The sequence below is a fragment of the Ruminococcus sp. AM42-11 genome (assembly GCF_003480145.1).
Taxonomy (GTDB): domain Bacteria; phylum Bacillota; class Clostridia; order Lachnospirales; family Lachnospiraceae; genus Blautia_A; species Blautia_A faecis.
Genome location: NZ_QUIO01000004.1, coordinates 57,672 through 163,130 on the forward strand (window position 1 = coordinate 57,672; position 105,459 = coordinate 163,130).

At 44.5% G+C, this 105,459-nt stretch carries 99 protein-coding genes and 12 pseudogenes (1 of these 111 cut by a window edge); 87 read left to right on the plus strand and 24 right to left on the minus strand.

The annotated features are described in order from the left end of the window. Positions 1 to 479, minus strand: partial view of an amino acid ABC transporter permease gene (locus DW904_RS03870; RefSeq protein ID WP_118578156.1) — the 5' portion only. It extends 205 nt beyond the left edge of the window; only the first 479 of its 684 coding nucleotides appear in the window; it begins with the start codon at positions 477 to 479; the stop codon falls past the left edge of the window. A gap of 70 nt (positions 480 to 549) precedes the next feature. Then, a complete protein-coding gene (locus DW904_RS03875) occupies positions 550 to 1,410 on the minus strand; it encodes a transporter substrate-binding domain-containing protein (protein ID WP_118578157.1) in 861 nt (286 codons plus the stop codon). A 209-nt stretch (positions 1,411 to 1,619) separates the two neighbouring features. Between DW904_RS03875 and DW904_RS03880 the strand changes: the two genes are divergently transcribed. The 7 genes from DW904_RS03880 (at position 1,620) to DW904_RS03910 (ending at position 8,254) form a co-directional block, all read left to right on the plus strand. Continuing rightward, complete coding sequence (locus tag DW904_RS03880) at positions 1,620 to 1,739, plus strand: nucleotidyltransferase domain-containing protein (protein WP_118578158.1); 120 nt, start codon at positions 1,620 to 1,622, stop codon at positions 1,737 to 1,739. Positions 1,740 to 1,796: 57 nt separating this feature from the next. Next, the gene (locus tag DW904_RS03885; protein ID WP_118578159.1) at positions 1,797 to 2,735 is read left to right on the plus strand and encodes a LysR family transcriptional regulator; all 939 of its coding nucleotides are present in this window, start codon (positions 1,797 to 1,799) and stop codon (positions 2,733 to 2,735) included. A 227-nt stretch (positions 2,736 to 2,962) separates the two neighbouring features. Further along, positions 2,963 to 3,907, plus strand: coding sequence for an ABC transporter permease (locus DW904_RS03890; protein WP_118578160.1), 945 nt, complete (start codon positions 2,963 to 2,965; stop codon positions 3,905 to 3,907). After that, positions 3,904 to 4,893: a nickel transporter permease gene (gene nikC, locus DW904_RS03895; protein ID WP_237925490.1), complete on the plus strand. Its 990-nt coding sequence runs from the start codon at positions 3,904 to 3,906 to the stop codon at positions 4,891 to 4,893. The genes DW904_RS03890 and nikC overlap by 4 nt, the downstream gene beginning before the upstream one ends. Positions 4,894 to 5,039: 146 nt before the next feature. Further along, positions 5,040 to 6,578, plus strand: a complete 1,539-nt coding sequence (locus tag DW904_RS03900; RefSeq protein WP_118578161.1) for an ABC transporter substrate-binding protein — start codon at positions 5,040 to 5,042, stop codon at positions 6,576 to 6,578. A gap of 123 nt (positions 6,579 to 6,701) precedes the next feature. Next, positions 6,702 to 7,496: an ABC transporter ATP-binding protein gene (locus tag DW904_RS03905; protein ID WP_118578162.1), complete on the plus strand. Its 795-nt coding sequence runs from the start codon at positions 6,702 to 6,704 to the stop codon at positions 7,494 to 7,496. Then, positions 7,493 to 8,254 (plus strand): ABC transporter ATP-binding protein, encoded by a 762-nt coding sequence (locus DW904_RS03910; RefSeq protein WP_118578163.1) that lies wholly within the window; start codon positions 7,493 to 7,495, stop codon positions 8,252 to 8,254. The genes DW904_RS03905 and DW904_RS03910 overlap by 4 nt, the downstream gene beginning before the upstream one ends. Before the next feature lie 318 nt (positions 8,255 to 8,572). On the opposite strand, the gene DW904_RS24925 is transcribed toward DW904_RS03910, so the two are convergent. Beyond that, positions 8,573 to 8,740 (minus strand): DUF6783 domain-containing protein, encoded by a 168-nt coding sequence (locus tag DW904_RS24925; protein ID WP_334284955.1) that lies wholly within the window; start codon positions 8,738 to 8,740, stop codon positions 8,573 to 8,575. Positions 8,741 to 8,838: 98 nt separating this feature from the next. Between DW904_RS24925 and DW904_RS03915 the strand changes: the two genes are divergently transcribed. From DW904_RS03915 to DW904_RS03940, 7 genes are all read left to right on the plus strand, one after another. Next, positions 8,839 to 10,011 (plus strand): ABC transporter substrate-binding protein, encoded by a 1,173-nt coding sequence (locus tag DW904_RS03915; RefSeq protein ID WP_347562015.1) that lies wholly within the window; start codon positions 8,839 to 8,841, stop codon positions 10,009 to 10,011. 83 nt (positions 10,012 to 10,094) lie between these two features. After that, positions 10,095 to 10,418 carry a hypothetical protein gene (locus DW904_RS24930; RefSeq protein ID WP_347562016.1) on the plus strand — a complete coding sequence of 108 codons (324 nt, stop codon included), beginning with the start codon at positions 10,095 to 10,097 and terminating at the stop codon, positions 10,416 to 10,418. Positions 10,419 to 10,493: 75 nt separating this feature from the next. Then, positions 10,494 to 11,486: an ABC transporter permease gene (locus DW904_RS03920; RefSeq protein ID WP_118578164.1), complete on the plus strand. Its 993-nt coding sequence runs from the start codon at positions 10,494 to 10,496 to the stop codon at positions 11,484 to 11,486. Further along, the gene (locus tag DW904_RS03925; protein ID WP_334286056.1) at positions 11,483 to 12,370 is read left to right on the plus strand and encodes an ABC transporter permease; all 888 of its coding nucleotides are present in this window, start codon (positions 11,483 to 11,485) and stop codon (positions 12,368 to 12,370) included. Before DW904_RS03920 ends, DW904_RS03925 begins: the two co-directional genes overlap by 4 nt. Before the next feature lie 50 nt (positions 12,371 to 12,420). After that, the gene (locus DW904_RS03930) at positions 12,421 to 13,359 is read left to right on the plus strand and encodes an ABC transporter ATP-binding protein (protein ID WP_118578165.1); all 939 of its coding nucleotides are present in this window, start codon (positions 12,421 to 12,423) and stop codon (positions 13,357 to 13,359) included. 175 nt (positions 13,360 to 13,534) lie between these two features. Beyond that, complete coding sequence (locus DW904_RS03935; RefSeq protein WP_118578166.1) at positions 13,535 to 14,152, plus strand: ATP-binding cassette domain-containing protein; 618 nt, start codon at positions 13,535 to 13,537, stop codon at positions 14,150 to 14,152. A gap of 215 nt (positions 14,153 to 14,367) precedes the next feature. Then, positions 14,368 to 14,961, plus strand: coding sequence for a 50S ribosomal protein L25 (locus DW904_RS03940; RefSeq protein WP_118578167.1), 594 nt, complete (start codon positions 14,368 to 14,370; stop codon positions 14,959 to 14,961). Positions 14,962 to 15,145: 184 nt separating this feature from the next. On the opposite strand, the gene DW904_RS03945 is transcribed toward DW904_RS03940, so the two are convergent. Together DW904_RS03945 and DW904_RS03950 are read right to left on the minus strand one after the other, a co-directional pair. Beyond that, positions 15,146 to 16,045 carry a selenium metabolism-associated LysR family transcriptional regulator gene (locus DW904_RS03945; protein WP_118578168.1) on the minus strand — a complete coding sequence of 300 codons (900 nt, stop codon included), beginning with the start codon at positions 16,043 to 16,045 and terminating at the stop codon, positions 15,146 to 15,148. Between the two features lie 57 nt (positions 16,046 to 16,102). Next, a complete protein-coding gene (locus DW904_RS03950) occupies positions 16,103 to 17,266 on the minus strand; it encodes an aminotransferase class V-fold PLP-dependent enzyme (protein ID WP_118578169.1) in 1,164 nt (387 codons plus the stop codon). A gap of 169 nt (positions 17,267 to 17,435) precedes the next feature. On the opposite strand from DW904_RS03950, the gene yedE reads away from it, so the two are divergent. From yedE to DW904_RS03990, 8 genes and pseudogenes are all read left to right on the plus strand, one after another. After that, positions 17,436 to 18,515 (plus strand): YedE family putative selenium transporter, encoded by a 1,080-nt coding sequence (gene yedE / locus DW904_RS03955; RefSeq protein ID WP_118578170.1) that lies wholly within the window; start codon positions 17,436 to 17,438, stop codon positions 18,513 to 18,515. 91 nt (positions 18,516 to 18,606) lie between these two features. Continuing rightward, positions 18,607 to 18,813, plus strand: a complete 207-nt coding sequence (locus DW904_RS03960) for a sulfurtransferase TusA family protein (RefSeq protein WP_118578171.1) — start codon at positions 18,607 to 18,609, stop codon at positions 18,811 to 18,813. After that, positions 18,813 to 19,055, plus strand: coding sequence for a DUF3343 domain-containing protein (locus tag DW904_RS03965; RefSeq protein WP_118578172.1), 243 nt, complete (start codon positions 18,813 to 18,815; stop codon positions 19,053 to 19,055). Before DW904_RS03960 ends, DW904_RS03965 begins: the two co-directional genes overlap by 1 nt. 31 nt (positions 19,056 to 19,086) lie before the next feature. Next, a complete protein-coding gene (locus tag DW904_RS03970) occupies positions 19,087 to 19,725 on the plus strand; it encodes a DUF3786 domain-containing protein (protein WP_118578173.1) in 639 nt (212 codons plus the stop codon). A gap of 261 nt (positions 19,726 to 19,986) precedes the next feature. Continuing rightward, positions 19,987 to 20,752, plus strand: a pseudogene (locus DW904_RS03975) (ABC transporter ATP-binding protein). Further along, on the plus strand, positions 20,745 to 22,766 hold the full coding sequence (locus tag DW904_RS03980; RefSeq protein WP_118578174.1) for an ABC transporter permease: 2,022 nt from the start codon (positions 20,745 to 20,747) through the stop codon (positions 22,764 to 22,766). The pseudogene DW904_RS03975 and the gene DW904_RS03980 overlap by 8 nt, the downstream one beginning before the upstream one ends. Positions 22,767 to 22,887: 121 nt before the next feature. Further along, positions 22,888 to 23,613 (plus strand): AzlC family ABC transporter permease, encoded by a 726-nt coding sequence (locus DW904_RS03985; protein WP_118578175.1) that lies wholly within the window; start codon positions 22,888 to 22,890, stop codon positions 23,611 to 23,613. After that, positions 23,603 to 23,920: an AzlD domain-containing protein gene (locus DW904_RS03990; RefSeq protein ID WP_118578176.1), complete on the plus strand. Its 318-nt coding sequence runs from the start codon at positions 23,603 to 23,605 to the stop codon at positions 23,918 to 23,920. The genes DW904_RS03985 and DW904_RS03990 overlap by 11 nt, the downstream gene beginning before the upstream one ends. A 43-nt stretch (positions 23,921 to 23,963) precedes the next feature. Here DW904_RS03990 and dapF read toward each other — a convergent pair whose 3' ends face one another. Beyond that, entirely contained in the window at positions 23,964 to 24,818 is an 855-nt protein-coding gene (gene dapF / locus DW904_RS03995; RefSeq protein WP_118578177.1) for a diaminopimelate epimerase, read from the minus strand. A gap of 336 nt (positions 24,819 to 25,154) precedes the next feature. Here dapF and DW904_RS04000 point away from each other — a divergent pair, with 336 nt between their 5' ends. The 3 genes and pseudogenes from DW904_RS04000 (at position 25,155) to DW904_RS04010 (ending at position 27,603) form a co-directional block, all read left to right on the plus strand. Beyond that, on the plus strand, positions 25,155 to 25,934 hold the full coding sequence (locus DW904_RS04000) for a transporter substrate-binding domain-containing protein (RefSeq protein ID WP_118578178.1): 780 nt from the start codon (positions 25,155 to 25,157) through the stop codon (positions 25,932 to 25,934). Positions 25,935 to 26,175: 241 nt separating this feature from the next. Next, positions 26,176 to 26,868: an amino acid ABC transporter permease gene (locus tag DW904_RS04005; protein ID WP_118578179.1), complete on the plus strand. Its 693-nt coding sequence runs from the start codon at positions 26,176 to 26,178 to the stop codon at positions 26,866 to 26,868. Between the two features lie 13 nt (positions 26,869 to 26,881). After that, positions 26,882 to 27,603, plus strand: a pseudogene (locus tag DW904_RS04010) (amino acid ABC transporter ATP-binding protein). Positions 27,604 to 27,687: 84 nt separating this feature from the next. Here the strand turns inward: DW904_RS04010 and DW904_RS04015 are convergent. Together DW904_RS04015 and asnA are read right to left on the minus strand one after the other, a co-directional pair. Beyond that, on the minus strand, positions 27,688 to 28,098 hold the full coding sequence (locus DW904_RS04015; RefSeq protein ID WP_118578180.1) for a CBS domain-containing protein: 411 nt from the start codon (positions 28,096 to 28,098) through the stop codon (positions 27,688 to 27,690). Positions 28,099 to 28,118: 20 nt separating this feature from the next. Next, positions 28,119 to 29,126, minus strand: coding sequence for an aspartate--ammonia ligase (gene asnA / locus DW904_RS04020; protein ID WP_118578181.1), 1,008 nt, complete (start codon positions 29,124 to 29,126; stop codon positions 28,119 to 28,121). Between the two features lie 250 nt (positions 29,127 to 29,376). Between asnA and DW904_RS04025 the strand changes: the two genes are divergently transcribed. Beyond that, positions 29,377 to 30,273: a hypothetical protein gene (locus DW904_RS04025; protein WP_147422290.1), complete on the plus strand. Its 897-nt coding sequence runs from the start codon at positions 29,377 to 29,379 to the stop codon at positions 30,271 to 30,273. Positions 30,274 to 30,433: 160 nt separating this feature from the next. Here DW904_RS04025 and arcC read toward each other — a convergent pair whose 3' ends face one another. Further along, the gene (gene arcC / locus DW904_RS04030; protein ID WP_118578183.1) at positions 30,434 to 31,366 is read right to left on the minus strand and encodes a carbamate kinase; all 933 of its coding nucleotides are present in this window, start codon (positions 31,364 to 31,366) and stop codon (positions 30,434 to 30,436) included. 691 nt (positions 31,367 to 32,057) lie between these two features. On the opposite strand from arcC, the gene DW904_RS04035 reads away from it, so the two are divergent. The 21 genes and pseudogenes from DW904_RS04035 to DW904_RS04135 all read left to right on the plus strand — a co-directional run bounded on the left by DW904_RS04035 (position 32,058) and on the right by DW904_RS04135 (position 56,802). Further along, positions 32,058 to 32,516: a hypothetical protein gene (locus DW904_RS04035; RefSeq protein ID WP_118578184.1), complete on the plus strand. Its 459-nt coding sequence runs from the start codon at positions 32,058 to 32,060 to the stop codon at positions 32,514 to 32,516. A gap of 62 nt (positions 32,517 to 32,578) precedes the next feature. Then, positions 32,579 to 33,730, plus strand: coding sequence for a DUF11 domain-containing protein (locus DW904_RS04040; RefSeq protein WP_118578185.1), 1,152 nt, complete (start codon positions 32,579 to 32,581; stop codon positions 33,728 to 33,730). A 239-nt stretch (positions 33,731 to 33,969) separates the two neighbouring features. Further along, positions 33,970 to 35,427, plus strand: coding sequence for a UDP-N-acetylmuramoyl-L-alanyl-D-glutamate--2,6-diaminopimelate ligase (locus DW904_RS04045; protein ID WP_118578186.1), 1,458 nt, complete (start codon positions 33,970 to 33,972; stop codon positions 35,425 to 35,427). 3 nt (positions 35,428 to 35,430) lie between these two features. Further along, the gene (priA, locus tag DW904_RS04050; RefSeq protein ID WP_118578187.1) at positions 35,431 to 37,659 is read left to right on the plus strand and encodes a primosomal protein N'; all 2,229 of its coding nucleotides are present in this window, start codon (positions 35,431 to 35,433) and stop codon (positions 37,657 to 37,659) included. Between the two features lie 93 nt (positions 37,660 to 37,752). After that, on the plus strand, positions 37,753 to 38,235 hold the full coding sequence (gene def / locus DW904_RS04055; RefSeq protein ID WP_118578240.1) for a peptide deformylase: 483 nt from the start codon (positions 37,753 to 37,755) through the stop codon (positions 38,233 to 38,235). Then, complete coding sequence (gene fmt / locus DW904_RS04060; protein WP_118578188.1) at positions 38,236 to 39,192, plus strand: methionyl-tRNA formyltransferase; 957 nt, start codon at positions 38,236 to 38,238, stop codon at positions 39,190 to 39,192. A 4-nt stretch (positions 39,193 to 39,196) separates the two neighbouring features. Beyond that, positions 39,197 to 39,909: pseudogene (locus tag DW904_RS04065) on the plus strand (zinc metallopeptidase). Beyond that, positions 39,902 to 41,251 carry a 16S rRNA (cytosine(967)-C(5))-methyltransferase RsmB gene (gene rsmB, locus DW904_RS04070; RefSeq protein ID WP_118578189.1) on the plus strand — a complete coding sequence of 450 codons (1,350 nt, stop codon included), beginning with the start codon at positions 39,902 to 39,904 and terminating at the stop codon, positions 41,249 to 41,251. The pseudogene DW904_RS04065 and the gene rsmB overlap by 8 nt, the downstream one beginning before the upstream one ends. Before the next feature lie 10 nt (positions 41,252 to 41,261). Continuing rightward, positions 41,262 to 42,302, plus strand: a complete 1,041-nt coding sequence (rlmN, locus tag DW904_RS04075) for a 23S rRNA (adenine(2503)-C(2))-methyltransferase RlmN (protein ID WP_118578190.1) — start codon at positions 41,262 to 41,264, stop codon at positions 42,300 to 42,302. 61 nt (positions 42,303 to 42,363) lie between these two features. Next, positions 42,364 to 43,110 carry a Stp1/IreP family PP2C-type Ser/Thr phosphatase gene (locus DW904_RS04080; protein WP_118578191.1) on the plus strand — a complete coding sequence of 249 codons (747 nt, stop codon included), beginning with the start codon at positions 42,364 to 42,366 and terminating at the stop codon, positions 43,108 to 43,110. Beyond that, a complete protein-coding gene (gene pknB / locus DW904_RS04085) occupies positions 43,104 to 45,344 on the plus strand; it encodes a Stk1 family PASTA domain-containing Ser/Thr kinase (RefSeq protein ID WP_118578192.1) in 2,241 nt (746 codons plus the stop codon). The genes DW904_RS04080 and pknB overlap by 7 nt, the downstream gene beginning before the upstream one ends. A 3-nt stretch (positions 45,345 to 45,347) precedes the next feature. Then, on the plus strand, positions 45,348 to 46,226 hold the full coding sequence (gene rsgA, locus DW904_RS04090) for a ribosome small subunit-dependent GTPase A (protein ID WP_118578193.1): 879 nt from the start codon (positions 45,348 to 45,350) through the stop codon (positions 46,224 to 46,226). 4 nt (positions 46,227 to 46,230) lie between these two features. Further along, positions 46,231 to 46,902 carry a ribulose-phosphate 3-epimerase gene (rpe, locus tag DW904_RS04095; protein ID WP_118578194.1) on the plus strand — a complete coding sequence of 224 codons (672 nt, stop codon included), beginning with the start codon at positions 46,231 to 46,233 and terminating at the stop codon, positions 46,900 to 46,902. Between the two features lie 8 nt (positions 46,903 to 46,910). Next, the gene (locus tag DW904_RS04100; protein WP_118578195.1) at positions 46,911 to 47,588 is read left to right on the plus strand and encodes a thiamine diphosphokinase; all 678 of its coding nucleotides are present in this window, start codon (positions 46,911 to 46,913) and stop codon (positions 47,586 to 47,588) included. 247 nt (positions 47,589 to 47,835) lie between these two features. Continuing rightward, positions 47,836 to 48,933 carry a redox-regulated ATPase YchF gene (gene ychF, locus DW904_RS04105; RefSeq protein WP_021926448.1) on the plus strand — a complete coding sequence of 366 codons (1,098 nt, stop codon included), beginning with the start codon at positions 47,836 to 47,838 and terminating at the stop codon, positions 48,931 to 48,933. Between the two features lie 29 nt (positions 48,934 to 48,962). Next, a complete protein-coding gene (lgt, locus tag DW904_RS04110; protein WP_118578196.1) occupies positions 48,963 to 50,321 on the plus strand; it encodes a prolipoprotein diacylglyceryl transferase in 1,359 nt (452 codons plus the stop codon). Positions 50,322 to 50,711: 390 nt separating this feature from the next. Next, positions 50,712 to 51,143: a division/cell wall cluster transcriptional repressor MraZ gene (gene mraZ, locus DW904_RS04115; RefSeq protein ID WP_118578197.1), complete on the plus strand. Its 432-nt coding sequence runs from the start codon at positions 50,712 to 50,714 to the stop codon at positions 51,141 to 51,143. 36 nt (positions 51,144 to 51,179) lie between these two features. Beyond that, a pseudogene (gene rsmH, locus DW904_RS04120) lies at positions 51,180 to 52,113 on the plus strand (16S rRNA (cytosine(1402)-N(4))-methyltransferase RsmH). 14 nt (positions 52,114 to 52,127) lie between these two features. Next, positions 52,128 to 52,688 carry a septum formation initiator family protein gene (locus tag DW904_RS04125; protein ID WP_118578198.1) on the plus strand — a complete coding sequence of 187 codons (561 nt, stop codon included), beginning with the start codon at positions 52,128 to 52,130 and terminating at the stop codon, positions 52,686 to 52,688. Positions 52,689 to 52,825: 137 nt separating this feature from the next. Further along, positions 52,826 to 54,961, plus strand: a complete 2,136-nt coding sequence (locus tag DW904_RS04130; protein WP_226836530.1) for a penicillin-binding transpeptidase domain-containing protein — start codon at positions 52,826 to 52,828, stop codon at positions 54,959 to 54,961. Between the two features lie 128 nt (positions 54,962 to 55,089). After that, a complete protein-coding gene (locus DW904_RS04135) occupies positions 55,090 to 56,802 on the plus strand; it encodes a penicillin-binding transpeptidase domain-containing protein (protein WP_118578242.1) in 1,713 nt (570 codons plus the stop codon). On the opposite strand, the gene DW904_RS24935 is transcribed toward DW904_RS04135, so the two are convergent. Then, positions 56,736 to 56,921 (minus strand): DUF6783 domain-containing protein, encoded by a 186-nt coding sequence (locus DW904_RS24935; protein ID WP_306467719.1) that lies wholly within the window; start codon positions 56,919 to 56,921, stop codon positions 56,736 to 56,738. The genes DW904_RS04135 and DW904_RS24935 overlap by 67 nt on opposite strands. On the opposite strand from DW904_RS24935, the pseudogene DW904_RS24940 reads away from it, so the two are divergent. From DW904_RS24940 to murD, 3 genes and pseudogenes are all read left to right on the plus strand, one after another. Further along, positions 56,859 to 57,089: pseudogene (locus tag DW904_RS24940) on the plus strand (DUF6783 domain-containing protein); the annotation flags it as partial. The gene DW904_RS24935 and the pseudogene DW904_RS24940 overlap by 63 nt on opposite strands. 157 nt (positions 57,090 to 57,246) lie before the next feature. Then, positions 57,247 to 58,202: pseudogene (gene mraY / locus DW904_RS04145) on the plus strand (phospho-N-acetylmuramoyl-pentapeptide-transferase). Between the two features lie 63 nt (positions 58,203 to 58,265). Beyond that, complete coding sequence (gene murD, locus DW904_RS04150) at positions 58,266 to 59,621, plus strand: UDP-N-acetylmuramoyl-L-alanine--D-glutamate ligase (protein WP_118578200.1); 1,356 nt, start codon at positions 58,266 to 58,268, stop codon at positions 59,619 to 59,621. Here the strand turns inward: murD and DW904_RS24945 are convergent. Then, a complete protein-coding gene (locus DW904_RS24945) occupies positions 59,535 to 59,825 on the minus strand; it encodes a DUF6783 domain-containing protein (RefSeq protein WP_347562018.1) in 291 nt (96 codons plus the stop codon). The genes murD and DW904_RS24945 overlap by 87 nt on opposite strands. Positions 59,826 to 59,863: 38 nt before the next feature. On the opposite strand from DW904_RS24945, the gene DW904_RS04160 reads away from it, so the two are divergent. The 4 genes from DW904_RS04160 (at position 59,864) to ftsZ (ending at position 64,778) form a co-directional block, all read left to right on the plus strand. Further along, complete coding sequence (locus DW904_RS04160) at positions 59,864 to 60,946, plus strand: putative peptidoglycan glycosyltransferase FtsW (RefSeq protein ID WP_118578202.1); 1,083 nt, start codon at positions 59,864 to 59,866, stop codon at positions 60,944 to 60,946. Between the two features lie 58 nt (positions 60,947 to 61,004). After that, positions 61,005 to 62,273 carry a UDP-N-acetylglucosamine 1-carboxyvinyltransferase gene (gene murA / locus DW904_RS04165; protein WP_118578203.1) on the plus strand — a complete coding sequence of 423 codons (1,269 nt, stop codon included), beginning with the start codon at positions 61,005 to 61,007 and terminating at the stop codon, positions 62,271 to 62,273. Positions 62,274 to 62,407: 134 nt separating this feature from the next. Continuing rightward, positions 62,408 to 63,385, plus strand: a complete 978-nt coding sequence (locus DW904_RS04170) for a cell division protein FtsQ/DivIB (RefSeq protein WP_118578204.1) — start codon at positions 62,408 to 62,410, stop codon at positions 63,383 to 63,385. Between the two features lie 229 nt (positions 63,386 to 63,614). Then, positions 63,615 to 64,778, plus strand: a complete 1,164-nt coding sequence (gene ftsZ / locus DW904_RS04180) for a cell division protein FtsZ (protein WP_330382736.1) — start codon at positions 63,615 to 63,617, stop codon at positions 64,776 to 64,778. A 114-nt stretch (positions 64,779 to 64,892) separates the two neighbouring features. On the opposite strand, the gene DW904_RS23545 is transcribed toward ftsZ, so the two are convergent. Both DW904_RS23545 and DW904_RS23550 read right to left on the minus strand, forming a co-directional pair. Next, the gene (locus tag DW904_RS23545; RefSeq protein WP_243110290.1) at positions 64,893 to 65,066 is read right to left on the minus strand and encodes a DUF1540 domain-containing protein; all 174 of its coding nucleotides are present in this window, start codon (positions 65,064 to 65,066) and stop codon (positions 64,893 to 64,895) included. Continuing rightward, positions 65,063 to 65,212 carry a DUF1540 domain-containing protein gene (locus DW904_RS23550; protein WP_243110291.1) on the minus strand — a complete coding sequence of 50 codons (150 nt, stop codon included), beginning with the start codon at positions 65,210 to 65,212 and terminating at the stop codon, positions 65,063 to 65,065. Before DW904_RS23550 ends, DW904_RS23545 begins: the two co-directional genes overlap by 4 nt. A gap of 474 nt (positions 65,213 to 65,686) precedes the next feature. Between DW904_RS23550 and infC the strand changes: the two genes are divergently transcribed. From infC to DW904_RS04240, 11 genes and pseudogenes are all read left to right on the plus strand, one after another. Beyond that, positions 65,687 to 66,181: a translation initiation factor IF-3 gene (gene infC, locus DW904_RS04190; RefSeq protein ID WP_118578206.1), complete on the plus strand. Its 495-nt coding sequence runs from the start codon at positions 65,687 to 65,689 to the stop codon at positions 66,179 to 66,181. A gap of 88 nt (positions 66,182 to 66,269) precedes the next feature. Next, positions 66,270 to 66,467 carry a 50S ribosomal protein L35 gene (gene rpmI / locus DW904_RS04195; RefSeq protein ID WP_117850817.1) on the plus strand — a complete coding sequence of 66 codons (198 nt, stop codon included), beginning with the start codon at positions 66,270 to 66,272 and terminating at the stop codon, positions 66,465 to 66,467. Positions 66,468 to 66,507: 40 nt separating this feature from the next. After that, positions 66,508 to 66,864 (plus strand): 50S ribosomal protein L20, encoded by a 357-nt coding sequence (rplT, locus tag DW904_RS04200; RefSeq protein ID WP_117850812.1) that lies wholly within the window; start codon positions 66,508 to 66,510, stop codon positions 66,862 to 66,864. A gap of 528 nt (positions 66,865 to 67,392) precedes the next feature. Continuing rightward, the gene (locus DW904_RS04205) at positions 67,393 to 68,553 is read left to right on the plus strand and encodes an ABC transporter substrate-binding protein (RefSeq protein WP_118578207.1); all 1,161 of its coding nucleotides are present in this window, start codon (positions 67,393 to 67,395) and stop codon (positions 68,551 to 68,553) included. A 391-nt stretch (positions 68,554 to 68,944) separates the two neighbouring features. Next, on the plus strand, positions 68,945 to 69,829 hold the full coding sequence (locus tag DW904_RS04210; protein ID WP_118578208.1) for a branched-chain amino acid ABC transporter permease: 885 nt from the start codon (positions 68,945 to 68,947) through the stop codon (positions 69,827 to 69,829). Positions 69,830 to 69,839: 10 nt separating this feature from the next. Then, positions 69,840 to 70,913, plus strand: a complete 1,074-nt coding sequence (locus tag DW904_RS04215) for a branched-chain amino acid ABC transporter permease (protein WP_118578244.1) — start codon at positions 69,840 to 69,842, stop codon at positions 70,911 to 70,913. A 2-nt stretch (positions 70,914 to 70,915) separates the two neighbouring features. After that, positions 70,916 to 71,674, plus strand: coding sequence for an ABC transporter ATP-binding protein (locus tag DW904_RS04220; RefSeq protein ID WP_118578209.1), 759 nt, complete (start codon positions 70,916 to 70,918; stop codon positions 71,672 to 71,674). Between the two features lie 13 nt (positions 71,675 to 71,687). Then, on the plus strand, positions 71,688 to 72,398 hold the full coding sequence (locus DW904_RS04225) for an ABC transporter ATP-binding protein (RefSeq protein ID WP_118578210.1): 711 nt from the start codon (positions 71,688 to 71,690) through the stop codon (positions 72,396 to 72,398). A 218-nt stretch (positions 72,399 to 72,616) separates the two neighbouring features. After that, a complete protein-coding gene (locus tag DW904_RS04230) occupies positions 72,617 to 73,234 on the plus strand; it encodes a cytidylate kinase-like family protein (RefSeq protein WP_118578211.1) in 618 nt (205 codons plus the stop codon). 273 nt (positions 73,235 to 73,507) lie between these two features. Next, positions 73,508 to 74,320 (plus strand): polysaccharide deacetylase family protein, encoded by an 813-nt coding sequence (locus DW904_RS04235; protein WP_226815908.1) that lies wholly within the window; start codon positions 73,508 to 73,510, stop codon positions 74,318 to 74,320. A 132-nt stretch (positions 74,321 to 74,452) separates the two neighbouring features. Further along, a pseudogene (locus tag DW904_RS04240) lies at positions 74,453 to 75,774 on the plus strand (replication-associated recombination protein A). Between the two features lie 127 nt (positions 75,775 to 75,901). Here DW904_RS04240 and DW904_RS04245 read toward each other — a convergent pair. Continuing rightward, positions 75,902 to 76,414: a DUF4364 family protein gene (locus DW904_RS04245; protein WP_118578212.1), complete on the minus strand. Its 513-nt coding sequence runs from the start codon at positions 76,412 to 76,414 to the stop codon at positions 75,902 to 75,904. A 76-nt stretch (positions 76,415 to 76,490) separates the two neighbouring features. On the opposite strand from DW904_RS04245, the pseudogene DW904_RS24950 reads away from it, so the two are divergent. Continuing rightward, positions 76,491 to 76,717: pseudogene (locus DW904_RS24950) on the plus strand (DUF6783 domain-containing protein). Here DW904_RS24950 and DW904_RS04250 read toward each other — a convergent pair. Together DW904_RS04250 and DW904_RS04255 are read right to left on the minus strand one after the other, a co-directional pair. Further along, a complete protein-coding gene (locus tag DW904_RS04250; protein WP_347562017.1) occupies positions 76,690 to 77,622 on the minus strand; it encodes a TIGR01212 family radical SAM protein in 933 nt (310 codons plus the stop codon). The pseudogene DW904_RS24950 and the gene DW904_RS04250 sit on opposite strands and share 28 nt — an antisense overlap. After that, on the minus strand, positions 77,619 to 78,314 hold the full coding sequence (locus tag DW904_RS04255) for a YesL family protein (protein ID WP_118578213.1): 696 nt from the start codon (positions 78,312 to 78,314) through the stop codon (positions 77,619 to 77,621). Before DW904_RS04255 ends, DW904_RS04250 begins: the two co-directional genes overlap by 4 nt. 227 nt (positions 78,315 to 78,541) lie before the next feature. Here DW904_RS04255 and DW904_RS04260 point away from each other — a divergent pair, with 227 nt between their 5' ends. Next, complete coding sequence (locus DW904_RS04260; protein WP_118578214.1) at positions 78,542 to 78,868, plus strand: YerC/YecD family TrpR-related protein; 327 nt, start codon at positions 78,542 to 78,544, stop codon at positions 78,866 to 78,868. Positions 78,869 to 78,960: 92 nt separating this feature from the next. On the opposite strand, the gene DW904_RS04265 is transcribed toward DW904_RS04260, so the two are convergent. Together DW904_RS04265 and DW904_RS24955 are read right to left on the minus strand one after the other, a co-directional pair. Then, the gene (locus DW904_RS04265) at positions 78,961 to 79,587 is read right to left on the minus strand and encodes a DUF1836 domain-containing protein (RefSeq protein WP_118578215.1); all 627 of its coding nucleotides are present in this window, start codon (positions 79,585 to 79,587) and stop codon (positions 78,961 to 78,963) included. A 276-nt stretch (positions 79,588 to 79,863) separates the two neighbouring features. Then, the gene (locus DW904_RS24955; protein ID WP_334286057.1) at positions 79,864 to 79,950 is read right to left on the minus strand and encodes a DUF6783 domain-containing protein; all 87 of its coding nucleotides are present in this window, start codon (positions 79,948 to 79,950) and stop codon (positions 79,864 to 79,866) included. Between the two features lie 30 nt (positions 79,951 to 79,980). Here DW904_RS24955 and pcrA point away from each other — a divergent pair, with 30 nt between their 5' ends. From pcrA to DW904_RS04325, 11 genes and pseudogenes are all read left to right on the plus strand, one after another. Next, complete coding sequence (gene pcrA, locus DW904_RS04275) at positions 79,981 to 82,212, plus strand: DNA helicase PcrA (RefSeq protein WP_118578217.1); 2,232 nt, start codon at positions 79,981 to 79,983, stop codon at positions 82,210 to 82,212. A gap of 115 nt (positions 82,213 to 82,327) precedes the next feature. Continuing rightward, the gene (locus tag DW904_RS04280) at positions 82,328 to 82,558 is read left to right on the plus strand and encodes a hypothetical protein (protein ID WP_173716615.1); all 231 of its coding nucleotides are present in this window, start codon (positions 82,328 to 82,330) and stop codon (positions 82,556 to 82,558) included. Between the two features lie 389 nt (positions 82,559 to 82,947). Further along, positions 82,948 to 84,588 (plus strand): 23S rRNA (uracil(1939)-C(5))-methyltransferase RlmD, encoded by a 1,641-nt coding sequence (gene rlmD, locus DW904_RS04285; RefSeq protein WP_118578218.1) that lies wholly within the window; start codon positions 82,948 to 82,950, stop codon positions 84,586 to 84,588. A gap of 157 nt (positions 84,589 to 84,745) precedes the next feature. Beyond that, positions 84,746 to 84,973, plus strand: coding sequence for a helix-turn-helix transcriptional regulator (locus tag DW904_RS04290; protein WP_015564904.1), 228 nt, complete (start codon positions 84,746 to 84,748; stop codon positions 84,971 to 84,973). After that, positions 84,970 to 86,502 (plus strand): class I SAM-dependent DNA methyltransferase, encoded by a 1,533-nt coding sequence (locus DW904_RS04295; protein WP_118578219.1) that lies wholly within the window; start codon positions 84,970 to 84,972, stop codon positions 86,500 to 86,502. The genes DW904_RS04290 and DW904_RS04295 overlap by 4 nt, the downstream gene beginning before the upstream one ends. Further along, entirely contained in the window at positions 86,499 to 87,638 is a 1,140-nt protein-coding gene (locus DW904_RS04300) for a restriction endonuclease subunit S (RefSeq protein WP_243035601.1), read from the plus strand. Before DW904_RS04295 ends, DW904_RS04300 begins: the two co-directional genes overlap by 4 nt. Positions 87,639 to 87,647: 9 nt before the next feature. Further along, a complete protein-coding gene (locus DW904_RS04305; protein WP_118301701.1) occupies positions 87,648 to 87,839 on the plus strand; it encodes a hypothetical protein in 192 nt (63 codons plus the stop codon). A gap of 9 nt (positions 87,840 to 87,848) precedes the next feature. After that, a complete protein-coding gene (locus tag DW904_RS04310) occupies positions 87,849 to 88,616 on the plus strand; it encodes a hypothetical protein (RefSeq protein ID WP_118578221.1) in 768 nt (255 codons plus the stop codon). Positions 88,617 to 88,723: 107 nt separating this feature from the next. After that, positions 88,724 to 89,308, plus strand: a pseudogene (locus DW904_RS04315) (DUF6602 domain-containing protein); the annotation flags it as partial. A gap of 98 nt (positions 89,309 to 89,406) precedes the next feature. Further along, positions 89,407 to 90,393: a DUF4238 domain-containing protein gene (locus tag DW904_RS04320; RefSeq protein WP_118578223.1), complete on the plus strand. Its 987-nt coding sequence runs from the start codon at positions 89,407 to 89,409 to the stop codon at positions 90,391 to 90,393. A 4-nt stretch (positions 90,394 to 90,397) separates the two neighbouring features. Then, complete coding sequence (locus DW904_RS04325; protein ID WP_118578224.1) at positions 90,398 to 93,775, plus strand: DEAD/DEAH box helicase family protein; 3,378 nt, start codon at positions 90,398 to 90,400, stop codon at positions 93,773 to 93,775. A gap of 518 nt (positions 93,776 to 94,293) precedes the next feature. On the opposite strand, the gene DW904_RS04335 is transcribed toward DW904_RS04325, so the two are convergent. Then, positions 94,294 to 95,220: a helix-turn-helix transcriptional regulator gene (locus DW904_RS04335; RefSeq protein ID WP_243110292.1), complete on the minus strand. Its 927-nt coding sequence runs from the start codon at positions 95,218 to 95,220 to the stop codon at positions 94,294 to 94,296. Positions 95,221 to 95,452: 232 nt separating this feature from the next. Here DW904_RS04335 and DW904_RS04340 point away from each other — a divergent pair, with 232 nt between their 5' ends. From DW904_RS04340 to DW904_RS23555, 8 genes are all read left to right on the plus strand, one after another. Continuing rightward, positions 95,453 to 96,073 carry a CHC2 zinc finger domain-containing protein gene (locus DW904_RS04340; RefSeq protein WP_118578227.1) on the plus strand — a complete coding sequence of 207 codons (621 nt, stop codon included), beginning with the start codon at positions 95,453 to 95,455 and terminating at the stop codon, positions 96,071 to 96,073. Beyond that, a complete protein-coding gene (locus tag DW904_RS04345) occupies positions 96,045 to 97,418 on the plus strand; it encodes a phage/plasmid primase, P4 family (RefSeq protein ID WP_118285491.1) in 1,374 nt (457 codons plus the stop codon). The genes DW904_RS04340 and DW904_RS04345 overlap by 29 nt, the downstream gene beginning before the upstream one ends. 395 nt (positions 97,419 to 97,813) lie before the next feature. Further along, a complete protein-coding gene (locus DW904_RS04355; protein ID WP_118285490.1) occupies positions 97,814 to 98,032 on the plus strand; it encodes an LLM class flavin-dependent oxidoreductase in 219 nt (72 codons plus the stop codon). Then, positions 98,029 to 99,006 carry a MobV family relaxase gene (gene mobV, locus DW904_RS04360; protein ID WP_118578228.1) on the plus strand — a complete coding sequence of 326 codons (978 nt, stop codon included), beginning with the start codon at positions 98,029 to 98,031 and terminating at the stop codon, positions 99,004 to 99,006. The genes DW904_RS04355 and mobV overlap by 4 nt, the downstream gene beginning before the upstream one ends. Beyond that, entirely contained in the window at positions 98,996 to 99,172 is a 177-nt protein-coding gene (locus DW904_RS22715) for a hypothetical protein (protein WP_154667594.1), read from the plus strand. Before mobV ends, DW904_RS22715 begins: the two co-directional genes overlap by 11 nt. An 83-nt stretch (positions 99,173 to 99,255) precedes the next feature. Next, positions 99,256 to 100,260 carry a virulence RhuM family protein gene (locus DW904_RS04365; RefSeq protein WP_118578229.1) on the plus strand — a complete coding sequence of 335 codons (1,005 nt, stop codon included), beginning with the start codon at positions 99,256 to 99,258 and terminating at the stop codon, positions 100,258 to 100,260. Positions 100,261 to 100,280: 20 nt separating this feature from the next. Further along, positions 100,281 to 101,957 carry a recombinase family protein gene (locus DW904_RS04370; RefSeq protein WP_118578230.1) on the plus strand — a complete coding sequence of 559 codons (1,677 nt, stop codon included), beginning with the start codon at positions 100,281 to 100,283 and terminating at the stop codon, positions 101,955 to 101,957. Positions 101,958 to 102,358: 401 nt separating this feature from the next. Further along, positions 102,359 to 102,541, plus strand: a complete 183-nt coding sequence (locus DW904_RS23555; RefSeq protein ID WP_243110293.1) for a hypothetical protein — start codon at positions 102,359 to 102,361, stop codon at positions 102,539 to 102,541. A 526-nt stretch (positions 102,542 to 103,067) separates the two neighbouring features. On the opposite strand, the pseudogene DW904_RS22720 reads toward DW904_RS23555, so the two are convergent. The 5 genes and pseudogenes from DW904_RS22720 to DW904_RS22730 form a co-directional block, all read right to left on the minus strand. Continuing rightward, positions 103,068 to 103,427: pseudogene (locus DW904_RS22720) on the minus strand (recombinase family protein); the annotation flags it as partial. Between the two features lie 37 nt (positions 103,428 to 103,464). Next, positions 103,465 to 104,157 (minus strand): annotated as a pseudogene (locus DW904_RS22725) (phage tail tape measure protein); the annotation flags it as partial. A gap of 89 nt (positions 104,158 to 104,246) precedes the next feature. Beyond that, positions 104,247 to 104,527 (minus strand): annotated as a pseudogene (locus tag DW904_RS04395) (type II toxin-antitoxin system YafQ family toxin). Then, entirely contained in the window at positions 104,524 to 104,796 is a 273-nt protein-coding gene (locus DW904_RS04400) for a type II toxin-antitoxin system RelB/DinJ family antitoxin (RefSeq protein ID WP_118578232.1), read from the minus strand. Before DW904_RS04400 ends, DW904_RS04395 begins: the two are co-directional and overlap by 4 nt. 84 nt (positions 104,797 to 104,880) lie before the next feature. Further along, the gene (locus DW904_RS22730) at positions 104,881 to 105,048 is read right to left on the minus strand and encodes a hypothetical protein (RefSeq protein WP_173716616.1); all 168 of its coding nucleotides are present in this window, start codon (positions 105,046 to 105,048) and stop codon (positions 104,881 to 104,883) included. Positions 105,049 to 105,155: 107 nt separating this feature from the next. On the opposite strand from DW904_RS22730, the gene DW904_RS04405 reads away from it, so the two are divergent. After that, positions 105,156 to 105,377, plus strand: coding sequence for a hypothetical protein (locus DW904_RS04405; RefSeq protein ID WP_243110295.1), 222 nt, complete (start codon positions 105,156 to 105,158; stop codon positions 105,375 to 105,377). Positions 105,378 to 105,459 lie beyond the last annotated feature (82 nt).

The following is a 105,459-nucleotide window of genomic DNA, read 5'->3' on the forward strand; positions in this document are numbered from 1 at the left end:
TTGGTAAGTCCGATCAGTGAGTTAAACAGTGGTGGAAAAGCGATTCGGAATGCCTGGGGCATTACAATCCTGGTCATGGTCTGGCGGTAACTCAGACCCACCATATAAGCAGCTTCTGTCTGTCCTTCTGGTACCGCCTGGATCGCAGATCGGAAAATCTCAGCGTTGTAAGCGCCAAGGTTCAGGGCAAAGGCGATCACAGCGGATGGAAAAGCGTCCAGGATAATTCCTACAGACGGCAGGCCAAAGAAGATGATGAACAGCTGTACAATAAGTGGGGTTCCGCGGAAGACCCATATGTAAAATCTTGCGAACTGCTTCAGTCCTTTTACATTGGCAATCTGTACCAGGGCCAGAAAAAGGGCGATGATGCAGCCAAAAACAAAGGATAATAAGGTAAGGGGGATTGTAACTTTTATTCCGGGTATGAGAATCCTGGTGAAAGAAGATACCAGAATCCCTGCTAAACGTTCACTCATAATTGTTTCCTTTTACTTTCAATTGTTGGATGATTGTCTGTTGTTCTGGACAACAGCTGTGGAAAAGTAATTAGTTTTCATCAGTGCTTTCTGTTGTTGCATCCTCAGAAGCGGTGTCTGTATTTGCTGTATTTTCATCCTGTGGCTGTGTGAAGTCTGTGCCGAAGTAATCCTCAGAAAGCTTGCTTAAAGTTCCGTCTTCTTTCAGTTCGTCAATAGCGTTCTGAACTGCATCATATAAAGCTGTTTCCCCTTTCTTGATCGGGACAGCGTAGGTATCCACAACGTCCGGGATTACGAAAGCAACTTTCAGATTTGCATCCGGGTGCTGCTGAAGGTATTCATTGAATACAACAGAGTTAAAGGTTGTGAAGTCGGCACGTCCGGATTCAATCAGGGAAACCGCTTCGTCTGCTGTACTGATCTGAACCAGAGATGCACCGGCATCCTCCAGAATATCAAGGTAAGCGGTTGTAGCAGTGTTTGCTACTTTTTTGCCATCCAGGGAAGCCATATCTACGATATCATCATTGTCCTTGGCTACTACGATCTGCTGTGTGATGTAGAAATATGGTCCTGCGAAATCGTATTTCTCTTCACGCTCAGGGGTGATACTTACTGCATTAATTACTGTGTCCAGACGTCCGCTGTCGATTCCTGCAAGAAGTGAATCCCAGTCAGATTCTGTGAAATCTGCTTCCACACCAAGCTTGTCTGCAATTGCCTTTGCTACCTCCACGTCAAATCCGGTAAGCTCTCCGTTGTCGTCATGATAGGTGTATGGAGGATAGGTTCCTTCCACACCGACTTTCAGTTTTCCTGATTCCTGAATCTGTGCAAGCTCGTCATCAGCTGCATAAGCCATACTGCATGTTGCCAGAACTCCTGTTAATACTGCTGCAATTCCTAAAGTCAAGATGCTTTTTTTCATAATTGTATCCTCCTCTTATTTTGTTTCCTATTTAGTAACTAGGATTAATATGGATTGAATGATAGCATAGAAATCTGGTCTTGTCTAATATGGAATAAAGATAGCTGGCTATAGGAAATGCCTATAACCTGCTTAAATTGAAAGTACACAGCTTGACTTAATAGGAAGATATGGTAAAGTGGAAGAAAGAAATCTGGTGGGAGTGAGGCTTGATAATTCTCTTTGGATCAAGGGCGCGTGGAGATTTCAAAAGGACGAGTGACATTGATCTTGCAGTCAGTGGAGGGGATTTTTGCAGATTTGCGCTGGATGTAGATGAGGAAACATAAAAACAGAACGAAAGCAGATGTAAAAAGACTGAAGTTTTCGCCGGAGAGGGAATAGCTATGTTAGATCTGAAGCAACTGAAATATTTTATAGTGTGTGCTGAAACTGGCTCTATCAGCGAGGCTGCCAAGCTGCTTTATACAACCCAGCCCAGTGTGAGCAAGGCAATCAAAGCGCTGGAGGAGGAAATGGGAATTGTATTGTTTGAGCGTATGCCAAGGGGAATTGCGCTTACGGCGAAAGGCCGGGAGGCATACCGATATGCGTGCAGGATCATAAATGATTCCCGGATACTGGAAGAGATGAGCCATGGGAATATGGCAAAATATCTACGGATTTCATTGAATCCCAGTTCCTGGTTTACGAATCAGTTTGTGGAGTTTTATAAGGAAAATTATGACAAGGATTATCATTTTGAAATCTATACAGCCGGTGTACGCACGGTCATGGAACGTGTTCGGGATTACCTTTCAGATATTGGCTTTGTATACGTGATGGAACAGCAAAAAAAGGAATTCCAGTATGAGCTGGCGAAAAACAAGCTGGTTTTTACCGTTATGCAGGAAAGTACGGCGACATTTTATCCGGGAAAGTTGAATATATTGGATCAGGAAGCAGCTGACAGAGAGAATGCACAGACCGTAAATATGGAAGCGATGAAGAACTTCCGATTTATCCAGAACTTCCGTGATGAGTTTCTGGAATTGGGAGAGAAAGAAAAACGTAGTGTGTTCAGCTGGGAAAATCTGAATGTTTCCGTTATTACAAACAGCGACTACATTATGGAAAAGATGTTGAAAGAGACCGGACTTTGCAATATCAGCGGCAGTTATCTTTCCAATGATAAAAAGGCAGCAAACAAAGGCATTCCGCTGGAATTCAAAAACAATAAGGTGGTTTTCGGATACATCAGAAGAAAGAATGACGAGACGGATGAGCTGATGGAGGAATTGCTGGGATTTTTAAGGGAAAAATTGAAGCTGGAGAATGGCAGCTGAATATGAGAGGGATAAAAGAAAAACGAAGCAGAATCGGCTAAAGGAATGTGTGCCGGTCTTCGAAAATAGAGAAAAGGTATTCCTGAAAATTGAAAATATATTCCAAATAAGAATAGCTTATAACCCCCCGGGCGGGTTGTAGGCTGTTTTTTATTTTGCTAAACTACACCAAGGGATGAAAGAATGAGTAAAAACCTACTTGTACAGTATGGAATGGAGACAATTAAATGAAAAAATATGCAATCAAACGTATCCTTCAGCTGATTCCCATTCTGTTTGCAATTACTTTTCTGTCATACGGAATGATGCGTATTGCAGGAAGTGATGTTGTAACACAGAAAATGGAGAACACGGGAGGCGTAGTATCAGAAGCTACGTTGGATGCGGCAAGAGAACAGCTGGGTCTGGATAAGCCATTTTTAACCCAGTATTTTGTATGGCTTAGAAAACTGCTTTGTGGAGATATGGGGAACAGCTATGTATCAGGATTTTCGGTCTTTGATACTTTTATATCAAAACTGCCGGCAACCCTGCTTCTTACGGCTACTTCCATTCTGCTTACTATTATTATTTCGATTCCTTTGGGAATTTTGTCTGCGGTGAAGCAGAATACAATTGCTGATTACCTGATTCGTTTCTGCAGTTTTATAGGAAACAGTCTTCCTAATTTCTTTGTATCACTTTTGCTTATGTATTTTCTTGCAATCCGGGTCAGGATTTTCCCTGTTATTGCCAAGGATGTGAGTCTGAAAAGTGTTGCAATGCCGGCCATAACCCTGGCCATTGCCATGTCTGCGAAATATCTGCGGCAGGTAAGGGCTACTGTGTTAGATGAGCTGAGTAAGGATTATGTAGCAGGCGCCCGTGCCCGTGGGGTGAAGTTTTCTGTTACCTTATGGAAAAGTATTATGAAAGCATCCCTGGTTACGGTCATTACCCTGTTAATGCTGTCAGTGGGAAACCTCCTTGGCGGTACGGCAATTGTGGAGTCCATCTTCATGTGGGACGGTGTTGGAAAAATGGCAGTAGATGCTATTTCCATGCGCGATTATCCCATTATTCAGGCGTATGTTATGTGGATGGCAATCATTTATGTGCTGGTGAATCTGCTCACAGACCTGTCTTACCGGTTCCTTGATCCGAGAATCCGTCTGGGAGGTGCGAAGCAGTGAGTGTAAAAAAAATGGACGAAGTGCCAGAAAAGAAAACGGAAAGTAAAATACTGGTAAAGATGGGTAAGAAAGAACAAGGTAGATGTCAAAAAGAAAGTGTAGTGCTGAAAAATGGGCAAAGCACAGATAATGGAAAGCACGTAACCGTGCGTGTGCAGAGGATTAGAAAGATCCATATAAAACAAAAGCTGATAATTTTCAGCGTTCTGGCTGTCTGTCTTGTAGTCCTGGCAGTTTTTTCAGACCATCTCTGTCCTTATGACCCTTACGCCCAGGATCTTTCCAGCGCCCTTCAGGCACCCAGTCTTCAGCATCCAATGGGGACAGATACTTATGGCAGGGATATGCTGTCCCGGGTGATCAGCGGAGCAAGAGCCAGTATTTTTTCCACTTTTATACTGGTGGCTGTGATTTCCATTTTTGGTACGATTGTGGGATTATGCTGTGGCTATTATGGCGGAATTCTGGATTCTGTTATGATGAGAATTTCTGATGTCTGTCTGGCATTTCCAGGGCTGGTGTTTGCAATGGCGATCGCGGCCATTCTTGGGGGAGGTATCCAAAATGCTATTATTGCGCTGGCAGTGGTCAGCTGGCCAAAGTATTCACGTATAGCCAGAAGTCAGACACTGGCTTTGAAAGAGGAACCTTACATCCATGCGGCGATATTGGCTGGGGACAGCTCTGCTCAGATCCTTGTTAGACATGTTCTTCCCAATATGATCGGACCGGTTCTGGTAACAGCTATGCTGGATATTGGAACCATGATGATGGAGCTTGCAGGACTTTCCTTTCTGGGTCTTGGAGCGCAGATTCCAATGGCTGAGTGGGGAAGCATGATGAGCGGTGGACGAAGTATGATCCAGACATATCCATGGGTGGTTCTGTCGCCGGGAATTGCGATTTTTATATCGGTGGTTATTTTTAATCTGCTGGGAGATACCGTCCGGGATTACCTGGATCCGAAGAATAGCCGGATCAAGTGATGCGAGACAGTCAGAGGCTGAAATACGCGGCTTCCAAAACACAATTTTGGACTCTTTTGTGCTGTCAAAGCGGAAATGAAATATGTAAGCTTTGGAAAAAAGCATGTTAAATATAAGAGTATGAATAAACACGAGGAGGAATGTAAATGAAAACAAAGAAGATTCTTGGAATTGCACTGGCTGTCTGTATGACAATGGGATTAACTACAGTGCCCGCAATGGCGGAAGATAAGAAAACATTTGTATTTGGTGATACCACCTTTAATGCGGAGAATGAAGAAGCGGATATCAATCCACAGAACACCTACGCCGGCTGGGCCTGCATCCGCTATGGTGTCGGCGAAACCCTGTTCCGCTATTCTGATACCATGGAAATTGAACCATGGATTGCCAAAGAATATGAAAATGTAGATGAGCTGACCTGGAAAATTACTTTGAACGATGGTGTTGTATTTTCCAATGGGCGTGTCTGTGATGGACAGGCGGTAAAGGAAAGCCTGGAGTCTCTGGTTGAAAATCATGAAAGAGCAGCGGGGGACCTTTGCATTGACAGTATTGAGGCAGATGGAAATGTGGTTACCATTAAGACCACAGAGCCGAAACCGGCATTGATTAACTATTTAAGTGATCCCTATGGCTGTATCATTGATGTACAGGCCGGAATTACAGACAATGGAATTGTAATCGGCACGGGTCCTTATGTGGCTACAGATCTGGTAACGGACGATCATCTTACACTTGTAAAAAATGAAAACTACTGGAATGGGGATGTAAATGTGGATGAAATCACGGTTCGAACCATTTCCGATGGAGATACACTGGCATTTGCACTTCAGGCAGGTGAAATCAATGCTGCCTATGGTATGGCATATGCAAGCTATCCTTTATTTGAGAATGATGATTTTACGTTCTCCAGTGCTGCAACAAGCCGCGCATTCTATGCATGGATGAATTTTGAAAGTACGGTAACTTCTGATCCGGCAGTCCGCAAGGCAATTGCCATGGGAATTGACAAAGAGAGCTTCGTATCCGTACTTCTGAATGGATACGGATATCCGGCAGTTGGTGCATTCCCGGATACTTTTTCATTTGGCGGACAGAATCTGACTACAGAGAGCTATGATCCGGATGGAGCCAAAAAGGTTCTGGAGGATGCAGGCTGGATTGATTCCGATGGTGACGGAATCCGTGAAAAGGATGGCGAGAAGCTTGTAATCCGCTGGCTTACCTATCCAAGCCGTCAGGAGCTTCCGCTGCTGGCAGAATCAGCCCAGGCAACTCTGAAAGAGATTGGTATGGATGTTCAGGTTAACTGCACATCTGACAGCAATACCATCCGCAAAGATCCTGCGCAGTGGGACGTATACGCAAGTGCCATGGTAACAGCCCCAACAGGAGATCCGGAGTATTTCTTCACAACCTGTGCTCTGGATAACTCTGTTTCCAATAATGGACATTATCACAGTGATAAGCTGGAAGAGCTTGCAAAAGAGATGGGAAAAGAATTTGATGTAGAAAAACGTTCCGAACTGGGAATTCAGATGCAGCAGACCGTTCTGGACGACAACGCTTATGTGTTCTGTTCTCATCTTAAAATGAGCATGATCATGCAGTCAAATGTAACCGGTCTTGTGGCCCATCCTTGTGATTACTATGAGCTGACAGCAGATCTGGATATTAACTAAGGAAAAATACGCTTTGTGAGTTTGACCTGCCTATGGTGTAAATGAGAGCCAGCTGCCATGTATGGATAATACAGGCAGCTGGCAGAAATATTTTTTGGATATCAAGGAGGAGTTTGCGCGACAATGGAGAATAAAATACTGACCTATGATTCGGTGGAGATATCCTTTGATGGGGAAGCGGTAGTCCATGATGTAAGCTTCTCACTCACACCGGGCGAAATCCTGGGGCTTGTAGGAGAATCCGGAAGTGGTAAAAGTACACTGATCAAAGCTGCTATGGGACTTCTTGGTTCAGGAGGCCTGGTAACCAGAGGCGACATCTGTTATATGGGACAGAATATTCTGGATATTTCAGAGAAGGAAAAAAGAAAAATCCGGGGAGCAGGAATCGGCATGATTTTTCAGGATGCAGGAGCCTCTCTTTGCCCTATCCGTACGATTGGTGACCAGATTTATGAGAGTATGCGCGCCCATAAGAAAGTGAGCAGAAATGAAGCAAAGGATCGTGCCATGGAATTGTTTGAAAAGCTGAATTTTAAAGACAGCCAGCGCGTGTGGGACAGCTATCCCTTTGAATTATCCGGTGGAATGAATCAGAGAGCAGGGATTGCCATTTCCATGCTGATGAATCCACCGATTCTTTTGGCAGACGAACCTACAAGTGCACTGGATGTATCGGTTCAGCGTCAGGTAGTAAGAGAAATGTTAAAGCTCAGGGAATTGTTTGGAACAGCAATTATAATTGTAACCCACGATATTGGTGTAGTTCGGGCAATGGCGGATACCGTTCTGGTTCTGAAGAATGGAAAAATGGTGGAATATGGAGAGGCAAAAAAGGTGTTGAACCATCCACAGGATCCATATACGAAGAAGCTGCTGGCAGCAGTTCCAAGGCTTAAGAGAAAGGAAAGATCATGAACACACTTTTGGAAGCTGAACACTTAACGAAGGTATTTGCGCAGAGGGGAAAAGAGCCTTTTAAAGCTGTGGATGACGTAAGCTTTTCTTTGCAGGCAGGAGAAACACTTGGAATCGTTGGCGAATCCGGCTCCGGAAAAAGTACACTGGCGAAGATGATCACAAGGCTGACGGATATTACAGATGGTACTTTGAAATTCCAGGGAAAAGACATTACGAAATTGAAACAGAGCCAGTTGAGGGACGTATATGGAAATATCCAGATGGTTTTTCAGAATCCGGCAGGTTCCTTTGACCCGAGAAGAACTTTGGGGGATGGAATCGGAGAGAGCCTTCGAAATCGCGGCATGAAGAAGGCCGATATCGCAATAAGGGTGAAAGAACTGCTGGAACAGTGCGGACTTGAAGAAGAACTGGCTAAAAGATATCCACATGAGGTCAGTGGAGGACAGTGCCAGAGAGCTGCAATTGCAAGGGCACTGGCAGTGGAACCGAAGGTGCTGATCTGCGATGAAGCTACCAGCTCACTGGATGTGACCATTCAGAAGCAGATCATGGAGCTTCTGGAAGAGCTGAAGGATACACATGGCTTATCCTTTATATTTATCTGCCATAATCTTGCACTTGTACAGAGCTTCTGCGATAAGGTGCTGGTTCTGTATGACGGAAAAGTGGTGGAGAGCGGGAAGCCGGATGATATTATCAATGAGCCGAAAGAGGCGTATACAAAGAAGCTGGTGGATGCAGTATTTGAGTAAAATAAGCACAGAAGAAAGCCCTGCCGGGCAGGATTGCACTGCGATGAAAGGGGAGTTGCCGTTCGAGGCAACCCGCCGCAGTCGGAGAATCCTGCAAGCAGGATTTTTTTTTCTTGAAATTTCCTTGTAAGATATTCCATAAAAGCAGAAAAATATGCAAAATGGGAATGGGTAAATATCCCCCTGGGGAGCTTGTGATACCTGTTGATTCTGGTACAATAGGTTTCAGCAGCAAGGCAGAAAACGCCTGAAATGCGAATTTTTATACATAGTTACATGTAACACCTCCACTCATTATTACATGTAAATACAGACCTTCTATAGAAAGACAGTTATAGGACAAAAGCTTATAACTGCCTTTCTTATCTGGAGCGTATTTGAAAAAAATTCCGCAGTCTGCACGCCCCACTTTGCGGTATATTTCACCCGGATTCGGGAAAAATCTCCACAAATTGTGATGTGCATCTTGCAGAAAGCCTTTTTCAGACACGCTCTGAGAAGAAATGAGGGATGGAGAAAAAAGAGTCAGTAATCTTCAGAAAATAATATTTCTGCTGATAATAAAAACAAGAGGGAGAACTGCTATGAAAATCAAGAAAGTAATCAGTTTATTATGTACAGCGGCCATGCTGCTGGCTGTACCAGCCGGGAATGTTTATGCGGGTGCGGAGGATCAGTCTGTGGTAGTTACAATGCCAACCACATCAGAACCGGAATCCGGTTTTGATCCGGCTTACGGATGGGGAGCCGGAGAGCATGTTCATGAGCCATTGATCCAGAGTACCCTGGTTCGTACCACCAAGGACCTTGGAATTGAAAATGACCTTGCCACAGAGTATTCCTGTAGTGACGATGGTCTTACCTGGACTGTAAAAATCCGTGATGATGTGAAGTTTACAGATGGAGAGCCATTGACCGCCTCTGATGTTGCTTTTACCTTTAATACCTGTCGTGATGAAAGCTCTGTAAACGATTTTACCATGTTGAAGGAAGCGGTTGCAGTGGACGATACGACGGTAGAGTTTCATATGAATGAGCCATATTCCATTTGGCCATACACCATGGCAATTGTAGGAATCGTACCAGAGCATGCCTATGATGAAAATTATGGACAGAATCCAATTGGTTCCGGACGTTATATTATGAAGCAGTGGGACAAAGGACAGCAGGTTATTTTTGAAGCAAACCCGGATTACTACGGAGAAGAACCAAAGATCAAAAAACTGACGGTGCTGTTTATGGAAGAAGATGCAGCCATGGCAGCGGCAATGTCCGGACAGGTAGATGTAGCTCACACAGCAGCCTCTTACAGTGACCAGGAAATTGACGGGTATGAACTCCTGAGTGTGGCAACTGTGGATAACCGTGGCTTTAATCTTCCTTGTACAGAACCAGAAGAAAAAGACGGTATCACATATGGAAACAGTCTGACTTCCGATGTGAAGGTACGACGTGCAATTAATCTTGCTATTGACCGGGAAGAGATGATCAAAAATGTACTCAATGGTTATGGAACAGTAGCCTATAGTGTTTGCGACAAAATGCCATGGTACAACGAGGAGGCTGTTACAGAGTATGACCTTGATGCAGCGAAGGCTCTGATGGAAGAAGCAGGCTGGATAGAAGGCGATGACGGAATAAGAGAAAAAGATGGGGAAAAAGCAGAGCTTACCATTATGTTTTCAAATGGAGATTCTGTGCGCCAGGCACTTGCAGAAGACTCTGCGAATCAGCTGCGTGAGCTGGAATTGATGTAACTACTTCTGGTGTTGGCTGGGATACCGCCTACGATCAGGCACAGTCAGAACCGCTTATATGGGGATGGGGAGCACATAGCCCTATGGAGCTTTACAATATTTATCACACCATCAAAGATACCGGAAGTGCGGAATATTCTCCATATGCAAATGAGACAGTTGACAAATACATGGACGAAGCACTTGCAAGCAGCAACCTGGAAGAATCCTACGATCTCTGGAAAAAAGCCCAGTGGGACGGAACCACAGGAATTACACAGGAAGGGGATATTCCGTGGATCTGGCTGTGCAATATTGATCATCTTTATTTTGTACGTGATGGTCTGAAAGTGGCAGATCAGAAATTACATCCTCATGGCCATGGCTGGTCTATTGTAAACAATGTTGACCAGTGGGAGTGGGAATAAAGAAAGCAATAAGGAATGCTTTTTGTACTTGTATCAGGTATGAAGAGTAAGAAAAAACGAAACGGATAAATTAAGATGAAACGCATAGGTATTTATGTAGGAAAGAACCTGCTACGAATCATATTACTGCTTTTTGCAGTAAGCATTCTTACCTTTGCCCTTGTATCAGCTTCCCCCATTGACCCGTTACAGGCCAATGTGGGGCAGGCTACTCTGGGCAGTATGAGTGAAGAACAAAAAGAAAAGCTGCGCTCCTACTGGGGCGTGGATGAACCGCCAGTGCAGAGATATCTGAACTGGCTGAATGCATTTATAAAGGGAGATGGAGGAATTTCTCTGTTATACCGGCAGCCGGTGACAAAGGTCATTGCAGTGAAGCTGGGAAATTCTCTTTTTCTTATGGGACTGGCGTGGGTGGTTTCCGGATTTGTGGGCTTCCTTCTGGGAGTACTTGCAGGGGTGTTTCAGGGCAGGCTGCCGGATAAGATCATAAAAGGTTATTCACTGGTGATTGCCAGCACTCCTTCTTTCTGGCTGGCACTTTTGCTACTGATCATTTTTGGAGTCTGGATGAAAATCCTTCCCATTGGACTTAGTGTTCCTATTGGAGTAGAAGCCAGCGGTGTTTCCTTTTTGGACAGAGTGCGTCATGCCATTCTTCCGGCAGTCACTTTAAGCATAACCGGAATTTCGAATATCACATTACATACCAGGGAAAAAATGATTGATATAATGGAAAGCGATTACATCCTTTTTGCAAAGGCGCGGGGAGAGAAAACCGGAAGCATCATTTTTCACCATGGCATTCGTAATGTGCTGCTTCCGGCCATGACCCTGCAGTTTGCATCTGTCAGTGAGATCATAGGAGGTTCGGTTCTTGTGGAGCAGGTATTTTCCTATCCGGGACTGGGACAGGCGGCTGTAGCGGCGGGAACTGGCAGTGATGTGCCTCTTCTTATGGGGATTACATTAATAACAGCAGCCATTGTTTTTCTGGGAAATTTCCTGGCAAATGTACTGTATGGAGTTGTTGATCCCAGAATCCGGAAGGGAGGGCTGGGACTATGAGTGAAGGTGTAATGAAAAACAATTGTTCAAAGGGCAGCCCGGGAGTCGTGGAAAAGCAGGGGAAAAGGCTGAATCAGCGGCAGAAAGCAAGGATTTTGCTGATTTTTTCTGTAGCTTTTCTGGCGGTGACAGCCATACTTGGAGTGGTGCTTCATGATGCCGCTATGGTGACTGATTTTTCCAGAAAAAATATTGCTCCCTGTCTGAAATATCCTTTTGGTACGGACTGGCTGGGCAGAAATATGTTTTACCGTACTCTTACCGGTTTATCTATGAGTATTCTTATTGGCGTGCTGGCAGCAGGTGTAAGCGCAGTTATGGCACTGATTCTTGGAATTTGTGCAGCAACTCTTGGAAAAAAGGTGGACTCTGCCATCTCTTTTGCAATTGACACTGTTATGGGAATTCCGCATATTCTGCTGTTGATCCTGATTTCCTATGCTATGGGAAAAGGGCTGAAGGGAGTGATTGCAGGTGTGGCGCTGACGCACTGGACATCTCTGGCAAGGCTGATTCGAGGAGAGGTTATGCAGCTTCGGGAAAGTGAATATATTCAGATTGCAGGAAAGCTTGGGCTGGGCAAATGGGAGATTGCGAAAAAACACATAGTTCCCCATGTTCTGCCCCAGTTTATTGTTGGGCTGGTATTGCTTTTCCCACACGCAATTCTTCATGAGTCCAGTATTACATTTCTGGGCTTTGGGCTTTCCACGGAGCAGCCGGCGATTGGAGTTATTTTATCAGAAAGTATGCGCTATCTGATCATGGGCAAATGGTGGCTGGCTGTATTTCCTGGAATGATGCTGGTTCTTACGGTTGTGCTGTTTGAAAAAGGCGGTACAGCTCTTCGTCAGCTTCTGGATCCGGGAAGTGTTCACAAATAGAGAATAGCAGGAGGGACTGTCCGGTAAGAGACAGCAGCGTATGAAAAAATATGAGTTGTACAAATAAGAAAAAAATACTGGAAATAGAAGAGCTTTCCGTTTCCTTTCTCCAATATAAAGGGAAAACCAGCAGACAGAGCTGGCTTCCCGTGATTTCAGGTCTATCTGTTGCAGTGAGGGAAGGGGAACTGGTGGCTGTAGTCGGCTCCAGCGGTTCCGGAAAAAGTCTTCTGGCACATGCGATTTTGGGAATTCTGCCTTATAATGCAAAAGTATCCGGAATTATGAAGTTCCAGGGTGAATTGATGGACGAAAAGAAGATCAGTGAACTTCGTGGAAAGGAAATTGCTTTCGTACCTCAGAGCACCTTATATCTGGATCCTCTTATGAAAGTGGGGAAACAGGTCTGTGGAAAAAGAGGGAAAAAGGGGTCAGAAAAGCAATCGGAATTGTTCCGCAGGTATGGTCTGCCTGAGAAAACAGAAACGAAATATCCTTTCGAGTGTTCTGGAGGAATGACCAGAAGAATTTTGCTGTCTACTGCATTAATGGAAAATCCAAAGCTTATTATTGCGGATGAACCTACGCCTGGCATGGACCTGACACTTGCGAAAAAGTCTATGGAGGATTTCAGAAAATTTGCAGATGAAGGAAATGGAGTTCTTTTGATTACTCATGATATTGAGCTGGCACTGGAAGTTGCTGACAGGATCGTTGTTTTTTATGCAGGAAAAACAGTGGAAGAGGCCCCGGTTTCGGATTTTCGTTCAGAAGAGACCTTGCGCCATCCTTATACGAAAGCATTGTGGCGGGCACTTCCGCAGAATGGCTTTACCCCTCTTGACGGAACCCAGCCTTATGTGAAAGACATGCCGCAGGGATGTCCTTTTGGACCAAGGTGCAGCTGGTATCGGGAAGAATGCAAAGGGGAAATACCTATGGTGGAGGCTGGATGCGGAAGTGTCAGGTGTATCCGGTATTGTATGTAAAACGGAAATACCACCTATCGGCGACATCACTATATAGGAAAGTCAGCGGTTGTGTGCCTGTGGCACTCCAACAGCTGCAGACAGCATTCGTAATCCGGGACTTTCATAGTAAAGTCAGATAGGGGATAACTTTAATGCATATTGCCTACTGAATAGTTATAACAGGAGATATAAAATGATTCTGGAAGCACGAGATATTTCATTTTCTTATGAGAGAAAAGGCGCAGAACTTTTTTCAAATATAAAATTTAAAGTGGAAAACAACGAAAGAGTGTGGGTGCCAGGACCAAGTGGCTATGGAAAAACCACATTGTGTAAAATTCTGGCGGGTTACCTGGAACCTTGCAAAGGACAGATTTTGCTGGATGGAAAGCCTTTGCCGAAGAAAGGGTATTGTCCGGTGCAGATGATCTGGCAGCATCCGGAAAGGGCTGTGAATCCCAGACTGAAAATGGAAAAAATTTTGTCTGATGGAGGGCAGGTTGAAAATCGGATCATAGAGGGGCTGGGGATAGAAGAAGATTGGCTGAACCGGTATCCTCAGGAATTATCCGGTGGGGAATTGCAGCGTTTCTGTATTGCAAGAGCACTGGGAAAAGAGACAAGGTTTCTGATTGCAGACGAGATCAGTACCATGCTGGATCTCATCACGCAGAGCCAGATCTGGAATTTTCTGCTGGAAGAAGTAAAAAGGCGGGAAATCGGGTTGATCGTGGTATCTCATAGTGAGGCATTATTGAAGCAGGTTGCAGAGCGAAAACTGCCTTTTACGGCAGAGAAGACAACTGCCTGAAAATTTTGAGTGATTCATTTATTTTATACTTCCATTTTCCAAGAAAAACAAGAGCAGATTTTAACAAAAAAATCCCTTAAAAAAAAGTTATGTTTGGTTAATCATAATTGAAACAAGTGACTATAATAAGGGACGTAAAAAGAAAAAAGAAGTACTTAACAAAACCTCTTTGTTGAAGGCTGCTAAGCGTTTCAGAATTTTGGAGGAAAAGATAAATGAATACTTTAAAAGCTGAAAAAAGAAGCATGGATGTCAAAGCAAAGAAATTAAGAAGAGAAGGATTTGTAACAGGTAACCTGTTCGGCAGAGAAATTGAAGGTTCCATTCCCCTTAAGTTTACTAAGAAAGAAATTGAAGTTCTGTTGAAAAACAACAATAAAGGAAGCCAGGTAATGCTGGAACTGGATGGTAAAACCTATGATGCGCTGATCAAGGAAGTTGATTATAATCCACTTGCACATACAGTAGAGGAAGTTGATTTCCAGGCACTGGTAAGCAATGAGATGGTTCATTCCACTGCTGAGATCATTCTGGAAAATGAAGAGAAAGTTATGTCCGGTGTTCTGCAGGATGAGTTGAAAGAGGTTGCATACAAAGCACTTCCGGCAGATCTGGTTGACAAGATCAAGGTTGATGTCGCTGGTATGAAGATTGGTGATACGCTTCGTGTGAAAGACCTTGAAATCGCCAAGAATAAGAATATCCACATCACAACTGATCCGGAAGCAGTTGTCGCAACTGTAACACCAGTTCACAACGTAGTTCCGGAGACTGAGACAGAGGCTGAAGAGACTGCTGAGGAGAAATAAGCTGGCGGCAGTTGCTGAAATTGAATTTTGAATATGTGTGAATGAAATGGGAAGCTGTTCACTGGGAAATTGGTGGGCAGCTTCCTTTTGTCTGGTATTTCTAAAAGCGGTTATTAGAGTGTGTTTGAAAAATCTCCCATAAATTGTGACGCACATCGTGCAGAAAGCCTTTTTTAAACACGCTCTAATAAAAATTTGTTACGAATTTTAAAAACTGCTTCACATGTGGCTTCAGAATCCGGTTCTTACTGTACACAATGTAGAAGGTTCGCATGGCGGATTCGTGATTCAGGGGAAACATGAGAATCTGGTGGGTGTCGGCCAGATCTTTGGCAGAGCAGGCAGAGAGGATGGAGATTCCAAGGCCGCCGGCTACAGACTTGCGGATGGCCTCCAGATCGTTCATGCGGGCTACAATGTGCAGGGAAGAAGCCGGGATATTTCGTTTTTCCAGATAGCGGTCAATTTCCTTTTTGGTTCCAGAACCAGTTTCGCGCATAATAAAGGGTTCTCTTAGAAAATCAGAGAAATCAAGGGTACCGGAATCCATTTTTTGCTGATATTGCAGGTAATGCTGGTTGACCGGGGTGGCAATTACAAGTTTATCTTTGCAAAAAGGGATAAAACAGCAGTCTGGTTCGTCAAAGGTATTTCCCACCAGAGCCAGATCCACGCTGCCATCTAGAACTCTTGCCACAGCGCCGAGACTGTCGGATTGCCAGGAGTGAAAATATACGTCTGGAATCTGGCAGGTGAAGGCACTGAGAATACCTGGCAGAAGGTAGGAGGAAGGAATGGTGGAAACAGCCAGGTCAATGATCTTTTTATTTTGTCCGGTGAACTCTTCTATAATGTTGCTGCGCATGTTCAGCATATTGGAGGCGCAGTCATAGAGCAGAAGACCGCGCTGGGTGATGTTCAGCTTCTTGGTGGTGCGGATCAGCAGCCGCGAGTTCAATTCCTGTTCCAGAGAATTGATGTGGGCACTGATGGTGGGCTGGGTCAGGTTCAGCTGGCGGGCGGCTTCGGAGAAGCTTTTATTTTCGACTACGGCTACGAAGGCCTCTAATTGTTTAAATTCCATAGGATAAAAATACTGGTTCCTTTCTCAAAGACTAATTAAGTGTTACTAATGCTGAATTTATAAGTCTAAAATTTTCTTTAATCCCTGGATGGCAAAATCCAGCTCATTCTTTGTATTTTCCGGTCCAAAGGAGAACCGGATAGTTCCGGCAGGATAAGTACCAAGCGTCTTGTGGGCGTTTGGAGCGCAGTGGAGTCCGACTCTGGTCATAACACCATACTCATTGTCCAGCTGCCACGCCACCTGTGACATGTCGATTTCTGGTGTCTGGATCGAAACAACTGCATTTCGGTCAGTGAGATCTTTTTTTCCAATAATACGGATATGTCTGCCAGTATCGTCCAGTGCCTGCAGCTGTTCCAGAAAATAACCAGTGAGAGACAATTCTTTTTCATTTATCGCCTGCAAAGAATGCGTTTTCAAGTACAAAAGTGCTTCATGCAGTCCATAAATTCCAGGCAGATTAGGTGTCCCGGATTCAAAGCGATCCGGCATAAAATCCGGAATTTCTTCCGTATGAGATACACTTCCGGTACCGCCGGAAATCAGTGGTTCCATTTGTTCTGCCAATTCCTGGGAAACCAGGAAACCACCTGTCCCTTGTGGTCCCCGAAGTCCTTTATGTCCGGTAAAAGCTAACGCGTCAATATGCATTTTGTCCATATTAATTGGTACGATCCCAGCCGTCTGTGCAGAATCCACAACAAAATAAAGCTGGTGCCTCTGACAGATTTCCCCAAGGGCATCAAGGGGCATCCTGGTTCCGCATACATTGGAAGCATGTAAAGTGACAATAGCTTTCGTCTCAGGGCGGATCAGTTCTTCTACTTTTTCCAGAATCATAGAGCCGTCCGTTCTGCAAGGAATCCGGTCAAAGGAAATCCCTGAGGAAGCCAGCTGTACTACAGGTCTCATAACTGCATTGTGCTCCATGGCGGATACCAGAATATGGTCTCCTGGTTTTAAGAATCCTTTTAAAATAAAATTGAGACTGGTGGTGACATTCGGTGTAAAAATTACATTTTTGCATTTGGAAAAGTGGAAAAGTTCTGCCAGCAGCTGGCGTGTCTCATAAATAACTTCTTCTGCTGAGTAAGCACTGGAGTAGCAGCCGCGGTTCACGTTAACTCCGTTCATAGTCAGGTAATCCATCATAGCTTGTGCCACACCTGGAGCCTTTGGAAAAGAGGTGCTGGCCTGGTCGAGGTAAATTCGGTTCATGATTATATCCTTTCGCTTGGAAAATGGTTATTTAATATATCTATAATACCACGATTTATCGACAATATCTATAAATACTTAAAATAATCCCACATAATCAATTAGAGTTTTCTGACAAAAAATGCTAAAATAGAGGAAAGATTTGACAGTTATCTAAGGAGGAAAGAGTATGAAAGAAACATTGTCAAAGAAAGAAACACCCATAATCATCGGAGCCGGTGTCATCATCGGAATCATTGCAGTGGCTCTGGTATATTTCGGAAACCCTGCAAATATGGGCTTCTGCATTGCCTGCTTCCTGCGTGATACTTCAGGAGCACTGGGATTCCACAGTGCAGCTGCGGTTCAGTACATCCGCCCGGAAATTGTAGGACTGGTACTTGGCTCCTGCATTCTTGCTCTTGCAACCAAAGAATTTAAGCCAAGAGGCGGCTCCGCACCTGTTACCCGTTTTGTGATCGGAATGTTCGTTATGATCGGCTGCCTGATGTTCCTTGGCTGCCCATTCCGCATGATCCTTCGTCTGGCTGGCGGCGATTTCAACGCCATCTTTGGTTTGATCGGATTTATTGCTGGAATCCTTGCCGGAGTATTTTTCCTGAAAAAAGGCTATACTCTGAAACGTTCCTATAAAATGCAGCCAGTTGAAGGCGGCATTTTCCCAGTAGTGGAAATCGGAATTCTTCTGCTTCTCATTGCAGCACCTGCATTCATCCACTTCACAGAAGCTGACGGTGGTCCTGGAGCAAAGCATGCTGCAATTGCAATCTCCCTGATCGCAGGGCTTCTGGTAGGTGCACTTGCACAGAGAACCCGCCTGTGTATGGTTGGAGGAATCCGTGACGTGGTACTGTTTGGAGAGTGGAAGCTGCTTCTTGGATTTATTGCAATTCTGGTAAGTGCGTTGATCGGAAACATGATCCTGGGATATTTTAATCCAGGATTTGCAGGACAACCTGTCGCACATACAGATGGTCTTTGGAATGCACTTGGAATGGCGCTTGCAGGATTTGGCTGTGTCCTTCTTGGAGGCTGCCCGCTTCGTCAGCTGGTTCTGGCTGGTGAAGGAAACACAGACTCCGCCATCACAGTATTTGGTCTGATGGCTGGTGCAGCTGTAGCACATAATTTCGGACTGGCATCTTCTGGAGAAGGCCCGACTGCAAATGGCAAGATCGCTGTTGTGATCGGTTTTGTGGTTCTGATCGTGATTGCGACAGTAAATTCCATGCGTAAGAATGAAGCGTGAAGTTGATTAAGGACGCTCATTTATAGTATATCTGTGTAAACAGACAATTCCGTTTAGTTGAAATAATGAAAAATCTAAGGAGATTAAGTGTATGAAAACAATAGATGCAAGAGGGCTTTCCTGCCCGGAACCTGTGATCCGTACTAAGAATGCGCTGGCATCCGGTGAGAAGGCATATACGGTAATGGTAGATAACGTAACAGCCAAAGAAAACGTATCCCGTTTCGCCCTGCATCAGGGATATAAGGTGTCTGTAAAAGAGGGTGGGGAAGACTTTGTCCTCACTCTTGAGAAATAATGGGAGATTACATAGCCACATTTTTTTCCCATTTTGGAGCTATGTCTTTCAAGAAAAAATGTGAGAAAGAGGGATATACGGCTACGATCATGCCGGTGCCAAGGAATTTAAGCTCTTCCTGCGGAACCTGCGTGAAATTCACAGGGGAAGCACAGACTGCGCAAAACTGGAACTCCGATGAAGTGGAGCAGCTGGTAAAAATACTTGAAACAGGAAGCTTTCAAGTTATATGGCATAGTTAAAGGTAAATAGCGGATAAGAGGAGAATGTATTATGCCAGAAAACAGGCAGTCTAATTATGACCAGGTAATCGAGAACTGGAGATTGAAATTCCTGGAAATGGATCAGGAGGAACTGATTCGCAAATTTCAGCTGGAAGCTGATAAGGAGTTTCTTTATATCATCTACTTTTCAAAAAGATTTCGAATTGACAGAAAAAACGGATTTATTACAGAAGATGGGAAAAGCCCTGGATTTGATACGGTGATGAATATTTATAATACGTTTTACTATTCAGCAGCTCATCCTGTGGCATCGGGCAATCTGGTGGCTTTTCGTCAGGTGAAGAGAGTGTATCCTTTTGAGGCTGCTTACAGAAGGACGATTATTTTTAGGCTGCAGGAGCTTTTCTCCGGGAAAACAGAAGAATTAAGAAAAGCCTGTGAGGCTCTTGGGGGAACTTTGCTTCCTCAGGGAGATGTGGGGTATGTGCTTCCGGTATTTCCCTTTTTGAATATTGCAGTTTTGTTCTGGGATAAGGATGAGGAATTTGAAGCACAGGCAAATATGCTTTTTGATTCGGAAATCACGGAGTTCATGCATGAGGAAAACGTAGTGTGTGTGGCGGCGGACGCGGTGTATTATCTTACATTGGCTGCCGGAATGACGCCAGAGAAGATATATGCCCAATAGGGAATTATAATATAAAAAAGGTCGTATATGTCAGCGGCCTTTTTATATTGCAAAAAATACTGACCAAATCTTCTATATCATAAAGAGTTTTGCCAGATGAAATTTTTTTCTTGCAAACTTTATGTGACAACCTTACAACATTGTAAGATTCTGCCTGCATTTTGTAATCTGATTCGATGGCAGCAAGTGACTTTTTTAAGTATACTGTTTTTTGCAAGGAAGCGTATGAAAAAGCTCATTGATAAAGGAGAGGAGTAAAAAATGTCATTACTTGAAGTTACAAATCTGAAAAAAATATATACCACCCGTTTTGGCGGAAATAAGGTGCAGGCATTGACCAATGTGAATTTTTCTGTGGAAAAAGGTGAATTTGTTGCAATTATGGGAGAAAGCGGTTCCGGAAAAACTACACTTCTGAATATTCTTGCAACACTGGATAAACCTACTTCCGGAGACGTACTTCTGGATGGAAAAAGCCTGGGACACCTTTCTGACAAGGAGATTTCTACATTTCGAAGAAAAAATCTGGGCTTTGTGTTCCAGGATTTTAATCTTCTTGATACCTTCAGCCTGAGGGATAATATTTATCTGCGCTGGTGCTGGCTGGTGAAGATTACCGGGAAATGGGGCAGAAAATCCGCCCTATTGCACAGGCTCTTCATATTTATGAACTGCTGGAAAAATATCCTTATGAGTCTCTGGAGGACAGAAACAAAGATGTGCAGTTGCCAGGGCTCTGATTACACAGCCGCGCCTGGTCCTTGCGGATGAACCCACAGGGGCTCTCGATTCCAAGGCTGCAAATGCTCTTCTGGACGTTTTCGGAGAGATAAACAGACAGGGACAGACCATTCTCATGGTTACTCACAGCGCCCAGGCAGCTAGCCGGGCATCCAGGGTTCTGTTCATAAAAGATGGTGAAGTTTTCCACCAGATCTATCGCGGCGAGAAAACAAAAGAGGAGATGTATCAGATGATTTCCGATACCTTAACCATTTTGATGACGGGCGGTGAGTATCATGCGTAAGGGATTTTTTGCCAGGCTGGCAGTTGTAAACATCCGAAAAAACAAACAGATCTATGTGCCCTATATTCTGGCGTGTCTGTTCAATGTGGCAATGCTGTATATGATGCTTTTTATCAATCATAATGCAGGAATGAAAACGATCCGTCACAGTGGTGACGTGTTGATGATCACGACTATGGGAGTTGGCGTTATTGTTATTTTCTCCTTTATTTTCCTGTTGTACAGCAACAGTTTCCTCATGAAAAGAAGACAAAAGGAACTGGGACTTTACAACATTCTCGGTTTGGAAAAGAAGCATATCAGCAGGGTTATGATGCTGGAGAATCTGTTTAGTGCCTTGATCAGTTTTGTTGGCGGAATCCTTGTGGGAATTCTGGGAAGCAAGCTGGCGCTTCTGCTGCTCTTGAAACTGATCAAGGTTCCGGCGTCCTTTGGGTTCGAAGTCAGCGTTCCGGCAATCAGAATATGCCTGGAAGTGTTTGGAGCTATTTTTGTTTTGATCCTTCTGGTAAATATCAGGAAGGTTTACAAAACAAACCCGATTCAGCTTCTTCATGCACAAAATGCAGGGGAAAAGGAACCAAAAGCAAAATGGCTGATGGCGGTTGCTGGTTTTATCTGTCTGTTTATCGGATATTATATTGCCATTACCACAGAGTCTCCTCTTTCGGCGCTGGCGCTGTTCTTTGTGGCAGTGGTTCTGGTAATGGCAGGAACGTATCTTCTTTTCACAGCAGGAAGCATTGTGGTGCTCAAAGTCCTGCGCTGGAATAAGAAATTTTATTATAAAACCAAGAATTTTACTGCTGTTTCCGGTATGCTGTACCGCATGAAACAAAATGCAGTTGGACTTGCAAGTATCTGCATTCTGAGCACAGGCGTACTTCTGATGATCTCTTCTACGGTGTGCCTGAATTCCGGACTGGATGATATTATGAACAAACGCTGTCCGGCGGATGTGAATGTGCTGTACCGGGGAAATTCTTATGAAGATCTGGAAAAAATGAGAGAGAAATTACTGGGAAAAATTGAAAACCAGGTTTCTTATGAGAAAATTAACACCGAAATTGCTTTTTCATCTACGCTTGTGGGAAGCGAAGATGGGAGCTGGAAATTTGCAAATGTTGATGGGAGTTCCCTTATGGCAATGCCAGCCTCATTGGAAACCCTTACCGTGGTTCCACAGGAAGAGTATGCCAGGGTTACGGGAGAAGAGATTTCCCTTGCGCCAGGTGAAGTTCTTGCTTACCACAATGGAAAAACAGACGGTGAGACTCTGGAGATTCATAACAAGGTTTACCAGGTGAAAGAATGGCTGAAAAATTACCAGTATGTGGGAGATAATTTTTCTTCTATGGATTCTTTGAAGCTGGTTGTAAATGACGAAGACTTTTTTGCTTTGTTTTTGCAGCAGGAGAAAGTTTATCAAAGTGCAATGTCTCTGATGGAACTGGAAACGGATGTGTATCTGTCTGGAAGTGAAGAAGAAAAATATGCATCTGCCACCAAAGTAAGCGATCTTGCAACGGAGCTTCTGGATTCCGAAAAAGCAGCTGGAACTATAGAAGTGGGAATGAACTACAATACTATAAAACAGGATCTGTATAACAGTTTTTACAGTATGTTCGGTGGAATTTTGTTCCTTGGAATTTTCCTTGGACTGCTGTTCCTGATGGGGGCGGCCATGATCATTTACTACAAGCAGGTTTCAGAGGGCTATGAGGATAAGGAACGGTTCGAGATCATGCAGAAGGTGGGCATGACTCATAAAGAGGTGAAATCTTCCATTCACAGACAGATCCTTATGGTATTTTTCCTTCCTCTTGGAATGGCAGCACTGCATATTGCTATGGCATTTCCTATGGTAAAGAGACTGCTGGCGCTGTTTAGCATGACAAACAGCGGTTTGTTTGCCAGATGCACGGTGGTGACATTATTGATATTTGCTTTGGTTTATGGCGTGATTTATGGGCTGACAGCGAAGGTTTATTACAAGATTGTAGAGAGAAAGTGAGAATACAAGGGATAATAGTTGAATTTATTAGTGTAAAGTGCTACAATGAGAGAGCCTGGGAGGCCAAAACTGTTTCCCAGGCTCTTTGCGTGACTACAGAAGAAACCGGAGGAAATCTCTCATGAAAAAAGAGAGCTTTAAACAAGGAATTACCGATGGAATCCCCATTGCCCTGGGGTATCTGGCTGTTTCCTTTACGTTTGGTATGATGGCGGTGCAGGGCGGACTGTCTATCTGGCAGGCGGTCTTGATTTCTTTGACGAATCTTACGTCAGCGGGACAATTTGCAGGTCTTGATATTATCATAGCAGGAGGTTCCTTATGGGAAATGGCACTTACTCAGCTGATTATCAATCTGAGATACTGTCTGATGTCGTTTTCCCTTTCACAGAAGCTAAGACGTGATGAAACTTGGGGGCATCGTTACGGAGTTGCATTTGGCGTAACAGATGAGATATTTGGAGTCAGTGCCAGTAAACCGGGGAAAGTCAGTGCGTTTTATAATTATGGTGTAATGAGTGTAGCAATCCCGGGATGGACCATTGGAACCCTGCTTGGAGCTATTTCAGGAAGTATTCTTCCTGATTTTATTATGAGTGCACTTGGAGTTGCCATTTATGGAATGTTTTTGGCTGTCATTATTCCGCCATCCAAGAAAAACAAAGCAGTGCTTCTGGTTGTTCTTGGAGCAATGGCAGTGAGCGCATTATTTGCCTGGGTTCCTGTATTATCGAAAGTCTCATCCGGATTTGTGATTATTATTACTACAATTCTGGTAGCCGGACTGGCAGCATGGCTTTGCCCGGTTGATGAAGAAAATGCCAAGGAGGAAGCTCATGAAGCCTAATGTTTATATTTATATCCTGGTTATGGCTGGCGTTACATATTTGATCCGTATGCTGCCATTGGCACTGGCGAAGAAGGAGATTACCAATCCTTTTATAAAATCATTTCTGTTTTATGTGCCCTATGCCTGTCTGGCAGCTATGACGTTTCCGGCGATTTTGTCGGCAACGGCAAGTGTAATTTCTGCTGTAGTGGGATTTGTAGTGGCGCTGATTGCAGCATACAAAGAGAAGAGTCTGCTGACTGTGGCGCTTCTTGCCTGTGGTGCAGTATTTATTGTAGAAAGAATAATGGCCTTTGCGGTGTAAGCATTACAAAATGCCTACGGTCCGCAAGGGCCTTTTTATTGAGTCATTCTCCAAGAAATTCCAGATCAATTTCCCCATCAAATACAGTAGTAGCCGGACCAGTCATATAAACCTGATCGTCATTTTCGTCCCAGAAAATATTAAGGTCGCCACCAAGAAGCTTCACGGTAACCGGCTGATCACGATCAACCAGCCCGTTCAAAATAGAAGCAACTGCAACTGCGCAGGCACCTGTTCCGCAAGCCAGAGTTTCACCGGAACCGCGCTCCCAGACTCTCATCTGGACAGTGTGTCGGTCGATGACTTTTACGAATTCGGTATTGACGCGGTCCGGGAAATTTATATGGTTTTCAAAAGATGGACCGATCTTTTCGATTTCCAGTCCGTCTACGTCATCCATGTATACGATGGCGTGAGGATTTCCCATGGAAACAGCTGTAAAGTGATAAATCTGTCCGTCTACTTCAATAGGGGCATTTACGACCTGCTCAGACTCAGATACAACTGGAATCAGAGAAGCCTGAAGAATAGGGGCGCCCATATTGACCTTTACCATACTGACTTTTCCGTCACGGATAGAAAGATCCAGATATTTCACGCCGCTTTTGGTCGCTACGCTGATACTGGTCTTGTTTACAATGCCGTAATCGTAAGCATACTTGGCTACACAGCGGATGCCATTGCCGCACATAGCACCCTGGGAACCATCCAGGTTGTACATATCCATCTCACAGTCTGCAATGTCAGACGGCTTAATCAGAATCAGTCCGTCTGAGCCAATTCCAAAATGTCTGTCACTCACAAATTTGGCAACTGCTGATGGATCTTTCACAGTTTCTTTAAAACAGTTCACATATACATAATCGTTGCCGATACCATGCATTTTTGTAAATTTCATAACAAATACCTCCTGTTTAGGCGGTTAACGCCTTGGTCATTCAATTATTTAATTACTCCACACGAATCATATCATAACACAGATCTGTTATCAAAAAGTGAATTTTTCCAAATAATGACAAAGAAGTTGGGGAAATTTATGGAAACTCTTGCATTTTTCCCAAAAGCTGATAAAATGAGGAAAAGATAGATGAATGAATATGCAGAAAGCATGAATAATTATGTCCCCATCTTGTGAAGTCGGTTGTTGTGGAAGAAATAAATAGCAACAGCTTACTATGTGGATGAAGATATAAGGAACTGGTTCTGTATATGAGATTAAGAGGAGGAAAAGAATATGAAAAAATTAGTAGCTCTTGCACTTGGCACAGTAATGGCAGTTTCCATGACTGCTGGCGTATCTGCTGCAACTGTTGAGTCAAAGGATGATCTTAAGAATGCAACAATCGGTGTACAGCTTGGTACAACCGGTGATATTGAAGCTAGTGAATATGAGGCTGACGGGGCAACTGTTAAGCGTTACAGCAAAGGAAGCGAAGCAATCCAGGCACTTATGGCCGGTCAGATTGACTGTGTGATCATCGACTCACAGCCAGCTCAGAAATTCGTTGAGAGCGCGGACGGACTGAAGATCCTGGACGAGCCATTCGTTGAAGAAGAGTATGCAATCTGCCTGAAGAAAGGCAATGATGAGCTTCTTGACAAGATCAACGGCGCATTAAAAGAACTGAAAGAGGACGGAACTGTTGATGACATTATGAACAACTACATCGGTGATAACATTGGCGAGACACCATATGAGTCTCCGGAAGATGTAGACCGTTCCAACGGAACTCTTGTAATGGCAACAAACGCTGAGTTCGAGCCATATGAGTATCGTGAAGGTGATGAGGTTGTTGGTATCGACGCTGATATTGCACAGGCAATCTGTGATAAGCTTGGATATGAGCTTGAGATCGACGATATGGAGTTTGATGCAATCCTTGCCGCAGTACAGTCTGGAAAAGCTGATTTCGGTGCTGCCGGAATGACCGTTACAGAGGATCGTCTGGAGAGTGTTGATTTCACAGACACCTATGCAAATGCAAGCCAGGTTATCATTGTAAAAGCTGACTGATAGAAATAATACAGCATAAGCTGTCAGAGAAGTGTGAGTCACCTAGATGAATGCTGTTTGGGAAAAGCTTGGAATGTATAAGCTTTGGATACAGGCAGATCAAGGTGACTCATACTAATGTTACTGACTGAAAGAATGAAAACAGCCAGCATACAGTTCTGGCAGCTTTTCCTATATGGAATGGTGCCGAAAGAGAAGCAGGCACTGCACCATTAGATAAGCAAATAAAAAGGGAAATAATATGTTTGAAAAATTTGGACACGATTTTTATATCAATTTTATAAAAGATGACAGATACACCTGGCTGCTGGATGGTTTGAAAAATACCATGATCATCACAGTTTTCGCCCTGTTGATCGGTATCTGTATCGGTTTTCTGGTGGCAATTATCCGTTCTTCCCACGATAAATCCGGGAATTTTAAAATTGCCAACTCCATCTGCAGAGTTTATCTGACTGTGATCCGTGGAACACCTACTGTGATCCAGCTTCTGATCATGAACTTTGTAGTTTTTGGTTCTGTAAGCGTCAATGAGATTCTGGTAGGAAGTCTGGCATTTGGTATCAACTCAGGTGCCTACGTTGCGGAGATCGTCCGTTCCGGAATCATGTCAATTGACCAGGGACAGACAGAGGCAGGACGTAGCCTGGGACTTAATTTTACCCAGACCATGCGTCTTATTATCATTCCACAGGCGTTTAAGAATGTGCTTCCTGCACTGGTAAATGAGTTTATCGTGCTGATCAAGGAAACTTCTATTATCGGTTACATCGGAATGATGGACCTGACCAAGGGTGCAATGCTGATCCAGAGCCGTACCTACAATGCTTTTATGCCTCTTCTGGCAGCAGCGGCAATTTATCTGATCGTGGTCATGGTACTGACCTTCTTTATGAATAAACTGGAGAGGAGACTGAGAACCAGTGAGCGTTGATAAGAGTAAAGTTTTGATCCAGGTACAGGATCTGAAAAAAGCGTTTGGATCCAATCAGGTTCTGGATGGAATTTCCACAGATATCTGTCAGGGCGAGGTTGTTGCCATTATCGGACCATCTGGCTCTGGTAAATCTACTTTCCTTCGTTCTCTCAACCTTCTGGAGGAGCCTACAGGAGGTAAAATCCTGTTTGAAGGAACAGATATCACAGATCCCAAGGTTGACATAAATCGACATCGTCAGAAGATCGGAATGGTTTTCCAGCAGTTTAATCTGTTTCCACACAAGACGGTAAAGCAGAATATTATGATGCACCGGTTGCCCTGAAACTGATGACAAAGGAAGAGGCTTCCAGACGTGCGGACGAGCTTCTTGCCCGTGTGGGACTTCCAGATAAGGCAAATGCTTATCCGGATATGCTTTCCGGTGGTCAGAAGCAGCGTATTGCCATTGCAAGATCCCTTGCCATGAATCCGGATGTTATGCTTTTTGACGAGCCTACTTCTGCACTGGATCCGGAGATGGTTGGAGAGGTTCTGGAGCTGATGAAAGAGCTTGCAAAGAGCGGCATGACTATGGTTGTAGTTACTCACGAGATGGGATTTGCAAGAGAGGTTGCAACAAGAGTTTTATTTATTGATGACGGTAAAATTCAGGAACAGAATGCGCCGAAGGAGTTTTTTGAAAATCCGCAGAATCCGCGATTGAAGGAATTTTTGTCTAAGGTTCTGTAAAAAGAAAAAAGACAACCTTTTCCATTGGTTTAAATGGGACAGAGGTTGTCTTTTTTTGTGTGAAAAATGCGGTGATTTAAAATCCTATGCGTTTTTCTTCATTTCTTTATAACAATATTTGATGATTTCTTTCCTTGTGACAATTCCGATAAAGTGATCCTGATCATCTATAACCGGAACAAAGTTCTGGTTGATTGCGCGGTCCAGGAGATCCTCCATGTCGCAGTCAACGTGTACCGGTTTGTAGGTGGCTCTTCTGGAGATAGCCATAACCGGTACTTCCTCGGCTGTTTTCATATCCGTGATGTTCAGATTTTTCATTCCCCAGAGAAGGTCACCCTCAGAAATAGTACCTACGTATTTTCCCTCTGGATTCAGAATAGGAATACAGGAAAATTTCCGGTGTTCCATTTTCTCAAGAGTCTGCCTCAAAGTTTCATTCTCGAAAATGTAGGCAATATCACTTTTCGGTGTTAAGAAAAAAAGTATATTCAATTTGATCCCTCGATTCTATTTTACAGAAGTGGAATACCGCCTTTAGCAGCTTCTTCCTGCATTTCCTTAGGCCACAGGGAAACATGTACTTCTCCAATATGAGCCTTGCGCAGGAAGAACATACAGATACGGGACTGACCGATACCGCCGCCGATGGTGTATGGAAGTTCTTTATTCAGAATGGCCTTCTGGAACGGGAGCTCTCTGCGGTCGTCACAGCCGGCTTCTGTAAGCTGTTTGTCAAGTGCTGTCTCGTCTACACGGATACCCATGGAAGAAAGTTCAAGGGCAATGTCCAGTACAGGATAGTATACCAGAATATCGCCGTTTAATTCCCAGTCATCATAGTCTGGAGCACGTCCGTCGTGGCGCTCGCCATTTGTCAGTTTCTTACCTACCTGCATAAGGAAAACAGCGCCTTTTTCTTTGACGATCTTGTATTCTCTTTCCTTAGGGGTAAGATCCGGATACATGTCTACAAGCTCTTCTGTGGAGACAAATGCAATCTCTCTTGGAAGAATTTCTTCTATGTAGTCATACTGTACTGCCATGTATTTCTCTGTCTTGCGGAGTACGCTGTAGATAGTACGGACAGTGTTAATGAGAGTTTCTACATTTCTCTCTTCTTTGGTGATGATCTTCTCCCAGTCCCACTGGTCTACATAGATGGAATGGATGTTGTCAACATCCTCATCACGGCGGATGGCAACCATATCGGTGTATAAGCCCTCACCTACAGAGAAACCATATTTCTTCAGTGCATAACGCTTCCATTTTGCAAGAGAATGTACGATTTCAGCGTTGCAGTCCATGCCTTTGATGTCAAAGCTTACCGGACGCTCCACGCCGTTCAGGTTATCATTGAGGCCGGAACTTGGATCTACAAATATAGGTGCGGAGACACGCAGAAGGTTCAGCTTCTGTGCAAGTGTCTGCTGGAAAAAATCTTTCACAGTTTTAATTGCTACCTGAGTATCATGAAGATTAAGGTCTGCATGATAGCCCATAGGAATTTTTAATTGTTCCATGGGAATCCTCCTTGTTGATTGTGTTAATCTCTGTTTTCTGTTCACGATAATTTCTAGTCAGACCGTGAACAGGAACAATCTTGGTTTATTATAACAGGTATTTTCCCGCTTGGCAATTTAGACCTTGCAAGAAATATGCAAAAAAGATACAATAAAAGACAAAGAATGTGATGATTTTTCCCTGTTAGAGCAAAAACAGGAATTACAGGTTGCAGTGAAACAGAATAACCAGAGAACCGGGAGGATGTCTATGGAGAAAAAGAGGTGCCAGGTCTGCGACGGGCCTGTTGTAAACGGCAGATGTAAGCTGTGTGGAATGCCTTATAGAAATGATGAGACTTTGTATCATCTGAATGAGAACCGAAGTGACCATTACCGTCATGCTACCAGCCGGGCGCGGGCAATCATGCGCCAGGAGGAAATCCCGCTGGGAGATAAGAAGGCTGGAAGTGCTGCATATAAGACCGGGACCGGAACAGGAGTGGCAGGAGCCGGAAATAAATATGATCAGAAAACGGGAATTGGAAGTTCTAAGTCACTGGCTGGTGCAGGCACAGGGAATTTTTATAATAAGGGAAGTGTGAAAGCAGGAAGTACATATGGAGGCAGCACTGGCGCTGCTAAGAATGGAAATAAGGTCTCTGTCCCTGCTGGGAATTATAATTCCAAGAGCAGACAAAGTACAGCTGGAACTTACAGCACTGCAGCTAAAAAAAGCAGTGTTTACACCCAGAAACCGGTAAAAAAGAAAAAAGGATCCCTTCTTGGATGGCTCATGGTCCTGGTGATCATCTGCGCAAGCTTACCGGAAATCCGGGATTCCCTGAAGGACAGCCTTGCTCCGATACTTGAAGAAGAATTTGGAGATATGTTCAGTTCTGGGGCTGATTCAGCCTCTTATAAACTGATGGCAGGAGATGTGCTGGAGGTTGGAGAAAATGTGGATGGAGGCATTGTCCCAGGATATTACATTGCTTCCTGTTCAAATGGTTTTGTGAGTTTTATGATCATGGGAGAAGATGGTGAAAACGGAAGCATGACAGTGACAGATGGCGTGGAGCGTAAGATTACCCTGAAAGAGGGAGATCTGATCGGAATCATAAATACAGAGTCAGAGGATTCCTCATTGATGCTTACTGCTCGTTGAGATTGGGGAAATAATAGTAAAATAATAGTAAAAAAAGGAACCTCGTCAGATGAGTACTTATTTCGTCGGAGGTTCCTTTTTGTATGTTTAGAGCGTATTTGAAAAATCATTCCCGCAAATTGTGACGCACATCTTGCAGAAAGCCTTTTTCAAACACTCTCTAGCGGATGGTAGTTCCTGTTTTCCCTTCATAGCCCTCTTTGGCATGAGCCATATCGGTAATCACAGTGCTCCGGCCTTCCCTTTTCTCAATAAAGGAAATACCTGCTTCGATTTTGGGAAGCATGGAACCGGAAGCAAACTGGTTCTCTTCAATGTATTTCTTAGCGTCCGCTACAGTGATGCTGCCAAGCTTCTGCTCATTTACCTGACCGTGGTTCAGACTTACGTTCTCTACACTTGTGAGAATCAGAAGAGTATCGGCATTTAATTCTTCTGCAAGAAGTCCTGCGGCAAGATCTTTCTCAATGATGGCACTGGCACCGTGAAGGTTGATGCCCTGCTCAAGCACTGGAATTCCACCGCCGCCGGCTGCGATAACAACCTGGTCTGCATTGAGAAGTGCTCGTATGGTCTCAAGCTCTACAATTCTCTGTGGCTTCGGAGCTGCTACGATTCGTCTGTATCCGCCATCAGCAAGTCTGGTGACAAAGTTTCCTTTTTCTTCTTCTGCTTCAGCTTCTTCCTCAGTGAGAACACGTCCGATAATTTTCTCCGGATCTGCAAAAGCGTCGTCATATGGATCAATAACAGTCTGGGTAAGAATGGTAGCAACAGGTTTGTAAATTCCGCGGCTGATAAATTCAGAGCGGATCGCATTCTGAAGGTCATATCCAATGTAGCCCTGGCTCATTGCGGAGCAGACTGACATAGGAGCGAATGTATAATCCGGGTGTGTCTTTCCAAATTCATTCATTGCAGTGTGGATCATGCCGATCTGTGGGCCATTGCTGTGGGAGATTACCACCTTGGCACCCTCTTCAACAAGATCTGCGATTGCTTTTGCTGCGGCTTTGGTGGCTACTTTCTGCTCTGGAAGTGTGGTGCCGAGAGCTCTGTGACCTAATGCAACTACTACGATTTTTTCACTCATAGGAGATACCTCGTTTCTGTCAAGAATATAATGCGGATATCAGAGTTAAGTGGATTACTGTGAAAGTATTCACAGCAACATGAATGATTTCTCCGGACATCCTTGTGTAATATCTTCCATTATAAAAGCTAAGGGTGGGAATTGCAATAGAAAAGTCCTTGAAACAGGAAAAGCCATCCGCATCAAGCAGATGGCTCATTTCCTATATTTTTGAGGGGGGAGATAGAGAGTGGTTTTTCATCTATCCGAAATTCATTATATCGGCAATTTGTGAGGAAAATGTGTCTCAAATCTAAAAGAAATCGAAAAAATATGAAATGAAAATAAAATCCGACCCTTTATTGCATTTAAAGACCAAGTGTGGTAAAGTAAACCTATCTTGTTTCTGCATTCTGCAGAAAAGAATTTCTACCGCGCCGGTTCGGCGCAAGATAACCCGTTTTTTGAAGGAAACCTGTTAACCTGGGCGTTTTATACGCTTTTTTGAAAATGGATGCATACAATGGCAAGGCAAATTTGCTTCGGAATGCTGTGAATAGGATCTGTTTAAGTGAGAAAGGTGTGATTCCCATGTGCTGTCAGTGACTCATTTATATGGTGATGTCGCCAGTAGGCGGCAAGTCCGTTTTGTAAAATAGTAGTTTAATAACAGAGATTAGTGAAAAATAGGGGTAGAAAAGGAGAAGTTATAATGAAAAACAGAATATGGAAAAAGATACTGGCAGTGGGAGTAAGTCTGCTTGCAGAAGCTGGGATGCTGGTTGGATGCACGGCGCAGCCGGCAGTGGCATATGGAGCAGAAATGGAAGGCGGGTTATCTGTTGCCCAAGATGCGGCATGGACAGATTTACAGAAATTTCAGGCGGTGATTTCTGTAAAGGCAGATGGGCTGGCGTCACTTACGTGGGAAAATGAAAACCAGGAATATGAAAGTGACGATGAAAATTTATTCAGCAGTGGAAATCAGGACGGGAGCCTGGAAAATGATCAATATGATTTTTCGGATGAAACAATACCTCATCCAACATCTTACGAACTGGTAGTCTGGCTTTCTGAATATTTTCAGCCAGATGCTTCGTTTATGGCACCTGAAGGCTGCCTGAAAGAGGAGCTCCTATCGAGACTGCTGACGGAAGATCCAGCAGTATAACCGGATTCCGCTGGAAAATAAATCCGGGAGAACAGGGCAAACAGCTGAAAATTCCGGTTACCTTGCGGGATGAATATCGTTTTCCAGCAGAAAAACATACAGTTCCTACCTGTCAGGATATTTTGCATGCAAATGGTGCTATAAGCGGAGAAGAAAATGGAGGTGGAGTTTACATTGTAAAAAAAGTGGAAAATGAAAAAACCATTTTGTGTAAAGCTTTATCTAAGAATCTGGAGATACCAGCTGCACACATGGATTTTTCAGTGGAAATGGAAGCCAAGGAAAAGGCGCTTTATACTGGAAAACGCATTCATATGGCAGTGAATCTGACAAATAATGGTCAGGTACCTTTTTATAAAATTTCCCTTCAGGCCAAAGTAAAAGAACAGGAACTGGTACCTGTGTGGGAAAAGGAGCCTGGCCTTGAAGTTTTGGAAAGTGGTGCAGTGTTGGAATGCCTTTCCGCAGGGGAAACACGAACCCTGTCTTTTTATATAGATCCGGACATAGATCAGAAAAGTAATCTGGAGCTGGAGCTTTTTGCAAAAACAGAAAATCCGGTTTCGTTGGAGCAAGCAGCAGAAAAACAGTTAACATTACAGCTGGGAAAAGCCTCTTTTACGGTAAAGAAAACAGCTGACTGCGACAACGCCAGCCCTGGGGAGACTGTGACTTATCAGATCAGTATTCACAATACCGGAGAGGTGACTCTGCATTCCGTAGTTACTACAGAACGTTTCGGGCTTGCCGGAGTAACAGCTACTTTTCAGGAACAGAGAGGTATAACCCTGAATAAAAGCAGAACTCAGGCGAAAATCCAGGAAATCGCACCTGGTGGCTGTGTGAATTTAAAGGCAAAAGTTGTACTTCCAAAAGATCTGAAAGACCAGAACCTGATGAATCAGATTATTGTAGTTACTGACGAGACTGGTGAGGAAAGTGCAGTGCGGGATCAGGCAACCATCCGTGTGGAAGATAAGGAGAAGGATGGTAGTGGAAATGGGAGCGGAAATGGAAAAGGGGGTGGAAATGGAGATGGAACTGGCATAGGCAGTGGGAATAATGATGGCAACACAATGGCTGCATCTACATCTCCATCTCCAAAAACAGGGGATTCTTCCCACAAAGAGCTGTTTCAGGTACTGATTCTGCTTTCGTTTCTTTTTTCCGCTGTAGCCGCCAGAAGAATGTTTGGAGGCAATGCTCACAGATGACCCGTGAATGGAAACTATAATGTGAGGTGAACGGTTACTGTTTTTTAACAGGAAAGATTGAAAACAAATTCTGTGTGTGATATTCTATAAAAGAGTATGCGTTGCTGTATGATGTCATCAGATTAGAGCGTGTTTGAAAAATCATTCCCGCAAATTGTGACACAAATCTTGTAGAAAGTCTTTTTCAAACAAGCTCTGGCGTGATTTTAAAGTAACGTCAATATAGGGAGGCATGTATTATGAAATTATCATCCTTATTAGAGAAGTTAGAATACACCTGCGTGCAGGGAAGCACAGAGCAGGAAGTCACTGGTGTTGTTTATGATTCCAGAAAGGTAACAGACGGCTCTCTGTTTATCTGTATCAGAGGTGCTGTTGTAGATGGACATAAATTTATCCCGGATGTAACAGCAAAAGGGGCTAAAGTTCTGGTAGTAGAAGAGGAGGTTTCTGCACCGTCGGATGTTACAGTTATCCAGGTGACAGACACCAGATATGCTATGGCATTTATTTCAGCAGCCTGGTTCGGACATCCGGCAGAGAAGCTGAAAACAATCGGAATTACCGGAACCAAGGGAAAAACTACCACTACCTATATGGTAAAATCCATTCTGGAAAATGCTGGATACAAGGTTGGTCTGATCGGTACTATTGAGGCAATTATTGGAAATAAGATAATACCTGCTTCTAATACTACACCAGAATCCTATGTAGTTCAGGAGTATTTTCACGAAATGGTGGAAGCTGGCTGTGATTGTGTGGTTATGGAAGTTTCCTCACAGGGGCTGATGCTGCATCGTACTCAGGGATTTGTGTTTGATTTTGGAATTTTTACAAATATTGAACCAGATCATATTGGTCCAAACGAGCACAAGGACTTTGACCATTATCTGTCTTGTAAAGCTATGCTTCTCAAGCAGTGCCGCGTAGGAATTGTAAACCGTGATGATGAGCATTTTGACAGAATTGTAGAGGGACATACCTGTACTCTGGAAACCTATGGCTTTTCAAAAAAAGCAGACCTTCGCGCTGAGGATGCCAGACTGATTGGAGGAAAAGGCTATCTTGGAATTTCCTATCAGCTGAAGGGACTTATGGATTTCCCTGTTGAAATCGACATCCCGGGTAAATTCAGTATTTACAACTCTCTTACCGCTATTGCAATCTGCCGTCATTTTAAGGTTTCCCAGGAAAATATCCTGAAGGCGCTGAAGGTAGCAAAAGTAAAAGGCCGTATTGAGATGGTGAAAGTATCTGATGAATTTACTCTGATGATTGATTATGCACATAATGCAATGGCTTTGGAAAGTCTTCTTACTACATTGCGTGAGTATCATCCACACAGACTGGTCTGCCTGTTTGGCTGTGGCGGAAACCGCTCCAGGCTTCGCCGTTATGAGATGGGAGAGGTTTCCGGTCGTCTGGCAGATCTGACCATCATCACTTCTGATAATCCGCGAGATGAGGAGCCTCAGGCTATTATTGATGACATCAAAGTGGGCATGGCGAAGACAGAAGGTAAATATGTGGAGATTCCAGATCGCAAGGAAGCAATCGCTTATGCCATCCATCACGGAGAACCAGGGGATATTGTGGTGCTGGCTGGTAAAGGTCATGAAGATTACCAGGAAATCAAAGGTAAAAAATATCCTATGGATGAGCGTGTGTTGATCGCAGATATTCTTGCTGGAAAGTAAAACATGACATATGCAGATATTATTGTAGACATTTCCCATGAGAAGCTGGATAAAAGCTTTCAATATCTGGTTCCGGAGAAACTGAAGGACGAGATACAGGTGGGAATGGTGGTTTCCATTCCATTTGGAAGAGGAAATCATGTGCGCAAGGGATATGTAGTGGGGATTTCTGATGAGCCCAAGGTAAAGGGAATCCAGCTTAAGTCTGTTGCCGGTATTGAAAATGATCAGGAAACCACAGAATCCAGGCTGATCGCGCTGGCAGGGTGGATGAAAGAAAATTATGGCTCTACCATGATCCAGGCTCTGAAAACAGTTCTTCCTATTCAGAAAAAGATGAAAGCCCAGGAAAAAAGGTGGATAACCCTTCTGATTTCCAGAGAAGATGGGGAAAAGCTTCTGGAAGAGCTCAGCATGACCAGATTTAAAGCACGTATCCGCCTTCTGGAAGCACTCTTGCAGAATGAAAATGGGAAAATTGAGACTGCCTGGGCTTCAAAGGAGCTTGGCACTACGGCTTCTGTCCTGAGATATTTTGAAGAACAGGGGATTGCTTCTGTGGAGTCAGATGAAGTGTATAGAAATGCAGTTGCAGATGCAGAGAATATTCCGCATGTGGCACCAGCAGTATTAAGTATATCCCAGCAAATGGCTGTGAATCAGATCTTATCAGAATGGGAACACCCGGATCCGAGACCGGTTCTTCTTCACGGAGTTACCGGCAGCGGAAAAACGGAAGTATATATGGAGCTGATCGATAAGGTGATAAAGGAAGGCGGTCAGGCAATCGTGCTGATTCCGGAAATTGCGCTGACTTATCAGACTGTACGGCGATTTTATGGTCGTTTTGGTGATAAGGTGTCGGTAATTAACTCCAGACTTTCCCTGGGAGAGCGTTATGACCAGTTTAAAAGAGCCAAACAGGGAGAACTGCAGGTTATGGTGGGACCCCGTTCAGCACTTTTTACTCCTTTTGGAAGGCTGAGGCTGATCATTATTGATGAGGAGCATGAATCTTCTTATAAAAGTGAAAACAGTCCAAGGTATCACGCCCGGGAAACGGCTATCCACAGAGCAAAGCTGGAAGGCGCAAGAGTAATTCTTGGTTCTGCAACTCCATCTATGGAAGCGTATTACAGGGCGAAAGAAGGAGAATATGTCCTTGTAAAGCTGGAAGCCAGATTTGAAGAAAGACCTCTTCCCAGGGTATCAATTATTGACATGAGGGAACAACTAAAAAAAGGAAACCGCCTTGCCCTCAGTCTGGAACTGAGAGAAGACCTGAGCCAGTGCCTGAAAAAAGGGGAGCAGGCCATGTTGTTTCTCAACCGCCGTGGCTACGCAGGGTTTGTTTCATGCCGTTCCTGCGGTCATGTAATGAAATGTCCTCACTGTGACGTTTCCTTAAGTGAGCATAATGGCAGAAAGCTGATCTGTCATTATTGTGGTTATGAAACTGTGAAACCGGACAAATGTCCAGTCTGTTCTTCCCCATATATAGGCGGTTTTAAAGCGGGAACCCAGCAGATCCAGCAGGTGGTAGAAAAAGAATTTCCAGAGGCAAGAGTTCTTCGAATGGATTACGACACTACAAGAGCTAAGGGAAGCTATGAAAAAATTCTGTCTGCTTTTTCCAGGCATGAGGCCGATATTTTGATTGGAACCCAGATGATCGTCAAGGGACATGATTTCCCGGATGTTACACTTGTGGGGATCCTTGCTGCAGATTTATCCCTGAATGCTGATGATTATCGCAGTGGTGAGCGCACTTTTCAGCTTCTTACCCAGGCGGTGGGACGAGCAGGAAGAGGAAGGAAAGAAGGCCATGCCTTGATCCAGACTTATAGTCCGGATCATTACAGCATACAGACAGCTGCAAAGCAGGATTACGAAGAATTTTACCAGGAAGAGATGGGATACCGTCTTCTTATGGATTATCCCCCGGCTGCCCATATGATGGCAGTGCTTGGTTCTTCGGAGGATGAGAAGCTTCTTGAGACAGCCATGCACTATCTTGGTCTGTTTACAGGAAAAATATATGCGGGAAAAGATCTTCATGTGATCGGTCCCGCCCCTGCGTCTGTAGGGAAAGTAAAGGATGTATACAGAAGAGTACTTTATCTGAAACATGAGAATTATGATCTGCTTGTCCGAATAAAGGACAGGCTGGAGGAATATATAGAAATCAATTCCGGCTTCAGAAAAGTTAATATACAATTTGATTTTTCATAAGGCGAAATACCGGAAATAAAGGGCTGCGTTAAGGTGCAGGGCTTTGAAACAACGGGTATTTCCAAATTCAAAGATAAAGGAGATAACACAGAGATGGCACTTAGAACAATCAGAACAGAGGGAGATTCCGTTTTAGAAAAAATCTGCAGACCAGTAGAGAAAATCGACAAACGTACAAAGGATCTGGTAGGAGACATGCTGGAAACCATGTATGACGCATGCGGTGTTGGCCTTGCAGCTCCCCAGGTGGGTATATTAAAGAGAATCGTAGTGATCGATATTGGAGATGGTCCAATTATTCTTATCAATCCGGAAATTCTTATGACATCCGGTGAGCAGACAGGCGAGGAGGGATGTTTAAGTGTTCCGGGAATGTCCGGTCAGGTTACCCGCCCAAATTATGTGAAGGTAAAAGCTCTTGATATGGATATGAATGAGCAGATATATGAAGGAGAAGGACTCCTTGCCCGTGCATTTTGTCATGAGCTGGATCATCTTGACGGAAAAATGTACACACGTCTGGTTGAAGGTGAATTACATCATGTAAGTTATGACAATGAGGAGGAAGAGGAATAAATGAAAATTGTTTATATGGGAACGCCGGATTTTGCAGTTAATCCCCTTCATGCACTGGCTGAAGCTGGCTATGAGGTGGCAGGTGTTATAACCCAGCCGGATAAGCCGAAGGGAAGGGGAAAGACTATGCTTCCCACTCCTGTAAAGGAAGAGGCAATGAAACATAGGTTCCCGGTTTACCAGCCTGTGAAGGTACGCGATCCGGAATTTTTACAGGTTCTGGAGAAACTGGATCCCGATATTATTGTGGTAGCTGCCTTTGGACAGATCATTCCCAAAAGCATTCTGGAGCTTCCGAAATACGGATGTATTAACATCCATGCATCCCTGCTTCCGAAATACCGCGGTGCAGCTCCTATTCAGCAGGCAGTTATTGATGGGGAAAAGGAGTCAGGTGTTACGATCATGAGAATGGGAACAGGTCTTGATACAGGAGATATGATCTCAAAGATCGTAGTGCCGATTGCAAAAGATGAGACGGGCGGAACTCTGTTTGATAAGCTTGCAGAAGCAGGAGCGAAGCTTCTTGTTGAGACATTGCCTCACATTTTTGATGGCACAGCTGTTTACGAGAAACAGCCGGAGGAAAGCCCTACTCCCTATGCCGGTATGATCACCAAACAGATGGGATTGATCAATTTCGGGAAATCAGCCGAGGAACTGGAAAGACTGGTGCGAGGTTTAAATCCGTGGCCAAGTGCATTTACTTTCTGGAATGGAAAAACTTTGAAGGTATGGGAAAGCTTTGTAGTAAAAAGTGAAGAAGCTGGCGCAGAAAAGTCAGAACCTGGAACGGTAGTAAAAACAGACAAAAAAGGAATTTACGTGGCTTGCGGTGAGGATGTTCTGGTACTTTCACAGGTACAGCTAGAAGGAAAAAAGAGAATGGATGCGGATGCATTCCTTCGAGGATGTCATATAGAAACCGGAAGCAGATTCACAGATAAAAAGGAGTGATCTTATGTACGGATATGGGTATCCTTATGGATTTTATGTTGATCCTACTTATGTATTGCTGATCATTGGAATGGTGCTGGCACTGGCTGCATCTGGAAAGATGAAAAGCACTTTTGCACGTTATCAGCAGGTGCGCAGCCATTCAGGTCTTACAGGAGCTCAGACTGCCCAGAGGATTTTAAATGCAGCCGGAATTTACGACGTAACGATTGTTCCAATTTCCGGAAGCCTTACAGATCATTATGATCCGAGAACAAAGAGGCTGGCACTTTCACAGGACGTATATGGAAGAACTTCTGTGGCAGCTGTATGTGTCGCTGCCCATGAGTGTGGTCATGCCATTCAGCACAATATAAATTATGCACCGCTGAATATCCGTTCAGCTATTGTTCCGGTGGCAAATATCGGATCTTCCCTTTCCTGGCCGATTTTTCTTCTGGGACTGATCCTTTCCATACCGGCACTTACAACTGTAGGAATTGTGCTGTTTTCACTGGCGGTACTGTTTCAGCTTGTACACTTCCGGTAGAATTCAATGCTTCCTCAAGAGCTTTAAAAATGCTGGAAAGCACAGGAATTTTAAGCCGCGAGGAAAACAAAGGTGCGAAGAAGGTTCTTACAGCGGCAGCCCTTACTTATGTAGCAGCTCTTGCTTCTTCCATTTTACAGCTTCTGAGACTGATCATACTTTCCGGAGGTAGAAGACGGGATGATTAACGGAATCAATTCCAGGGAGATGATCCTGGAAATTTTACTTGAAATCGAAGAGGGCGAGCACAGTCACGTGGCAATTCGGAATGCCCTTTCCAAATATCAGTTCCTTCCCAAACAGGACCGGGCATTTATCACCCGTGTCTGTGAAGGAACGCTGGAATACCGGATCCAGATTGATTACATTATCAATTCTTTTTCCAAGGTGACAGTTGATAAGATGAAGCCTGCAATCCGGGAAATTTTAAGAAGTGCAGTATATCAGCTGAAATACATGGATAGTGTGCCAGATAGCGCAGTGTGCAATGAGGCTGTGAAGCTGGCGCAAAGAAAAGGTTTTTATAATCTGAAGCCTTTTGTAAATGGTGTTCTTCGTACCATAGCCCGGGAAATGGATCAGGTCCGGTTCCCTCAAAAAGAAGATGATCTGTTGAAATATCTTTCTGTAAAGTATTCCATGCCAGAGGTGCTGGTAACCAGGTGGCTGGAAGCCTATGGAGAAGAAACAACAGAGAAGATACTGGCGGATTTTCTTACGGAACATCCTCTTACCATCAGATGCCGAACTTATCTGAATTCCAAGGAAGAGATTGTAAAAAGCCTGGAAAGTCAGGGCGTTCATGTAGCGCCTGCTCCATATCTGCCTTATGCATACAGCATTTCTGATTTTAACCACATTCTTGCACTGGATGCTTTTATCAAGGGTAAAATCGTCGTGCAGGATGTAAGTTCCATGCTGGTTGCGGAGGTTGCAGATCCGAAGAAGGGTGATTATGTTATTGACGTGTGTGCTGCGCCAGGTGGAAAGAGTCTTCATATGGGAGACAAGATGGAGGGATATGGAACGGTAGATGCAAGAGATGTAAGCCAGTATAAAGTCAATCTGATCGAGGAAAATATCCAACGTACCAATTCTATTAATGTACAGGCAAGAGTGCAGGATGCTACTATTTTTGATCAGGATTCAGAACTGCTTGCAGATGTTGTAATTGCAGATGTACCTTGTTCCGGGTATGGAGTGATCGGCAAGAAGCCGGAAATCAAATACCGTGTTACGCCACAGAAACAGGATGAAATAGTGATTCTGCAGAGAACCATTCTGGATCGCGCAGCAAACTATGTGAAGCCAAGAGGAGAGCTGATCTTCAGTACCTGTACCATTGCAAAAGAAGAAAACGAAGAGAACATGATGTGGTTTTTGAATAATTATCCATTTAAGCTGGAGAGCCTGGATCCTTATCTTCCAGAGGAGCTGCACTCAGAGACAACTGCACTTGGATATCTGCAGCTGCTTCCTGGAGTACATAAGACAGACGGCTTCTTTATTGCGAAATTCAGAAGAAAATAGGAATATAAATATGACAGACATTAAGTCGATGACGAAAGACGAACTGAAAAATCTGATAACCGAACTGGGAGAGAAACCCTTTCGGGCAAAGCAGATCTACAGCTGGTTACATGAACATCTGGTAACCTCTTATGATGAGATGGGAAACATACCAGGAAAATTAAAAGAAAAACTGAAAGACTATCCCATAGCGGCATTGGAAATGGTGGATGAACAGGTTTCTGCCATTGACGGCACAAGAAAATATCTGTTCCGCCTTTCTGATGGAAATGTGATCGAGAGTGTTCTTATGCGTTATAAGCATGGAAATTCCGTATGTATTTCGTCACAGGTAGGCTGTAAAATGGGGTGTCGTTTTTGTGCTTCCACTATTGGAGGCTGGACAAGAAACCTTCTTCCTTCGGAAATGCTGGATCAGATTTACAGGATCCAGAGCATAACGGGAGAGCGGGTATCTAATGTAGTAGTAATGGGAACCGGCGAACCTATGGATAATTATGATCATATTGTACGCTTTGTACATCTGCTTTCCGATGAAGATGGTCTTAACATCAGCCAGAGGAATATCACCGTATCGACCTGCGGAATTGTTCCGAAAATTTATGAGCTTGCAAAGGAAAAACTGCAGATTACCCTTGCCCTGTCTCTGCATGCACCAAATGATGAAAAAAGACAGGAACTTATGCCTATTGCACAGCGGTACAGTATGGACGAAGTCCTGGATGCATGCCGCAATTATTTTCAGGAGACTGGCAGGAGAATTACTTTTGAATACAGTCTTGTGGCTGGTGTTAATGACAGTGACGAAGATGCAAGAGAGCTGAGCAGCAGAATCCATGATATTAATTGTCATGTAAATCTAATCCCGGTAAACCCTATTAAGGAGCGTTCTTACAGGCGTTCTACGCATCAGGCTGTAGAGAATTTTAAAATAAAACTTGAAAAATGCGGAATTAATGTTACTATTAGAAGGGAAATGGGCAGTGACATAGACGGTGCCTGTGGACAATTACGAAAAAGTTATATGGAAAAAAGTTACGATCCGCAGTAATGAAAAACTGGTGTTTCTATGTTGAACAACAGTACGAAAAGGACAGAAAGCGAGAAGTGACATGAGGGTATATTCAGCTACGAATATAGGAATGAAGCGGAAGATGAACCAGGATTATGTGTTCGCTTCCCAGGACACAGTTGGAAATCTCCCGAACCTCTTTGCTGTTGCTGATGGAATGGGAGGGCACAATGCAGGTGATTATGCTTCCTCTCACGCGGTCAGGATACTGGTAGATGAAATCAGGGAGGATACGGATTATAATCCTGTAAAGGTAATCCGCCATGCCATTGAGACTGCGAACACAGAAATTATAGAACAGGCGCAGAAGGATGAGAAGCTTCGTGGAATGGGAACTACCATGGTAGTAGCCACCATTGTAGGTCAGTATGCTTATGTTGCCAATGTGGGAGACAGCAGACTATATGTGGTGGATAAACAGCTGAGGCAGATTACCAGGGATCATTCACTGGTTCAGGAAATGGTAAGAATGGGTGAAATCACTGCTGAGGAGGCAAGAAATCATCCGGATAAAAACATTATCACCAGAGCTCTGGGAGCAGAAAAAACTGTAGACGTGGATTTCTTTGATATGCGTCTGGAACCGGGAAGTACGATCCTGATGTGTTCCGATGGTCTCAGCAATATGGTGGAAGACAAAAAAATGGAAGAAATCATATTGAATTCTGATGAGGATATCACCTGGAAGGGAAATACTCTTATCCAGGAAGCCAACAACAACGGCGGCAAGGATAACATTGCAATCATATTGATAGAACCATTCACGAATGAGGTGGAAACATGTTAAAGACAGGTATGATTATAGTAGAACGCTATGAAATTGTAAGTAAAATCGGTACCGGCGGAATGGCGGACGTATATAAGGCAATGGACCATAAACTAAACCGTTTTGTGGCAGTTAAGGTTCTGAAGCCGGAATTCAGGGAAGATGCAACTTTTGTAAAGAAATTCAGAAGTGAAGCGCAGGCAGCAGCAGGTCTTACCCATCCAAACATAGTAAATGTATTTGATGTAGGCGATGATGAGGGTGTTTATTATATCGTAATGGAGCTGATCGAGGGAATCACTCTTAAGGAGTATATTTCCAAGAAAGGCAAGCTTTCGGTAAAGGAAGCTACCAGTATTGCCATTCAGGTATCTATGGGACTTGAGGCAGCACACAGCCACGGCATTGTACATCGTGATGTGAAGCCTCAGAATATTATTATTTCCACAGACGGCAAAGTAAAGGTAACAGACTTTGGAATTGCAAGAGCTGCTTCTTCCAATACCATCAGCTCTAATGTTATGGGGTCTGTACATTACAGCTCACCAGAGCAGGTACGAGGCGGCTACAGCGATGAGAAGAGTGATATCTACTCACTTGGTATCACTTTATATGAGATGGTAACAGGACGTGTTCCTTTTGACGGAGATACTACAGTTGCCATTGCAATCAAACATCTTCAGGAAGAGATGGTACCGCCAAGTGTTTATTCCCCAGATCTGCCGTACAGTCTGGAACAGATTATTATGAAATGTACCCAGAAGAGTGTGGATCGCAGATATAATAAGATGGAGGACGTGATCGAAGATCTGAAGCATTCTCTTATTGACCCGCAGGGAGATTTTGTGAAGCTTACATCTGTAGATACAGACGCTAAGACGGTTGTAATTTCTGATGAAGAGCTTGGAGAGATCAAGCACACTCCGAAGCAGACTCTTAAACCGGATATAGAAACTCTGGAAAAAGAACTGAATGAGACAAACTACGATGATGATGACGATTTCGGGTATGACGATAAGGAAGAGAGCTCGAAAGGCTCCAGAAAGAACCGGGATCGTGAACGAAGCAGAGAGCGGGAAGAGAGAGAAAGACGTATCAAAAAGCAGAAAAGAGGCGTCAGTGTAGCTGGAAGTATTATTGCTTTGATCATAGGTGCCGCAGTTCTGATCGCGGTAATTCTTGTTGTGGGAAAGGCAGCAGGTCTGATCGGAGACAGCAAGGATTCTTCTTTGGATCAGCAGAATCAGCAGGCACAGGTTACCCAGGCTGCTGACGAAGATGATGGTATGGTACCAGTACCTGATCTTATCGGTAAGACAGAGGCTGAGGCACAGGAACTTTGCGCTTCTGTAAATATCGGAATGACCTACAAAGGTGAAGAGGCTTCCACACAGGAAAAAGGCAAGATTTCTTCACAGGATCCTGTACAGGGAACAAAGGTAGCTAAAAATTCAACTGTTAACTATTATTTAAGTAAAGGTTCTGAGTCCGTTACCCTTACAGATATGTTCGGTCAGAATGGCGCTTTGGCGCAGGAAACTCTGGAAAGCCAGGGCTTAACGGTTCAGATCAATAAGATTTACCCGGATGAAAGTCAGTCTTCTATGGTAGACATTGGATGTGTCCTTGATACTGAGCCTGCAGCAGGAACTACTGTCAAGGCAGGCGATACAGTTACTCTTACCATCAGCCGTGGTATTAATTATGGTGACAGTGTACAGGTGCCAGATGTAACCGGAATGGAGAAGAATGATGCAATTGCCAAGCTTGGCAAATTCATTAATATTAATGTGGAAATGCAGATGAGCACAGACGTTGCAGAGGGAACTGTTATCTCTCAGGATCCTATAGGATATACAGATGACAACCCGGTATATGCAGATCCGGATAACGATACGATCACTCTTATTGTAAGCAGTGGAAGTCAGGATACTTCTTCACAGAATACTGAGGATCAGAGTTCCTCTGATACTACTGCAGCAGCAAATGGCGAAGTATGGAAATGTACACAGAAACTGAATACGCCTACCGGATATAATGGAGGTCTGATCAGACTGGAGCTTGTTCAGAATGTAGGCGGCGCTCCAAAAGCAAGCTCTGTGGTAGAAGGACAGCAGCTTACTTTCCCATATCAGCTGGATATTACAGGTGCACCAGGAGTTGCTGAGGGTACTTTATATCTGTCTGAGCAGCAATCTGATGGAAGCTATCAGGAACTTGGCCATTATCCTCTTACTTTTGAGAAGGTTGAGTAATCCATGCAGGGAAAGATCATTAAAGGAATTGCAGGCTTCTATTATATCTATGCGGAAGACGGCAATGTTTACGAATGTAAAGCAAAAGGAATTTTTCGAAAGGATAATTTCAAGCCTCTGGTAGGTGATAATGTGGAGATTACCGTTTTGAATGAGGAGGAGAAGGAAGGCAGTGTAACTTCCATTCTTCCCCGCCGCAATTCACTTATCCGTCCTGCTGTTGCCAACGTAGATCAGGCATTTTTGATTTTTGCCATGGAGAATCCAAAGCCTAACTTTCTTCTTCTGGACCGCTTTCTGATTATGATGAAGCAGCAGGAAATTCCTGCAGTTATCTGCTTCAATAAGAAAGATGTGGGAGAGAAGGAAGAAATGGAAAAGCTTTACGAAATCTACACTGGATGTGGATATCGTGTAGTGCTTTCCAGTACCTATGAGGGAGAGGGAATGGACGAGATCCATGAGATACTGAAGGGAAAAACAACAGTAGTTGCAGGACCTTCCGGTGTGGGGAAATCTTCCATTACCAACTGTATGCAGGGTGAAGTGCAGATGGAGACTGGTGAGATCAGCAAAAAACTGAAGCGCGGCAAGCATACCACCAGACATTCCCAGGTAATCCCGGTGGAGAAGAATACTTTCCTGGTGGATACTCCGGGATTTTCTTCTTTGTATCTTACCGATATGAAGGAAGAGGAGCTTCGGGATTACTTCCCGGAATTTGTAATGTATGAGCCGCAATGCCGGTTTCAGGGGTGTATGCACATTCATGAACCGGGCTGTGCAGTGAAGAAAGCTCTGTCTGAAGGTAAAATTAGTCAGCAGCGGTATGACAACTATCTGGCTTTATATGAGGAATTAAAAGAGAAAAGGAGATACTAAAACTATGTATCAGCTATGCCCTTCCATTTTATCAGCGGATTTTAACCGTCTGGGCGAACAGATTAAAATTCTTGAAAACGAAGGAGTTGAATGGCTCCATATTGATGTTATGGATGGAGATTTTGTACCGAGCATTTCCTTTGGTATGCCGGTGATCAAATCCATCCGTAAAGAATCCAAGATGTTTTTTGATGTTCATCTTATGGTGACAGAGCCGGAAAGATACATTCAGGATTTTGTAAATTGTGGTGCGGATTCCATCACCGTTCATGCTGAGGCATGTGAGGATCTGGAACGTACTATAGAGCGTATCAAGGATGCAGGAGTGAAAGTTGGTGTTTCCATCAAGCCTGCAACTCCGGTAAATGATATCAGCCATATGCTTGAGGATGTGGATATGGTTTTGGTAATGACTGTTCAGCCTGGCTTTGGCGGACAGAAATATATGGACGAGTGTACAGAGAAGATTCAGGAACTGAGAGAACTGATCGACAAAGAGAATCTGAATGTGGATATTGAGGTTGACGGTGGAATCAATGAAGGTACCATAGAGACTGTTATGAAAGCTGGTGCCAATATCTTTGTTGCCGGATCCTGGGTATTCGGCGGTGATATTGCCCAGAATGTCCGCCATATTCAGAAACAGATCGAAGAGATTGGTGACAGGATTGAGTGAGAGATAGAATGATAGATACAGTAATCGTAAGCGGGGGCATGATCCAGAAAGATTTTGCCCTCGATTTTATAAGAAAAATAGAAGAAGAGCGAAAAGGAAAGAAGCTGCTTTTGCTGGCGGCTGACAGAGGACTGGATTTCTTTCTGGAAACAGGTCTTGTCCCGGATATTGTGGACGGTGATTTTGACAGTTTATCAGGTGCTGGAAAGGCATATCTGGAGAGTCTTGACCATACAGAAATTGTCAGACTGAATCCTGAAAAGGATGATACAGATACCCAGTCTACTTTAAATCTGGCAATAAGAAGAGGGGCAAAGAATATTCTTATTCTTGGCGCAACTGGTGGAAGACTGGATCATTTTATTGGAAACATGGGACTTTTGGAATATGGCAGACAAAAGGGTGTCAATGTGATCCTGGCAGATGCTCAGAATTACATCTGTCTTGTGGAAAATGGCTATATTATTCGAAAAGACAGTCAGTTCGGAAAATATATTTCTTTTTTCGCAGCCGGTGAAACGGTTGAAGGTCTTACTTTGAAGGGGTTTAAATACCCATTGGATCATTACCGCCTTACTACAGATAACTGCGGCCGCACCGTTAGCAACGAGATCCAGGAAGAAAAGGCCAAGGTACTCTACGAAAAAGGCAGTCTTCTTATGATCATGTCCAGAGATTTGAAATAAATGATGTATTACAAAAGAGAAACACTTCATATTCAATTGGAAATATGAGGTGTTTTTTCAAATTTATCAGATTGTCCAGAGCTTTTGTCTTGATGGAAAGAGTTGGGTATGCTAAAATAAAAAGATGTATAGAGAAGACAATATGGGGCCGGAAATATATCATATTTTTATTGTTTGTGGTATAATAGCAAAAGAATGGCGTAAAGAAATGTCAAACGCCCCTAAAAATAAGGAGAAATAGGATAAAATGAAATTAGGTATCGTTGGACTTCCAAATGTAGGAAAAAGTACACTTTTTAATTCCCTGACAAAGGCTGGTGCAGAATCTGCGAACTATCCCTTCTGTACCATTGACCCGAATGTGGGAGTTGTTACTGTGCCGGATGAAAGACTTGCACTGCTTGGTGATTTTTATCATTCCAAGAAAGTGACACCGGCCGTTATAGAATTTGTTGACATTGCAGGACTTGTAAAGGGCGCTTCTAAGGGAGAAGGTCTTGGAAACCAGTTCCTTGCAAACATCCGTGAAGTTGATGCAATCGTTCATGTAGTACGCTGTTTTGAGGATACCAATGTAATTCACGTAGATGGAAGCATCGACCCGATCCGTGATATTGAGACTATCAACCTGGAGCTCATTTTCTCTGATCTTGAGATCCTGGAGAGAAGAATTGCAAAGGTTACCAAGACTGCCCGTATGGACAAAGAAGCTGCAAAAGAGCTTGATTTCCTTCAGAAGATCAAGAAATGGCTGGAAGACGGCAAAATGGCCATCACTATGGAACTGGAGAATGAGGATGAGGAAGCATGGATGGGAACATACAATTTGCTCACTCAGAAACCGGTTATTTACGCTGCAAATGTTGCAGAAGACGATCTTGCAAATGATGGTGCTGACAATGCGCATGTACAGGCTGTAAGAAAATATGCTGCAGAGCAGAACAGTGAGATTTTCGTAATCTGTGCACAGATCGAGGAAGAGATTTCCGAACTGGATGAGGATGAGAGAAAAATGTTCCTGGAGGATCTTGGACTCAAGGAATCAGGACTTGAGAAGCTGGTTAAGGCAAGTTATCATCTCCTTGGACTTATGAGCTTCCTGACCTCCGGAGAAGATGAGACCAGAGCATGGACCATCAAGATTGGAACCAAGGCTCCGCAGGCAGCAGGTAAGATTCATTCTGATTTTGAGCGTGGATTCATTAAGGCTGAGGTGGTAAACTATCAGGATCTTCTTGACTGTGGCTCCTATGCAGGCGCAAGAGAAAAAGGTCTTGTAAGAATGGAAGGTAAGGATTACGTAGTACAGGATGGCGATGTGATCTTATTCCGTTTCAATGTCTGATAAGTAATAGAAACAGAGGGATAGCATAAATGTCAATTCAGTTTCCGAATCTAGGAATAAACCTGGGTTATGTGGGGAAATCCATTCAAATATTTGGATTTGAGATTACATTTTTTGGCCTTGTAATAGCTCTGGGAATGCTTCTGGGAATGGGATTTGTGATTCTGGAAGCGAAGCGCTGCGGCGAGAATAAAGACGATTATCTGGAAATGATGATCATGTCCCTGCTTCTGGGTGTGGTCGGATCCAGAATGCTTTATGTTTTATGTTCCTGGAATCTTTATAAGGGCAATATTATTGAGATCTTTAATGTGAGAAATGGCGGACTTACATTCTACGGCGGTCTGTTTGGAGGAATGCTGGGAGCAGCCATTTACTGCGGCGTGCGCAGAAAATCTTTTATGCAGATGGCAGATACTGCCAGCATGGGAATCGTTATTGCGCAGATAATAGGAAGGTGGGGAGATTTCTTTAACAGGGAATCTTTCGGTGAGTATACCAACAGCATATTTGCAATGCAGCTCCCTTTATCTGCTGTGCGTTCCAGCGAAGTGACATCTGCAATGAGGGAAAACCTGGAGACAATAGGTGGAACTTCTTATATTCAAGTACATCCGGTTTTCTTATACGAGAGTCTTTGGTGTCTGCTTTTGTTTCTCCTGATGCTTGTGTGGAAGCGCAAAAAACATTTCCACGGAGAAGTATTTCTGAAATATCTGGCAGGATATGGTCTCGGACGATTTTGCATAGAACTTCTTCGAACAGACAAGCTTATGATTCCGGGAACTTCTGTTGGAATTTCCCAGCTGATCTCAGCAGCACTGTTTGTAATCTGTGCTATGATCGCAGTCGTGGAAGAAACCATGGCGAAAAAGAGGGCGGCAAGGCGCAGACGCAGGAGAGAACAGGACTATGAAGCGCAGGAAAGAGCAGCCAGAGAAGCTGAAGCAGAAGAATACAGAGACCGGCTCAGACTGGAGAGAGCTTTTGCAGATGGAGATGCCGCAGGTGTTCCGGAAGTCTATAACGGAACAGCATCTGCTTATGAACATGATTCCGAAGAATCAGAAGAAACTTCGTCTGTGGAAGAAGAGCATCCGGAAGAAGATCCTCAGGATGAAAAGAACACAGAGAAAATCGTGGAAGAGGAAAATTCAGTTGCTGAGGATTTCTATGAGGAGGACTCAGAGAAAGATACAGAAGAAATTTCTGAGGAGGAAGCTTTGCCAGAAGCTTCCGGTACAGAAAATTATGTGGAAGAAAATGCCGGGATTTCTGAAGAAGAAACTGTTGCTGCGAAGGGTCCGACAGCTTCAGAAGAAGATGAATGGTTGTATAGCCAGCCGCGCAGATTTGCGAAAAAACCTGCCCATGAGCAGAAAGATTGATCATATGATTGTCAGATACCTGAATCTGGACTAAACAAAACGTTATTTTGGTGGGAGCGAATCCCACTGAAGTGGCGTTTTTTTGTGTGTAATAGGTAATTTCGCTGGAATTTCCGGCAATATAAAAAGTCCTGCAGGGCAGGATTTATTTTATAAAAAATTTTTTGACTGCATTTTCACTGTTTGTAAGGACTTTGTAACAGAATTATGTAATAGATTTCATAATTTCCCACTTGTAATTTAGGGGCAAATGGGTTAGAATGGGTTCATAAGTGGTAGGAAGTGGAGAAAAGTGGTGACAAATGGGGACGAAGTGGCAGAACTTCCATTTGTTTCCCGTCATGAGATACGAGGGGGAGACTCGTATTTCACGAGAGTAGGTGAGTTTTTATGTTCATGGGCGAGTACAATCACACAATCGACGCGAAGGGGCGTTTGATCATCCCGGCGAAATTTCGGGAACCTTTAGGTGAGGAATTTGTTCTTACCAGAGGACTTGATGGTTGTCTTTATATTTATCCTATGGATGAATGGGAAGCCTTTGAAGAGAAACTCCGTGCATTACCACTTACAAATAAAGACGCTAGAGCCTTTTCGCGCTTCTTTGTTGCAGGTGCAACAACATGTGAACTGGACAAGCAGGGGAGAATTCTCGTACCACAGACGTTACGTGAGTTCGCTGGTCTGGAGAAAGATGTTATTCTGGCTGGAAACTTAAGCAGAGTAGAAGTCTGGAGCAAGGAGAAATGGAGCGAGAATTGCAATTATGACGATATGGACAGCATTGCTGCCGACATGGAGAACATGGGAATCGTCATCTGAGCATAAAATAAGCGAGAAATCCAACAGGAGACGGAAATGGAATTTAAACACAAATCTGTATTACTGGACGAGACCGTTGGCGGGCTGAATATTAAGCCGGATGGAATCTATGTGGATGGCACTTTGGGCGGCGCAGGACATGCCATTGAGGTATGCAGGAAACTTTCTGCCAAGGGGAGATTTATTGGTATAGATCAAGACCAGGATGCGATAATTGCTGCGAGTGAACGGCTTGCCGCCTTTGACCAGGTGACAATCATTCGCAGCAATTATTGTTACATGGTACAGGAGCTTGCCGCAAGGGGAATTCACAAGGTGAATGGTATTGTTCTGGATTTGGGAGTATCCTCCTATCAGCTGGACAATGAGGAACGTGGATTTACCTATCGGGTAGATGCACCTCTTGACATGCGCATGGACCAGAGACAGACACAGACTGCCAGTGACATTGTTAACGGTTATGAAGAAAGAGAACTGTATCGCATTATCCGCGATTACGGTGAAGATAAATTTGCGAAAAATATCGCGAAACATATAGTAGCAGCAAGACAGCAGAGCCCCATTATGACAACGGGCCAGCTTACACAGATCATCCGCGAATCCATACCTATGAAGATACAGGCAGCAGGAGGTCATCCGGCTAAGCGTACGTTCCAGGCAATCAGGATTGAGCTGAATAAGGAACTGGATGTTCTTCGTGATTCACTTGATGGGATGATCGATCTTCTGGATGATGGCGGAAGGCTTTGCATTATTACGTTCCATTCACTGGAAGACAGAATTGTAAAAACAATTTTCGAAAAATGAGAACCCGTGTACCTGTCCACCGGATTTTCCGGTATGTGTGTGCGGAAAGAAATCCAAGGGGAGAGTTATCACAAGGAAGCCAATTCTTCCAAGTGATGAAGAAATGGAAGAAAACCCGCGTTCTAAGAGTGCTAAGCTTAGAATTTTTGAAAAAAAAGTTTAAAAGAAGGGTAAAAAATGGCGGAGACAGGCAGACATACGAATACTGTGTCAGGTAAAAGACGTCCACAAAATGTGTATGTTGATGGCAACACTGTCCGAAAAGTCCAGGAAGTTCCTGAGCGGAGAGAGTACCGTCAGCCAGAGCATTCTGTTCGTAAAAATAAGGCAAAACCAGAGCTGACCACACCAGAGCAGCAGGTCCGGGGGAACAAGCCGCTTAGTAAGGCAGCCAGGAGAAACCGTGCGAAAGCCAATAATATGAACCGTAATTTTGCCATATTTCTGGCTGCACTTGGTATCCTTATTGTGTTTTGCAGTATTAATTATCTGAAACTGAAAACAGAATGCACCAGTAAAAGAAGCCAGCTGGCCACTCTTGAATCCCAACTGGCCGAGCTGAAAGAAGACAACGATGCATATGAGAGCCAGGTGACTTCAAGTGTTGACCTTGAAAGAATCCGGAAAATCGCCATCGGACGTCTGGGCATGAAATATCCAAGCAACCAGCAGACAGAAACCTATGCGACTGAAGGCGGCAGCTACGTAAGACAGTATCAGGACGTGACCGGGAAGTAATGGGAATGAAGGCAGGTGTTTGATTGACTACTCTGAGAAGAAAACAAAAAAGAAAACCTATAAAAAAAATAAATCACAGTATGAAAAAAAAGCTGTCAATACTGCTCTTTTGCGTATTGGGAGCTTTAATCGTTTTATTGGGAGTTATCACTTATATTAATTTTCAAAGTGGTGACAAGTATAAGAAACAGGTGCTGAGTCAGGCTCAGCAAAAATACCAGAATCGCACAATGCCAGCGAAACGAGGGGCAATCTATGATCGAAATGGCAACATTCTGGCAACGAGCAACAAGGTGTATAATGTTGTACTGGACTGTAAAGCTGTAAATTCAGATGAGGATTATCTGGATCCTACGGTGAATGCTCTGGTTACCATATTTGGCCTTGATGAAGGAGAACTCCGTACCAGGCTTACTTCTGATAAGACCAGGGAGAGTCAGTATCAGATCGTGAAAAAGCAGGTCTCCATGGATGATAAGAAAGCATTCGAGGATTACTGCAGCATACCAGATGATACGGAAATGACCAGGGAAGAAATTCAGGAGAAAAACAATATCCAGGGTGTATGGTTTGAAGAAGATTATCTGAGAGTCTATCCATATAATGAGCTGGCCTGTGATACGCTGGGATTTACTTTTTCCCGAGATACTGCGGACTATGGAATTGAGGGCTACTACAATAGCAGCCTGACAGGAATTGATGGCCGACAGTACGGATATTTCAGTGATGATTCTAACGTGGAGCAAACCATTATCGAAGCTTCTGACGGAAACAGTCTGGAGCTTAGCCTCGATCTTGGAACACAGCAGATTGTGGAAAAATGGGTAAATGCCTTTAAGGAATCTACTGGCGCCAAAAATATAGGAGTGATCGTGGAAGACCCTTCAAGTGGTGAAATCCTTGCCATGGATGGGGGCGACCGATATGATCTTAATGATCCACGTAATCTGTCTTCCTTATATTCAGCAGATGAGATTGCTGCTATGAACGACAGTGAGACCATGGATGCTCTAAGCGCCATGTGGAATAACTTTTGTGTAACCGACATTTACGAACCTGGTTCTGTTGTGAAGCCCATTGTTATGGCAGCTGCTCTGGAACAGGGAAAAATATCCACCAGTGATACCTTCTATTGTGATGGTTACCAGAATTTTGGTGTGCCAGGAAATATGACCACCATCAAATGTGCAAATATTTACGGACACGGAATGGAAACCCTTGCGGAAGTAATCGCAAACTCCTGTAACGATGCCATGATGCAGATTGGTGCAAAGATGGGAGTTGAAAATTTTCTGAAAGCACAGAGTACTTTCAATTTCGGAAGCCGGACAGGAATCGATCTTCCAAATGAGGGATATGGTATTATGCATACTGTTGATACCATGCATGAGACAGAGCTTGCGTGTTCTGCATTTGGTCAGGGATTCAGCTGTACTATGATCCAGGAAATCAATGCAATGTGTTCGGTTATCAATGGCGGCTACTATTATCAGCCACATCTTGTGACAAAAGTCAAAGATGCCAGCGGTGCAACTGTGAAGACAATCAGCCCGCTTCTTCAGAAGCAGACCATTTCTTCCAGCATTTCCGCTGATATCAGAAGCTATATGCAGGCCAGTGTAGAGCAGGGTACCAGTATGACGTCAAAGGTACAGGGTTACAGCTCAGGCGGTAAAACAGGAACTGCGGAGAAATTCCCCCGTGGAAACGGTAAATACGTGGTTTCCTTTATCGGATTTGCCCCGGTTGATGACCCGCAGGTTCTGATCTACGTGGTAATTGACGAGCCAAATGTAGAGGATCAGGCCAGCAGTATTTATCCACAGTATGTGGCACAGGCAATTCTTTCCGAGCTTCTGCCATACATGAATATTCAGCCCGATCAGTCTACAGACGGAACTGTTCCGGAGACAGAGCTTTGGGAGAAATTTAATGGTCATGTAAATACTATATCTGACAGTCAGATTGATGAAAATGGAAATCTGGTGGATGAAGAGGGCAACCTCATTGACTGGGATGGCAATCGGATTGACGAAAATGGTTACCTGCTGAATAGTGACGGAAGTTATCAGATCAATGCAAACGGAGAGTATATAAAATCTGCTAACCTTGATGGAATCAGCGATTCCTACACTGGTTCAGCCGGGGAAACTCTGCCGGAGGCTGTTTCTGATACCAATGTTCCGGGACCTCCGGAAGATAACACGGATCCCATTGAGGATAACAATATGGAGAGTGAAGGCCTGACTAACGAGGAAGCCGGACTGGATTAGAAATACTGTCCATAGGTGGCATAGTATTGGCAGGAAATAAAAAACGGACTGTTCACCATAATACAACACATACCTCCATCTGAAATTAGCATATATTAGTTATGATGATTTCAGATGGGGATTTTTTTATGAAAAAAACCATGACCTTTCACAGGAAAAAAATATGGATGGTTTTTCTTGTATGTGCACTTATGCTTCTGGGACTTGTGGGAAGGCTTGTTTACCTGATGGGGGTTCGGTCGGATTACTATTACCAGAAAGCAGAAGAACTTCATGAAAGAGAACGAGTCATTAAGGCTGCAAGAGGACAGATACTGGATGCAAAAGGGAGGATTCTGGCAGATAATAAAACTGTATGTACCATTTCCGTTATTCACAGTCAGATTAAGGAACCACAGAAGGTTATTGAGGTCTTGTCAAAAGAGTTGGAAATAGATACTGACACAGTGCGTAAAAAAGTTGAAAAAATATCTTCAATTGAACGAATTAAGACAAATGTGGAAAAATCTGTGGGAGATGTGATACGTGGGTATGAACTGGATGGTGTGAAGGTGGATGAGGATTATAAGCGGTATTATCCTTACGGATCTCTGGCTTCCAAGGTTCTGGGATTTACAGGCGGTGACAATCAGGGGATAATTGGTCTGGAAGTGAAATATGAGGAAGTTTTAAAGGGACAGGCGGGAAAAATCCTGACCACAACAGATGCCAGAGGCGTGGAAATCGACCAGATCGGAGAAAGCAGGGAAGATCCGGTGGCAGGGGAAAATCTGAAAATCAGTCTGGATGTGGATCTGCAGCAGTATGCGCAGCAGGCGGCCCTAAAAGTAATGGAAGAAAAACAGGCTGCGCGTGTTTCCATACTTCTTATGAATCCGCAGAACGGAGAAATTTATGTATGTGTTAATGTGCCGGAATTTGACCTGAACGATCCTTTTACATTGAATGCGGACGTGGATACTTCAGAACTGAATGAACAGGAAAAACAGGATCTTCTGAACCAGATGTGGAGAAATCCCTGCCTGAACGATACATATGAGCCCGGTTCTACCTTTAAGATCATTACCATGTCTGCTGGTCTGGAGGCTGGCGTGGTTTCCGTAAATGACAGATTTTTCTGTCCCGGGTATAAGCTGGTGGATGACAGGCGGATTCACTGTGCAAGGAGAACAGGACACGGTTCTCAGAGCTTTGTGGAAGGTGCCCAGAATTCCTGCAATCCGGTTTTTATTGAAGTGGGTCTGAGACTTGGGGTGGAAAACTATTATCATTATTTCAAGGAGTTTGGACTTTTGAAGAAGACAGGTGTAGATCTGCCGGGAGAGGCTGGAACGATCATGCATAAAATGGAAAACATGGGGAATGTGGAGCTGGCAACAGTTGCTTTTGGCCAATCTTTTCAAATTACGCCAATTCAGCTGGCGACCACAGTCAGTTCTCTGATCAATGGGGGGAGGCGGATCACACCTCATTTTGGGGTATCCGTTCTGAGCTCAGATGGCACCAGCGGAAGAAAGCTGGAATATCCGGTGGAAACGGGGATTATTTCGGAAAAAACATCAGAGACAGTAAGAGGAATTCTGGAGAAAGTAGTGTCAGAAGGTTCCGGAAGAAATGCCCGGATCGAGGGATGCACAGTAGGGGGCAAGACGGCTACTTCCCAGACTTTGCCAAGAAGTGCCAACCGGTATATTTCTTCCTTTCTTGGTTTTATGCCTGCGGAAGATCCACAGATCCTGGGGCTTTGCATTATACATGACCCGCAGGGCGTGTATTACGGAGGAACCATTGCGGCACCTGTGATAAAGAATATTTTTGAGGCGGTGCTAGAGCGTGTTTGAAAAATCATTCCCGCAATCTGCACGCCCCACTTTGCGGGAGATTTCACCCGAATTCGGTTGCCGTAGCCCGCTACGGCGCCCTCATCCGGGCAAAATCTCCCACAAATTGTGACGCACATCTTGCAGAAAGCCTTTTTCAAACACGCTCTAAATCAGAAAAAAGAAAGATAAGCTTCGGTGATCGGTCAGGCTGTGAGCAAGGAGAAGCGTGTTATCGGTCACGAAGTAAGCAGGAAACAATGTTGGGATATTATCTTGCAAAAACCAAGCTATGGGTTGATAAATAAGGGGAAAAGCTTTATACTATAAGATGCTTTAAAAAGTTTAGAGCGTGTTTGAAAATGGTTTCTGCAAGATGTGTGTCACAATTTGAGGAAGATTGCGGAATGCTTTTTTAAACAGACTCTGGAACGAAAAAAACGAAAGAATTAAAGAGGTGTGAGGATGGAATTTCATATTGTGATCCCGGTACTGATTTCCTTCGCAATCAGTGCAGTATTAGGACCTGTTATTATTCCTTTTCTGCGTAAGCTGAAAATGGGACAGACAGAGAGAACAGAGGGCGTACAGTCGCATCTGAAAAAGGCCGGAACCCCGACTATGGGCGGCGTGATCTTTCTGATATCCACGATTATTACTTCATTGTTTTATGTAAAAGATTATCCCAAGATTATCCCGGTTCTGTTCCTGACTCTGGGATTCGGACTGATCGGTTTTCTGGATGATTATCTGAAGGTAGTCCTTAGAAGATCTGACGGACTTCTTCCATGGCAGAAATTTCTGCTTCAGGTAGTGGTAACAGGTATTTTTACTTTCTACCTACTGCGGTATACAGATGTGTCTCTGACCATGCGTATTCCATTCTGGGGTGGGCATTATCTGAATCTTGGCTGGCTGGCTGTACCGGTGCTGTTCTTTGCAGTGATCGGAACGGTAAATGGCGTAAACTTTACTGACGGTGTAGATGGTCTTGCTACCAGCGTTACCCTGATCGTAGCCGTATTTTTCACGGTTGTATCCATTGGAACCCAGTCAGGTATCGAGCCTGTCACCTGTGCTGTTATCGGCGGACTGATGGGATTTTTACTTTACAATGTATACCCGGCAAGTGTGTTCATGGGAGATACAGGATCTCTGGCGCTTGGTGGATTTGTGGCAGGTGTGGCTTATATGCTGCAGATGCCTCTGTTTATACTGATCGTGGGACTGATCTATCTGGTTGAGGTATTGTCCGTTATGATCCAGGTAACCTATTTCAAAGCAACACATGGCAAACGTATTTTCAAAATGGCGCCTATCCATCATCATTTTGAGCTTTGCGGATGGTCAGAAGCAGAGTAGTTGCAGTGTTTACTATTGTGACTGCAATTATGTGCCTGATCGGACTTTTAGCCCTGTAAGAGCTGCATGAAAAGGGAGAATTCCGGGGCATCCATTGCAAGGCATTAAGGAGGAAATAAATCATGGAATTAAAAGGAAAAAAAGTTCTGGTTTTCGGAGCCGGAAAAAGCGGTATCGGCGCAGCTGATCTTCTGAATGCAGTTGGTGCCTGCCCGGTTCTCTACGATGGAAAAGCAGATCTGGATAAAGAAAGCGTATTACATAAAATCAGTGGAAATTATGAACTTCCCATCTATGCAGGAGAGCTGCCGAAGGAAGTTCAGGAAAGCCTGGATCTTGTGGTATTAAGTCCTGGAGTTCCCACAGATCTTCCAATTGTAAAAGGTTTTTATGATCAGGGACTTCCTGTGTGGGGCGAGGTTGAACTGGCTTATCAGACTGGAAAGGGTGAAGTTCTTGCAATTACCGGAACAAACGGAAAAACTACAACAACAGCCCTTCTTGGGAAAATCATGTCAGATGCACGCCCATCTGTATTTGTTGTTGGAAATATTGGAACTCCGTATACTTCCAAGTCACTGGAGATGACAGATGAGACGGTCACGGTTGCAGAGATCAGCAGCTTCCAGCTTGAGACTATCTGGAAATTTGCTCCAAGGGTAAGCGCCATTTTGAATGTCACAGAGGATCATCTGAACCGTCATCATACAATGGCTGAGTATATCCGCGTGAAAGAGCTGATCACAAGCAACCAGGGTCCGGAGGATGTATGTGTGCTGAATTATGAGGATGAAATCCTTCGTGAATTTGGCAAAAGCATTGTGCCAAAGGCTGTATATTTTTCCAGTGCAAGAGAACTTGAACAGGGTATTTTCCTGAGAGGAGACCAGATTATTCTTCGTACAGAGAAAGAGGAGATTCCGGTTGTGAGAACAGGAGAACTGAAGCTTCTTGGTACACACAATTTTGAGAATGTAATGGCAGCAGTGGCCATGGCTTACTACGCAGGTGTTGATATGGATAGTATCCGTAGGAGTATCTGTGAGTTTACAGCCGTGGAGCACAGAATTGAGTATGTAACTGAGAAAAACGGTGTGGCATATTATAACGATTCAAAGGGAACCAACCCGGATGCGGCTATTAAGGGAATCCAGGCAATGAACCGTCCGACTCTTCTGATTGGCGGCGGATATGATAAGGAATCCAGTTATGATGAGTGGATTCAGGCATTTGACGGCAAAGTAAGGTATCTGGTACTTATTGGTCAGACGAAAGAGAAAATTAAGGCTGCGGCTGAGAAGAATGGCTTTCATGATGTTATTCTCTGTGAGGATCTGAAAGAAGCTGTGCAGGTGTGTGCGGATAAGGCAAACGCCGGGGACGCGGTCCTTTTATCTCCTGCATGCGCAAGCTGGGGTCAGTTTGACAATTATGAGCAGAGAGGCCAGATGTTTAAGGAGTATGTGAGAGCACTGTAATATACCGCAAATTGCAGCGTACATCTTGAAGAAAGCCTTTTGGAGGCATGCTCTGGAGCCTGTTCGAAAAATCATTCCTGTAATCTGCACGTTCCGTTTTGCAGTATATTTCACTCGAACTCGGTTGTCGTAGCCACAGAATGTGATTGGCGGCAGGTACAGAAACTTATGATTTATTTCATAGAATACCCGGATCTGGCATATGCTTTAACCAAGGCATGGGACGTCAGGAGCAGATCTCTATGATCCGGGAGCGAAAGAAAGAAACGAAAACAGACACGGTCTTACTGATCCTTGTGCTGCTTCTGGCAGTATTCGGACTGGTCATGCTGTTTTCCATCAGTGAATATAATGGCAGAGTACGTTTCGGCGACTCTGCCTATTATTTTAAAAAGCAGCTTTTTGCAACAGCTCTGGGCCTTATGACCATGTACATAGTAGCAGAGACAGATTACAGATTCTTTGTTCGGCTGGCACCGGCTGCTTATCTCTTATCTATGGGACTTTCTACAGCAGTTTTATTTGTAGGACAGGAAATCAATGGCTCCAGAAGGTGGCTGAATTTTGGACCGTTGTCTTTTCAGCCTTCGGAATTTGCAAAAGCAGCAGTGATCCTTTTTCTCACCTGGCAGATCCAGGGAAGCAAAAAGACTACAGCTGGCTTCTGGTTTATGTGCAGGACAATGCTGACACTTCTTCCAATTGTAGGACTGGTAGGCTCCAATAACCTAAGTACGGCAATCATAATCCTTGGAATCGGTGTAATCCTGATTTTTATATCAGATCCGGGATATGCCAGATTTGTTGGAATGGGAGTGACTGGTGCAGCAGTGATCGCAGTGTTTCTGGCAGCAGAGAGCTACCGTCTGGAAAGGCTTGCCATATGGCGGAATCCGGAGAAGTATGAAAAGGGTTTTCAGACCATTCAGGGACTTTATGCTATTGGAAGCGGCGGGCTTTTCGGAAGAGGATTTGGCAGCAGCCTGCAGAAACTGGGATTTGTGCCGGAAGCCCAGAATGATATGATCTTTTCCATTATCTGCGAAGAACTGGGACTGACCGGAGCTTTTTTTCTCATTGGCATATTTGGGCTTCTTATGTGGAGACTGATGGTGATTGCCCTTCACTGCCGGGAACTGCAGGGAACACTTTTATGCGTTGGCATTATGAGCCATATGGCCATTCAGGTGATCCTGAATATTGCGGTGGTGACAAACACCATTCCAAATACAGGAATCACGCTTCCCTTTATCAGCTATGGCGGAACCTCAGTGGTGTTTCTTCTGGGCGAGATGGGGCTGGCTTTGAGCGTAAGCAGAAAATGAAATTTTATCACCAGTCAGAAATATTCGCATACAATAAAAGGTAAGAGGCCCTTTAGGAGTGAATGGCTTGAATGACCGGATTTACATTGAGGGAGGACACCAGCTGAAGGGAAGTATTCGGATACAGGGCTCAAAAAATGCAGCGCTTCCTATGATGGCGGCGTCTCTTTTACATCGGGGAGTCAGTGTGCTCAAAGGCTGTCCGCGGATCGCGGATGTTTTTTGTATGGAGGAAATTCTTCAGAAGCTTGGGGCAGTGACCTGGTGGGAAGACCATGATCTGTATATGGACTGCGAAAATGCCGGTAAATGGTCAGTTCCTTTTGAATTTACAGGGAGGATGCGGTCTTCCGTGATTCTTCTTGGAGCGCTTCTCGCAAGAAATGGGAAAGGAAGCCTTGGCTATCCAGGTGGGTGCGTGATCGGGAAAAGACCTATTGATATGCATCTTTTTGTGCTTCGGAAGCTTGGCGCAGTGGTCACAGAGGAACAGGGAGTTTTGATGGCAGAAGCACCTCATCTGCAAGGGGCATTGGTTTCTTTTTCAAAAAGAAGTGTGGGAGCCACCCAGCAGGGCATTTTAGGAGCTGTGCTTGCAGAGGGAGAGACTGTATTGGAAAATTGTGCCTGTGAGCCGGAAATACAGTGGCTTTGCAGGTATATGCGTTCCATGGGAGCAAAAATACAAGGGGATGGAACTTCTGAAATAAGAATCCAGGGAGTTAAAAGCCTAAGTGCCGGGTGCATTCAGGTGCCGCCAGACCGCATTGTGTCAGGAACCTATATCTGTGCGGCAGCTATAACCAGAAGCCAGATCGTTCTTGAAAACCCTCCGGAAGGAGAACTGAAGGCCTTTCTGGAAGTATATAGGAAAATGGGTGGACAATATAAAGGTAACAGTGGTAAACTATTAGTCAATGGAAAAAATGTTCAAAGCCCTGTTAAACTGCTGGAAACGGGTGTTTATCCAGGATTTCCAACAGATCTGCAGTCTCCCGTAATGGCAGTTCTTTCCACCATAGAGGGGGAAAGTTGCATTCGTGAAATGGTTTTTGAAGACCGTTATAAAGCAGCTGACCAGTTGCGGAAAATGGGAGCCAGGATCCGCGTACAGGGAAATGAGGCTGTAATCTGCGGTGTAAAGACTTTACATGGAGCAGCTGTGCAGGCGCAGGAATTAAGAGGCGGTGCGTCCCTGATCCTGGCAGCACTTGGGGCTAAGGGAGTTACCGTACTGGAAGGATATTCTTTTGTACAGCGGGGGTATGAGCATATTTGCCAGGATCTTAATGCGCTGGGAGCAGCAGTAAAAAGGATACAGGAATAACAATATATGAAATCACTGAAAATGAAGTTGATCTATAGAAAACATAAGAAAGCGATTCTGGGTACCTGGGGGCAGTTCTGCTGGCAGGACTTGTCTTTTTCTTTTCCTATTTTCATGTGACAAAGGTGGAGGTAATGGGAACCTCTCGTTACACGGATGAACAGGTGAAGGAGATGGCTTTGCAGGGGGTTTTTACGGATAATTCCGTTCTTGCAGTTTTGCTCCATTCCAGGGTGGACGTAGAGGGTGTGCCTTTTGTGGAAGGCTTTTATATTACCAGGCTTTCTCATAACAGTATCTGCATCAGTGTCCGGGAAAAGAAGGCGGTAGGCTGCATTCCTTATCTGGACAGTTATATTTATTTTGACAGAAACGGTATTTTTATTGAAAGTTCTCATACAAGGGATGAACTGGTGCCTTTTTTTGATGGCATTGAAGTAAGCCATGTGATCGAAGGGGAGAAGCTTCCGATTAAGGGAAACTCGGTTCTTACCACTGCGGTGGCGCTGGCAACTATTTTCCAGAAGAACGATGCCATACCGGATCATATTGAATTTGACACCAGTTATCAGATTACTTTGACTTATGGAGATATCCGGGTGATGCTGGGAAAGGATGAGTATCTTGAGGACAAGATGACACGTGTCAGCGCAATTTTGCCCAAGCTTTCCGGCAAAAAGGGAATCCTTCATCTGGAAAATGTAAATGAAAATTCCAAGACGATTACCTTCGAGCAGGATCTGGGCGAGGATGGCGTGATTGAGGATGTGGATACTGCGGCTGCTTACGAGAATGCAGTGGCTAACTGGCATGGAGGGTATGACCTGGAGGGTGACTATACCGGTGAAGGTGAATATGACCAGAACGGAAACTATGTAGGCTCCAGACCTACTGAGGAGAGCATTGCTGCAAATGGCAGCTGGCTTGGCGGATATATGGAAGATGGAAGCTATACCGGTTATGGACAGCTGGATAAAGATGGAAATTATGTAGGTCCCAATCCCAATGAAACCAGTGAAGATGGAAGCGAAGAGGAGCTTGAAGATTACAGTGAGGACTACAGCGAAGACTATAATGACAGCGGTTATGACGGTTATGATGAGGAATATTAGAGAGTGTCTGAAAATCTCCTGTAAATGTGATGCACATTTTGCAGAAAGCCTTTTTCAAACACACTCTGAGGAAAATATCGCGTATTTCGCGAAAAAAGTATAAAAAAACAAAATTAGTGGTTGATAAATTCACAAAAAAAATATATGATATAGCTATATGCAGCTTGGTATATATATTTGCTGAAATTAAAGATAAAGGATATAAGGTAGAAATAAAGGAGGAAGTACATTGTTAGAGATAATGTCAAATGAGGCGGAATCCTCTGCTAAGATTATTGTAATCGGAGTAGGCGGCGCCGGAAATAACGCAGTTAACAGAATGGTTGAAGAAGCCATCGGCGGGGTAGAGTTTGTAGGAGTGAATACAGATAAGCAGGCTCTGACTCTGTGTAAAGCTCCAACTGTACTTCAGATCGGTGAGAAAATTACCAAAGGTCTTGGTGCAGGAGCACAGCCTGAGGTTGGACAGAAAGCAGCAGAAGAGAGCATTGAGGAAGTAAAACAGATCATCGAAGGTGCTGACATGGTATTTGTTACCTGCGGTATGGGCGGTGGAACTGGTACAGGTGCTGCACCGGTTATCGCAGCAGCAGCTAAGGAAATGGGGATCCTCACTGTAGGTGTTGTGACCAAACCTTTCCGTTTTGAAGCTAAGACACGTATGAACAACGCACTTGCAGGTATTGAGAACCTGAAGAAAGCTGTTGATACATTAATTGTAATTCCTAATGACAAATTACTGGAGATTGTAGATCGCCGCACAACTATGCCAGAAGCACTTCGTAAAGCAGACGAGGTTCTGCAGCAGGCAGTTCAGGGCATCACAGATCTGATTAATCTGCCGGCTCTTATCAACCTTGACTTTGCTGATGTTCAGACTGTTATGACAGATAAAGGTATTGCACACATTGGTATCGGTGAGGCAAGAGGCGATGACAAGGCTATGGAGGCTGTACAGCAGGCTGTATCCTCTCCGCTTCTTGAGACTACCATCAAGGGTGCTACACACGTTATCATCAACATTTCCGGTGATATTTCCCTTATGGACGCAAATGATGCTGCAAGCTATGTACAGGAGCTTACAGGTGAAGATGCAAATATCATCTTTGGTGCTATGTATGATGACTCTGTTGCTGATTATGCGAGAATCACTGTTATTGCTACAGGCCTTTCTGATAATGCACAGGCATCCAATCCATTTGGAAATAAGGCAAGCAACTCTGTATTTGCCAATAAGAGACCTGCTTCCACTACAGCGTCTGCTGGTGTGAATCTGAACATGCCGTCTTTCAGCATGCCGACTATGAATGCTACACCATTCACAGCGAAGACACCATCCAGCACGGTTCAGAAGAAAGATATCCAGATCCCGGATTTCTTAAGAAACAGATAATGAATGGAAATTAAAAGGCCCTCGCACATTTGTGCGGGGGCTGTTTTTGAATTTGCGGCTATTTTCTGGAACCTGTTTGAAAAATTTTTGCAGAAAGCCTTTTTCAAACACGCTCTAGCACTGGCATTCAAAGGTATCGCATTTTGTTTCGGAACATACTTTTGCACCGCTTCCGGCTACATCAATAGCAGCTGCAGTACATTTACAGTTTTCGTTATAGGTACAGTTGTGGGCTTTGCAGTCAATCTGGATGGTCTCACATCCACAGCCGTTTTTGGCACTGTTCATGGCACCCTGGCTCTTTTCCCGGAGCTTCCGCAGGATGTTTCTTCAGAACTTTTTGCACTGTCACCCATGACGTTGATTTCCCCTCTGGAACAAAGCATATCTTCATTGTAAGCACAGGTTGTTGCGGAACATTTTAAAATTGTCATGTTTTTTACCTCCTGATTTTGTATGCTTGATTTTGCAAACATTTGCAGTTGTTCAGCAGACCGTATTTCATGAGGGCACTAAACCGCTGCAGCAGTCTTAGTTTTTCCTGTGCCTGCAAAAAATATGCACAAATTTATAAGAAAAAAATTATTAGAAAAAATAAAAAAACATCTTGACTTTCACAATAAGGCATGATATCATACGACAGTACGTGATGAAAAGAAAGCAGAGTTCACTCTCACCTCAGCGCATACTTAGATGCGGCTCGGGTTCATATTGCACAGCAGCGCGTGACTTAGTTCGCGAGTGTAATAGGAGAAGTGTGGATTCTGTCCGCACTTTTTTTATATTTGCGGCGTCAGGTATCAGGCAGGAATTTCTTCCTGCGAAGGGGAATGAGAGTCCAGAAGTTAAAAACTGGATCAGAACAGATCATCTATCAGGTATGGAGGTGCACGACAATTAGCAATTTAATGATTAACGAACAAATCAGAGACAAAGAGGTACGCTTAATCGGACCGGACGGAGAGCAGCTTGGAATTATGTCCGCAAGAGAAGCAATGGCCAAAGCTCAGGAGGCAGAGCTTGATTTAGTAAAGATTGCCCCACAGGCAAAGCCGCCGGTATGTAAGATCATTGATTATGGTAAATATCGCTACGAACTTGCCAGAAAAGAGAAAGAAGCCAAGAAAAAGCAGAAGACCATCGATGTCAAAGAAGTGCGTCTTTCACCAAATATTGATACCAATGACCTGAATACAAAGGCTGGGGCAGCACGCAAATTCCTCACCAAGGGCGACAGAGTGAAGGTTACTCTTCGTTTCCGCGGAAGAGAGATGGCACACATGTCAAGCAGCAAGCACGTTCTGGATGATTTTGCCGATATGCTGAAGGACATTGCTGTAGTTGAGAAGGCACCTAAGGTAGAAGGCAGAAGCATGACAATGTTTTTAGCACAGAAACACTAGGATGTTGCATTCATTTGGAGAGACACCCTGAGGGTGTCAGGCTGGATGAGGGACATTAAATAGATACGATATTAAGGAGGAAATTACAATGCCAAAAATTAAAACTTGTAGAGCAGCAGCAAAGCGCTTCAAAAAAACAGGAACAGGAAAATTAGTAAGAAATAAAGCTTACAAGAGCCATATCTTAACAAAGAAATCTCAGAAGAGAAAGAGAAATCTCAGAAAAGCTACTGTTGTTGATTCTACTAATGTTAAGAGCATGAAGAAAGCATTACCGTATTTATAAGATATAGCATAGAAGAAGACGAACAGGAGGAAAATAAGAAATGGCAAGAATTAAAGGCGGATTAAACGCAAAGAAGAAACATAATCGTGTATTAAAACTGGCAAAGGGCTACAGAGGAGCTCGTTCCAAACAGTATAGAGTAGCAAAACAGTCTGTTATGCGTGCACTTACCAGCTCCTACGCTGGAAGAAAGCAGAAGAAACGTCAGTTCAGACAGCTCTGGATCGCACGTATCAACGCTGCTGCAAGAATGAACGGATTATCCTACAGCAAAATGATGCACGGCCTTAAAGTTGCAAACATCGACATTAACAGAAAGATGCTTGCTGAGATGGCTGTAAATGATGCTCAGGGATTCGCAGCACTTGCTGAGATTGCTAAGAAAGCAATTGCTTAATTGAAATAAATAGGATATTTGAATGGGAGATGGGTGACCATCTCCTTTTTTTATCCCGGAGTCTGCAAAAAAATCATTCCTGCAATCTGAAGGTCTCACCTTGTGGTTAATTTTGTCCGAATTGATTTTTTAAACACATTCCAATACGAGCATAATACAAAATATGAAATCAGCATGAAAGTATGTCCTACAACGTACGTTTGTACGTCACAGAAACAACATAAACAGAAAAAATTGGTCATTGTAACGGAAATTTCTTTTGCAATTCTAAAAAAACTATAAAATTTTCTATTGCAATCAAAAAAACAGAATGCTATAATCATAACATTAAAGTAGTAAAGAGAAGAAGTTATGGAAGCCAAAGCCGGCTGGGAAACCACCAGTGGGCTTTTATACTATCTCAGTGTTGCAGAACCTGTTCCCAAAATCATTCCTGCAATCTGCATGCCATGTTTTTCGGATATGCCTTGGGCACCATGAGAGGCGAGATGACAGACGCTCTTACATAAATTAAGGAGGAGATTTATTATGAGAAATCTGAAAAAAGTACTCAGCATTACTGCAGCCGCAGCAATGGCAGTATCCACAGTAACACCTGTATCTGTATTTGCAGAGAGCGAGGAAACCTTCAAGATTGGTGTCATCGGACCTATGACAGGAGATTATGCACAGTATGGTAATGGTGTATATAATGCAGCTAAGATCGCAGCAGATGAGATCAATGCAAACGGCGGATTCAATGGATATCAGGTAGAAATCCTTGACGCTGGTGACGATCAGGGAGATCCGGAGAAAGCAGTTAACGCTTACAATGACCTTCTTGACAAAGGAATGCAGATGCTTTGCGGTACTGTTACCTCCGGTGCTTGTATCGCAGTAGGTGCAGAGGCAGCTGATAGTACATTCCTCTTCACACCGTCTGCTACAGCAGTAGACAGCATTACCGCTGGTGACAATGAGTTCCGTATGTGCTTTACAGACCCAATGCAGGGAACGAAATCTGCTGAGTATATTTCTGAGAAAGGTCTTGCTACGAAGGTAGCTACCCTCTACGATTCCATGGCTGATTACAACTCAGGTGTACATGATGCATTCGTTGCAGCCTGCGCTGATTACGGCCTTGAGGTTGTAGCTGATGAAGCATACACAACAGATAACAACACAGACTTTTCCGTACAGCTTGGAAAGATCAAAGACAGTGGCGCTGAGCTCCTGTTCCTTCCGAACTACTATTCTGACAACGCTCTGATTCTTCAGCAGGCTCATGACCTTGGTCTTGACATGAAGATTTTTGGTGTTGATGGTATGGATGGAATCCTGAATGTTGAGAACTTTGATAAATCTCTTGCAGAAGGCGTTATGCTTCTGACACCATTCTCTGCTACAGGCGATGATGAGGCAACTGTAAAATTTGTTAAAGCATATGGCGATGCAAACAATGGTGAGACACCAAATCAGTTTGCTGCAGATACATATGATGTACTTTACGCTATGCAGGCAGCAGCAAATGATGCTGGCATCACACCAGATATGTCAAATGAAGACATCAGTGCAGCAATGTCTGCTTCCATGCTGAATATTACTCTTGATGGTCTTACAGGAGAAGCTAAATGGACAGAAGACGGTGAGTGCGATAAAGCACCTAAGGCTTATGTGATCAAAGATGGCGTTTACGCTTCTATGGAGTAATTATAAGAATAGAGCCATTGTGCCGGTCATACGGCAGAGGCTTTAACCATTTCCCTGATTGCGCAGGGGATGGCCGTTAGCAAGGGGGAGACGGTTACCTGTGGGTCCGTCTCCTTCTTTGCAATTACAGAAATGATTGTTGTTTCAGTCTGATACAACAAACGGACAGGTGGCCTGTCGGCGACATCATGATATAGGAAAGTCAGCTGCCGTCCGGGACATTCATAGTAAATAACTGGAGCGTGTCTGAAAATTTACTTCCGCTTTTTCGTGTCAGAAAGTGACAGGAAGCTTTACAGTGGGAAAAGCCGGGAATGAATTTTCAAACACGCTCGTGAAAAAGAAAAATCAGTTACTATCTACAGTAATAAATCCAGTTAAGAGGTGCATTATGAGTTTTATATCCTATTTAAAAGATGGTATCAGCCTGGGCAGTATCTATGCGATCATCGCTCTCGGCTATACAATGGTATATGGTATTGCAAAAATGCTGAACTTTGCACATGGTGATGTTATCATGGTTGGAGCATTTGTAATTCTTACCGCAGTTACCAAAGCCAGTATGTCACCAATCCTGGCAATCATTCTTTCTGTTGTGATCTGTACTGTTGCCGGTGTTGTCATTGAGGCAGTTGCATACAGACCTCTTCGTAAGGCTTCATCGAATCTGGCAGTTCTGATCACTGCAATCGGTGTCAGCTATCTGCTTCAGAACCTGGCGCTTTTAATTTTTGGCGCAGATGCAAAGAGCTTTGTTCCGGTTATCAATGTTCCGTCTCTGGAGCTGTTTGGCGGACAGCTTACGATTAAAGGTGTTACGATCGTAACAATCCTTGCCTGTATTGTGATTATGGTTGGTCTTCAGCTTTTTGTAAAGAAAACAAAACCGGGGCGTGCCATGCAGGCTGTTTCCGAGGACCGTGACGCCGCACAGCTGATGGGTGTCAACGTAAATGCAACCATTTCCCTTACCTTTGCAATCGGTTCCGGACTTGCTGCAATTGCAGGACTTCTTCTTTGCTCCGCATATCCTACACTGACTCCTTATACAGGCGCAATGCCTGGTATCAAGGCTTTCGTAGCGGCAGTATTCGGTGGAATAGGTTCTATCCCAGGAGCAATGGTTGGAGGAATTCTCCTTGGTGTTATTGAGATTTTCAGTAAGGCCTATATTTCCTCTCAGGTTGCAGATGCAATTGTATTTGCAGTTTTGATCATCGTGCTGCTTGTAAAACCATCTGGTCTGTTCGGCAAGAACATCCAGGAGAAAGTATGAGGTGGCCGATATGAAAAAAAATATGAACAAAACAACAAAAAACAATTTTATTACATATGGCATGGTAATCGCAATCTTCGTTGTGGTACAGATCCTTTCCTCTACAGGAAACCTGTCCAGACTGCTTACCGGCCTTCTGGTACCCATCTGTGTGTACATTATCGCATCTCTTTCCCTGAATCTGGTAGTCGGTTATTCCGGAGAGCTGAGTCTTGGACACGCAGGATTTATGTGCGTTGGAGCCTATTCCAGTGCTCTGTTTTCCCATGTTACCAGTGATGTGCTTCCGTCTGTTCCAAGATTGATTCTTGCATTGCTGGTAGGTGCTGCCGTGGCTGCTGTCTTCGGTGTGCTGATCGGTATCCCGGTACTGAGACTTCGGGGAGACTATCTGGCAATCGTAACCCTGGCATTTGGTGAGATTATTAAGAACCTGATCAATATTCTGTATGTTGGTGTGGATGATAAAGGGCTTCACGTTGCAACAAGCGCAGCCAACCTGAAACTGGATCCAGGCGGAAAACAGATCATCAAGGGTGCTCTCGGTGTTTCCGGTACTGCAACCTTATATAAAGATATTAAGGATTATTTCTTCCTGATCGGTGTGATTCTGGTTCTGGTCGTTCTGTTTATTATCCAGAATCTGGTAAACTCCAGAAGCGGACGTGCCATTACATCTACCCGTGATAACCGTATTGCAGCTGAGTCCATCGGTATCAACGTAACAAAGAATAAGCTGCTTGCATTTACTATTTCCGCTGCAATTGCCGGTGTAGCAGGTGTACTTTATGCCCACAACCTTTCCATGCTGAAGGTTTCTATTTTTGACTACAACATGTCCATCACCATTCTGGTATATGTAATTCTTGGTGGTATGGGAAATCTTCGCGGAAGTATTCTGGCAACGATTGTGCTTTATGCACTTCCCGAGCTGCTTCGTGGATTTTCCACCTACCGTATGCTGATTTATGCAATCGTAATGATCACAATGATGCTTTTCAACTGGGCTCCTGCAGCTAGAGATTTCAGAAGCCGTATTATTGAAAAAATCAAAGGTCACGTGAAAGAAAAGGAGGCAGCTTAATTATGGCAATGTTAGAGGTAAATAATCTTTCCATACAGTTTGGCGGCCTTCATGCTGTAGATAATTTTCAACTGAAAATCGAAAAAGGCGAGCTTTATGGTCTGATCGGACCAAACGGTGCCGGAAAAACAACCGTATTTAATCTTCTTACAGGTGTTTATAAGCCAACAGAGGGAATTATCAAGCTGGATGGTCAGGATATCACCGGAAAAAGTATTATCGATATTAATAAAGCAGGAATCGCACGAACATTCCAGAATATTCGACTCTTTAAAGATATGACCGTACTGGACAATGTAAAGGCTGGTCTGCATAATCATTATAAATATTCTACTTTAACCGGAATCTTAAGACTTCCCAAGTATTTTAAAGTAGAAAAAGAGATGAACGCGCGTGCTATGGAGATCTTGAAGGTGTTTAATCTGGATCAGGAGGCTGGTCTTCTTGCGGGAAACCTTCCTTATGGTAAACAGCGTAAGCTGGAAATTGCCAGAGCGCTTGCCACAGATCCCAAGCTTCTTCTTCTGGATGAGCCGGCCGCCGGTATGAACCCAAATGAGACACAGGAGCTGATGGATACCATTCGGTTTGTAAGAGATCATTTTAATATGACGATCCTTCTGATTGAGCACGATATGAAGCTGGTTGGCGGTATCTGTGAGGAACTGACTGTATTAAACTTCGGACAGGTTCTTTGTCAGGGTGAGACAGCAAAGGTTCTGAAAGATCCTGCTGTTGTTACTGCATATCTGGGCGAATAAGGAGGAAAAAGAAATGGCAATGTTGGAAGTAAAAGATTTACACGTATATTATGGTGTAATCCAGGCATTAAAAGGAATCTCCTTTGAGGTAAACCAGGGCGAGGTTATTGCTTTGATCGGTGCCAATGGTGCAGGAAAAACCACTACACTGCAGACACTTACAGGTCTTCTTTCAGCAAAAGAAGGTTCCGTTGTTTTTGAAGGAAAAGATATTACCAGGGTTCCGGCCCATAAGATTGTTGAAATGGGAATTGCACATGTTCCGGAGGGACGTCGTGTTTTTTCAGATTTAAGTGTATATGAGAACCTGATCATGGGTGCTTATACGAGAAAAGATAAAGCTGAGATCCAGGAAAGCCTTGCAGGAGTCTATAAAAGGTTTCCGCGTCTGGAAGAGCGTAAAGGACAGCGTGCCGGTACACTTTCTGGTGGTGAGCAGCAGATGCTTGCCATGGGTCGTGCCCTTATGAGTAAACCCAGACTGATCGTAATGGATGAGCCATCCATGGGACTTTCCCCAATCTTTGTAAATGAGATCTTCGATATTATCCGTGTGGTAAGTGAAAGCGGTACCACGGTACTTCTTGTAGAGCAGAATGCGAAGAAAGCCCTCTCTATCGCAGATCGTGCATACGTTCTTGAGACTGGTAAGATCACAATGAGTGGAAATGCAAGCGACCTGCTGAACGATGAAGCGGTACAGAAGGCTTATCTGGGTGAATAAAATTTGTAGATCTGACAGCTGATAGGCGACATGTCCGTTTTGTGAACAAAGTTCACAGAACTTTCGGGAATCTGGTGCATCACGAAGCGGTTACTGGACAGGTCGTGAACAGTAAGGTCTTTGGGAAAATAATCTGGTCAGGTGATTTTTGTTGTTGTCGGAAAGAATGGAAAAAACAACGCTTTAGGAAGCTGGCCAGTGTAATAAGGAGGAGAGAAATGGACAATTTCGTAATTACAATTGCAAGACAGTACGGAAGCGGTGGACGTACCGTTGGTGAAATGCTTGCGAAGAAATTAGGGATTGGATATTACGACAAGGATATTATCCGCATGGCATCTGAGGACAGCGGAATTCATGAAACTCTTTTTGGAAGAGTAGATGAGTATTCCAGCGCAAAAAAACCGCTTTTCGGGAAGAATGGAATTTACAGCGGTGAGCTGATCTCGCCTCAGAGTAAGGACTTCACCTCTGATGAGAACCTGTTTAATTATCAGGCAAAGATCATCCGTGAACTGGCAGGGAAGGAATCCTGCGTGATCATTGGAAGATGCTCCAACTATATTTTGAAGGATTATCCAAATGTGCTTCGTGTATTTATCCACGCTGATTGGGATTTCCGAATGGAAAAGGCTGCTGAGAAGCTGAGTATGAGCCAGAAGGAAATCGAAAAATTCCTTCAGAAGGATGACAAGCGTAAGGATGAGTACTACCGCAGATTTACAGGTGAGGAATGGAAGGATGCCACTCAGTATGACCTGTGTCTGGATAGCAGCAAGCTTGGATATGAGAAATGTATCGAAGAAATTGAAAATCAGCTGAAGCTGCTGAAATAATAACAGGCTGTGCCACATAGCAGCATATCATGTGAAAACAAAAGGAAGAGCACTGGTGATTTTGAAAGAGATTGCCAGTGCTTTTTAATGTAACAGGAAATTCCGTTTGGATTTCCTGTTACATTAAAAGCTACCGGGCAGGATCGCACTGCGGCGGAAAGGTAGTTGCCGCTCGAGGCGACCCGCCGCAGGCGGAGAATCCTGCAAGCAGGATTCTTTTTTACATTTCATAAACATATATTATCAGGAAAGACAGATGTCAGGCGGCGGGATATGAAGGAAAAAAGACATCTGGTGATGTGGGTAGAAGTTATAGCGTTGGCGGTGCTGCTGGCAAGGCTGGAAACTGTGAGAATCCGGGAGAATGCAAAAGAAGTGCAGGAATATACCTGTGCCGGGCGGGAACAGGAAGGTGCGCAGAAGGGGAACGGAAAAAGAGAGGAAAAAACTGTCAGTGACAAAGTGATAGGGGCTAGGAATAGAAGGTCAGAAAAGAAGCTGGAAGATACTTTGGAAAAGAATGTGACGGAAAAGAAAAAAGCAGCTCTGACTTTTGATGACGGTCCTAACAGTAAATATACGCCGCTGCTTCTGAAAGGGCTGAAGGAGAGAGGGGTTCATGCTACTTTTTTTCTCATGGGGAAGAATATTGAGGGAAAAGAGGCCTTGGTGAAGCAAATACAGGAGGAAGGTCATCTGATCGGGAATCATACATACAATCATGTACAGCTGGATAAGATTTCAAAGGAGGCAGCAAAAGAAGAAATTGAGACAACCAACCAGAAAATCTTTGAAATCACAGGTGTGTACCCGGCATGGTTAAGACCGCCCTATGGGGAGTGGCGAAAAAATCTGGATTTTTATGTGGAGATGTTTCCTGTACTCTGGGATGTGGATACTTTGGACTGGAAGAGTAAAAATGTAGATTCGATTATGAAAATTGTGCGGTCGGAAGTGTCAGACGGGGCAGTGATCCTGATGCATGATGCTTACCAAAGCTCAGTAGATGCAGCGCTTCAGATTGTGGATCTTCTGATGGCAGAAGAATATGAATTTGTGACTGTAGAGGAATTAATATTACCGTAAAAGATATCCACTGGTAACGCTAACGTTCCGCGAACAGTTAAAAAATAGCTGTATAAACTTGCCTAAATGAGAAATATAGATTATAATTAGAACAAATGTACGGAAAATTACTTTTGAATTGGAGAGAAATACATGGATTTATTTGAATATGCGAAATCCAGGACAATGGAGAATGAATCCCCACTTGCCTCACGTCTTCGCCCTACGAAACTGGAGGAAGTAGTGGGACAGCAGCACATTGTGGGAAAAGATAAATTACTTTACAGAGCCATCAAGGCAGATAAGCTGACTTCCGTTATTTTTTACGGTCCTCCAGGAACCGGAAAGACCACCTTGGCTAAAGTCATCGCCAATACTACTAGCGCAGACTTTACCCAGATCAATGCCACCGTAGCAGGCAAGAAAGATATGGAAGAAGTGGTAAAACAGGCTCAGAATGCCCTTGGAATGTATGGGCGAAAGACGATTTTGTTTATTGATGAGATTCATCGCTTTAATAAAGGACAGCAGGATTATCTTTTGCCTTTTGTGGAGGACGGAACCATTATCCTTATTGGGGCCACCACAGAGAATCCCTATTTTGAGGTAAACGGTGCGCTCCTTTCACGTTCTATTGTGTTTGAGTTGAAGGCACTGGAGATTCCGGAGATTAAAGAACTGCTCCTGCGGGCAGTGAACGATAAGGAAAAGGGCATGGGAAGCTATAATGCGGTTCTGGATGAAGATGCCCTGGAGTTTCTGGCAGATATGGCAGGAGGAGATGCCAGAAGCGCTCTGAATGCCATAGAGCTTGGCATTCTTACTACGCCAAGAGCTTCAGACGGCAAGATTCATATTACTCTGGATGTGGCTTCTGAGTGTATCCAGAAGCGTGTGGTGCGCTATGATAAGGATGGAGATAACCATTATGATATTATTTCTGCATTTATCAAGAGTATGCGCGGCTCCGATCCGGATGCTGCAGTTTATTATCTGGCGAAGATGCTGTATGCAGGTGAAGATGTGAAATTTATTGCAAGACGTATGATGATCCTTGCTTCTGAAGATATTGGAAATGCAGATCCCCAGGCCCTGGTAGTGGCAACCGCAGCAGCCAGGCAGTTGAGCGGGTGGGAATGCCGGAATCCCAGATCATTCTTTCCCAGGCTGCCGCATATATGGCATGTGCACCTAAGAGTAATGCAGCGGTGAATGCTATTTTTGCAGCAATGGACAGTGTGAAGCGTACCAGGACGACTGTTCCGGCTCATCTTCAGGATGCCCATTATGGAGGGCATGAGAAGCTGGGACATGGAATCGGCTATAAGTATGCCCACGATTATCCAAATCATTATGTAAAGCAGCAGTATCTGCCAGATGAGATCCAGGGAGAGAAATTCTATGAGCTGTCAGATATGGGATATGAGAAGAAACTGAAGGAACACATGAAGTTTATAAAAGAGCATGCAGATTGAAGGAATGATTTTTCAAACACGCGTTGGAATAAATATTGAGTAATTATCAGCAAGTGCTATTTTGCCAAGCGTGCAGCTGTGAAGGTACTGAATAATTACAAAATCTGAAATAAAAAGTGGAGGAGCTTTATAAAAGCCCCTCCATTATTTTTGCATAAATTTCTTCATATTTCTTGGGCCACTGCCTGCACATGGCCTTTGCAGCGGAAAGAGATGGCGCTGCAAGAGAAAGATCGATCACAGAAGCACCCTTCTGCAAAAGCTGAAGGTGAACCACATATTCTCCCTGATTATTAATGTAATAATCGGCTGGAGCTTTCACCTGATTCTTTGTGGAGGCACCTCTGGCTGCAAGGTACTGGAGCACTTCAGTACGGATGTCCTGGGAAATATCATTCTCGAAATAGGTGAGCGTGTTTTTTCCATCTTCAGTAAGATAATAGTAGGAAGTATTGGAAATGGTACGCTTCTCAATCAGCTCTGTTTCCTCAAGCTCGGAAAGGGCCTGTTGCAAATGGAAATAATTCGTGTACTCGTGGTCCAGAATAAATTCTGAAATTTCTGAATTAGTGATGGGGGACGAAGAATTCCGAAGCATATATAGGATGATCAGTTTGTAAACAGTAAATGGTGTAGCCATTTTCCAGCCTCCCTTCTGGTGAAATATTGCATAAGTTCTAAATTCGAGTGTGTTTGAAAAAGGCTTTCTGCAAGATGTGTATTACACTTTGCGGGAGATTGCGGGAATAATATTTCAAACAGACTCTGGAGCGTGTTTGAAAAATCATTCCCGCAATCTGCACGCCCCACTTTGCGGGAGATTTTGCCCTCTTTCAGTCGGCGTAGCCGCTACGCCTCCCTCAATCGGACAAAATCTCCCACAAATTGTGACGCACATCTTGCAGAAAGCCTTTTTCAAACACGCTCTAATGCTTTGCCCTGAAAACTCTGACGCTCTTTCAAACGGTGGTGGAGCAGATTCAGCACTTCTCTTTTTCTGCTGGCCCATAGAGGGGCGATCAGCAGATCTTTCGGCCCATCGCCGGTAACCCGGTGGATCACAATGGATGGATCCAGATGTTCCAGGCAGTCTGCTACAAGGTCAATATATTCGGCGCGTTCCAGCACTTTAAATTTCCCGGCAAGATAATCATATGCAAGGTCAGTGCCTTTCAGAACGTGGAGCAGCTGAAGCTTGATTCCCTGAATATCCCGGGCATTTAAATAATCCATAGTAGCCAGCATATCTTCCCTGGATTCGCCGGGAAGCCCGAGAATGGTATGAACTACTACTTCCAGACCAGCTGTGCGGAGTCTCTTAAGGGAGTCTTCAAAGCAGGATAGAGGGTAACCTCGCCGGATATAAGCTGCGGTAGATTCATGAATGGTTTGAAGTCCCAGTTCTACCCAGACTGGTTTAACCATGTTTAGCCGGGAAAGAAGTTTTACTACATTGTCCTCCAGGCAATCCGGCCTTGTACCAATAGAAAGTGCCACAATCCCCGGATGGGAAATAGCTTCCTGAAAAATTTTTTCCAGATAAGGCACAGGAGCGTAAGTATTGGTGTAAGCCTGAAAATAGGCGATGTATTTGTGAATAGGTCTTTTGGCTGAAAGCATGGCAATCTGACTGTCTATCTGTTCATGGATAGAGAGTGCTGCACTAGCGGCAAAATCACCGCTGCCACCTTCGCTGCAGAAGATGCAGCCACCGTGTCCTATTGTACCATCGCGGTTGGGACAGCTCATGCCGCCGTTTAAGGTGACTTTATAAACCTTTTCTCCGAAGCGCTCCTTTAGCATATAGTCAAGGGAGTGATAGGGCTTTCCATTCCAGCTGGTGATCATAAATTCTTATTGTCGGAATCAAGACTGTGGTCTACTACACTGTCAGGATTCGGCTCAGAGGTTTCTTCCGGAATATATTTGTCAAAAATTTTCACAAAGAAATGGGAATTGATGTATGCAATTCCGGAAAATCCAATGAGCACCAGCAGCAGGATGACCATGGACTGTACCTGGGCACTTGGAATAAAAAATACAAGAACCGGGGCAGCAGTGACAAGGATCATAAGTGCTGTATATGGAAGATGGCGGATGGACATCAAAAATGCGTTGGTAAAAGTATTCTTGATGGTATTGTAAAATTTCGCAAGAACCGGGTAGATGTACAGGAAGATCATCAGGTAAACGACCAGGATCATCATAAATAATACCATAAGAACCTTACCGATGGTGCCAGGTGTGCTGCGGCAGATGCTGATGTCAAAGTACAGCAAAAGGGCAGCCGCAAGCATGATCAGATTGATCACAATACCCTGTTTCAGATTCTGTTTAAAGGATTTAAAAAATCCGCGGACGATATAAGACTCTTCATTACGAACCATTTTCAAAGTGACGTAGAACATGGCTGCAATGGAAGGTCCAATGGTCACCACCGGAATGCAGCAGACGATGCAAAGCAGATTCAGAATGATAAGATCTGCTACCCTGCTCATGAAGGTGAAAAATTTGTTATCCATGTTGAAAAAACGATCCATTCAAAAATTCCTCTTTTCTATTTTGTATATTGCATTAATGAGCTTATCACATAGTATAACGAATCTGTGAAAAAAAAGCAATTTGAAAATAAAAAAGAACATAAAAACTATATAATCTTCACAAAAATATTTATAGAAAGTTCTTGCTTATCACACGTCAGAGTGTTAAAATAGTAATCATTGAAAAGAGAATAATAAACATTAAATATAGAAAAAGGAGTAGCGAAATGAGTAAAAATATCAGAACTGAGGCAGTTGACCATCTTTTTGAGGCCATACTTTGTCTGAAGGATAAGGAAGAGTGCTACACTTTCTTTGAGGATGTGTGTACCATTAACGAACTTCTTTCTTTATCTCAGAGATTTGAAGTGGCCAAGATGCTGATGGATAAGAGAACTTACCTTGACATTTCTGAGAAGACCGGTGCTTCCACAGCCACGATCAGCCGTGTAAACCGTTCTCTGAATTATGGCAATGACGGTTATGATATGGTATTTAAAAGAATGGAAGAGAAAAAAGAGCAGAACCGTTCTCTGGATCAGAAGGACGAATAAGCGTCAGAGGATCTGAATCCGAAATAGAATAAAATATACGAAAGAAAACCCGCGAAATTGTGCTATGAGATAATTTCGCGGGTTTTGTACTGTTATTTGTCTTTATTCTTCTTATGTTTGTCCCTGGGCTCAGATGGGGAAATGTCATCGATCATTTTCTCAATGATCATCTTCTTAATGTAGACATCAAAGCTCATGAGACAGATAAAACTGAATCGCTTCAGAAATTCCTGATCTTCCTCATCTGCATCCTGGAAAGTGGCGCTGGAGAAACGGTAATCCTTTAGAAGATTCTTGATCAACTGGTCAATCTTGCGGTTCTCCATTCCAAAAACTTCATTATATACATAGGTCATGTCCTTGCCTGGCTCACCTTTAAAGTATTTCGCTGTGATGGGACCGAGAAGCTTCTGGATGTCTGTGATGGACAGAATATTCTTAAAATAATAAATGAAGATCAGCATGAGCAGATGATCTTTGGAATAGCGCTTCTTCTCAGGTGAAGGGAGCAGGTTATTCTTGGCGTAGTTATTGATCATGGTCTTTGTCAGGATCTTGTCATCATCGTGACGCTTTGTGGACGCAAGCTGATCCTCCATAAACGTGGTGACCTGATCCATGTACAGGTCGATGTTTGGAAGATCTTCTGGTTTTATATAATCCATTCCGGAAATGTGCTCCAGAATGCTCTTTAATATGGATTTATCATCAGCTGTCATTTTTATCACCTCTGCTCCTTATTATATAGTTTTTAAAACTACTTGTAAACTGTTTTTTTCAGATCTTGTGAAAAACAGAAAAAAACCAGAACTTTGTTTACAAAAAACACCTCGCGGAATGTTACTGGTAAACAGTAAAAACCCGAATCTATGTTTGGATTTTCTGCACGTTCGGGGTTGTGGGAGATAAGGATTTCATGTATAATGAGATTTAACTATTTGAAAAATCATTCCCGCAATCTGCATGCCCCATTTGACGGTATATTTCGTCCGAATTCAGTTGTCGCAGTCCGCTGTGACGCCCTCATCAGGGCGGAAGCTCCTACAAATTGTGGCGCACATCCTGCAGAAAGCTTTTTTCAAACATGCGTTAGCGAAAAAAGGAGAACATAAATGAGCATATATGATACATTAAATCCCCCTCAGCGCGAGGCGGTAGCACAGACAGAGGGACCAGTCCTGATCCTGGCGGGAGCTGGTTCCGGCAAGACAAGAGTGCTGACACACAGGATTGCCTATCTGATGGATGAAAAGGGAGTAAATCCGTGGAATATTCTGGCTATTACTTTTACCAATAAGGCTGCTCAGGAGATGAGAGAGCGTGTGGATAAGCTGGTGGGCTTTGGTTCTGAGAGTATCTGGGTGTCTACTTTCCACTCAGCCTGCGTAAGAATCCTTCGGAGACATATTGATAATCTGGGATATGACACGAATTTTACAATCTATGATACAGATGACCAGAAGTCTCTTATGAAAGATGTGTGCAGGAAGATGAACATTGACACCAAGATTTATAAAGAGCGTTCCCTTCTTGCCCAGATTTCCCATGCCAAGGACGAGCTGCTTACACCAGATGATATGGAGATGAAAGCTGCCGGAGATTACAATATGAAGAAAGTGGCTTCTGTTTACCGTGAATACCAGGCTGCTCTTCGCAAGAATAATGCACTGGACTTTGATGATCTGATCGTAAAGACGGTGGAGCTTTTTGAAAAATGCGGTGCAGTGCTAGAGTACTATCAGGAGCGGTTTAAATACATTATGGTGGATGAGTATCAGGATACCAATACTGCACAGTTTAAGTTTATCAGTCTTCTGGCCCAGCGGTATCAGAATCTTTGTGTGGTAGGTGATGATGACCAGTCCATTTATAAATTCCGTGGGGCTAATATTGGAAATATTCTTGGATTTGAGCATGTTTTTCCAGATGCCAGGGTAATCCGTCTGGAGCAGAACTACCGCTCTACAAGGAATATCCTGAATGCAGCGAACCAGGTGATCGCGAATAATACAGAACGTAAGGCAAAAACCCTGTGGACAGAGAACGAAGAAGGCAGCAAGGTGCATTTTCGCCAGTTTTTGAATGCCTATGAGGAAGCAGAGTATGTGGCAGGGGAAATCGGCAAGTTAAAAAGAAACGGTCTTGGGAACTACCGTGATTGCGCTATTCTTTATCGTACCAATGCCCAGTCCCGTATTTTCGAGGAGAAATTTATTGCAGCCAATATTCCATATAAACTGGTAGGAGGCGTTAATTTCTATGCACGTAAGGAAATCAAGGATCTTCTCTGTTATCTGAAAACGATTAATAATGCCAGAGATGATCTTGCTGTGCAGAGAATCATAAATGTGCCAAAGCGTGGAATCGGTGCAACGACACTTGGACGTGTTCAGGATTATGCGGACAATATGGGAATCAGTCTGTATGAGGCATTGCGCGTGGCTGAAGAGGTTCCTTCTATTGGAAGAAGCTTGTCAAAGATCGATGGCTTTGTAACTTTTATACAGATGCTGAAAAGCAAGGCAGATGTGATGACTGTGGAGGAAATCCTGCAGGAGGTAATTGATTCCACAGGTTATGTGGCAGAGCTGGAAGCTGAGGATACAGAAGAATCGAGAGCAAGAATTGAGAATATTGATGAGTTGATTTCCAAGACTGTAGCTTATCAGGAGGCTATGGAGGAGCAGAATCAGTCGGCTACGCTTTCAGGCTTTCTGGAAGAGGTGGCTCTGGTAGCAGATATTGATACTGTAGATCCGGATCAGGATTATGTGCTCCTTATGACTTTACATAGTGCCAAGGGTCTGGAGTTTCCGAAGGTGTTTATGGTAGGAATGGAAGACGGCATTTTCCCTAGTCATATGACCATCAGCTATGGCGATGACGGGGAGATGGAAGAAGAGAGAAGACTTTGTTACGTGGGAATTACCCGTGCAATGAAAGACCTTACTTTGACTTGCGCCCAGCAGAGGATGATCCGTGGAGAGACTCAGTATAACAGGGTTTCCAGGTTTGTGAGAGAGATTCCAAGAGAACTGGTAGATCTGGGACACACTATTCAGGAGAAGAAGCCGAAAGTGGAGGAACTAATCCCAACACCGGCGAAATACTCCAAGATGAAAGAAATTCTCCAGGGCAGAAATTACAAGCCAAGAGAATTTAAAGTAACAAAAGCCAATTCGCTGGATTATGAGGTGGGAGATACGGTTCGCCATATTAAATTTGGCGTTGGAATTGTGAAAGAAATCGTGGAAGGCGGTCGTGATTATGAGGTTACAGTGGAGTTTGATAAGGTTGGTGTGAAGAAGATGTTCGCAAGCTTTGCCAAGCTGAAGAAAATTTGATTGGAAATTGGGTTTGGAAAAATTTAAAATTAATATATTAACTATGGTAAAATAATTGCAAAAGTGGTATAATAAATAAACCTAATGAGTACTTTGAAAGAGAGGATGGTATCACATGAACATTAAAATGGATAAGCTCGAGGAATTATTATCATTACTTAAGAAAAAAGAAGATGAGAAGCAGAAGAATACAGTCCTCTGGGTACTGGCTATCATTGGCGCTGTAGCTGCTGTTGCAGGAATTGCATTTGCAGTATATCGCTTCTTCGCACCGGATTATCTTGAAGACTTCGAGGAAGACTTTGATGATGATTATGACGATTATTTCGAGGATGAGGAGAAATAAGTAAGGCGTTTAGCGGATATCCACGGTCGTCCACAATTTTTGGAATACAAATCTGGTTTGGATGTGGATAATTTCGGGGATTTTTTATAAGTGAGTGCATATTAAATGAAAAGGTATACGGGCATATAGCAGTTATGCTCCCCCGTATACCTTATTTTGATTTAAGGTAATTGTTCTGTATCTTCATAGTAATACGCTTCGCGATGCATAGAAATCATGCATTTACATGATTTCGCGCCGCAATTTTCGGGTTTTCTGTGAACTTTGTTCACAAAAAAACACCTCGCGGAACGTTACCAGTGAACAGTAATCCATTAGCGACAGCATTATATATAAAAGATAGCTGCGGAATAGTTACGATCTATATATAATTATTTTATGGAGGATTTATGAAAAAAGGAGAGATTTACGAAGGAATTATCGAGAAAGTTGATTTCCCCAACAAGGGATATGTGAACATAGATGGAGAAAAAGTAATTGTAAAAAATGGAATTCCAGGTCAGAAAGTTCGCTTTATGATCAATAAGAAGCGCTCGGGTAGGTCAGAAGGCAGGCTTTTGGAGGTTCTGGAGGATTCTCCCCTTGAGGTAAGAGAGCCTGTATGTAAGATTTTTCCGGCATGCGGTGGCTGCATGTACCAGACAATGTCCTACGAAGAACAGTTAAAAATGAAGGAAACTCAGGTGAAAGGACTTCTCCAGGAGGCAGTAGGTAGTGATACAGACCTTCACTGGGAAGGAATCCACGGAAGTCCTATTGAATTTGGTTACCGTAATAAGATGGAATTTTCCTTTGGAGATGAATATAAAGATGGTCCTCTTTCTCTTGGTTTGCACAAGAAAGGCAGCACTTACGACGTACTGACAGCTTCTGACTGCAAGCTGGTGCATCCGGATATGACAGCGATCCTTTCCAGTGTGCTGGACTTTTTTACAGAGCTTGGGGCTGTGCATTATAAGAAAATGCAGCATACTGGTTATCTGCGCCACTTGCTTCTGCGCCGCGGTGTGACCTCTGGTGAAATTCTGGTACATGTGATCACCACAAGCCAGGCAGAGTACGACTATGCGCCGCTGGTATCAAGGCTTCTGGCTCTTCCGCTGGAGGGAAAAATCGTGGGAATTATGCACATTATCAATGATTCTCTGTCTGATGTGGTGCAGAGCGATGAAACCAGATTGCTTTATGGACAGGATTACTTCTATGAAACGTTGCTGGGTCTGCGATTTAAGATTAGTACATTTTCCTTCTTCCAGCCAAACTCACTGGCAGCCGAAGTATTGTACTCTATTGTGCGTGATTACATTGGTGACACCAAGGACAAAGAAGTATTTGATCTCTACAGCGGTACTGGAACTATTGCCCAGCTTCTTGCTTCTGTTGCGAAAGAGGTTATCGGCGTGGAAATTGTTGAGGAAGCTGTGGAAGCTGCAAAAGTAAATGCCGCCTTAAATGGTCTCACCAATTGCCGTTTCATCGCAGGTGACGTCCTGAAAGTCCTGGACGATCTTACTGAAAAACCAGATATGATCATTCTGGATCCCCCTCGCGATGGAATCCACCCCAAAGCGCTGCCGAAGATCCTGGCATATGGAGTAGAAAACATCGTCTATATCTCCTGCAAACCAACAAGTCTTGCAAGAGATTTACCTGCATTTCTGGCAGCTGGTTATGAGGTTCAGCGCAGCTGCAGCGTGGATCAGTTTTGTGAGACGGTGCATGTTGAGACGGTATGTTTATTGTCCAAACTTAAAAGTAAGGAACATATCGAGATCGAAGTAAAGATGGACGAGCTGGATTTGACTGCTGCGGAGAGTAAGGCCACTTATGATGAAATCAAGGGGTATGTACTGGAAAAGCATGAATTGAAGGTGTCCAGCCTGTATATCTCCCAGGTTAAGCGGAAGTGCGGGCTAGATGTGGGGCAGAATTATAATCTGTCAAAGAAAGAAGACGCGAAAGTACCACAGTGCCCGCCGGAAAAGGAAGCTGCAATTATGGATGCACTAAAGCATTTTCAAATGATTTGATGGCAAGCCTGTCTTGCTCAAAGCAAAACGTGGTCTGGGATTCCAATATCCAGACCACGTTTTTGCCAATCAATAGCTCACGATTTCGTGAATTTTATTTGTCTTTTAGCACAATATCCGTTATACTAGTAAATAGGAAAAAATCAGGAGGTGCGGGATGGCAATCAGTTACAATCGGCTGTGGAAACAGTTGATCGATCATGGTTTGAGCAAAACCGACATGATGCACCGTGCAAAAATCAGCACCAATGTTTTAGCACGATTAAGTAAAGGTGAGCCTGTCTCCATGGACAGCATGGAAAAAATCTGCACCATGCTGGGATGCAATATCGGAGACGTGATGGAATTTATCCCTGATACAGAAAACGGAGGAATAGATGCATGATTACAGGTGTGATTAAAAATAAAGTAGATAAAATCTGGACGGACATCTGGGCGGGCGGCATTACCAATCCTCTAACCGTCATCGAACAGCTGACCTATCTTATGTTTATCCGCTCTCTGGACGAAAAAGAGCTGGAAACGGAAGAATTTGAGCATATGACTGGCGAGAAGATGGAGAAGATTTTCCCCCAGTCCGCCGTTGGACAGTCCATGCGCTGGAGTAAATTCAAGAACAACGATCCCCGCGATATTTTCAATGTAATTTCCCAGCGGGTCTTCCCTGCCATCAAAAACATGAAACATGGCCGCCTGCCGGACTTCACCGAGCAGGGGGAACTGGTGGAAATCGCCGACGATTCCAGCAGTGATGTGCAGAATGAGACGGCCTTTGCCCGGTACATGAGCGATGCGATGTTCCTGATTCCTACGCCGCAGGTGTTGCAAAAAATCATCACAGGGTTGGATGACCTGTATGAGCATGACATTGCCGATTTGGATATGCAGGGCGACTTGTACGAGTACATGCTGGGCAAACTGGCTACCGCTGGGCAGAACGGCCAGTTTCGCACTCCCAAGCACATCCGGGAAATGATGGTGGAGTTGTTGCAACCCACCCCGAACGACACCATCTGCGACCCGGCCTGCGGCACGGCAGGCTTTCTGGTCTCCGCCGCGGAGTACATTCGCAACCACTACGAGGATACCATGACTTCCGAGCAGTGGGAGCACTTTGCTGGGGATGCCTTCACCGGCTTTGACACAGACCGCACCATGCTGCGCATTTCTGCGATGAACCTGATGCTGCACTCCATCAGCCACCCGGAGATTGACTACAAGGACAGCGTTTCCAAGCAGAACCAGATCAGCGACAAGTTTACCATGTGTCTGGCAAATCCGCCTTTCAAGGGCACCGTGGACGCGGAAAGCATCAACGACAACCTGAAAGCCGTGACCAACACCAAAAAGACCGAGCTGTTGTTTCTGGCCCTGTTCCTGCGGATGCTGAGAAAGGGTGGTCAGTGCGCCTGCATCGTGCCGGACGGCGTGCTTTTCGGCTCCTCCAAGGCGCACAAAGCTATTCGCAAAGAACTGGTGGAGAACCATCAGCTGCGGGCGGTGATCTCTATGCCCTCCGGCGTGTTCAAGCCTTATGCGGGCGTGTCCACGGCGGTGCTGGTGTTCACCAAGACCGGAGCGGGCGGCACGGAAAATGTGTGGTTCTATGATATGAAAGCCGACGGTTTTTCCTTGGACGACAAGCGCAGCGAAATTGCGGAAAATGACATTCCCGACATCATCGAGCGGTTCCACCATCTGGACCAGGAAGCTGACCGCCAGCGCACAGAGCAGAGCTTTCTTGTGCCGAAACAGGAAATCGCAGACAACGACTATGACCTGTCCATCAACAAGTACAAAAAGGTGGAGTATGTGCCGGTGGAGTACCCCTCTATCACAGAACTGATGGCAGACCTGCATGAGCTGGAACTGGAGATTACCGCAGGGCTGGCGGAATTGGAGGAGATGCTATGATGGCGAGGTTAGAAGAAATTTGTGCGATAAATATGGGACAGTCTCCGGATTCTTCCACATACAACGAAGATGGTAACGGCCTTCCGTTTTTTCAGGGAAATGCAGATTTTGGAGAGATTTATCCTGCGGTTCGTATGTGGTGCTCTGAGCCAACCAAAATAGCACGGGAAAAAGATATTTTAATCTCTGTTCGTGCACCAATTGGCGCGTTGAATATCGCAAATTGTGAATGCTGTATAGGCCGAGGGTTAGCTGCTTTAACGGTAAACGAGGATATTTGTGCTCAGGAATATTTATGGCATGCGTTATCAGGTAAGGTTGACGAACTAAATTCCAAAGGTACTGGAAGTACATTCAAGGCCATTAATAAAAAAACACTTTCTGAAACAGAAATTCCCCTTCCACCCATTGACGAACAGCGCAAAATCGCGGCGATTCTGGACAAAGTGAGCGACCTGATTGCGAAACGTCAACAGCAGCTGGATAAGCTGGATGAGATGATCAAGGCAAGGTTTATGGAGATTTTTGGAGATTCAGAAACTAACACCAAAAATTGGCGTGTTTTGCCGATGTCTAAAATATGTTCTGTAGGTTCAAGTAAGCGTATTTATCAAAGCGAACAATCTTCTTCGGGTGTCCCTTTTTGGAGAATTTCTGATTTAACCAGCCTAATCACCACAGGAACAGTTACCCCTGAGTTATATATACCTGAAGAACGGTATAAAGAACTCAAGACGCAAGGACAAGTTCCTGCCCCTGGTGATATATTGATAACTTCAAGAGGAACACTTGGGCAATGTTATATTGTAAAAGTAAATGATAGATTTTACTTTCAAGACGGGATGATTAGCTGGCTTTCTGGATATATGGATGGTGTAACCCCGCTATATATTTCGTATCTGTTTACAATGCCAGGATTTAGAAAGCAAATAGATTCCATGCAGGCAGGTTCAACTGTTGCCTATTTATCTATAACAATGATAAAAAAACTCAAAGTGATGTTGCCTGACATAGAAAGTCAACAACAGTTCGCTTCTTTCGTCAGCAAAACGGAGAAAACAAAAACCACCATCAGCCGCAGCCTCGAAAAGCTTGAAACGTTGAAAAAGGCGCTGATGCAGGAATACTTTGGGTGAGGTAAGAAAATGGAAGAATATAAATTAACACTGGGGATGGAACCCACAGACGATTATAAAAAAGCAAAGCAGGATTTGATTCAGGCAATGAGATCAATTCAAAAATTATCCCCTCAACAGCAGCAAATGTTGGCAGAGGAGTTATTTGGAGCAGCAAATGTTATGGTTTTGAGTCAAATACTACGCCAGTATCTGAGGTGAATATAAAGTATGTTAGAGTTTATAAAAGATAACTGGGCAAACATTTTGCTTATTATCGTAGGTAGCTTTGCCCTTGCAACTTACATATTGCAGGAACGGAAGAAAAAGATTGATGCAGCTTCTCTTATCGTCCTTCAAATCGATGAATTCCAGGAGCGGTTAAGGGAAATCTCTACTTTCATTGTTGACGGACAATTAAACGAAACGGCGTTCTATGAATCACTACCCTTGATGGATACGGATTATTGGAACAAGTACAAACATTACTTTGTCCGAAAAATGGACGCGACCAGCTATACAGCACTGAATCAACTATATGAGTATGTGTCAGAGATTCAGGAACAACAGATGCTCATGAAGGCTTTCCAAAAGAATTCCTTTCAGATAACACAAAATGTTTTGGCAAATATAGAATCGCAGTTTATTGTGGCCGATCTTAATAATGCTTGTACCGGAGTTACAGCGCAAAATATCACTTCTGCTATGGGAAATATGATTCCGCAAGGCGTTTCAGAAGCAGATCGAAATACGCTTAACGCAATGGTGCAACAAATAGCGGCACAGAATCCCAATTTTGATATGAATCGTTTTTGGAGCCTCTATAATCAGCAAAGAATTTGGACGAAGTCTATCATTAACCAAGGGGCATTAACTTCTTATACCCCTGTCCAAATTCGTATAAGTTTAGAGAAAATGCTAAAGAAATATTCGATGCTTGAAATTAGCGGAACAGAAGGCTATCAAATGCTCAAAAAGACTTCTAAACAAAAGTTTTAAGCAAGTGAGAGGTCTATTATGGAAGAAGATGTTACAAAGATATATGAGGAATATTCGGAGGAACTTCTGTTTTGCAAATATTTTATAGCTGAAAAGTAAAACATCATGCTGAGATGGGTAGATGTGGAGAAAACATTCTCAAAAAATGTCTCCAGGAACGGTTTCAAATGCTAGAATTTGTTACCGGCTTTATTGCTTGGGCCAATCATCAAAGCCCACAATGTGACATCATCGTATGTAGGAAAAATTTTTATAGACGTCAACTAGCTGGAGACATTTTCCTGGTTGAACCAAATGATTGCATAATGGTTATAGAAGTCAAGGGAAATGCTACCTTGGATGATTTAACAGAAACGATTGAAAAAAATAAATTTTTCCAATTGCATGATGAAACAAAACATATAAAATTAGCGATGTTTGCTTTTAAAACTCGTATTGGAAAACAACGATTATATAAAGAGTTTGGTTATAAATATGACAGAAGTACAAAAGGATATATCCAGGAACGGCTTCCAGAAGAAAAGACATTAGACTATTTTGTATGCTTACATAGGGAGAGCCTAACTAGCTCAGCACGAGATAAACAAGTATTCTTCTTGAAGGATGGGCAAGATCGGCAGTTCTATGTGCTAGATAACCATTTTCCAATAATGCAAAATTTTTCTAGGCTAATACAAAGCTTGCAAAATTAGGGCTAGATAAAATGATGATTTCTTGATCGGTTTTAGTGCTGAGACCGCGATGCTGAGAAGATTTGAATATAGGAAATATTGGTGGGAGCAACATTGTCATGGAATATACAGAGGTTTTAGACAAGCAAATCACGAGAAAACAACATTATGTCCCCAAGGCTTACTTAAAAAACTTTTCTGTGAGTAATCAAAAATCAGAACAAGTTTATGTTGTTTTTGCTAATGATGAAAATGCAAAAATGGTTTCAATCGACAATATTTGCTGTCGTTCTTTCCTATATGATCAAATTGCAATTGATCCAGATAGCAAAACTCATGTTTTTGCAGCACCAAATGAGATCGAGAACAGTTTTATCGAACTGGAAGGCGAATATGCAACAATTATCTCAAAGATAAAAAATGCTTTACGAGATTCAGATGAATTTGAGTTGGCGCGGGTGGAAATTGATAAACTAAGGCAATTTATGTCATCACTACTGTTTAGAAACCCTGTTTTTGTACATCTGTCAAATTATATTATTGATACACAATACAAAAATGATCCGCAGCATATTAAACATGTAAAGGACATTTTTCCTGATGTACCGCAAAATGTTTACCTGTCCATGCTGGCAAACGAGTTTTTGAAGATAAACATTGCTCCGGATGTTGGCTTGTTTCCTCGGGCTTTGGCTGAGACAATGAAGGAATCGCAACTGTGTATTTTTAAAGCCAAAGGTTCCGTATTTGTTACAAGCGATATGCCGGTAGTCAATATTTACGGTGAAAAAGATGGTATAGAATATGACTTGCTTGGTATGCCAATTACGCCAGAATTATTTTTGGCGTTTGTCGATACTGTTCAGCGCGTTCCCAGAATAATCATAATTGATGACAACAGTGTAAAGCGCATGAACAGCAAGCAGATAAATAAAGAGCTGTTAATTTCTAACCGTATAGACTTATTATCGTATATTGATTTTTCAATAGATGCCGAAAAAGAAGATGATGAACAGGTTTACCAACTACTTCATACAGATAAGGAAACCGCGTTGAAACAATATGAGGACATGATGAGTTCAAAAGAAATAAAATACTGGAGATGATGTGATGACTAACTTCTCCTTTCTCAAAGCCAAAACTGAATATGCCCTCTTCGCCCCCGCCTGCATGGAAGCTGAGAAAATTTATGTTTCTGCTCCTGCCATGTGTGCAGTAGGCTGCCGTAAGGCATTGGAGCTGGCAGTAAAATGGGTATATGCAGCGGACAAGTCCATGAAAATGCCCTACAAAGACAATCTGCAATCCCTCATTCATGAGCCAACTTTCCGCTTCGCTGTGGACTCCGACACTTGGGGCAAGATGCCTTTTATCATCAAGTTGGGCAATCTGGCGGTACATACCGAGCGCAGCGTTCAGCCAAGTGATGCGCTTGCTTCTCTGCGCGGTCTGTTTGAGTTTGTGCAGTGGATCGACTATTGCTATGGCGCGGACTATCAGGAGCGCACCTTCGACGAGAATCTTGTCCCCACCGGAAAGGTGGCGGTGGACACCCGGAAAATCAAGGAACAGGAAAGTCTGCTGGACCAGAAAGATGCCGAGATCGAGGCGCTGCGCAAGCAAATCGAGCAGATGTCCACCCGATACACCGCCGAAAAGGAGCAGCATCAGAAGGAACGCACCTTCCAGCCGGAGGACCTCTCGGAATTCAAGACCCGCAAAATCTACATCGACGTGGACCTCAAACTGATGGGCTGGAAGTTCACCGGCCCAGATGCTGATGTACAGGAGGAGTATCGTGTGGAGGATATGGCCGGGATGCCAGGTCAGCCTGGCTTCTGCGACTATGTGCTGTTTGGAAAGGACGGCCTGCCCCTGGCGGTGGTGGAAGCCAAGCGCACCAGCAAGGACCCAAACATTGGACGCAAACAAGCGGTTTTGTATGCGGATTGTCTGGAACGGAAATTTGGCCGCCGCCCCATGATGTTCACCACCAATGGCTTTGAAACCTACTTCTGGGATGACCAGACCGCCCCGCAACGGAAGGTCAGTGGCATTTTCAGCAAGGATGACCTGCAAAAGCTGATGAACCGGCGCACCGAGCGGATGGATTTGATGAGCGTTTCCATTGATGACAAAATCACTGACCGGTATTACCAGAAGGAAGCCATCCGAGCGGTGTGCGAACAGATTACGCAGGGGTTCCGCAAGCATCTGCTGGTGATGGCCACCGGCACCGGCAAAACCAGAACCGCGTCCAGCCTGACCGATGTGCTCAGCCGAGGCAAATGGGTGACCAACATTCTGTTTCTGGCCGACCGCACCGCGCTGGTGAAGCAGGCAAAGGACGATTTCAAGAACTATCTGCCGGATATGTCCCTGTGCAACCTCTGCTCCAACAAGGACGACCGGAACGCCCGCATTGTGTTCTCCACCTATCCGACCATCCTCAACGCCATTGATGACACCAAGTCCAAGGACGGGCGGCAGCTGTTTACTCCGGCGCACTTCGACCTGATTATCATTGACGAAAGCCACCGGAGCATCTTCAAAAAGTACCGGGCCATCTTTGAATATTTTGACGCCTTCATGGTGGGTCTGACCGCCACGCCGAAGACCGATGTGGATCGGAACACCTACGACTTTTTCGAGATGGAACACGGCGTGCCCACCTATGCCTATGATTATGAAACGGCGGTGCAACAGGACCATGTGCTGGTTCCCTATTACAACTACGAGGTCAAGACCCGTTTTCTGGAAGAAGGCATCTCCTATGATGATCTGTCCGAAGAGGACAAAGAGCGATATGAGGATGATTTCATCGAAGACGGTCAGTTGCCAGACTTTATCCCCTCTGCTGCCCTCAATAAATTTGTGTTCAACGAAACCACCGTGGACATCGTACTGCAAGACCTGATGGACCGGGGTATCAAGGTGGCGGGCGGCGACCGTCTGGGGAAAACCATCCTGTTTGCCCAGAACAAACGCCACGCGGAGTTTATTCTGGAGCGGTTCAATAAGCTGTACCCCCAGTACCGGGGCAGCTTCGCCCAGCGGGTCATTTGCGACGACGCCTATGCCCAGACCATCATTGATGATTTCAAGCAGCCGGAAAAAGAACCGCACATTGCCGTATCGGTGGACATGATGGACACCGGCATCGACGTGCCGGAATGCGTCAATCTGGTGTTTTTCAAAAAGGTTCGGTCAAAGGCAAAGTTCTGGCAGATGATTGGCCGCGGCACCCGGCTATGCAAAGGGCTGGCCTGCGTGGACCAGATTGACGGAACCTATACCGACAAGCGGCGCTTTCTGATTTTTGACTACTGCGGCAACTTCGAATACTTCCGGCAGCACAAAGAAGGCTACGAAACCAGAGAAACCAAAACGCTGTCGGAAAACATCTTCGGCAAACAAATCAAAATCGCCATGGCGCTGCAGGAAAACACCTTTGGCGGTGAGGATTATCAGGCATGGCGCAAGGAGATTGTCAACACCTGTCACAAGCAGGTGTTGGCGCTCAACTCAGACCTGATTGCCGTAAAATTGCGGATGCAGTATGTGGAGAAATATAAAAAGCCGGAAGCCTTCGTGTCCATAAGCGAAGGTGACAAGGGCGAGTTGCTCACACAGATTGCACCTCTGGTACGCTCAGACGAGGCTGACGAGTTTGCAAAGCGGTTTGATAATTTCATGTATGGCCTAATTCTGGCACACATCGAGCAGATGCCCGCTTTCCAGTATGCAAAAAAGCAACTGTGCGACACCGCTTCCCTACTGGAACGTAAGGCCAGCATTCCGCAGATCAAGGCAAAGTTGCCCATGCTTCAGGAGATTCACACCGATGCATTTTGGGACGCGAATGATATTTTGCTGTTTGAGCAGGTTCGGAAGGAGCTGCGGGAGCTGATTCGATTTTTAGATGAAGGTGGCGTAGCACAGAGGCAGATTGTCACAAAGCTGACTGACCCGATTATTGACAGTCAGGAGGGTGTCCAGCTGGAAGCTGCCTATGACTTTGAAGACTACCGTGCCAAGGTCAATCGCTATGTGAACGAGCATGGAAATACGCTGGCCATATATAAGCTGACCCATAATATTCCGCTGGCTATGGGCGATTATCAGGAACTGGAGCGGGTGCTAACTAGCGAATTGGGCAGCAAAGAAGATTATGCCCGAGAGTTTGGCGACACACCCTTTGGCTTGCTCATTCGCAAGATCGCTAAGCTAGATCATGAAGCGGCTATGCAGGCGTTTTCCGCTTTTATCAATGACCAATCTCTGAATCAAAAGCAGATTGCTTTTGTAAACAAAATCATCAATCATATTGAGTTGAACGGATATATGGAAAATGTCGCAGAGCTGACCAAGCCACCGTTTGACAAGCCAATCAGTTTTATCAAATTGTTTGATGCAAAAACCAGAACCGCTTTGATGGAGACTATCAATCAGGTTCGAGAAAACGCGGTTCAAATTACAGCGTCATAAACAATGAACCAGGCACGGAAATTCACCCTTATTCTGGGTGGATTTTCGTGCCTGGTCTTTTCTGTTCGGGTATGGGGGCACCATTGTGCAGGAGCAGGATGGATAGCCACTGCACGGACAGGCGAGGTGTCCAGAGGGGCAAAGCCCCTTTGGCTCTGGGTCATCCAATAGGGGCGAGTAGCATCCCTGTTGGCAAAGGGAGTCTAGAGGGGAACAGCGTTCCCCTTGGCGGGAGGTTTCCAAAGGAGGGCAGTGCCTTCCTTGGCACACGACTTTCCTTCGGAAAGTCTAGTGTGTTATACCTTTGCTTCCGTCTGACGTGGGAAAGGGGTTGACGGTGTACTCTGCGGTGCGGCAGAGGGTGGCGGCAAACGCTTTTTCGCGGCAGTAGGACAGGCGGATTTTGTGATGTGAGCTACAGCACAAACGCAGGATTTTTGAGAAACAAAATCCGCCTGTCCGGAAAAGGAAGCAGAGGTATATAAAAGCCTTCGTCCCACCACAGCGCTGCCTTTGTTTCAGCGTTTCTTCCGCTTTCCCTTGCCGTGGGTCATGGTCGTTTTCCCACGCTGGCTGATGGGAGTTTTCAGGTGTTTGGACAGCTTTAGTACCTCGATCAAGTTGACAAATTGTTCCATTGTGATGGCATCGTAATCAATCCCCAATGTGGAAAGCAGTGCTTTCGCTTTCTTTTCCTCGGAGCTTCCCTCAAAGTTCATCGCATCCTGTAACTGATCCTGCATAGTTGCTGCAAGGGAGATTTCATCCGCCGTCATGGTGTCGGGGCGGTGTTCACTCCGAATGTCACGAAGGATACCTTTCAGATCATCCGCAATCAGGCTTCCGAAATATTCATCTTCCCGAATCTGCGCCACTTCTAATGTCCGCAGATGCAGGTCATTTTCTTCGCCGCCATTTTTCATCAATGCCATCTGCCGGACAGCTTCCAGCACGGCATTCATATCGTTGACCCGCATATCCGCGATCCGGTCAACGTAAATCTCAGCGTCCAGCATGAACCGCTGGAAATCCTTGTGGCAGATCAGCTCCGACAGCAGCCGGTGGTTGAACTTGCCCGTTTTCAATACATCAATCGAAGCATCACCCAAATGCAGCTCATGCAGAGCTGTGTTTGGGTGATTTTTTGTTTCCGTCCGCCCCATCAGATAGTCGCAGGAAACACCGTAATAGTCAGCCAGCACCAAAATGCTATACGGGCTGATGTCCTTGCCGTTATCCGATTCATATTTGCCGAGTGCGGATTTTGAGATGCCCACCTCGGCGGCAAGCTGCTCCAACGTCAGCTTTTGTGCTGTTCGTAAATCCTTCAAACGTTCCCCGATTGTCAGCTTAACCTGCATACACCAGCCTCCTTTGCAGCTTTTTCTGTATTGTATCATGCTTTTTCGCTTTTGTCTAAGAGCGTGGAAAAATCCTACTTTCATCCAACTTTTCCTACCTCTCGGATATACGGGAAAGAGCCTGTTTTCTTACTAAAATTTAGACGTAAACCACGCAGCACCTTGAAAATTTCATGACCGTCCGATGAGGATATGCTTTCCAGAGAAGTATCGCATTCAGCGTACCAAGGAAGAGACAACGCCAGGGTAAGGACTCGGGCAGGAACGGCATCGGGTAGAACGGCGAAGTTCAATTATTTTATAGGAGGAAACAGGTATGGATTTATTTACACAAGTCAAGATGGCAGTTTCCGTAAAAGAGGCTGCCGAATACTATGGATTGGAAGTAAAACGTGGCAGCATGGTCTGCTGTCCCTTCCACAATGACCGTACACCCAGCATGAAGCTGAACGAGGATTACTTTTACTGCTTTGGCTGTGGGGCAACTGGTGACGTGATCGACCTTGTGGCAAAGCTGTTCAACCTGAGCAGCTATGACGCAGCGAAAAAGCTGGCGGATGACTTTGGGATCGACCCGGACAAGCCTCCGGCTGCGGCAGCGCTGCGGAAAACAAAATATCCGCTGGCAAAGACGTTCCAGAATGAGACGCTGCATTGTCAGCGGATATTGTGCGATTATCTGCATCTTTTGGAGCATTGGAAGATGCAGTACGCACCCAAAACGCCGGAGGATACTCTTGATGACCGCTTTGTGGAAGCCTGCCAGATGCTCGATTATATCGAGGATCTGACAGATATTTTAACCTTTGCGGAGCTGGAGGCTCGTGTGAAAACTGTGGATATGCTTCAAAAGGACGGCATGATCGACCGGCTGGAAGAACGCCTGAAAAGGACGGCAAAGGAGGTGGATGCCCGTGACGAAACGGAAATCGGCTGATTTAGACGCGCCCATCTGGTTTGACGGCACGAATATTAACGAGGCACTGTTCTGTGATGAATTTCTGAACAGCCGGAAAATCATCTTTGCCAACGGTGCTTTCTTCACGCCGGACGGCAGGGTGACCGACGATCTGCCGCTCCGGGGCGAAATCTATGAGAAACTGAAATGCTGCGCTGTGAACAATATCCCTCGAAAGATCACCAACATTCTGGAAGTGATGAAGCTAGCAGCTCATGTAGAGGACTTTACACCGGAAGCAGATAGAGTCCATCTGGCAAACGGCACTTTGAAGCTGGACGGCAGTTTCACCGAGGGCAGACCGACCATTGTACGGAGCAGACTGCCGGTGGCATACCGCCCTGACGCACCGGCTCCCGTTCGGTGGCTTTCCTTTCTGGATGGACTTCTTTACACGGAGGACATTCCAACCTTACAGGAGTTTATTGGCTATTGCCTGATTCCCAGCAATAAGGGGCAACGCATGATGGTGATTAAGGGAAACGGTGGTGAAGGAAAATCGCAGATCGGAGCTGTGCTGGGGGCGCTTCTCGGCAGCAACATGAAGGACGGCAGCATCGGTAAAATTTCTGAAAACCGGTTTGCCCGCGCGGATCTGGAACACATTCTGTTGTGTGTGGATGACGATATGCGAATGGAAGCACTGCGGCAGACCAACTATGTCAAGTCCATCGTGACCGCCCAAGGAAAAATGGATTTGGAGCGCAAGGGTAAGCAGAGCTATCAGGGCTGGATGTTTGCCCGGCTGCTGGCGTTCTCCAATGGCGATCTGCAAGCGCTATATGACCGAAGCGACGGATTTTACCGCCGCCAGCTTGTACTGACCACCAGGGAAAAGCCTGTGGGACGGATAGATGATCCCGACCTTGCGGAGAAAATGAAAGCTGAAGCCGAGGGCATCTTCCTGTGGGCGTTTGAGGGCTTGCAGCGGCTGGTTGCCAACAACTTCAAATTCACAGAGAGCCAGCGTACGCGGGATAATCGGGAGGCAGTCAAGCGGGATAGCAACAACGTCTTTGATTTTCTGGAATCCGAGGGCTATATCCGGCTGAAGGCGGACTGCACCATCAGCTCTAAAGACTTATACGAAATTTACCGGATGTGGTGTGAGGAAAATAATCTGACACCGTTAAAGCGCCGCAGCTTCAGCGAGAGCGTGATTGCGAACCAAAGCAAGTACAATCTTGAATACTGCAACAAGATCACCAATGCTGCCGGACGGCGTGTATGGGGCTTCTTCGGTATTGAAGCGATTGCCAGACCTAATATAAACGGGTTTTCTGATGTTTCAGAGCATACGTACGTACCGGAGGACTGGCGATGATTTTTCTGCGACTGCGCCGTGTACGTATGTACGTTTTACTTTCCTGAAACGCCGCTATATGAAAAACTCTGATCGGCAAAGCCTATATTTTCGGGCACGAAATCAAGCCAAGTGAAATCCGTAAATTATTTGCCTGATGGCAGAAATGGTTTCACGGAATCGCGCTTCTCGGAACAGCAAAGCGAGTACGTGGAAGCGTGGAGAATCACACGTTTTAGAGTAAAGTCACACAGAACAGAAAAGTCGATAGGTGCCACCTGTGAACAGGACATCATAACGGCGATTCTGAGCGGATTTGACGACAATAGAATTTTTCACGATACAGCGAAGCGGATGCGCCGAATGGCGTGCTGGCTTCGCTTTTTCATCATCTGAATTTTGGAGGGAATTTGAATATGAGTGTACGCAATGAGATCAAGGCGCAGATCGTTCGCGCCGGTTTTACCATGCAGGAAGTTGTTGACCTGTTACATGATGAATATGGCTGGTCGGACAGCGTTCCCAATTTGTCCGCCAAGTTGCAGCGGGAGAGCATCCGCTATAAAGAGGTCGTCGAGCTTGCCGACGCGCTGGACTGCGACATCGTGTGGGTGAAGCGAGGGGAGCGCCGATGAAAGCACAGTACGCCATTCTCCGCTTTGCCAAGTACAAGGGGCCGGAGATCGGGCACATCGAATCCCACAACGAGCGCACCAAGGAGAAATACGCCAGCAATCCCGACGTGGACACGTCCCGCAGTCACTTCAATTTTCATCTGGTGACGCCGCAGCGCAAGTACCGCGCAGAAGCGGAAAAGCAGATCGCCGAGGCGGGCTGCCGCACAAGGTCAGACAGTGTGCGCGTGGTGGAGGCGCTGGTGACAGCCAGCCCGGAGTTCTTCAAGGGAAAGAAGAAAAGCGAAGTCAAAGCCTATTTTCAGGAGGCACTGGACTTCATCCGGGAACACCAAGACCCGAAAAACATTATATCTGCCGTGGTGCATATGGACGAGAAAACGCCCCATATGCACCTTTGCTTTGTCCCGCTGACGGAGGACAAACGGCTCAGCGCCAAGGAAATCGTCGGCAACAAGAAAAAGCTGACGCAGTGGCAGGACAGGTTTTGGGAGCATATGGTGAAGAAATACCCCGATCTGGAGCGCGGCGAGAGTGCCAGTGAAACCGGACGCGACCATATCCCACCGCGGGTATTCAAGGAAATGACTCGCCTGACCAAGCAGAAGACCAAGCTGGAAGAATTGCTTTCAGGCGTCAACGCGTTCAATGCCAAAGGAAAAGCAGCAGAAATCGGCGCTTTTTTGGACAAGTATATTCCTGCTGTGGAGCAGATGCACACGACACTAAAAAAGTACAATACGGCGTTCACGGTCACAACTGCCGAAAATAAAAAGCTGAAAAAGAAAACGGAGCAGTTGGAGCAGTCGCTGGACAAAGCTACACAGGAAAGCACCTTGAAAAAGCTGGCTGACGCCAAGCTGCATCGGGATTATGAGGATGCCGTCGCCGTGCTGGATCGTATTCCGAAGGAAGTGCTGGCGGCATATACGCACAGAACGGAGAAAGAGAGGGAGACCGCCTATGGTAGATGAATGGAGCGGTTTCGCCGCTTTGCTGGCAAATTTGATTGAAAAGTATGCCGTGGTTCTGAATCTTGACGCGCTGCCCAATCTCGTTATAGAGGAAGCCGTGTCTGAAAAAGATGATGCTGATAAGAATATTCACGAAAACGATATTGAACCCGTGAAAGCGGCATGATATAATCGTCATGAAATAAGTGTCCAAACCGCCATTGCAGGAGCAAAAGCTCCTGCAATGGCAGAAAACGAGGTGAAGTGACAATGGAACGCTGGGAGAATGAGCAGAACAATTCTGAAATGATGATTTATACCACAGAGGATGGCTTGACAAAGATCGAAACGACCTTCGATGGCGATACGGTTTGGCTGTCCATTGACCAGATGGCGGAGCTGTTTCAGCGTGACAAATCTACTATTTCCAGACATATCAAGAACATTTTCACTGAGGGCGAATTGAAGCGAGAAGCAGTTGTTGCAAATTTTGCAACAACTGCCGCTGACGGTAAGACTTATCAGGTGGATTACTATAATCTCGATGTCATCATTTCTGTCGGCTACCGTGTGAAATCTCAGCGCGGCGTGCAGTTTCGTATTTGGGCAACGGGGATTTTGAAGGAGTATATGCGAAAAGGATTTGCTCTGGATGATGAGCGCCTGAAAAATCTGGGTGGCGGTGGATACTTCAAGGAGCTGCTGGAGCGTATCCGCGATATCCGTGCTTCTGAAAAGGTGTTTTACCGTCAGGTGCTTGAAATCTACGCGACCAGTATTGACTATGATCCCAAGGCGGAAATCTCCGTTCAGTTTTTCAAGAAAGTCCAAAATAAAATTCATTATGCCATTCATGGGCAAACCGCGGCGGAGGTCATTTACACACGCGCCGATGCGGAGAAAGAATTTATGGGCTTGACCACCTTTGCGGGCAATCAGCCCACGCTGAAAGAGGCGGTAGTTGCCAAGAACTATCTGAACGAGAAAGAGCTTCGTGCTATGGGGCAGCTTGTGTCCGGATATCTGGATTTTGCGGAACGACAGGCGGAGCGGGAGCAGGCAATGACCATGCAGGACTGGTCGGAGCATCTTGATCGGATTCTGACCATGAGCGGAGAGCAGCTGCTGGTTGGCAACGGAAGCGTCAGCCATAAGCAGGCTATCGACAAAGCAACCGGCGAGTACAGAAAATACAAAGCCCGTACTCTCAGCGAAGTTGAGCGCGATTATCTGGATTCCATCAAGTTGTTGGAGCAGAAAACAGATAAAAAGTAGACTATGGCGGAGAAGATATGATGAAAAAAGGAAAGATAAAAGTCTATATCTATACTCGCGTGTCCACTGCTATACAGATTGACGGATACTCTCTGGATGCACAGAAATCCAGAATGAAAGCCTATGCCGAGTTCAATGGCTATGAGATCGTGGGTGAATACGAAGATGCAGGTAAATCCGGCAAGTCCATTGAAGGGCGCGTGGAGTTTAACCGCATGATGGAGGATATCAAGTCTGGTAAAGACGGCGTGTCCTATGTGCTGGTGTTCAAACTCTCGCGCTTCGGCAGAAATGCGGCAGATGTGCTGTCCACCTTGCAGGTGATGCAGGATTTCGGTGTCAATCTGATCTGCGTGGAGGATGGGATTGATTCCTCCAAGGACGCCGGAAAGCTGATGATCTCTGTTCTCTCCGCTGTGGCTGAAATTGAGCGTGAGAATATCCGTGTGCAGACGATGGAGGGCAGAATCCAGAAAGCCCGTGAAGGAAAATGGAACGGCGGCTTTGCGCCCTACGGCTATCAGCTGGAAAAAGGACAGCTGATCATCAACGAGGAAGAAGCTGCGGCAATCCGCGTGATTTTTGACCAGTATGTGCATACGGACACCGGCGCAAATGGTCTTGCAAAATACCTTGCAACCCACGGGATTCACAAAATTCAAAGGCAAAACGGAAAAAATCCCTTATTCGATGCAGCGTTGATCCGCAGGATTCTAAAAAATCCGGTATACTGCGGGAAAATCGCCTATGGCAGACGCCGGACGGAAAAGGTGCATGGCACCCGAAATGATTACCGGCTGGTGGAGCAGGACGATTATCTGCTGGTAGATGGTCTGCATGAGGGAATCGTTTCCGAAGAACTATGGCACGAGGCGCAGGTCAAGCTGCTGGCACAAGCGGAGAAATACGAACACGTCAACAGGGGCAAGGACACCAAAATTCATCTGCTGTCCGGTATTGTGAAATGCCCGGTCTGCGGCGTGGGAATGTACGGAAACAAAAGCATCAAGCACAAGGCGGACGGCTCAAAATACAAGGATTTCTATTACTACGGCTGCAAGCACCGCACGATGACGCACGGGCATAAATGCGACTTCAAGAAGCAGATCAACGAAGAACTGCTGGACAGCGCCGTGGCGGAGGTTATCGTCAAGCTGGTAAGCAATCCGAAGTTCGCCGCCATGATGCAGGAAAAGATCAGCATGAAGGTGGATACCTCTGCCATTGAGCAGGAGATCGCAGCGCATGAAAAGCAGCTTCGGCAGAGCTATTCCGTAAAGGCGCGGCTGATGGATGAGATTGATTCCCTCGACCCAGACGATAAGCACTACATGAAGCGCAAAGCAGACCTTGATGACCGGCTTTACAAGATGTATGATAAGATCGAGGATACAGAAAACCAGCTCGTTGCTGCCAGAGCCAAGAAGATGGCGATTGAGGCGGAAAAGCTGACGGGCGACAACATCTACAAGGTGCTGATTTTCTTTGATAAGCTCTATTCCATCATGGACGATCAGGAAAAGCGGCAGCTTATGGAATCGCTGCTTTCCGAAGTCCAGATTTATGAGGAACGGCAGCCCAACGGTCAGTGGCTCAAGTCCATCAAATTCAAGCTCCCAATCATTGCGGAGGATATGAGCTTGAGTTTGGACAACGATGCACATATTGAGACGGTAGTCTTGATGTCAAGAAAATAAAATCAAGTGCCAGAAAGCGGCGTATTTCCGGGCTTTTTCGGAAGTTGGGAATAGAAGCCTAACTCCTGAAAAAGCTCGGTTGTTTTATATGGAAACATATCTACTGCAAAATGTGTGTCAGGTTGTAACCTCGGATTAGATGTCACGATTTGAGGCAGTGGATTAGATGGCAAGGGAAAATTCGGTGAATCGCGATTTGTCAGAGCGTTATAGAGGATAAAATTATGTTTTTTGGATATTATCAATTTCACGAAAGTAATTATGCAATCCTTCATATGCAGAAGGGTGCCATTGCTTCGCAAGAGAAGCATATAAAGGGTATCCAATTTTAAGAGACAACAGGTATAAAATATATCTAATTTCCTGTTGTCTCAAATCAACGTATGAAGGGAATTAGAAAAATGAATAATCCATTTAAAAGAATGACCAAAAGAGAATGGGCACTTTGGTTCGTGTCTATTGCTATTGTTGTTATGTCCAATATTATGGCAGGAAGAGTAGATGCTTTGACACTTACTGCAACTTGTATTGGTGTAACTTCACTGATATTTGCCGCACAGGGAATGTATGGGCACCGATATTGATGACGATTTTCTGTATCCAGTATGCGATAATATCATACCGTTTTCGCTACTGGGGAGAGATGTTTACTTACTTATTTATGTCACTTCCGATGTCTGTTTGGTCGATTGTGACATGGCTGAAAAATGCGAGAAACAGTAGTGATGGAACAGTAGAAATACGAAAAATTACAAGAAAAGGAGCAGGAGTTCTTGTTCTTTGCAATGTGGCAGTGACAATTGCATTTTATATATTACTAAAAAAACTTAACACGCCGAATCTGATATTTAGTACCATTTCGGTAGTAACAAGTTTTTTTGCTGCATCACTCACTATGTTACGGTCTTCCTATTATGCTTTGGGATATGCATCGAATGACATCGTGCTGATTATCTTATGGATACTGGCATCAATTAAGGACCCGGGGTATATTCCAGTGGTTGTAAATTTCTTGATATTTTTTCTTAATGACATGTATGGATTCATATGTTGGAAGAAAAGAGAAACAGCACAGTGTTAAGACAATTCTGGTTTGTGGATGTAGAAAATACCCTCCAGGTATTCCCGGTAGATGCGCTTTACCACCTCTGCCTGTTCCGGATCGATGATGAGATTTCCATTTGCATCTTTGGTGTAGCCGAGGAAGTGATTGTGATTTACCTGTATCTGGCCATTCTGGTACCGAAACTGGAGCCCCAGCTTCACATTCTGGCTGAGGGATTATGATTCCTGCTGCGCAAGGGAAGCCATAATCGTAATCAGAACCTCACCCTTGGCATCCATTGTATTGATGGCTTCCTTTTCAAAGAAGACGGGAATGTTCTTATCCTTCAGCTGGCGGATGTATTTCAGGCAGTCCAGCGTGTTTCTGGCAAATCGGCTGATGGACTTGGTGATAATCATGTCGATGTTTTCGGTTTCGCAGTCGTCAATCATCCATTGCCTTTGTATTTGCGTTAGAGCTTGCCGCTGCAAGGATATCTGCGAAATGCCCAGAATCTTTGGCTGTCAGACCAAATGCAGTCAGTGCATCGGTTACGATATCCGATGTGGTGGCGAGGTCCTCACCAGATGCCGCAGCAAGGTTCATGATACCTTCGATACCATCCAGCATGTCGGAGGTTTTCCATCCGGCCATCGCCATGTAGTTCATAGCATCCGCAGCCTCGGATGCTGAGAACTTGGTTTTCGCACCCATCTCATGAGCCTTTGCACGGAGCTTATCGAAATCATCTCCGGTTGCACCAGACACGGCGGCTACCTGGCTCATAGAAGAATCAAAATCGGAGGCTGTTTTTACAGCAGCAACGCCAAGAGCTGTAACTGCAGCAGAGGCAGGAAGGAGCTTTTCGCCGGTGGAGGAAACTTTATCGCCTGCAGACTTCAGGCTTTCACCAGCAGTAGCAATCTTCTGCACAGCAGTGGCAGACTGATTTGCCTGCGCTTACAGCTTTTTGAGATATTCTTCCGTTTCGATGATCTCCCTCTGAAGAGCATCATATTTCAGGAGCTTTTCGACATCCTTAAGTTGTGACTGCGTATTCTTGATTTCTGAATTGACACCCTTTAAGGCTGTCTGAAGTTTGGTGGTATCGCCGCCGATCTCGATCGTGATACCCTTGATTCTACTTCCCGCCATAGCGCACCTCCTTTCCTGGATTTGGGCATAAGAAAAGCACCTACCATTTCTGATAGATGCTTTCTGAATTGCTATTCTGTTTTTTAAATCTATTTTTTGAATAGTTCTGAGTGCGTACCAAGCCTGTAAAGCATGAGTACTAAACGTTGTTCTGAATCTCATAAATGAGCAACCAGTCCGGTTCGATGTGACACTCATGCGTGCCTTTGTAGTTTCCTGTAAGGTCATGATCCCTGTATTTTGCTTCCAGCGTACCGCCATTCGCCAGAATATCGATTACCTCAAACAGCTTATCAAGATTTTTATTTTGCTTTTTGGCAAGCTTCAAATCTTTTTTAAACTGATTGGTAAACTGAATGTCGTATTTCATACGTCGAGAGCTGCCTTAAGCGCATCCATACTGGAATAACGCGGAGCAGAAGGATCCTTCATCATTTTTCTGCCATCCTCAATGGCAGCGGCTGTCGTATCATTCGGTACTTCCAGTTTTAATTCAAAAGGAATACCATGCTCACGGATAGCGGTTCTCAGGAACATATTTACAGCAGTTGTCATATTCAGACCAAGCTCATTGAAGATTTCCTCCGCCTGATCCTTGATTGCCTTCTCTGTACGAATATTTAAATTAGTTGTTGCCATACAGAACACCTCCATTCAAGTATAGTATACTCAAATGCGCGTCTAATGTCAATACACTGTCATTATATAAGGTGCATAAATTTGCTAAAATGCATCAAAATCCCTCTGCGTAGCGATCTGCGCATAGCCTTTGTACTCATCATTGCTGCTTTCTGCGTACATGTCGTTCACCATCCCAATCGTAAGAAGATCCAGATCCCGGCTGGAGATTCCGAGCTGTACGCAGCGAAGCAGAAACAAGGGTGTGGTCATCGGGCGGTCAGTTTCGTGAAGTTTTTTTTAGACTCCACATCCGTCTGGACATTCTATAGATTGAACAGGTGATCCGTACCGGGACAGCAGACATCGGAGAAAAGTATTTGGCTGTAATCCGTAAGGCTGCCAGTGATTACACAAGAGAAATCTTTCATAAGCTGAGAGAACGGGAATACAATCCGGAGCTGATGCGTTTATATGTAGTTGTTGGTGGTGGCTGCTGCATGATTCAGAACTTCGGGGAATATGACAAAGACAGAGTAACGATTGTGCGAGACATCTTCGACTTTGCGAATGGTTGTCAAGCGTTTTTGAAAATGTCCTAAAATAATTGAAGTATTAGCCCCGGCTTTTTGCTGGGGCTTGTTATATTGATGTGCTTCATTCCTCAGGCAATTTTTGTATCTT

Coding starts and splice junctions, on each gene's coding strand:
- DW904_RS03875 (WP_118578157.1), bottom strand. CDS start 1,410: ATGAAAAAAAGCATCTTGACTTTAGGAATTGCAGCAGTATTAACAGGA.
- DW904_RS03885 (WP_118578159.1), top strand. CDS start 1,797: ATGTTAGATCTGAAGCAACTGAAATATTTTATAGTGTGTGCTGAAACT.
- DW904_RS03890 (WP_118578160.1), top strand. CDS start 2,963: ATGAAAAAATATGCAATCAAACGTATCCTTCAGCTGATTCCCATTCTG.
- DW904_RS03900 (WP_118578161.1), top strand. CDS start 5,040: ATGAAAACAAAGAAGATTCTTGGAATTGCACTGGCTGTCTGTATGACA.
- DW904_RS03905 (WP_118578162.1), top strand. CDS start 6,702: ATGGAGAATAAAATACTGACCTATGATTCGGTGGAGATATCCTTTGAT.
- DW904_RS03910 (WP_118578163.1), top strand. CDS start 7,493: ATGAACACACTTTTGGAAGCTGAACACTTAACGAAGGTATTTGCGCAG.
- DW904_RS03915 (WP_347562015.1), top strand. CDS start 8,839: ATGAAAATCAAGAAAGTAATCAGTTTATTATGTACAGCGGCCATGCTG.
- DW904_RS24930 (WP_347562016.1), top strand. CDS start 10,095: ATGGAGCTTTACAATATTTATCACACCATCAAAGATACCGGAAGTGCG.
- DW904_RS03920 (WP_118578164.1), top strand. CDS start 10,494: ATGAAACGCATAGGTATTTATGTAGGAAAGAACCTGCTACGAATCATA.
- DW904_RS03925 (WP_334286056.1), top strand. CDS start 11,483: ATGAGTGAAGGTGTAATGAAAAACAATTGTTCAAAGGGCAGCCCGGGA.
- DW904_RS03930 (WP_118578165.1), top strand. CDS start 12,421: ATGAGTTGTACAAATAAGAAAAAAATACTGGAAATAGAAGAGCTTTCC.
- DW904_RS03935 (WP_118578166.1), top strand. CDS start 13,535: ATGATTCTGGAAGCACGAGATATTTCATTTTCTTATGAGAGAAAAGGC.
- DW904_RS03940 (WP_118578167.1), top strand. CDS start 14,368: ATGAATACTTTAAAAGCTGAAAAAAGAAGCATGGATGTCAAAGCAAAG.
- DW904_RS03945 (WP_118578168.1), bottom strand. CDS start 16,045: ATGGAATTTAAACAATTAGAGGCCTTCGTAGCCGTAGTCGAAAATAAA.
- DW904_RS03950 (WP_118578169.1), bottom strand. CDS start 17,266: ATGAACCGAATTTACCTCGACCAGGCCAGCACCTCTTTTCCAAAGGCT.
- yedE (WP_118578170.1), top strand. CDS start 17,436: ATGAAAGAAACATTGTCAAAGAAAGAAACACCCATAATCATCGGAGCC.
- DW904_RS03960 (WP_118578171.1), top strand. CDS start 18,607: ATGAAAACAATAGATGCAAGAGGGCTTTCCTGCCCGGAACCTGTGATC.
- DW904_RS03965 (WP_118578172.1), top strand. CDS start 18,813: ATGGGAGATTACATAGCCACATTTTTTTCCCATTTTGGAGCTATGTCT.
- DW904_RS03970 (WP_118578173.1), top strand. CDS start 19,087: ATGCCAGAAAACAGGCAGTCTAATTATGACCAGGTAATCGAGAACTGG.
- DW904_RS03980 (WP_118578174.1), top strand. CDS start 20,745: ATGCGTAAGGGATTTTTTGCCAGGCTGGCAGTTGTAAACATCCGAAAA.
- DW904_RS03985 (WP_118578175.1), top strand. CDS start 22,888: ATGAAAAAAGAGAGCTTTAAACAAGGAATTACCGATGGAATCCCCATT.
- DW904_RS03990 (WP_118578176.1), top strand. CDS start 23,603: ATGAAGCCTAATGTTTATATTTATATCCTGGTTATGGCTGGCGTTACA.
- dapF (WP_118578177.1), bottom strand. CDS start 24,818: ATGAAATTTACAAAAATGCATGGTATCGGCAACGATTATGTATATGTG.
- DW904_RS04000 (WP_118578178.1), top strand. CDS start 25,155: ATGAAAAAATTAGTAGCTCTTGCACTTGGCACAGTAATGGCAGTTTCC.
- DW904_RS04005 (WP_118578179.1), top strand. CDS start 26,176: ATGTTTGAAAAATTTGGACACGATTTTTATATCAATTTTATAAAAGAT.
- asnA (WP_118578181.1), bottom strand. CDS start 29,126: ATGGAACAATTAAAAATTCCTATGGGCTATCATGCAGACCTTAATCTT.
- DW904_RS04025 (WP_147422290.1), top strand. CDS start 29,377: ATGGAGAAAAAGAGGTGCCAGGTCTGCGACGGGCCTGTTGTAAACGGC.
- arcC (WP_118578183.1), bottom strand. CDS start 31,366: ATGAGTGAAAAAATCGTAGTAGTTGCATTAGGTCACAGAGCTCTCGGC.
- DW904_RS04035 (WP_118578184.1), top strand. CDS start 32,058: ATGAAAAACAGAATATGGAAAAAGATACTGGCAGTGGGAGTAAGTCTG.
- DW904_RS04045 (WP_118578186.1), top strand. CDS start 33,970: ATGAAATTATCATCCTTATTAGAGAAGTTAGAATACACCTGCGTGCAG.
- priA (WP_118578187.1), top strand. CDS start 35,431: ATGACATATGCAGATATTATTGTAGACATTTCCCATGAGAAGCTGGAT.
- def (WP_118578240.1), top strand. CDS start 37,753: ATGGCACTTAGAACAATCAGAACAGAGGGAGATTCCGTTTTAGAAAAA.
- fmt (WP_118578188.1), top strand. CDS start 38,236: ATGAAAATTGTTTATATGGGAACGCCGGATTTTGCAGTTAATCCCCTT.
- rsmB (WP_118578189.1), top strand. CDS start 39,902: ATGATTAACGGAATCAATTCCAGGGAGATGATCCTGGAAATTTTACTT.
- rlmN (WP_118578190.1), top strand. CDS start 41,262: ATGACAGACATTAAGTCGATGACGAAAGACGAACTGAAAAATCTGATA.
- DW904_RS04080 (WP_118578191.1), top strand. CDS start 42,364: ATGAGGGTATATTCAGCTACGAATATAGGAATGAAGCGGAAGATGAAC.
- pknB (WP_118578192.1), top strand. CDS start 43,104: ATGTTAAAGACAGGTATGATTATAGTAGAACGCTATGAAATTGTAAGT.
- rsgA (WP_118578193.1), top strand. CDS start 45,348: ATGCAGGGAAAGATCATTAAAGGAATTGCAGGCTTCTATTATATCTAT.
- rpe (WP_118578194.1), top strand. CDS start 46,231: ATGTATCAGCTATGCCCTTCCATTTTATCAGCGGATTTTAACCGTCTG.
- DW904_RS04100 (WP_118578195.1), top strand. CDS start 46,911: ATGATAGATACAGTAATCGTAAGCGGGGGCATGATCCAGAAAGATTTT.
- ychF (WP_021926448.1), top strand. CDS start 47,836: ATGAAATTAGGTATCGTTGGACTTCCAAATGTAGGAAAAAGTACACTT.
- lgt (WP_118578196.1), top strand. CDS start 48,963: ATGTCAATTCAGTTTCCGAATCTAGGAATAAACCTGGGTTATGTGGGG.
- mraZ (WP_118578197.1), top strand. CDS start 50,712: ATGTTCATGGGCGAGTACAATCACACAATCGACGCGAAGGGGCGTTTG.
- DW904_RS04125 (WP_118578198.1), top strand. CDS start 52,128: ATGGCGGAGACAGGCAGACATACGAATACTGTGTCAGGTAAAAGACGT.
- DW904_RS04135 (WP_118578242.1), top strand. CDS start 55,090: ATGAAAAAAACCATGACCTTTCACAGGAAAAAAATATGGATGGTTTTT.
- DW904_RS24935 (WP_306467719.1), bottom strand. CDS start 56,921: ATGTGCGTCACAATTTGTGGGAGATTTTGCCCGGATGAGGGCGCCGTA.
- murD (WP_118578200.1), top strand. CDS start 58,266: ATGGAATTAAAAGGAAAAAAAGTTCTGGTTTTCGGAGCCGGAAAAAGC.
- DW904_RS04160 (WP_118578202.1), top strand. CDS start 59,864: ATGATCCGGGAGCGAAAGAAAGAAACGAAAACAGACACGGTCTTACTG.
- DW904_RS04170 (WP_118578204.1), top strand. CDS start 62,408: ATGGGAACCTCTCGTTACACGGATGAACAGGTGAAGGAGATGGCTTTG.
- DW904_RS23545 (WP_243110290.1), bottom strand. CDS start 65,066: ATGAACAGTGCCAAAAACGGCTGTGGATGTGAGACCATCCAGATTGAC.
- DW904_RS23550 (WP_243110291.1), bottom strand. CDS start 65,212: ATGACAATTTTAAAATGTTCCGCAACAACCTGTGCTTACAATGAAGAT.
- infC (WP_118578206.1), top strand. CDS start 65,687: ATGATTAACGAACAAATCAGAGACAAAGAGGTACGCTTAATCGGACCG.
- rpmI (WP_117850817.1), top strand. CDS start 66,270: ATGCCAAAAATTAAAACTTGTAGAGCAGCAGCAAAGCGCTTCAAAAAA.
- rplT (WP_117850812.1), top strand. CDS start 66,508: ATGGCAAGAATTAAAGGCGGATTAAACGCAAAGAAGAAACATAATCGT.
- DW904_RS04205 (WP_118578207.1), top strand. CDS start 67,393: ATGAGAAATCTGAAAAAAGTACTCAGCATTACTGCAGCCGCAGCAATG.
- DW904_RS04210 (WP_118578208.1), top strand. CDS start 68,945: ATGAGTTTTATATCCTATTTAAAAGATGGTATCAGCCTGGGCAGTATC.
- DW904_RS04215 (WP_118578244.1), top strand. CDS start 69,840: ATGAAAAAAAATATGAACAAAACAACAAAAAACAATTTTATTACATAT.
- DW904_RS04220 (WP_118578209.1), top strand. CDS start 70,916: ATGGCAATGTTAGAGGTAAATAATCTTTCCATACAGTTTGGCGGCCTT.
- DW904_RS04225 (WP_118578210.1), top strand. CDS start 71,688: ATGGCAATGTTGGAAGTAAAAGATTTACACGTATATTATGGTGTAATC.
- DW904_RS04230 (WP_118578211.1), top strand. CDS start 72,617: ATGGACAATTTCGTAATTACAATTGCAAGACAGTACGGAAGCGGTGGA.
- DW904_RS04235 (WP_226815908.1), top strand. CDS start 73,508: ATGAAGGAAAAAAGACATCTGGTGATGTGGGTAGAAGTTATAGCGTTG.
- DW904_RS04245 (WP_118578212.1), bottom strand. CDS start 76,414: ATGGCTACACCATTTACTGTTTACAAACTGATCATCCTATATATGCTT.
- DW904_RS04250 (WP_347562017.1), bottom strand. CDS start 77,622: ATGATCACCAGCTGGAATGGAAAGCCCTATCACTCCCTTGACTATATG.
- DW904_RS04255 (WP_118578213.1), bottom strand. CDS start 78,314: ATGGATCGTTTTTTCAACATGGATAACAAATTTTTCACCTTCATGAGC.
- DW904_RS04260 (WP_118578214.1), top strand. CDS start 78,542: ATGAGTAAAAATATCAGAACTGAGGCAGTTGACCATCTTTTTGAGGCC.
- DW904_RS04265 (WP_118578215.1), bottom strand. CDS start 79,587: ATGACAGCTGATGATAAATCCATATTAAAGAGCATTCTGGAGCACATT.
- pcrA (WP_118578217.1), top strand. CDS start 79,981: ATGAGCATATATGATACATTAAATCCCCCTCAGCGCGAGGCGGTAGCA.
- DW904_RS04280 (WP_173716615.1), top strand. CDS start 82,328: ATGAACATTAAAATGGATAAGCTCGAGGAATTATTATCATTACTTAAG.
- rlmD (WP_118578218.1), top strand. CDS start 82,948: ATGAAAAAAGGAGAGATTTACGAAGGAATTATCGAGAAAGTTGATTTC.
- DW904_RS04290 (WP_015564904.1), top strand. CDS start 84,746: ATGGCAATCAGTTACAATCGGCTGTGGAAACAGTTGATCGATCATGGT.
- DW904_RS04295 (WP_118578219.1), top strand. CDS start 84,970: ATGATTACAGGTGTGATTAAAAATAAAGTAGATAAAATCTGGACGGAC.
- DW904_RS04300 (WP_243035601.1), top strand. CDS start 86,499: ATGATGGCGAGGTTAGAAGAAATTTGTGCGATAAATATGGGACAGTCT.
- DW904_RS04305 (WP_118301701.1), top strand. CDS start 87,648: ATGGAAGAATATAAATTAACACTGGGGATGGAACCCACAGACGATTAT.
- DW904_RS04310 (WP_118578221.1), top strand. CDS start 87,849: ATGTTAGAGTTTATAAAAGATAACTGGGCAAACATTTTGCTTATTATC.
- DW904_RS04320 (WP_118578223.1), top strand. CDS start 89,407: ATGGAATATACAGAGGTTTTAGACAAGCAAATCACGAGAAAACAACAT.
- DW904_RS04325 (WP_118578224.1), top strand. CDS start 90,398: ATGACTAACTTCTCCTTTCTCAAAGCCAAAACTGAATATGCCCTCTTC.
- DW904_RS04335 (WP_243110292.1), bottom strand. CDS start 95,220: ATGAAAGTAGGATTTTTCCACGCTCTTAGACAAAAGCGAAAAAGCATG.
- DW904_RS04340 (WP_118578227.1), top strand. CDS start 95,453: ATGGATTTATTTACACAAGTCAAGATGGCAGTTTCCGTAAAAGAGGCT.
- DW904_RS04345 (WP_118285491.1), top strand. CDS start 96,045: ATGCCCGTGACGAAACGGAAATCGGCTGATTTAGACGCGCCCATCTGG.
- DW904_RS04355 (WP_118285490.1), top strand. CDS start 97,814: ATGAGTGTACGCAATGAGATCAAGGCGCAGATCGTTCGCGCCGGTTTT.
- mobV (WP_118578228.1), top strand. CDS start 98,029: ATGAAAGCACAGTACGCCATTCTCCGCTTTGCCAAGTACAAGGGGCCG.
- DW904_RS22715 (WP_154667594.1), top strand. CDS start 98,996: ATGGTAGATGAATGGAGCGGTTTCGCCGCTTTGCTGGCAAATTTGATT.
- DW904_RS04365 (WP_118578229.1), top strand. CDS start 99,256: ATGGAACGCTGGGAGAATGAGCAGAACAATTCTGAAATGATGATTTAT.
- DW904_RS04370 (WP_118578230.1), top strand. CDS start 100,281: ATGAAAAAAGGAAAGATAAAAGTCTATATCTATACTCGCGTGTCCACT.
- DW904_RS23555 (WP_243110293.1), top strand. CDS start 102,359: ATGAATAATCCATTTAAAAGAATGACCAAAAGAGAATGGGCACTTTGG.
- DW904_RS04400 (WP_118578232.1), bottom strand. CDS start 104,796: ATGGCAACAACTAATTTAAATATTCGTACAGAGAAGGCAATCAAGGAT.
- DW904_RS22730 (WP_173716616.1), bottom strand. CDS start 105,048: ATGACCACACCCTTGTTTCTGCTTCGCTGCGTACAGCTCGGAATCTCC.